Origin of the sequence: Streptomyces sp. NPDC048523 (genome assembly GCF_043199815.1) — a bacterium.
GTDB lineage: Bacteria > Actinomycetota > Actinomycetes > Streptomycetales > Streptomycetaceae > Streptomyces.
Map to the genome: position 1 here is coordinate 57,672 of NZ_JBICWQ010000008.1, position 112,231 is coordinate 169,902.

The 112,231-nt window shown below is 71.2% G+C and carries 104 protein-coding genes, 7 tRNA genes and 2 pseudogenes (2 of these 113 only partly in view); 74 read left to right on the plus strand and 39 right to left on the minus strand.

Translation table 11 applies throughout. From position 1 onward, the window contains the following. From ACGFWE_RS34260 to ACGFWE_RS34270, 3 genes are all read left to right on the plus strand, one after another. A protein-coding gene (locus ACGFWE_RS34260) for an ABC transporter permease/substrate binding protein (RefSeq protein WP_393603956.1) crosses the window boundary here: on the plus strand, window positions 1-265 show its final stretch. 2,345 nt of this gene lie to the left of the window's left edge; 265 of the gene's 2,610 nt are visible here — the last part of the coding sequence; its start codon lies beyond the left edge, outside the window; the stop codon is at window positions 263-265. Between the two features lie 293 nt (window positions 266-558). Next, entirely contained in the window at window positions 559-1,128 is a 570-nt protein-coding gene (locus ACGFWE_RS34265) for a helix-turn-helix domain-containing protein (protein WP_393603958.1), read from the plus strand. Further along, complete coding sequence (locus ACGFWE_RS34270) at window positions 1,125-1,841, plus strand: helical backbone metal receptor (protein WP_393603960.1); 717 nt, start codon at window positions 1,125-1,127, stop codon at window positions 1,839-1,841. The genes ACGFWE_RS34265 and ACGFWE_RS34270 overlap by 4 nt, the downstream gene beginning before the upstream one ends. On the opposite strand, the gene ACGFWE_RS34275 is transcribed toward ACGFWE_RS34270, so the two are convergent. Next, window positions 1,753-2,877 carry a TDT family transporter gene (locus ACGFWE_RS34275; protein WP_393603962.1) on the minus strand — a complete coding sequence of 375 codons (1,125 nt, stop codon included), beginning with the start codon at window positions 2,875-2,877 and terminating at the stop codon, window positions 1,753-1,755. The two genes, ACGFWE_RS34270 and ACGFWE_RS34275, sit on opposite strands and share 89 nt — an antisense overlap. A gap of 70 nt (window positions 2,878-2,947) precedes the next feature. Between ACGFWE_RS34275 and ACGFWE_RS34280 the strand changes: the two genes are divergently transcribed. Next, window positions 2,948-3,874 carry a LysR family transcriptional regulator gene (locus ACGFWE_RS34280; protein WP_352390090.1) on the plus strand — a complete coding sequence of 309 codons (927 nt, stop codon included), beginning with the start codon at window positions 2,948-2,950 and terminating at the stop codon, window positions 3,872-3,874. Window positions 3,875-3,938: 64 nt separating this feature from the next. Here the strand turns inward: ACGFWE_RS34280 and ACGFWE_RS34285 are convergent, their stop codons facing one another. Beyond that, entirely contained in the window at window positions 3,939-4,628 is a 690-nt protein-coding gene (locus ACGFWE_RS34285) for a gamma-glutamyl-gamma-aminobutyrate hydrolase family protein (RefSeq protein ID WP_352390089.1), read from the minus strand. A gap of 67 nt (window positions 4,629-4,695) precedes the next feature. Beyond that, window positions 4,696-5,433 (minus strand): FCD domain-containing protein, encoded by a 738-nt coding sequence (locus tag ACGFWE_RS34290; protein WP_352390088.1) that lies wholly within the window; start codon window positions 5,431-5,433, stop codon window positions 4,696-4,698. 95 nt (window positions 5,434-5,528) lie between these two features. Here ACGFWE_RS34290 and ACGFWE_RS34295 point away from each other — a divergent pair, with 95 nt between their 5' ends. From ACGFWE_RS34295 to ACGFWE_RS34310, 4 genes are read left to right on the plus strand one after another with little or no spacing between them, the layout of a single operon-like run. Beyond that, a complete protein-coding gene (locus ACGFWE_RS34295) occupies window positions 5,529-6,887 on the plus strand; it encodes a glutamine synthetase family protein (RefSeq protein WP_352390087.1) in 1,359 nt (452 codons plus the stop codon). A gap of 11 nt (window positions 6,888-6,898) precedes the next feature. Continuing rightward, the gene (locus ACGFWE_RS34300; protein WP_393603965.1) at window positions 6,899-8,281 is read left to right on the plus strand and encodes an aldehyde dehydrogenase family protein; all 1,383 of its coding nucleotides are present in this window, start codon (window positions 6,899-6,901) and stop codon (window positions 8,279-8,281) included. Further along, window positions 8,278-9,069: a 3-oxoacyl-ACP reductase gene (locus ACGFWE_RS34305; protein ID WP_393603967.1), complete on the plus strand. Its 792-nt coding sequence runs from the start codon at window positions 8,278-8,280 to the stop codon at window positions 9,067-9,069. The genes ACGFWE_RS34300 and ACGFWE_RS34305 overlap by 4 nt, the downstream gene beginning before the upstream one ends. 21 nt (window positions 9,070-9,090) lie before the next feature. Next, a complete protein-coding gene (locus tag ACGFWE_RS34310; RefSeq protein WP_393603969.1) occupies window positions 9,091-9,621 on the plus strand; it encodes a DUF2510 domain-containing protein in 531 nt (176 codons plus the stop codon). A gap of 1 nt (window position 9,622) precedes the next feature. Here the strand turns inward: ACGFWE_RS34310 and ACGFWE_RS34315 are convergent, their stop codons facing one another. Next, a complete protein-coding gene (locus tag ACGFWE_RS34315; RefSeq protein ID WP_393603971.1) occupies window positions 9,623-10,825 on the minus strand; it encodes an amino acid deaminase/aldolase in 1,203 nt (400 codons plus the stop codon). Window positions 10,826-11,238: 413 nt separating this feature from the next. Between ACGFWE_RS34315 and ACGFWE_RS34320 the strand changes: the two genes are divergently transcribed. Both ACGFWE_RS34320 and mycP read left to right on the plus strand, forming a co-directional pair. Next, complete coding sequence (locus ACGFWE_RS34320) at window positions 11,239-12,924, plus strand: hypothetical protein (protein ID WP_393603973.1); 1,686 nt, start codon at window positions 11,239-11,241, stop codon at window positions 12,922-12,924. Continuing rightward, entirely contained in the window at window positions 12,921-14,105 is a 1,185-nt protein-coding gene (gene mycP, locus ACGFWE_RS34325) for a type VII secretion-associated serine protease mycosin (RefSeq protein WP_393603975.1), read from the plus strand. The genes ACGFWE_RS34320 and mycP overlap by 4 nt, the downstream gene beginning before the upstream one ends. A 4-nt stretch (window positions 14,106-14,109) precedes the next feature. Here the strand turns inward: mycP and ACGFWE_RS34330 are convergent, their stop codons facing one another. Then, entirely contained in the window at window positions 14,110-15,072 is a 963-nt protein-coding gene (locus ACGFWE_RS34330; protein WP_393603976.1) for a serine hydrolase, read from the minus strand. Between the two features lie 150 nt (window positions 15,073-15,222). Here ACGFWE_RS34330 and ACGFWE_RS34335 point away from each other — a divergent pair, with 150 nt between their 5' ends. Beyond that, a complete protein-coding gene (locus ACGFWE_RS34335) occupies window positions 15,223-15,954 on the plus strand; it encodes an SseB family protein (RefSeq protein WP_393603978.1) in 732 nt (243 codons plus the stop codon). Window position 15,955: 1 nt separating this feature from the next. Here ACGFWE_RS34335 and ACGFWE_RS34340 read toward each other — a convergent pair whose 3' ends face one another. Continuing rightward, the gene (locus ACGFWE_RS34340) at window positions 15,956-16,321 is read right to left on the minus strand and encodes a DUF1844 domain-containing protein (RefSeq protein WP_352390079.1); all 366 of its coding nucleotides are present in this window, start codon (window positions 16,319-16,321) and stop codon (window positions 15,956-15,958) included. A gap of 347 nt (window positions 16,322-16,668) precedes the next feature. Between ACGFWE_RS34340 and infC the strand changes: the two are divergent. From infC to ACGFWE_RS34390, 10 genes and pseudogenes are all read left to right on the plus strand, one after another. Then, window positions 16,669-17,371 (plus strand): annotated as a pseudogene (gene infC / locus ACGFWE_RS34345) (translation initiation factor IF-3). 109 nt (window positions 17,372-17,480) lie between these two features. Further along, on the plus strand, window positions 17,481-17,675 hold the full coding sequence (rpmI, locus tag ACGFWE_RS34350) for a 50S ribosomal protein L35 (RefSeq protein WP_003977225.1): 195 nt from the start codon (window positions 17,481-17,483) through the stop codon (window positions 17,673-17,675). Between the two features lie 101 nt (window positions 17,676-17,776). Next, window positions 17,777-18,160: a 50S ribosomal protein L20 gene (gene rplT, locus ACGFWE_RS34355; protein ID WP_352390078.1), complete on the plus strand. Its 384-nt coding sequence runs from the start codon at window positions 17,777-17,779 to the stop codon at window positions 18,158-18,160. Window positions 18,161-18,255: 95 nt separating this feature from the next. After that, window positions 18,256-19,101: an RNA methyltransferase gene (locus tag ACGFWE_RS34360; RefSeq protein ID WP_352390145.1), complete on the plus strand. Its 846-nt coding sequence runs from the start codon at window positions 18,256-18,258 to the stop codon at window positions 19,099-19,101. 49 nt (window positions 19,102-19,150) lie between these two features. Beyond that, window positions 19,151-20,269: an ATP-binding protein gene (locus ACGFWE_RS34365; protein WP_393603980.1), complete on the plus strand. Its 1,119-nt coding sequence runs from the start codon at window positions 19,151-19,153 to the stop codon at window positions 20,267-20,269. A gap of 139 nt (window positions 20,270-20,408) precedes the next feature. Continuing rightward, window positions 20,409-21,530, plus strand: a complete 1,122-nt coding sequence (pheS, locus tag ACGFWE_RS34370; RefSeq protein WP_352390076.1) for a phenylalanine--tRNA ligase subunit alpha — start codon at window positions 20,409-20,411, stop codon at window positions 21,528-21,530. Next, on the plus strand, window positions 21,530-24,028 hold the full coding sequence (gene pheT / locus ACGFWE_RS34375) for a phenylalanine--tRNA ligase subunit beta (protein WP_393603982.1): 2,499 nt from the start codon (window positions 21,530-21,532) through the stop codon (window positions 24,026-24,028). Before pheS ends, pheT begins: the two co-directional genes overlap by 1 nt. Window positions 24,029-24,174: 146 nt before the next feature. After that, the gene (locus ACGFWE_RS34380) at window positions 24,175-25,320 is read left to right on the plus strand and encodes a PP2C family protein-serine/threonine phosphatase (RefSeq protein ID WP_393603984.1); all 1,146 of its coding nucleotides are present in this window, start codon (window positions 24,175-24,177) and stop codon (window positions 25,318-25,320) included. Between the two features lie 47 nt (window positions 25,321-25,367). Beyond that, entirely contained in the window at window positions 25,368-26,708 is a 1,341-nt protein-coding gene (locus ACGFWE_RS34385) for a transcriptional regulator (protein WP_352390073.1), read from the plus strand. A 75-nt stretch (window positions 26,709-26,783) separates the two neighbouring features. Beyond that, window positions 26,784-27,329: an NUDIX hydrolase gene (locus tag ACGFWE_RS34390; RefSeq protein ID WP_352390072.1), complete on the plus strand. Its 546-nt coding sequence runs from the start codon at window positions 26,784-26,786 to the stop codon at window positions 27,327-27,329. 23 nt (window positions 27,330-27,352) lie between these two features. Here ACGFWE_RS34390 and ACGFWE_RS34395 read toward each other — a convergent pair whose 3' ends face one another. Beyond that, window positions 27,353-27,610, minus strand: coding sequence for a hypothetical protein (locus ACGFWE_RS34395; RefSeq protein WP_352390071.1), 258 nt, complete (start codon window positions 27,608-27,610; stop codon window positions 27,353-27,355). Between the two features lie 210 nt (window positions 27,611-27,820). Further along, window positions 27,821-28,696, minus strand: a complete 876-nt coding sequence (locus ACGFWE_RS34400; RefSeq protein WP_393603987.1) for a 3-hydroxybutyryl-CoA dehydrogenase — start codon at window positions 28,694-28,696, stop codon at window positions 27,821-27,823. Window positions 28,697-28,876: 180 nt separating this feature from the next. Here ACGFWE_RS34400 and ACGFWE_RS34405 point away from each other — a divergent pair, with 180 nt between their 5' ends. Beyond that, window positions 28,877-30,139 (plus strand): glycoside hydrolase family 10 protein, encoded by a 1,263-nt coding sequence (locus ACGFWE_RS34405; RefSeq protein ID WP_393603989.1) that lies wholly within the window; start codon window positions 28,877-28,879, stop codon window positions 30,137-30,139. Here the strand turns inward: ACGFWE_RS34405 and ACGFWE_RS34410 are convergent. After that, entirely contained in the window at window positions 30,108-30,308 is a 201-nt protein-coding gene (locus ACGFWE_RS34410; RefSeq protein ID WP_393603991.1) for a DUF1918 domain-containing protein, read from the minus strand. The two genes, ACGFWE_RS34405 and ACGFWE_RS34410, sit on opposite strands and share 32 nt — an antisense overlap. A 94-nt stretch (window positions 30,309-30,402) precedes the next feature. Then, window positions 30,403-31,314, minus strand: coding sequence for a DMT family transporter (locus ACGFWE_RS34415; RefSeq protein WP_352390067.1), 912 nt, complete (start codon window positions 31,312-31,314; stop codon window positions 30,403-30,405). Between ACGFWE_RS34415 and ACGFWE_RS34420 the strand changes: the two genes are divergently transcribed. Further along, on the plus strand, window positions 31,313-32,746 hold the full coding sequence (locus ACGFWE_RS34420) for a PLP-dependent aminotransferase family protein (RefSeq protein ID WP_352390066.1): 1,434 nt from the start codon (window positions 31,313-31,315) through the stop codon (window positions 32,744-32,746). The two genes, ACGFWE_RS34415 and ACGFWE_RS34420, sit on opposite strands and share 2 nt — an antisense overlap. Here ACGFWE_RS34420 and ACGFWE_RS34425 read toward each other — a convergent pair. After that, a complete protein-coding gene (locus ACGFWE_RS34425; protein ID WP_393603993.1) occupies window positions 32,743-33,369 on the minus strand; it encodes a DUF6461 domain-containing protein in 627 nt (208 codons plus the stop codon). The two genes, ACGFWE_RS34420 and ACGFWE_RS34425, sit on opposite strands and share 4 nt — an antisense overlap. A gap of 85 nt (window positions 33,370-33,454) precedes the next feature. On the opposite strand from ACGFWE_RS34425, the gene ACGFWE_RS34430 reads away from it, so the two are divergent. The 3 genes from ACGFWE_RS34430 to ACGFWE_RS34440 all read left to right on the plus strand — a co-directional run bounded on the left by ACGFWE_RS34430 (window position 33,455) and on the right by ACGFWE_RS34440 (window position 36,434). Continuing rightward, window positions 33,455-33,895: a GNAT family N-acetyltransferase gene (locus tag ACGFWE_RS34430; RefSeq protein ID WP_393603995.1), complete on the plus strand. Its 441-nt coding sequence runs from the start codon at window positions 33,455-33,457 to the stop codon at window positions 33,893-33,895. A gap of 73 nt (window positions 33,896-33,968) precedes the next feature. Continuing rightward, window positions 33,969-34,562: a histidine phosphatase family protein gene (locus ACGFWE_RS34435; RefSeq protein WP_352390063.1), complete on the plus strand. Its 594-nt coding sequence runs from the start codon at window positions 33,969-33,971 to the stop codon at window positions 34,560-34,562. A gap of 447 nt (window positions 34,563-35,009) precedes the next feature. Then, window positions 35,010-36,434 (plus strand): non-reducing end alpha-L-arabinofuranosidase family hydrolase, encoded by a 1,425-nt coding sequence (locus ACGFWE_RS34440; RefSeq protein WP_393603997.1) that lies wholly within the window; start codon window positions 35,010-35,012, stop codon window positions 36,432-36,434. Here ACGFWE_RS34440 and ACGFWE_RS34445 read toward each other — a convergent pair. Together ACGFWE_RS34445 and ACGFWE_RS34450 are read right to left on the minus strand one after the other, a co-directional pair. Then, window positions 36,418-36,886, minus strand: a pseudogene (locus ACGFWE_RS34445) (hypothetical protein). The gene ACGFWE_RS34440 and the pseudogene ACGFWE_RS34445 sit on opposite strands and share 17 nt — an antisense overlap. Window positions 36,887-37,015: 129 nt before the next feature. Beyond that, complete coding sequence (locus ACGFWE_RS34450; protein WP_393603999.1) at window positions 37,016-37,543, minus strand: DUF6314 family protein; 528 nt, start codon at window positions 37,541-37,543, stop codon at window positions 37,016-37,018. Between the two features lie 148 nt (window positions 37,544-37,691). On the opposite strand from ACGFWE_RS34450, the gene ACGFWE_RS34455 reads away from it, so the two are divergent. Continuing rightward, on the plus strand, window positions 37,692-40,169 hold the full coding sequence (locus ACGFWE_RS34455; protein WP_393604000.1) for an alpha-L-arabinofuranosidase C-terminal domain-containing protein: 2,478 nt from the start codon (window positions 37,692-37,694) through the stop codon (window positions 40,167-40,169). Here the strand turns inward: ACGFWE_RS34455 and ACGFWE_RS34460 are convergent. Continuing rightward, a complete protein-coding gene (locus tag ACGFWE_RS34460) occupies window positions 40,156-40,593 on the minus strand; it encodes a carboxymuconolactone decarboxylase family protein (RefSeq protein WP_352390060.1) in 438 nt (145 codons plus the stop codon). The genes ACGFWE_RS34455 and ACGFWE_RS34460 overlap by 14 nt on opposite strands. A 183-nt stretch (window positions 40,594-40,776) precedes the next feature. Between ACGFWE_RS34460 and ACGFWE_RS34465 the strand changes: the two genes are divergently transcribed. From ACGFWE_RS34465 to ACGFWE_RS34490, 6 genes are all read left to right on the plus strand, one after another. Next, window positions 40,777-43,359 (plus strand): YfhO family protein, encoded by a 2,583-nt coding sequence (locus ACGFWE_RS34465; RefSeq protein ID WP_393604002.1) that lies wholly within the window; start codon window positions 40,777-40,779, stop codon window positions 43,357-43,359. 65 nt (window positions 43,360-43,424) lie between these two features. Next, a complete protein-coding gene (gene argC / locus ACGFWE_RS34470) occupies window positions 43,425-44,453 on the plus strand; it encodes an N-acetyl-gamma-glutamyl-phosphate reductase (protein WP_393604004.1) in 1,029 nt (342 codons plus the stop codon). Further along, window positions 44,450-45,625 carry a bifunctional glutamate N-acetyltransferase/amino-acid acetyltransferase ArgJ gene (gene argJ / locus ACGFWE_RS34475; protein ID WP_352390057.1) on the plus strand — a complete coding sequence of 392 codons (1,176 nt, stop codon included), beginning with the start codon at window positions 44,450-44,452 and terminating at the stop codon, window positions 45,623-45,625. The genes argC and argJ overlap by 4 nt, the downstream gene beginning before the upstream one ends. Then, window positions 45,622-46,530 carry an acetylglutamate kinase gene (gene argB, locus ACGFWE_RS34480; RefSeq protein WP_352390056.1) on the plus strand — a complete coding sequence of 303 codons (909 nt, stop codon included), beginning with the start codon at window positions 45,622-45,624 and terminating at the stop codon, window positions 46,528-46,530. Before argJ ends, argB begins: the two co-directional genes overlap by 4 nt. Then, window positions 46,527-47,711, plus strand: a complete 1,185-nt coding sequence (locus tag ACGFWE_RS34485) for an acetylornithine transaminase (protein ID WP_393604007.1) — start codon at window positions 46,527-46,529, stop codon at window positions 47,709-47,711. The genes argB and ACGFWE_RS34485 overlap by 4 nt, the downstream gene beginning before the upstream one ends. A gap of 19 nt (window positions 47,712-47,730) precedes the next feature. After that, window positions 47,731-48,276 (plus strand): arginine repressor, encoded by a 546-nt coding sequence (locus tag ACGFWE_RS34490; protein ID WP_069761381.1) that lies wholly within the window; start codon window positions 47,731-47,733, stop codon window positions 48,274-48,276. An 80-nt stretch (window positions 48,277-48,356) separates the two neighbouring features. Here ACGFWE_RS34490 and ACGFWE_RS34495 read toward each other — a convergent pair whose 3' ends face one another. From ACGFWE_RS34495 to ACGFWE_RS34515, 5 genes are all read right to left on the minus strand, one after another. Next, a complete protein-coding gene (locus ACGFWE_RS34495; RefSeq protein WP_352390054.1) occupies window positions 48,357-49,157 on the minus strand; it encodes an FAD:protein FMN transferase in 801 nt (266 codons plus the stop codon). Beyond that, on the minus strand, window positions 49,150-49,935 hold the full coding sequence (locus ACGFWE_RS34500; protein WP_393604009.1) for an FMN-binding protein: 786 nt from the start codon (window positions 49,933-49,935) through the stop codon (window positions 49,150-49,152). The genes ACGFWE_RS34495 and ACGFWE_RS34500 overlap by 8 nt, the downstream gene beginning before the upstream one ends. A gap of 28 nt (window positions 49,936-49,963) precedes the next feature. After that, complete coding sequence (locus ACGFWE_RS34505) at window positions 49,964-51,346, minus strand: ferric reductase-like transmembrane domain-containing protein (RefSeq protein ID WP_393604011.1); 1,383 nt, start codon at window positions 51,344-51,346, stop codon at window positions 49,964-49,966. A gap of 77 nt (window positions 51,347-51,423) precedes the next feature. Then, the gene (locus tag ACGFWE_RS34510) at window positions 51,424-51,852 is read right to left on the minus strand and encodes an FMN-binding protein (RefSeq protein WP_393604013.1); all 429 of its coding nucleotides are present in this window, start codon (window positions 51,850-51,852) and stop codon (window positions 51,424-51,426) included. 19 nt (window positions 51,853-51,871) lie between these two features. Next, window positions 51,872-53,224, minus strand: coding sequence for a ferric reductase-like transmembrane domain-containing protein (locus ACGFWE_RS34515; protein ID WP_393604015.1), 1,353 nt, complete (start codon window positions 53,222-53,224; stop codon window positions 51,872-51,874). A 150-nt stretch (window positions 53,225-53,374) separates the two neighbouring features. On the opposite strand from ACGFWE_RS34515, the gene ACGFWE_RS34520 reads away from it, so the two are divergent. Together ACGFWE_RS34520 and ACGFWE_RS34525 are read left to right on the plus strand one after the other, a co-directional pair. After that, entirely contained in the window at window positions 53,375-54,115 is a 741-nt protein-coding gene (locus tag ACGFWE_RS34520) for a response regulator transcription factor (protein ID WP_393604017.1), read from the plus strand. Continuing rightward, window positions 54,112-55,557, plus strand: coding sequence for a sensor histidine kinase (locus ACGFWE_RS34525; RefSeq protein ID WP_393604019.1), 1,446 nt, complete (start codon window positions 54,112-54,114; stop codon window positions 55,555-55,557). The genes ACGFWE_RS34520 and ACGFWE_RS34525 overlap by 4 nt, the downstream gene beginning before the upstream one ends. Before the next feature lie 13 nt (window positions 55,558-55,570). On the opposite strand, the gene ACGFWE_RS34530 is transcribed toward ACGFWE_RS34525, so the two are convergent. The 3 genes from ACGFWE_RS34530 to ACGFWE_RS34540 are packed head-to-tail and all read right to left on the minus strand — an operon-like array spanning window position 55,571 to window position 61,501. Beyond that, complete coding sequence (locus ACGFWE_RS34530) at window positions 55,571-56,176, minus strand: hypothetical protein (protein ID WP_352390047.1); 606 nt, start codon at window positions 56,174-56,176, stop codon at window positions 55,571-55,573. Then, window positions 56,173-56,562, minus strand: coding sequence for a hypothetical protein (locus tag ACGFWE_RS34535; protein WP_393604021.1), 390 nt, complete (start codon window positions 56,560-56,562; stop codon window positions 56,173-56,175). The genes ACGFWE_RS34530 and ACGFWE_RS34535 overlap by 4 nt, the downstream gene beginning before the upstream one ends. Continuing rightward, on the minus strand, window positions 56,555-61,501 hold the full coding sequence (locus ACGFWE_RS34540) for a caspase family protein (RefSeq protein ID WP_393604023.1): 4,947 nt from the start codon (window positions 61,499-61,501) through the stop codon (window positions 56,555-56,557). Before ACGFWE_RS34540 ends, ACGFWE_RS34535 begins: the two co-directional genes overlap by 8 nt. 334 nt (window positions 61,502-61,835) lie before the next feature. Here ACGFWE_RS34540 and ACGFWE_RS34545 point away from each other — a divergent pair, with 334 nt between their 5' ends. Next, the gene (locus ACGFWE_RS34545; RefSeq protein ID WP_393604025.1) at window positions 61,836-62,012 is read left to right on the plus strand and encodes a hypothetical protein; all 177 of its coding nucleotides are present in this window, start codon (window positions 61,836-61,838) and stop codon (window positions 62,010-62,012) included. 55 nt (window positions 62,013-62,067) lie between these two features. Here the strand turns inward: ACGFWE_RS34545 and ACGFWE_RS34550 are convergent, their stop codons facing one another. Both ACGFWE_RS34550 and ACGFWE_RS34555 read right to left on the minus strand, forming a co-directional pair. Next, window positions 62,068-62,655 carry a pyridoxamine 5'-phosphate oxidase family protein gene (locus ACGFWE_RS34550; protein ID WP_352390043.1) on the minus strand — a complete coding sequence of 196 codons (588 nt, stop codon included), beginning with the start codon at window positions 62,653-62,655 and terminating at the stop codon, window positions 62,068-62,070. Window positions 62,656-62,776: 121 nt separating this feature from the next. Further along, a complete protein-coding gene (locus tag ACGFWE_RS34555) occupies window positions 62,777-63,664 on the minus strand; it encodes a hypothetical protein (protein ID WP_393604027.1) in 888 nt (295 codons plus the stop codon). Between the two features lie 197 nt (window positions 63,665-63,861). Here ACGFWE_RS34555 and argH point away from each other — a divergent pair, with 197 nt between their 5' ends. From argH to ACGFWE_RS34575, 4 genes are all read left to right on the plus strand, one after another. Next, window positions 63,862-65,292: an argininosuccinate lyase gene (argH, locus tag ACGFWE_RS34560; RefSeq protein ID WP_393604029.1), complete on the plus strand. Its 1,431-nt coding sequence runs from the start codon at window positions 63,862-63,864 to the stop codon at window positions 65,290-65,292. A 120-nt stretch (window positions 65,293-65,412) separates the two neighbouring features. Continuing rightward, complete coding sequence (locus tag ACGFWE_RS34565; protein ID WP_393604031.1) at window positions 65,413-66,384, plus strand: aldo/keto reductase; 972 nt, start codon at window positions 65,413-65,415, stop codon at window positions 66,382-66,384. Window positions 66,385-66,467: 83 nt separating this feature from the next. Continuing rightward, on the plus strand, window positions 66,468-67,034 hold the full coding sequence (locus tag ACGFWE_RS34570; protein WP_352390040.1) for a TetR/AcrR family transcriptional regulator: 567 nt from the start codon (window positions 66,468-66,470) through the stop codon (window positions 67,032-67,034). Beyond that, on the plus strand, window positions 67,031-68,554 hold the full coding sequence (locus ACGFWE_RS34575) for an MFS transporter (RefSeq protein ID WP_393604033.1): 1,524 nt from the start codon (window positions 67,031-67,033) through the stop codon (window positions 68,552-68,554). The genes ACGFWE_RS34570 and ACGFWE_RS34575 overlap by 4 nt, the downstream gene beginning before the upstream one ends. 75 nt (window positions 68,555-68,629) lie before the next feature. Here the strand turns inward: ACGFWE_RS34575 and ACGFWE_RS34580 are convergent, their stop codons facing one another. After that, a complete protein-coding gene (locus tag ACGFWE_RS34580) occupies window positions 68,630-69,301 on the minus strand; it encodes a lysophospholipid acyltransferase family protein (RefSeq protein WP_352390038.1) in 672 nt (223 codons plus the stop codon). A 371-nt stretch (window positions 69,302-69,672) separates the two neighbouring features. On the opposite strand from ACGFWE_RS34580, the gene ACGFWE_RS34585 reads away from it, so the two are divergent. From ACGFWE_RS34585 to ACGFWE_RS34595, 3 genes are all read left to right on the plus strand, one after another. Next, complete coding sequence (locus tag ACGFWE_RS34585) at window positions 69,673-70,842, plus strand: glycerophosphodiester phosphodiesterase (protein ID WP_393604035.1); 1,170 nt, start codon at window positions 69,673-69,675, stop codon at window positions 70,840-70,842. Between the two features lie 75 nt (window positions 70,843-70,917). Next, window positions 70,918-71,424, plus strand: a complete 507-nt coding sequence (locus ACGFWE_RS34590) for a sigma-70 family RNA polymerase sigma factor (protein WP_352390036.1) — start codon at window positions 70,918-70,920, stop codon at window positions 71,422-71,424. Between the two features lie 45 nt (window positions 71,425-71,469). Beyond that, a complete protein-coding gene (locus ACGFWE_RS34595) occupies window positions 71,470-71,967 on the plus strand; it encodes a GNAT family N-acetyltransferase (protein WP_352390035.1) in 498 nt (165 codons plus the stop codon). A 71-nt stretch (window positions 71,968-72,038) separates the two neighbouring features. Here the strand turns inward: ACGFWE_RS34595 and ACGFWE_RS34600 are convergent, their stop codons facing one another. After that, complete coding sequence (locus ACGFWE_RS34600) at window positions 72,039-72,473, minus strand: hypothetical protein (RefSeq protein ID WP_393604037.1); 435 nt, start codon at window positions 72,471-72,473, stop codon at window positions 72,039-72,041. Continuing rightward, window positions 72,454-72,813 (minus strand): hypothetical protein, encoded by a 360-nt coding sequence (locus ACGFWE_RS34605; RefSeq protein ID WP_164428449.1) that lies wholly within the window; start codon window positions 72,811-72,813, stop codon window positions 72,454-72,456. The genes ACGFWE_RS34600 and ACGFWE_RS34605 overlap by 20 nt, the downstream gene beginning before the upstream one ends. A gap of 69 nt (window positions 72,814-72,882) precedes the next feature. On the opposite strand from ACGFWE_RS34605, the gene ACGFWE_RS34610 reads away from it, so the two are divergent. The 9 genes from ACGFWE_RS34610 (at window position 72,883) to ACGFWE_RS34650 (ending at window position 84,985) form a co-directional block, all read left to right on the plus strand. Continuing rightward, entirely contained in the window at window positions 72,883-73,533 is a 651-nt protein-coding gene (locus ACGFWE_RS34610) for an HAD family hydrolase (protein WP_352390032.1), read from the plus strand. A gap of 319 nt (window positions 73,534-73,852) precedes the next feature. Continuing rightward, on the plus strand, window positions 73,853-74,884 hold the full coding sequence (locus ACGFWE_RS34615) for a methionine ABC transporter ATP-binding protein (RefSeq protein ID WP_393604040.1): 1,032 nt from the start codon (window positions 73,853-73,855) through the stop codon (window positions 74,882-74,884). Continuing rightward, complete coding sequence (locus ACGFWE_RS34620) at window positions 74,881-75,606, plus strand: methionine ABC transporter permease (protein WP_352390030.1); 726 nt, start codon at window positions 74,881-74,883, stop codon at window positions 75,604-75,606. Before ACGFWE_RS34615 ends, ACGFWE_RS34620 begins: the two co-directional genes overlap by 4 nt. A 66-nt stretch (window positions 75,607-75,672) precedes the next feature. Continuing rightward, window positions 75,673-76,503: a MetQ/NlpA family ABC transporter substrate-binding protein gene (locus tag ACGFWE_RS34625; protein WP_352390029.1), complete on the plus strand. Its 831-nt coding sequence runs from the start codon at window positions 75,673-75,675 to the stop codon at window positions 76,501-76,503. Between the two features lie 157 nt (window positions 76,504-76,660). Next, window positions 76,661-77,299 (plus strand): GNAT family N-acetyltransferase, encoded by a 639-nt coding sequence (locus ACGFWE_RS34630; RefSeq protein WP_393604042.1) that lies wholly within the window; start codon window positions 76,661-76,663, stop codon window positions 77,297-77,299. A 119-nt stretch (window positions 77,300-77,418) separates the two neighbouring features. Further along, window positions 77,419-78,630 (plus strand): precorrin-6y C5,15-methyltransferase (decarboxylating) subunit CbiE, encoded by a 1,212-nt coding sequence (gene cbiE / locus ACGFWE_RS34635; RefSeq protein WP_393604044.1) that lies wholly within the window; start codon window positions 77,419-77,421, stop codon window positions 78,628-78,630. Window positions 78,631-79,003: 373 nt separating this feature from the next. Next, entirely contained in the window at window positions 79,004-82,720 is a 3,717-nt protein-coding gene (gene cobT / locus ACGFWE_RS34640) for a nicotinate-nucleotide--dimethylbenzimidazole phosphoribosyltransferase (RefSeq protein ID WP_393604046.1), read from the plus strand. 140 nt (window positions 82,721-82,860) lie between these two features. Beyond that, entirely contained in the window at window positions 82,861-84,102 is a 1,242-nt protein-coding gene (gene cobA, locus ACGFWE_RS34645; RefSeq protein ID WP_393604048.1) for a uroporphyrinogen-III C-methyltransferase, read from the plus strand. 64 nt (window positions 84,103-84,166) lie between these two features. Further along, window positions 84,167-84,985 carry an RNA methyltransferase gene (locus tag ACGFWE_RS34650; protein WP_352390024.1) on the plus strand — a complete coding sequence of 273 codons (819 nt, stop codon included), beginning with the start codon at window positions 84,167-84,169 and terminating at the stop codon, window positions 84,983-84,985. 72 nt (window positions 84,986-85,057) lie between these two features. Here the strand turns inward: ACGFWE_RS34650 and ACGFWE_RS34655 are convergent, their stop codons facing one another. Then, window positions 85,058-86,455, minus strand: a complete 1,398-nt coding sequence (locus ACGFWE_RS34655; protein ID WP_393604207.1) for a protein kinase — start codon at window positions 86,453-86,455, stop codon at window positions 85,058-85,060. 196 nt (window positions 86,456-86,651) lie between these two features. Here ACGFWE_RS34655 and ACGFWE_RS34660 point away from each other — a divergent pair, with 196 nt between their 5' ends. The 4 genes from ACGFWE_RS34660 (at window position 86,652) to ACGFWE_RS34675 (ending at window position 89,123) form a co-directional block, all read left to right on the plus strand. Further along, window positions 86,652-86,927 carry a hypothetical protein gene (locus ACGFWE_RS34660; protein WP_007380750.1) on the plus strand — a complete coding sequence of 92 codons (276 nt, stop codon included), beginning with the start codon at window positions 86,652-86,654 and terminating at the stop codon, window positions 86,925-86,927. A 197-nt stretch (window positions 86,928-87,124) separates the two neighbouring features. Next, the gene (locus ACGFWE_RS34665; RefSeq protein ID WP_352390023.1) at window positions 87,125-87,307 is read left to right on the plus strand and encodes a hypothetical protein; all 183 of its coding nucleotides are present in this window, start codon (window positions 87,125-87,127) and stop codon (window positions 87,305-87,307) included. A 488-nt stretch (window positions 87,308-87,795) separates the two neighbouring features. Further along, a complete protein-coding gene (locus tag ACGFWE_RS34670; protein ID WP_352390022.1) occupies window positions 87,796-88,734 on the plus strand; it encodes an aminoglycoside phosphotransferase family protein in 939 nt (312 codons plus the stop codon). Between the two features lie 80 nt (window positions 88,735-88,814). After that, window positions 88,815-89,123 (plus strand): zf-TFIIB domain-containing protein, encoded by a 309-nt coding sequence (locus tag ACGFWE_RS34675; protein ID WP_328783993.1) that lies wholly within the window; start codon window positions 88,815-88,817, stop codon window positions 89,121-89,123. Window positions 89,124-89,171: 48 nt separating this feature from the next. Here the strand turns inward: ACGFWE_RS34675 and ACGFWE_RS34680 are convergent. The 5 genes from ACGFWE_RS34680 to ACGFWE_RS34700 form a co-directional block, all read right to left on the minus strand. Beyond that, a tRNA-Val gene (locus ACGFWE_RS34680) sits at window positions 89,172-89,243 on the minus strand. Window positions 89,244-89,274: 31 nt separating this feature from the next. Then, window positions 89,275-89,346: transfer RNA gene (locus ACGFWE_RS34685), tRNA-Val, on the minus strand. Window positions 89,347-89,380: 34 nt separating this feature from the next. Beyond that, window positions 89,381-89,452: transfer RNA gene (locus tag ACGFWE_RS34690), tRNA-Val, on the minus strand. Window position 89,453: 1 nt separating this feature from the next. Beyond that, a tRNA-Cys gene (locus ACGFWE_RS34695) sits at window positions 89,454-89,527 on the minus strand. Window positions 89,528-89,566: 39 nt separating this feature from the next. After that, a tRNA-Gly gene (locus ACGFWE_RS34700) sits at window positions 89,567-89,639 on the minus strand. A 177-nt stretch (window positions 89,640-89,816) separates the two neighbouring features. Between ACGFWE_RS34700 and ACGFWE_RS34705 the strand changes: the two genes are divergently transcribed. From ACGFWE_RS34705 to ACGFWE_RS34715, 3 genes are read left to right on the plus strand one after another with little or no spacing between them, the layout of a single operon-like run. After that, window positions 89,817-90,860, plus strand: coding sequence for a chorismate-binding protein (locus ACGFWE_RS34705; protein WP_393604051.1), 1,044 nt, complete (start codon window positions 89,817-89,819; stop codon window positions 90,858-90,860). Beyond that, window positions 90,857-91,678: an aminodeoxychorismate lyase gene (locus tag ACGFWE_RS34710; protein ID WP_352390020.1), complete on the plus strand. Its 822-nt coding sequence runs from the start codon at window positions 90,857-90,859 to the stop codon at window positions 91,676-91,678. The genes ACGFWE_RS34705 and ACGFWE_RS34710 overlap by 4 nt, the downstream gene beginning before the upstream one ends. A gap of 50 nt (window positions 91,679-91,728) precedes the next feature. Then, a complete protein-coding gene (locus tag ACGFWE_RS34715) occupies window positions 91,729-92,559 on the plus strand; it encodes a GNAT family N-acetyltransferase (RefSeq protein ID WP_393604053.1) in 831 nt (276 codons plus the stop codon). Between the two features lie 7 nt (window positions 92,560-92,566). Here the strand turns inward: ACGFWE_RS34715 and ACGFWE_RS34720 are convergent, their stop codons facing one another. Next, complete coding sequence (locus ACGFWE_RS34720; protein WP_393604055.1) at window positions 92,567-93,088, minus strand: DsbA family protein; 522 nt, start codon at window positions 93,086-93,088, stop codon at window positions 92,567-92,569. A gap of 225 nt (window positions 93,089-93,313) precedes the next feature. On the opposite strand from ACGFWE_RS34720, the gene ACGFWE_RS34725 reads away from it, so the two are divergent. Together ACGFWE_RS34725 and ACGFWE_RS34730 are read left to right on the plus strand one after the other, a co-directional pair. Next, window positions 93,314-93,766 carry a hypothetical protein gene (locus ACGFWE_RS34725; RefSeq protein ID WP_393604209.1) on the plus strand — a complete coding sequence of 151 codons (453 nt, stop codon included), beginning with the start codon at window positions 93,314-93,316 and terminating at the stop codon, window positions 93,764-93,766. A gap of 156 nt (window positions 93,767-93,922) precedes the next feature. Further along, window positions 93,923-94,075: a hypothetical protein gene (locus ACGFWE_RS34730; protein WP_020117509.1), complete on the plus strand. Its 153-nt coding sequence runs from the start codon at window positions 93,923-93,925 to the stop codon at window positions 94,073-94,075. A 97-nt stretch (window positions 94,076-94,172) separates the two neighbouring features. On the opposite strand, the gene ACGFWE_RS34735 is transcribed toward ACGFWE_RS34730, so the two are convergent. Continuing rightward, window positions 94,173-94,733 carry a CGNR zinc finger domain-containing protein gene (locus ACGFWE_RS34735; RefSeq protein ID WP_352390017.1) on the minus strand — a complete coding sequence of 187 codons (561 nt, stop codon included), beginning with the start codon at window positions 94,731-94,733 and terminating at the stop codon, window positions 94,173-94,175. Window positions 94,734-94,942: 209 nt separating this feature from the next. Then, window positions 94,943-95,356 (minus strand): SsgA family sporulation/cell division regulator, encoded by a 414-nt coding sequence (locus ACGFWE_RS34740; protein WP_004002642.1) that lies wholly within the window; start codon window positions 95,354-95,356, stop codon window positions 94,943-94,945. Between the two features lie 191 nt (window positions 95,357-95,547). On the opposite strand from ACGFWE_RS34740, the gene ACGFWE_RS34745 reads away from it, so the two are divergent. The 7 genes from ACGFWE_RS34745 to ACGFWE_RS34775 all read left to right on the plus strand — a co-directional run bounded on the left by ACGFWE_RS34745 (window position 95,548) and on the right by ACGFWE_RS34775 (window position 103,101). Continuing rightward, window positions 95,548-96,009: a TIGR02611 family protein gene (locus tag ACGFWE_RS34745; protein ID WP_352390016.1), complete on the plus strand. Its 462-nt coding sequence runs from the start codon at window positions 95,548-95,550 to the stop codon at window positions 96,007-96,009. Window positions 96,010-96,085: 76 nt separating this feature from the next. After that, window positions 96,086-96,157: transfer RNA gene (locus ACGFWE_RS34750), tRNA-Val, on the plus strand. 382 nt (window positions 96,158-96,539) lie between these two features. Continuing rightward, the gene (locus tag ACGFWE_RS34755) at window positions 96,540-97,829 is read left to right on the plus strand and encodes an extracellular solute-binding protein (protein ID WP_352390015.1); all 1,290 of its coding nucleotides are present in this window, start codon (window positions 96,540-96,542) and stop codon (window positions 97,827-97,829) included. A 14-nt stretch (window positions 97,830-97,843) separates the two neighbouring features. After that, on the plus strand, window positions 97,844-98,800 hold the full coding sequence (locus ACGFWE_RS34760) for a sugar ABC transporter permease (RefSeq protein ID WP_352390014.1): 957 nt from the start codon (window positions 97,844-97,846) through the stop codon (window positions 98,798-98,800). After that, on the plus strand, window positions 98,797-99,669 hold the full coding sequence (locus ACGFWE_RS34765) for a carbohydrate ABC transporter permease (RefSeq protein ID WP_352390013.1): 873 nt from the start codon (window positions 98,797-98,799) through the stop codon (window positions 99,667-99,669). Before ACGFWE_RS34760 ends, ACGFWE_RS34765 begins: the two co-directional genes overlap by 4 nt. 10 nt (window positions 99,670-99,679) lie before the next feature. Further along, a complete protein-coding gene (locus ACGFWE_RS34770; protein ID WP_393604059.1) occupies window positions 99,680-100,273 on the plus strand; it encodes a hypothetical protein in 594 nt (197 codons plus the stop codon). A 92-nt stretch (window positions 100,274-100,365) separates the two neighbouring features. Then, window positions 100,366-103,101 carry a Tat pathway signal sequence domain protein gene (locus tag ACGFWE_RS34775; protein WP_393604061.1) on the plus strand — a complete coding sequence of 912 codons (2,736 nt, stop codon included), beginning with the start codon at window positions 100,366-100,368 and terminating at the stop codon, window positions 103,099-103,101. A gap of 68 nt (window positions 103,102-103,169) precedes the next feature. Here ACGFWE_RS34775 and ACGFWE_RS34780 read toward each other — a convergent pair whose 3' ends face one another. Next, the gene (locus tag ACGFWE_RS34780) at window positions 103,170-105,560 is read right to left on the minus strand and encodes an SCO7613 C-terminal domain-containing membrane protein (protein ID WP_393604063.1); all 2,391 of its coding nucleotides are present in this window, start codon (window positions 105,558-105,560) and stop codon (window positions 103,170-103,172) included. An 84-nt stretch (window positions 105,561-105,644) separates the two neighbouring features. On the opposite strand from ACGFWE_RS34780, the gene ACGFWE_RS34785 reads away from it, so the two are divergent. Both ACGFWE_RS34785 and ACGFWE_RS34790 read left to right on the plus strand, forming a co-directional pair. Next, complete coding sequence (locus tag ACGFWE_RS34785; RefSeq protein WP_393604065.1) at window positions 105,645-106,091, plus strand: SRPBCC family protein; 447 nt, start codon at window positions 105,645-105,647, stop codon at window positions 106,089-106,091. Between the two features lie 39 nt (window positions 106,092-106,130). Beyond that, window positions 106,131-106,202, plus strand: a tRNA-Val gene (locus tag ACGFWE_RS34790). Window positions 106,203-106,251: 49 nt separating this feature from the next. Here the strand turns inward: ACGFWE_RS34790 and ACGFWE_RS34795 are convergent. Next, complete coding sequence (locus tag ACGFWE_RS34795; protein WP_352390008.1) at window positions 106,252-106,977, minus strand: 3'-5' exonuclease; 726 nt, start codon at window positions 106,975-106,977, stop codon at window positions 106,252-106,254. A gap of 192 nt (window positions 106,978-107,169) precedes the next feature. Between ACGFWE_RS34795 and ACGFWE_RS34800 the strand changes: the two genes are divergently transcribed. The 3 genes from ACGFWE_RS34800 (at window position 107,170) to thrS (ending at window position 111,050) form a co-directional block, all read left to right on the plus strand. Beyond that, window positions 107,170-107,736 (plus strand): DUF4365 domain-containing protein, encoded by a 567-nt coding sequence (locus tag ACGFWE_RS34800; RefSeq protein WP_352390007.1) that lies wholly within the window; start codon window positions 107,170-107,172, stop codon window positions 107,734-107,736. Continuing rightward, on the plus strand, window positions 107,733-108,983 hold the full coding sequence (locus tag ACGFWE_RS34805) for a hypothetical protein (RefSeq protein WP_393604067.1): 1,251 nt from the start codon (window positions 107,733-107,735) through the stop codon (window positions 108,981-108,983). Before ACGFWE_RS34800 ends, ACGFWE_RS34805 begins: the two co-directional genes overlap by 4 nt. A 90-nt stretch (window positions 108,984-109,073) precedes the next feature. Further along, the gene (gene thrS, locus ACGFWE_RS34810; RefSeq protein WP_352390005.1) at window positions 109,074-111,050 is read left to right on the plus strand and encodes a threonine--tRNA ligase; all 1,977 of its coding nucleotides are present in this window, start codon (window positions 109,074-109,076) and stop codon (window positions 111,048-111,050) included. 41 nt (window positions 111,051-111,091) lie between these two features. On the opposite strand, the gene ACGFWE_RS34815 is transcribed toward thrS, so the two are convergent. Then, window positions 111,092-111,703, minus strand: coding sequence for a potassium channel family protein (locus ACGFWE_RS34815; RefSeq protein WP_352390142.1), 612 nt, complete (start codon window positions 111,701-111,703; stop codon window positions 111,092-111,094). A 403-nt stretch (window positions 111,704-112,106) separates the two neighbouring features. Between ACGFWE_RS34815 and ACGFWE_RS34820 the strand changes: the two genes are divergently transcribed. Beyond that, window positions 112,107-112,231: the start of an HIT domain-containing protein gene (locus ACGFWE_RS34820; protein ID WP_352390004.1), read on the plus strand. 439 nt of this gene lie beyond the right edge of the window; 125 of the gene's 564 nt are visible here — the first part of the coding sequence; it begins with the start codon at window positions 112,107-112,109; its stop codon lies beyond the right edge, outside the window.

A 112,231-nucleotide genomic window follows, 5' to 3' on the forward strand; every position in this document is an offset into this window, starting at 1 on the left:
GTACAGCCAGTACGACCTGACCAAGCTGAAGGACGACAAGAAGCTCTTCGGTGAGGGCAACACGATCCGCACCATCTCCCACGAGAAGTTCCCCGGGCAGTACCCCCAGCTCACCAAGTGGATCAAGGGCTTCCGGATGAGTGAGGACGAGCTCGGTACTCTGGAGAGCGAGATCAACCGGTACGGCCAGGGGCACGAGGAGCAGGCGGTCGCGGCCTGGCTGAAGAAGCACCCGGAGATGGTCGGGCGGATGACACCGTCATAACCGCTCCGGGCACACGGTAAGGATCCGGCCAACCACATAGAGCTACGCCATCGCCCGAACTCTCATGCCGACGAGGGGACTTGGGCGGCCCGCAGCGGACGGGTGACCGAAACCCGGCCCCCTGGCTCTCTCCAGGGGGCCGTTCGGCTGGCGCGAACTGTGAGGTACCGTCGCACGCCGTATGACATGGATGTGACGGCCGCGTGAAACGGTTTGCCGAACATGCGTAGGGTGCAGACAACTCATCAGGGGACGTGTCACAGGACCGACGAGCGGAGGAGGGAGCCGGAGCCATGGGCGACCACAAAGAACAGCCCCTTCGGGTCGGCGCGGCCGTGCGCCGCAGGCGCCGCGCGCTGGAGCTCACCCTCGCCGTCGTCGCCGAGCGCAGCGGCCTCTCGGTCCCCTTCCTGAGCCAGATCGAGAACGAACGCGCCCGCCCCAGCCGCAGCTCCCTGGAGAAGGTCGCCGACGCCCTGCGCACCACGGCCGTGGAACTCCTCGCCGCCGCCGACCCGGCGTGCAGCGTCGACGTCGTCCACGCCGAGGACCCGGAGCCGGACGGTGAACCGCGGATGCGCTCCCTGGTGCGCGGTCACCACCAGATGCACGCTCAGGAGTTCACCGGCGACCATGACGCGGGCCGTGAATTCCAGTACCGCAACGACCAGTTGCTGTACGTCGCCGACGGCGGGGTGGACGTCGAGGCCGAGGGGCGCGCGTACCGGCTGGGCCGCGGCGACACCCTGTACCTGACCGGCGGCGTGAGGCACCGCTGGCGGGCGACCGTGGCGGACACTCGCGTGCTTGTCGTCGCCGTGGCCGAGCACGTCGAGGCGGCCTGGGACCGGCCCCGGCAGTGAGAGTCGTCTCCCTGGTCCCCTCGCTGACCGAGGCGATCGCCCGCTCGGCCCCCGGCGCCCTGGTCGGCGCCACCGACTGGTGCACCCACCCCGCCGATCTCGACGTCCCGCGCATCGGCGGCACCAAGAACCCGAAGCTCGACCGGATCGTCGCCCTCGCCCCCGACCTGGTGATCGCCAACGAGGAGGAGAACCGCGAGCCGGATCTCCGAGCCCTGCGCGAGGCGGGTCTGGAGGTCCTGGTCACCGAGGTCCGGGACGTCCCGCAGGCCTTCCGCGAACTGGCCCGGGTCGTCGAGGCCTGCGGCGCCGTACGACCGCGCTGGCTGGACGAGGCCGAGGACGCCTGGTCGGCGCTCCGGCCCCCGGCGCGCCGTACGACGGCGGTCGTGCCGATCTGGCGGCGGCCGTGGATGGTGCTGGGCCGGGACACGTTCGCGGGCGATGTACTGTCCCGGCTCGGTGTGGACCATGTGTACGCCGGTGACGCCGACCGCTATCCGCGGATCCCGCTGGAAGAGCTGCGGGCGGCGGCCCCGGACGTGGTGGTCCTGCCCGACGAGCCGTACCGCTTCACCGCAGACGACGGCCCGGAGGCCTTCCCCGGTCTGCCCTGCGCCCTCGTCAGCGGACGCCACCTGACGTGGTATGGGCCGTCGCTGGCCGAAGCACCACGGGCACTGGGCGAGGCCCTGCGAGCAGCGCTCCGCTGACCAGGCCGCGCGCGGTGTGCCCGGCGGCCGTGGTCCAGGCGGCGACGAGAGCGGCGTAGAGGCCGGTGGCGAGCCAGTCGTAGACGACGAGCCCCGTGTGCCGGGCCAGTGCCTCGGCGCCCGTGACGCAGGTGCCGACCGGGAAGGTGAACGCCCACCAGGTCATCGAGAACCGCATCCCGAGCCGACGGGCGCGGACCACATGCGCGGTGGCGAGCCCCAGCCACAGCAGGGCGAACCCCATGACGGGAACGCCGTAGAGGACCGCTAGGACGCCGAAGCCCTGGCTGTAGGGGGTCGGCAGGACGCCGGGGGCCACGTCCGCGAACTTGCCGACGGCCGTGGTGGACTGGCCGAGCGGGCCGAGGACCAGGAAGAGGGCCGGGGTGAGGGCGAGGGGGAGCGGGCCGCCGGTGACGATCCGGGCGAAGACGAGCGGCAGCATCAGCGAGGTGGCGAGAAGGCTGAGCCCGAACATCGCGAAGCAGGCGAGGAGAAGGGTCTCGCGCGGCTGACCGGCGGGGAGATACGGCACGAGGAGCGGCCCGAGGGCGGCGGACACCATGGGCGCGACGAGGGGCAGCAGCCACACGGGCGTGGCCTGCCCCGGCTCGGCCCGCTGCCGTACGGCCATGAGGTACGGCACGACGATCGCGGCGGCCAGACCCACGGCCGTACCGGCGGTGAACAGCACGGCGTCGAGAGCGACCGCGGCCGTCGTCCCGATCCAGTACCGGCCGGCGGTGAGGGCACCGCCGCCGACGGCCAGCAGGGCCATGGCGAGGCAGCCGTAGAAGGGGGCCATGGCGGGGTCGCGGAGGTGGGCGCGGGCCTGGTCGGCGTGGTGACGCCAGTGCAGGGCCCGGGCGCCGAGGAGGGCGAGCAGCAGGGCGAGGGACAGGAGCCAGACGGCGGCGCAGATCGTGCGCAGGCCGGGGAGGTGCACGGGGAGCGCGGTGCCGGCGGTGGCGACGATCGCGGTGCCCATGACGCAGGCGTACCAGTTCGGCCCGAGGTGACGGACGGCGGTGACCATGGCTCCACGGTGCCGCCGGGAAAGGGCCGCGACCAGGGAGTACGGCTCTATGAGGGCATAAGCTGGTCTTATGAGCGGTGAGGAAGAGGTTCGGCCGGCATTGGGCGGGATGCTGGCGCACCGGGTACCGGACCTCGGGGCGCTGGAGCTGCTGCTGGCCGTGGCGCGGCTCGGGAGTCTCGGCGGGGCGGCGCGGGAGGTGGGGATCACCCAGCCGGCGGCGAGCAGCCGGATCCGCTCCATGGAACGGCAGTTGGGGGTGGCCCTGGTCGACCGCTCGCCCCGGGGCTCCCGGCTCACGGACGCCGGGGCGCTGGTGACCGACTGGGCGCGGCGGATCGTGGAGGCGGCCGAGGCCTTCGACGCCGGGGCGCAGGCACTGCGGGTCCGCCGTGACTCCCGGCTGCGGGTGGCGGCGAGCATGACGATCGCGGAGTACCTGCTGCCGGGGTGGCTCCTCGCCCTGCGCGCGGGGCGCCCGGACACGGCGGTGTCGCTGCACGCGGGGAACTCGGCGACGGTGGCGGAGCGGCTGCTGTCGGGCGAGGCGGATCTCGGCTTCGTGGAGGGCCTGACCGTCCCCTCCGGCCTCGACTCGGTGGTGATAGCCCACGACCACCTGATCGTGGTGACGGCCCCGGGGCACGTCTGGGCCCGCCGCCGACGTCCCCTGGAGGCCGCCGAACTGGCCGCGACACCGCTGATCCTCCGGGAGAAGGGCTCGGGCACCCGTCAGGTCCTGGACGCGGCTCTGGGCGGCCTGGCCCGCCCGCTGATCGAGCTCTCGTCCACCACGGCGGTGAAGGCGGCGGTGGTGAGCGGGGCGGGTCCGGCGGTCCTGAGCGAACTGGCCGTGGGCGAGGAGCTGTCGATGCGCCGACTGGTACGGGTGCCGGTGGACGGGGTGTCGCTGGCCCGCGACCTGCGGGCGGTGTGGCCCACGGGCCACCGCCCGGTGGGCCCGGCGAGGGACCTGCTGTCGCTGACGCGGGCCTAGGGTCCTTCTGAGGGGTCCGCAGAAGACGCAGCGGCGTTCGGTGCGTGCGATCGCCGGGCGGGTCCTAGGCCCGCCCGGCCGCCGAGACCAGACCCCGCATCACCCGCAGGTCCTCGCCCATCTCCGGATGCCACTGGACGCCCAGCACCCAGTGCGGGCCGGGCAGTTCGACCGCCTCCACCGTGCCGTCCGACGCCTGCGCCGACACCAGCAGGCCCCTTCCGAGGCGGTCCACCGCCTGATGGTGGTAGGTCGGCACGGAGGTCTCCTCCGGGGCGAGGTCGCCGTAGACCGTGCCCGGTACCGGCTTGACCGGGTGCCTGCCGAAGACGCCCGGGACCTCCGCGTGGCCGTCGATGTGCTGGGTGAGGGTGCCGCCCAGGGCGACGTTCAGCAGTTGCATGCCCCGGCAGATCCCCAGCAGGGGAACGCGGGCCGCCAACGCCGCCCGGATCAGGGCCAGTTCCCAGGTGTCGCGGGCGCGGGCGGGTGGGCCGGTGCGGGGATCGGGGGTGGCGCCGTAGTGGACCGGCTCCACGTCCGGGCCGCCCGCGATCACCAGGCCGTCCAGGCGGGCCACCGTCGCCGCCGCGTGCTCCGGGGCGTCCGGCGGGAGCATCGCGGCCAGACCGCCCGCCCGCTGCACCAGCCGCGGATACCCCGCCGGCAGCAGCACCGCCTCCAGCTCCCAGACGCCCCAGCGCGCCCCGGCCTCCAGATAGGTGCTGACGCCGATCAGCGGTCGTACGGTCACTCGGCCCTCCCAGGCTTGCAATGGCGCACGGTCATACCTTTGCCCCCGGAGGTCACCGGCGGCAAGGTCACGCCAGAAATCCCCGCAGCAGCGCCGCCGTCCCCCCGCAGTGCTCCCGCATCATCTCCCGCGCCCCGTCGGCGTCCCCGTCCAGCACCGCCTCGACCAGCGCCGCGTGCTGCCGCTGGGAGTGCTCCAGGTTGCGCACCAGCAGCGGGATGCAGTCCAGGAGGTCGTTCACCGAGGCCCGTACCGCGGCGTACTGCGCGGTCAGCGTGGGCGAGCCGCACAGTTCCGCGAGGGTCAGGTGCAGCAGGGTGTCCAGGCGCCGGTAGTCCGCCAGCGGCGCCTCCTGCGTGGCCGCCAGCGCCTCGCGCAGCCGCTGCGCCTGCTCGTCGGTGAGGCCGTGCGCCGCGCACAGGCCCGCCGCGCCCACCTCCAGGACCTCCCGGAAACGCAGCACGTCCTCGATGTCCACCTCGGCGATCCGGCGCCGCAGCTCCTCCTCGCCGACCGCGGCCCGGGCGCGGGGCAGCACGAACGTGCCCCCGTACCGGCCCCGCCGCGACTCCACCAGCCCCTGGTCCTGGAGCACCTTCAGCACCTCGCGCAGCGTCACCCGGCTGATCCCGAGCCGCTCCGCGAGCTCCCGCTCGGCCGGCAGCCGCCCGCCCCCCGGCACCAGCCCGAGCCGCACCACCTGCAGGATCTGCTCCAGCGCCTCCTCGAAGCCGTTGCCCGCCCTGACCGGCCGCAGCACCGGAGTCAACCGGTCGTCCGGGCCGCCGTCAGCATCCACCGACATATGGCCGAGCCCCCTTCCCAAGCAATGGTTCAGAGCAATACCTTATGGCTCCCGGCCCGGTCGGAAAAACGCGCAGCAGCCGAAGGAGCTCTCCCGTGGCAGACCGCACACCCCCGCTCAGCGTCGAGGAGCTGCACACCCTCGTCGCGGGCGGTGAGATCGACACCGTCGTCCTGGCCTTCCCCGACATGCAGGGCCGGCTCCAGGGCAAGCGGTTCGCCGCCCGCTTCTTCCTCGACGAGGTACTCCACCACGGCACCGAGGGCTGCAACTACCTCCTCGCCGTCGACACCGAGATGAACACCGTCGACGGCTACGCGATGTCGTCCTGGGACCGCGGCTACGGCGACTTCGCCATGCGCCCCGACCTCGGCACCCTGCGGCGCGTGCCCTGGAACGCCGGTACGGCCCTGCTGATCGCCGACCTCGCCTGGGAGGACGGCTCCCCGGTCGTCGCCGCGCCCCGCCAGATCCTGCGCCGCCAGCTGGAGCGGCTCGCCGAACTCGGCTACACCGCCCAGGTCGGCACCGAGCTGGAGTTCATCGTCTTCAAGGACACCTACGAGCAGGCCTGGGACGCGAACTACCGAGGGCTCACCCCCGCCAACCAGTACAACATCGACTACTCGGTGCTCGGCACCGGACGGATCGAGCCGCTGCTGCGCCGCATCCGCAACGAGATGGCCGCCGCCGGGCTCACCGTCGAGTCCGCCAAGGGCGAGTGCAACCCCGGCCAGCACGAGATCGCCTTCCGCTACGACGAGGCCCTGACCACCTGCGACCAGCACGCCGTCTACAAGACCGGCGCCAAGGAGATCGCCGCCCAGGAGGGCGTGTCGCTCACCTTCATGGCCAAGTACAACGAGCGCGAGGGCAACTCCTGTCACATCCATCTCTCACTCGCCGACGCCGCGGGCGACAACGCCATGGCCGGCCCGGACGGCATGTCGGACGTGATGCGGTACTTCCTCGCGGGGCAGCTCGCGGCCCTCAGAGACTTCTCACTCCTCTACGCCCCCAACATCAACTCCTACAAGCGGTTCCAGCCGGGCTCCTTCGCCCCCACGGCCGTCGCCTGGGGCCACGACAACCGCACCTGCTCCCTCAGGGTCGTCGGCCACGGCCGCTCCCTGCGCTTCGAGAACCGGCTCCCCGGCGGGGACGTCAACCCGTACCTCGCGGTCGCCGGACTGGTCGCGGCGGGGCTGTACGGCATCGAGCAGAAGCTGGAGCTGCCGGAGGTCTGCACCGGCAACGCCTACACCGCCGAGTACGCCCACGTCCCGACCACCCTGCGCGAGGCCGCCGAGCTCTGGGAGAACAGCCCGATCGCCCGGGCCGCCTTCGGCGACGAGGTCGTCGCGCACTACCGCAACATGGCCCGCGTCGAACTCGAAGCCTTCGACGCGGCGGTCACCGACTGGGAGCTGCGCCGCTCCTTCGAACGTCTGTGAGAGGTACTTCGTTGTCCCCGTCGTCCTACGAGCACGATCTGACCGTCCTCAACCCGGCCACCGAGGAGGTCGTCGCCACCGTCCCCGCCGCCACCGCGGCCGACGTGGACGCGGCGGTCGCCCGCGCGGCGAAGGCGCAGGTCCGCTGGGCCGCCCTCGCCCCCGCCGACCGGGCCCGGCTGCTGCGCCGCTTCGCCGACGTCGTCGACCGGCACGTGGAGGAACTGGCCCGGCTGGAGGTCCGCGAGGCCGGTCACCTCCTCGGCAACGCCCGCTGGGAGGCCGGCAACGTCCGTGACCTGCTCGCCTATGCGGCAGGCGGGGTGGAACGGCTGAACGGCCGCCAGATCCCGGTCCCCGGCGGCCTCGACGTCACCCTCCTCGAACCCCTCGGCGTGGTCGGCGTCATCGCGCCCTGGAACTTCCCCATGCCGATCGCCGCCTGGGGCACGGCACCCGCGCTCGCGGCCGGCAACGCCGTTGTCCTCAAGCCCGCCGAGACCACCCCGCTCACCGCCCTGCGGCTCGCCGAACTCGCCCTGGAGGCGGGGCTGCCGGAGGGCCTGTTCCAGGTGCTGCCGGGCCACGGGCCGGTCGCCGGTACCGCCCTCGTCGAACACCCCGGCGTCGCGAAGATCGTCTTCACCGGCTCCACCCGCACCGGCCGTGACGTCATGGAGCGCTGCGCCCGCCAGGTCAAGCCGGTCACCCTCGAACTCGGCGGCAAGAGCCCCAACATCGTCTTCGCGGACGCGGACCTGAAGACGGCCGTCGACCCCTTCTCCTTCCTCGACAACTCCGGCCAGGACTGCTGCGCCCGCACCAGGATCCTGGTCCAGGATTCGGTCTACGACGAGGTCCGCGAACTGCTCGCCGACGCGTTGAACGCCGTGGTCGTGGGCGACCCCGCCGACGAGAAGACCCAGATGGGCCCGCTGATCTCCCGTCGGCAACTGGACCGCGTACGGGCGTTGGTGCCGAGCGACGCGCCCGGTCTGCGGGGCAGCGCCCCCGACGGGCCCGGTTTCTGGTTCGCGCCGACCGTCCTAACCGGTGAGGCGCCCGACTCCGAGGCCGCCCGCGAGGAGATCTTCGGCCCGGTCGCCGTCCTGCTGCCCTTCACCGACGAGGACGACGCGATCCGGCTCGCCAACGACACCCCGTACGGCCTCTCCGGCTCCCTGTGGACCCGCGACATCGGCCGCGCCCTGCGCGTCTCCCGGGCCGTCAAGGCGGGCAACCTGTCCGTCAACTCCCACTCCAGCGTCCGCTACTGGACCCCCTTCGGCGGCTACAAGCAGTCCGGACTCGGCCGCGAACTCGGCCCGGACGCCCTGACCGCCTTCACCGAAACCAAGAACGTCTTCATCAGCACGGAAGGCCCCGCCCAGTGACCTCTTCGACCGAGCAGATCGTGTGTCGCCGTCTCGTCGGCCGTACGGCCGTCATCACCGGAGCCGGCAGCGGCATCGGTCTCGCCACCGCCCGCCGGCTCGCCTCCGAGGGCGCCCATGTCGTCTGCGCCGACGTCGACGAGCCCCGCGGCAAGGCCGCGGCGGACGAGGTCGGCGGGCTCTTCGTCAAGGTCGACGTCACCGACCCGGACCAGGTCGAGGCCCTGTTCAGGACGGCGTACGACACCTACGGCAGCGTCGACGTCGCCTTCAACAACGCGGGGATCTCACCGCCGGACGACGACTCCATCCTGGAGACCGGCCTGGAGGCCTGGAAGCGCGTCCAGGAGGTCAACCTGACCTCCGTCTACCTGTGCTGCAAGGCCGCCATCCCCTACATGCGGCGGCAGGGCAAGGGGTCCATCATCAACACGGCGTCCTTCGTGGCGCGGATGGGCGCGGCCACGTCCCAGATCTCCTACACCGCCTCAAAGGGCGGTGTGCTCGCCATGTCCCGTGAACTGGGCGTGGAGTTCGCGCGGGAGGGCATCCGCGTGAACGCCCTCTGCCCGGGCCCGGTCAACACCCCGCTGCTCCAGGAGCTGTTCGCCAAGGACCCCGAGCGGGCCGCGCGCCGGCTCGTGCACATTCCGGTCGGCCGGTTCGCCGAGGCCGAGGAGATCGCCGCCGCCGTCGCCTTCCTGGCCAGCGACGACTCCTCCTTCGTCAACGCCAGCGACTTCCTCGTGGACGGCGGGATCTCGGGGGCGTACGTCACACCGCTGTAGGTCTCGTCCTGCAGTGCCCGCATGAGCAGGACGCTCCCGCCCGGCTGGTACCCGGACCCCGACGCTCCGCAGCTGGAGCGCTGGTGGGACGGGACCGCCTGGACGGACCACCGGCGCGTCCCCGGGGCCCCGGCCCGCCGCGATCGTCGGCGGGGCCTTCGCCCTCGCCCGGGGCCGGGGCGACGACGTGGTGGCGGACACGGCACCGACCGTCACGAGCCCGTCGCCCACCACGGCCTCCGCGGCCCCGTCCCGCCTGGTCGACGAACCTGGGACGACGTCGTGATGCGCTGGTGGGTGAAGACGGCCCGGGGATCCGGGGGTGGGTGCTGCTCACCAGGGAGTGCACACAAGGCCGCATTAGCTCGATCGTGTCGCCGCCCCGGGGTCGAGTACGCCGGGGACCAGCTCGCCCAAGACCGTTCGGGGCGCGCGGCTGAACGGACTCGCTCCCGCTCAGTCCACAGGAACGGTTACGTCCAGTCGCTGGCCCTCACACCCGCCCCCGGCCTGGACCGGATCACCCACGGGATCCGGTCCGTACGCCGTTGACCTAGAGGAACGTGTGGCCTTCCCCGCGGTACGTCGGGACGGTCGCCGTCACCGCGTCCCCCTCGATCAGATGCAGCTTCTCGAACCGCTCGCACAGCTCACCGGCCTTGGCGTGCCGGAACCACACCTTGTCGCCGAGCAGCAGGTCGTCGGCGGGGGCGCCGAGCAGCGGGGTCTGCACCTCGCCGGGCCCCTCCTGCGGGTCGTACTTCAGGCCTTCCGGCAGATACGGCACCGGCAGCCGGTCGGGTCCTGGCGCGCCGGAGGCCGGATAGCCGCCGCCGAGGACGGTCACCACGCCGACCCCCGGCCTGCGCACGACGGGCATGGCGAACAGCGCGGCCGGACGCCCGCTGAAGGACGTGTAGTTGTCGAACAGCCTCGGCACGTACAGCCCCGAACCGGCACCGATCTCCGTGACCGCGTCCTCGGCTGCGGTGTGCTGCACACTGCCCGTGCCGCCGCCGTTGACGAACTCCAGGTCCGGTACGACGGCCCGCACCGCGCGCACCACGGCGGCACGGCGCTCGGCGAGCTCCTTGCGGGCCGTGGCCTGCATGAGACGGACGGCCCGGGAACGCAACGGCCGTCCGGCGACGGAGTCCCCGACCCCGGCGATGTGTCCCTCGTAGGCCATGATCCCCACGACCTCGAACCCGGGGCGCCGAGCCACCGCGCGGGCCATGTCGGCGACCTGGGCGGGGGAGTGCAGGGGTGAACGCCGGGCACCGACCCGGACCTTGCCGCCGAGCAGCTTCAGCGAGGTGTCCAACTCCAGGCAGACCCGGATGGCTTCGGTGCCGCCCGCGCGGGCGCCGTCGATGAAGGCGAGTTGCGCGGGGTCGTCGACCATCACGGTCACGGCGGCCGCGAGCTTGGGATCGGCGGCGAGTTCGGCGTATCCGGCACTGTCGGCGGAGGGGTAGGCGAGCAGGATGTCGTCGAATCCGCTCCGGGCCAGCCACAGGGACTCGGCGAGGGTGAACGACATGATGCCCGCGAATCCGTCCTTCGCCAGGACGCGTTCGAGCAGTGCCCGGCACCGGACGGACTTGCTGGCGACGCGGACGGGTTTCCCCGCCGCCCGGCGGACGAGATCGTCCGCGTTGGCGTCGAAGGCGTCCAGGTCCACGATGGCGAGGGGGGCGTCCAGATGGGCTGTGGCCCGGTCGTAACGGGCCCGGTCGGCGGCGCGCGCAGTCATGGACGAAGACTGCCAGACAGGATTACCGCAGGGTAGGGGGACGTTCCGGGCAGATGCCCCCGACCTGCTGGACTGGTTCCCGTTCGCCCAGGAACAACCCGTAGAGTGACGCGCACGCACGCAGGGCTGTTCGCCCCCGTCGCCGCCGCGCCGGGATGCCGGCCCTTCCGTGCGGGTATGTGTGCCCGGACGGCTGTCTTCCACACCGACGACTCCGACGCGGGCCCGCGCACGACCGAACGGCCCGGACATGAGGAAACGGGGGGTGCATGAGCACGGAAGCACGCCGCGCCTCCATTCCTCCACGCCCGACCACCCCACCGAGGCCGGCCCAGCCGCCGACGGTGGGCGAGGGCGGGTCCGAGGAGCCGGGACATTCGGTCGAACGAGAGATTGTGGAGCCGGGCGGACGGATGAACGACGACTCCGACTGGCAGGCCTTCGGCGAACGGGTTCGCCGGGGCACCGGAACACCGTCTCGGCCGACGTTCGGCGGCTTCGACTGGCAGAGCTCGGGAGAGACAGCCACCCGCACACCGTCCGACACACAGGACGTCGGCCCTACGGCACCTCGCGCGACCGCCGCGGGTCGGCCACCGATACGCACGACGCACGGCACCGGTCCGGCGCCGACGCCGACCCCCGGCGCGGCGCACGCCACGTCGGACGGCCGTAGGGCCGATGGGGACGCCCCCTCGGCGCCCGCGGACAGCTCCGGCACCGAACCGGCGCAGTCCCGCACCGGCTCGGGCCCCGAAGCGAACGCGCGGTCCGCGTCCGGCGCCCAGGACACCCGGCGCCCGGAGCCCGCGAACTCGGGAGCCCCTTACCCCGGCAGCATCCCGCCCCCGCCTCCGGCCTCGGCCCGCTTCCCCGACACCCCACCGGCCTCCGGTCACCGTGAACCGCGCGCAGGCAGCGGTGACAGGACCGTGCCGCCGTCCAGGTCCGGCACCGACGCCGACGCGCGCACGGCCGCCCCCGGCCCGATGCCGCCCGCCGCCAGGCCCCAGTCACGCCCGACGGACTCCGGCACCGCGTCCGCGCCGCCCCGGCCGAGGTCTCAGCCGTCCGTGCCGCCGCGTCCTGCCCGCGCCCCCGCCGAGACCGCCTCGGAGACGACCTTCCGGATGCGGCCCGTTCCCACGGCGTCCGCGCCCCGGGCGCACCCGACCGCCGTACCGGCCAAGCCCGACGCCCGTCCGGCTCCCACCGCACTCACCCCCGACCCCGCTCTGTCCTGGAGCGCCGCCCTGCCCCCGCATGACGGAACTCCCGGCAACGGACGGCCCGTTGTGTCGTTCGGAGAGCCCGAGGTCGGTTACAAGGAGCGGTCGTGGGGGGTGCGGATCCCTCCCCGGATCGCCGCCGTGGCCGCGTGCGTCGTGCTCGGACTCGGGCTCATCGGCGGTGCCGTGACCGGGAGTTGGCTGACCGGGGACGCCGGGGACGAGGGTTCGGGCGACACCTTCGCCGCGGCCGGCGAACTGTGGCACAGCGTGCCCGTCGACCAGCTGTTCCCGATGACCGTGGACGGCCAGGGCGCCGGGCCCGGCGGAGCCGACCGCACCTGGACGCGGATCGCCGTCGCCCCCGACAGCGGCTGCCAGGACGCCTTCGACCCCCTGCTGCGCAAGGCCCTCGCCCCCGTCGGCTGCGAACGCCTCCTGCGCGCCACCTACGCGGACGCCACCCAGAGCTACGTCACCACCGTCGGTCTCCTCTTCACCGACGCCGACGCCGCCGCCATGCGCGCCCTCGACACCCGCTTCACCAAAGAGGGCCTGGAGACCCGCACCGACCTGATGCCTCTCCCGTACGCCGCGAAGAACACTCTCGCGGCCGACTTCGGGGCCCGGCAGCGGGCTTCCTGGACGATCTCCGTCCTCACCGACGCCCCCGTCGTCGCCTACGCCGTCTCCGGCTGGGCGGACGGCCGTACGGTCGACGCCCCCGAGCCCGCCGAGCAGGCCATGGAGTCCGGCGACACCACCCCCGCCGCCCAGTCCGGCCTCGGCAACGAGGCCCAGGGCCTGGCCGACCGTGTCGAACGCGCCCTGCGCAAGACCGTCACCTCGCCCTCGGAGCAGCCCTCATGAGCGTCACCACCCGCAGGGCGGGTCTCCTGAGCGTGCTGCTCGCCGCCGCCGTCGCCCTCGTCCCGCCCACCGCCGCGCACGCCGACGGCATCCGCGCCAAGCAGTGGGCCCTGGACGCCATGCACACCCAGCAGGCCTGGCAGACCACCAAGGGCGCCGGGGTCACCGTCGCCGTCCTGGACACGGGCGTCGAGAACGACCATCCCGACCTCGTCGGCAACGTCCTCACCGGCAAGGACATGATCGGCTTCGGGGCCGTGCGGGGACAGCGCGCCTGGGCCCGGCACGGCACCGCCATGGCCGGCATCATCGCCGGTCACGGACACGGCGTCGGCAACGGCGACGGGGTCATGGGCATCGCCCCCGAGGCCAGGATCCTCCCCGTCCGCGTGATCCTGGAGGACCGCGACCCGGCCCGCGCCAGGGCCCGCAACACCCGCGGCAACGCCCTCGCCGAGGGCATCCGCTGGGCCGCCGACCACGGCGCCGACGTCATCAACCTCTCCCTGGGCGACGACTCCGCCTCGGCGCACCCCGAGGCCGGCGAGGACGACGCCGTCCAGTACGCGCTCAGGAAGGGTGCCGTCGTCGTCGCCTCTGCGGGCAACGGCGGCGAGAAGGGCGACCACATCTCCTACCCGGCCGCCTACCCGGGCGTCATCGCCGCCACCGCCGTCGACAAGTTCGGCACCCGCGCCTCCTTCTCCACCCGCCGCTGGTACGCCACGGTCGCGGCCCCCGGCGACGACGTGGTCATCGCCGACCCCGACCACAAGTACTACGAGGGCTGGGGGACCAGCGCCGCCTCCGCGTTCGTCTCGGGCGCGGTCGCCCTCGTCAAGGCCGCCCACCCCGGGCTGACGCCCGCGCAGATCAAGCGCCTCCTGGAGGACACGGCCCGCAACGCCCCCGCCGGCGGCCGCGACGACTCCCGCGGCTTCGGCTTCGTCGACCCCGCGGCAGCGCTCGAGGCGGCGGCCCGCCTGAAGCCGGAGCGCCTGGAGCCGGCCGCCTACGGCGAGAAGTACTTCGGCCAGGGCCCGGACACCGCCGAGTCGCAGGACGACACGGTCAGTTGGGCGGCTCCGCTGGCGGGCGGCCTGGGCGTGGCCCTGCTGTTCACGGCGGTGGTCCTGTGGCGCGGCCGCCGCGGCCCCCGCCGGTCCTACGAGGGCTTCTGAACCCTCAGCGCACCGCCGCACCCGTGAACACCGACACCGCCGCCTTCGCCGCCGCCTCCACCAGCGAAATCCCCTTCGCCTGCGTGGTGTTGCCGTCCGACAGCACGGCCACCAGAAAGGCGTGGCCGTCCACCGTCACCCGGCCGATGCTGTTGATGTCCCACAGCCCGGTCGTACTGCGCGGCAGCCACCCGTTCTTCAGCGCCCACCCGGACCCGTCGGCCGCCGCCGACACGCCCCACCGCTGGTCGGCCGCTATCTGCCCCATCAGCTCCCGCAGATACGACCGCGAGGCCTCGCTCAGTTCCGAGTCGTCCCCGAAGACCTGCTGGAGCAGGGCGAGTTGGTCGGCCGCCGTCGTCCGGGTCAGCCCCCACAGCGCCCCGTCGCCGCCCCGCGTACCGGTCAGCCCGAACTTCTCGTTGGCGGCGTCGAGCCCCGGGGCCTTCCCGATGATGTCCCACAGGGCGGACGCCGAGGCGTTGTCGCTGTTCTGGATCATCTTCGTGGCGTACGCCTTCTCCTGCGTGCTCAGCCGCGTACCCGCCTCCTGGTGCCGGAGCAGCAGTGCCGCCAGGATGTCGACCTTCACGATGCTCGCCGTGTCGAAGGCGCCGGCGCCGTGGACCGCGCTGTCGCCCGACTCAAGGTCGAGCACCGCCGCCGAGACCCGCTGCTCGCCCGTCACGCTCACCGACTTCATGGCGTCGGCCAGCCGCTCGTCGAGATCCACCACCGGCTCCGCCACGGCCGCCTCCTGAGTCGTGGTCGTGGTCGCCGGCGAGGGCAGGGCCGACGGCGTCGCCGCCGACGATACGACGCCCGCTCCGGAGTGCGCCTGCGCCTTCACGTACACGGTCCCGCCGGCCGTGACGCCGACGACGGCGACGCAGGCGAGCGCGGTGTACATCAAAGGCCGTCGGGGGAACCTGCGGGCGCGGCGTCGGGCGGCTCTGGAGGACTCCATGCCGCCGATGCTCGGGCCGCCGACTGTGCGGGCCGTTAGACGGACGTTAGAGCTGTGTCAGCGAACTCTGAAAAACCCGTGAAAGCCGTCACGGGCGGGTTTCCGGGCCCGCACAACCGCAGCAGCAAGCCCCCTATAGGGTCGGTGACCGTGGCGAACAAGAACATTCCCGACCCCGGCTTCTCCGACGACGACGGCTCCGCCGATCCCCGGCTGAGCGCGGCGCTCGCGGCCTGGGCCGAGGACCGTGCCGCCGTGGACCCCGTCCTGGAGGCCCTCAAGGGCGCCCGGCTGCTCGTCCCCGTGGTGGCCGTGCTCGGCGAGGTCGAGGAGGATGAGAACGGGCTGCGCCGCGAGAAGACCAGCGACATGGCCGTGCCGACGCTGAAGGCCGGATCCCGGACCGCTCTGCCCGCCTTCACCTCCACCGACTCCCTCGCCCGCTGGGACCCCGAGGCCCGCCCCGTCGCCGTACCCCTGCACCAGGCGCTGCAGGCCGCCGCGCACGAGAAGGCGGACACGGTCGTCCTGGACCTCGCCGGTCCGGTGCCCTTCGAGCTGACCGGCCCCGCGCTGCTCGCGCTCGCCGAGGGCCGGGCGAGCGCCGACCCGCTGGCCGACCCGGCCGTCGTCGGGGCCGTACGGAACGCCGTGGCCGCCGAGCCCGCCGTGCTCCGCGCCCACCTCGGGCCGGGGCAGGCCGACGGCACCCTGGCCCTCGTGCTGGAGCCCACCGCGTCGCCGGCGGACGCCGCGCGGGCCGTCGCCGAGCGCCTCGCCGCCGACGAGACACTGAGGGCCCGCCTGGTGCGGGGCCTCGACCTGGCACTGCTGCCGGCCGGGGCCACGCCTCCGGGCGAGCCCTTGTACGTACGGGGATGAGCTAGCCGTAGATCGGCCCGGTGTACTTCTCACCGGGGCCCTGGCCCGGCTCGTCCGGGACCAGGGACGCCTCGCGGAAGGCGAGCTGGAGGGACTTCAGGCCGTCCCGGAGCGGAGCCGCGTGGAAGGAGCTGATCTCCGTCGCGCTCCCGTCCAGCAGGCCGGCGAGGGCGTGGATCAGCTTGCGGGCCTCGTCCAGGTCCTTGTACTTGTCGCCCTCCTCCGTCAGGCCGAGCTTCACGGCGGCGGCGCTCATCAGGTTGACCGCGACCGTCACGATCACCTCGACGGCGGGGACCTCGGCGATGTCGCGGGTCATGTCGTCGAAGTCGGGGGCCCCGGCGGACGGGGGAGGGGTGTCACTCATGTCCCACACGATAGGGCCCGGTGCACGCCGGTTCGCACCACCCCCGGGTTGCTGCTAACCTTGTGTGACGACCGGCCGGACACACCTGTGTGTAAGTGTGACCGGCCCACAAGTGGAGGCTCCGATCTCCCACCTGACCGCCCCCAGGGGCGGCGGGTCACCCCGGTCAGGCGGTCACCATCGTTCCGTACGGACGATGGAATCGCCCGAAAGCGCGCCCCGCGTCATCGCGGCGGTGCTCCGGCAGTGTTTTGGAGCCCCGTCTGTGATCGTCCGGGGCATTTTTTGTGCTTCGGCGCGGTTAGGTCAGTCTAAAAGAGACATACGCGGCTGTCCGCCAGACCGCCGTGTGGTGCTAACCGAGGAGGATCCATCAGCGCCGAGCCCCGCATCAACGACCGGATTCGCGTTCCAGAGGTGCGACTTGTCGGTCCCAGTGGCGAGCAGGTGGGCATCGTCCCCCTGGCCAAGGCACTGGAGCTTGCGCAGGAGTACGACCTGGACCTGGTCGAGGTGGCGGCTACCGCCCGTCCGCCTGTGTGCAAGCTCATGGACTACGGGAAGTTCAAGTACGAGTCGGCCATGAAGGCCCGTGAGGCGCGCAAGAACCAGGCGCACACGGTCATCAAGGAGATGAAGCTCCGGCCGAAGATCGACCCGCACGACTATGACACCAAGAAGGGTCACGTCGTCCGGTTCCTCAAGCAGGGCGACAAGGTCAAGATCACGATCATGTTCCGTGGTCGCGAGCAGTCCCGGCCCGAGCTGGGCTACCGACTGCTGCAGCGTCTCGCGGAGGACGTGGCCGACCTCGGGTTCGTCGAGTCGAACCCGAAGCAGGACGGCCGAAACATGATCATGGTTCTCGGTCCGCACAAGAAGAAGACCGAGGCGATGGCCGAGGCCCGCCAGGCGCAGGAAGCCCGCAAGGCAGACGCGAAGGCCAACCCCGGCAAGTCGCAGAACGCCGCCGAGGACGACCACGCCGAGGCCGAGGACGGGACCGAGGTCGAGGTCGAGGCCCCGGCAGAGGCTTCCGCCGAGGCGTGACCCCCGGGGACGCGAGTCCCCAGGACACCACCGATACAAGAGCGACGCTCACAGTGCCCGGTTTCAGGACCGGGCACCGGAGCGCCACCGACGAGGAGATAACGGCGCTATGCCGAAGAACAAGTCGCACAGCGGTGCCAGCAAGCGCTTCAAGATCACCGGCTCCGGCAAGGTGCTCCGTGAGCGCGCCGGCAAGCGCCACCTGCTCGAGCACAAGTCGTCCCGCGTGACGCGTCGCCTCACCGGCAACGCCGAGATGGCCCCGGGCGACGCCGCGAAGATCAAGAAGCTTCTCGGCAAGTGACGTACGCGGCGCCCTCACTGAGCGCCGTACGTCTGGACCGGGACCCCATCGATACCGGGCCGTGTGAGTCCAACCACGGCCCCGCTACAAGGAGTTAACAAGTGGCACGCGTCAAGCGGGCAGTCAACGCCCACAAGAAGCGCCGGGCGATCCTCGAGGCGGCCTCCGGCTACCGCGGTCAGCGTTCGCGCCTGTACCGCAAGGCCAAGGAGCAGGTCACCCACTCGCTGGTCTACAACTACAACGACCGCAAGAAGCGCAAGGGTGACTTCCGGCGGCTGTGGATCCAGCGCATCAACGCCGCTGCCCGCGCCAACGGCATCACGTACAACCGCTTCATCCAGGGCCTGAACGCGGCGAACATCGAGGTCGACCGCAAGATCCTGGCCGAGCTGGCCGTCAACGACGCGACCGCCTTCGCGGCGCTCGTCGAGGCCGCCCAGAAGGCGCTGCCGGCGGACGTGAACGCCCCCAAGGCTGCGTGACGCCGCGCCGGCCTCGGCCGACGTGACTGTGTGGACCCGCAGGCTGTGAAGCCTGCGGGTCCACTGTTTCCCGGACACTCCCGAAGGTGAAGAGCATGCCCCCCGGCACCCCCGAGCTGATCTCCCCCCGTTCCCCCCGCGTCTCCGCCGCCCGGCGGCTCGCCAAGCGGAACTTCCGGGGGAAGGAGCGGCTGTTCCTGGCCGAGGGGCCGCAGGCCGTGCGGGAGGCCGCCGGGCACGGGCTGGTCGAGCTGTTCGCCACCGTCGAGGCCGCGGAGCGGTACGCCGACATCATCGGAGCGGCCCGGGCCGTCGGGGCCCGTGTGCACCTCGCTTCCGAGGATGTCGTCGCCGACATCTCCACCACCGTCACCCCGCAGGGGCTCGTCGGAATCTGCGGGTTCCTCGACACCCCCTTCGAGGAGATCCTCGCCGCGCGCCCCAAGCTCGTCGCCGTGCTCGCGAACGTGCGCGACCCCGGGAACGCCGGCACCGTCCTGCGGTGCGCCGACGCCGCCGGTGCCGAGGCCGTCGTCCTGACCGACGCGTCCGTCGATCTCTACAACCCCAAGGCCGTACGGGCCTCCGTGGGCTCCCTGTTCCACCTGCCCGTCGCCGTCGGCGTGCCCGTGGAGGACGCCGTCGAAGGGCTCAGGCGGGCCGGAGTGCGGATCCTCGCCGCCGACGGGGCCGGCACCGACGACCTCGACGCCGAGCTCGACCAGGGCACCATGGGCGGGCCGACCGCCTGGGTGTTCGGCAACGAGGCCTGGGGGCTCCCCGAGGAGACCCGCGCACTGGCGGACGCCGTGGTGCGCGTCCCGATCCACGGGAAGGCCGAGAGTCTGAACCTCGCCACTGCGGCCGCCGTATGTCTCTACGCGTCAGCCCGTGCACAGCGCGCCTCCGGAGGGTGCCGCTCCGTCACCGAGAACCAGTAGGGTGACCAGCTCGGGGGCCCCTCAGACGCCTGAGAGGTGGGGTGCGGGGATGAGTGTCGGCACGAGGAGCGCGCACGGCGTGTCCGAGGCCTGTGCCGGTGGACTCGCCGAGCTCGGCATCGATCCCGACCAGCTGCCCGACGGCCTCGTCGTCGCGGACGAGCACGGCCGCGTGATCTGCTTCAACGCCGCCGCGGCCCGGATCACCGCCCTGCCCGCCGAGGACGCCCTCGGACAGCGGCTGGAGAAGGCCCTGCCATTAGAGGACCTGGAGGGGCGGCGCTGGTGGCAGCTGACCGATCCCTACGGCGGGCTCGCCATCCGCAGGCGACAGCCCGAGCGCAACCTGCTGCTGCCGGGCGGCCGTGAGGTCCTCGTCTCCGCGCAGTACGTGCGCGGCGAGCCCACCGGACCCGTCCACCGTGTCGTCGTCGCCCTGCGGGACACCGAGGCCCGCCGCCGCACCGAACGCAGCCACGCCGAGCTGATCGCCACCGTGGCCCATGAACTCAGGTCCCCGCTCACCTCCGTCAAGGGCTTCACCGCGACCCTCCTCGCCAAGTGGGAGAGGTTCACCGACGACCAGAAGCGCCTGATGCTGGAGACCGTCGACGCGGACGCCGACCGGGTCACCCGCCTCATCGCCGAGCTGCTCGACATCTCGAGGATCGACTCCGGGCGGCTGGAGGTGCGCCGCCAGCCCGTCGACATCGGCGCCGCCGTCGGACGCCACATCCAGGCCTACGTCGCCGCCGGTCTCGCCGCCGACCGGTTCCTGCTGCGCCTGGAGCAGCCGCTGCCCGCTCTGTGGGCCGACCCCGACAAGATCGACCAGGTGCTCAGCAACCTGCTGGAAAATGCGGTGCGGCACGGCGAGGGAACCGTCACGATTGACATCACGCCCACGGCGTCCCCCCGCGAAGGGGAGGACACCGGCACGTCGGTCACGGTGAGCGACGAGGGTCCCGGCATCCCGGAGGAGTCCATGAACCGCGTCTTCACCCGCTTCTGGCGGGGCAGCAAGCGCGGTGGCACCGGCCTCGGGCTCTACATCGTCAAGGGCATCGTCGAGGCCCACGGCGGCACCATCACGGTCGGCCGCGGCCCCCAGGGCGGCGCCGAGTTCCGATTTACGTTGCCCGTGAGCGCTCCGGCCTATCTGAGCTGAGTGCCCGCGGGCGCATCCGCACATCCCCACCCCGTTAGACTCGGCCTTTGGCACCCATGTGTCCCATGGACGGCCCTCTGACAGCTGAGTGAGTCGGTGACGGGGACCTTCAGCCAGCCAATCGGAAGCACGGGAAGAGATGTCGGCACCGAACAAGTCGTACGACCCTGTAGAGGTCGAGGCCCTGAAACCGGAAGAGATCGAGCGCATGCGGGACGAGGCGCTCGCCGCCTTCGCCGCCGCGGACTCCCTCGACGCGCTCCAGGAGGCCAAGGTCGCCCACACCGGCGGCGCCTCCCCGCTGGCCCTCGCCAACCGCGAGATCGGCGCCCTGCCCCCGCACGCCAAGGCCGCCGCCGGCAAGCTCGTCGGCCAGGCCCGGGGCGCGGTGAGCAAGGCCCTCGCCGGCCGTCAGGCCGAGCTGGAGGCCGAGCGCGACCAGCGCGTGCTGGTCGAGGAGGCGGTGGACGTCACGCTGCCGTACGACCGCGTACCGGCCGGCGCCCGCCACCCGCTCACCACGCTCTCCGAGCGCATCGAGGACGTCTTCGTGGCCATGGGCTACGAGGTCGCCGAGGGCCCGCAGGTCGAGGCCGAGTGGTTCAACTTCGACGCGCTCAACATCGGCCCGGACCACCCGGCCCGCGGCGAGCAGGACACCTTCTTCGTCGAGGGCCCCCAGGGCGGCACCGAGTCCGGTGTCGTGCTGCGCACCCACACCTCGCCCGTGCAGATCCGCTCGCTGCTCAGCCGTGAGCTGCCGGTGTACGTGATCTGCCCCGGTGTCGTCTACCGCACCGACGAGCTGGACGCCACGCACACCCCCGTCTTCCGCCAGGTCGAGCTGCTGGCCGTCGACGAGGGCCTGACCATGGCCGACCTCAAGGGCACCATGGACCACATGGTCCAGGCCCTGTTCGGCGAGGGCATGAAGACCCGGCTGCGCCCGAACTTCTTCCCCTTCACCGAGCCGTCCGCCGAGATGGACATGGTGTGCTACGTCTGCCGCGGCGAGTCCGTCGGCAACCCCGACCGCCCCTGCCGTACCTGCTCCTCCGAGGGCTGGATCGAGCTGGGCGGCTGCGGGATGGTCAACCCCAAGGTGCTGACCGCCTGTGGCGTGGACCCGCAGAAGTACAGCGGCTTCGCCTTCGGGTTCGGCATCGAGCGGATGCTGATGTTCCGCCACAACGTCGAGGACATGCGAGACATGGTCGAGGGTGACGTCCGGTTCACCCGGCCGTTCGGGATGGAGATCTGATGCGGGTCCCGCTTTCTTGGCTGCGGGAGTACGTCGACCTGCCGGCGACCGAAACCGGCCGTGACGTCCAGGCCAAGCTCGTTTCCGCGGGCCTCGAGGTCGAGACCGTCGAGCACCTCGGCGCCGACCTCAAGGGCCCCCTGGTCGTCGGCCAGGTGCTGACCATCGAGGAGCTGGAGGGCTTCAAGAAGCCGATCCGCTTCTGCACGGTGAACGTCGGGCAGGCCAACGGCACCGGTGAGCCGCAGGAGATCGTCTGCGGCGCCCGGAACTTCCAGGTCGGCGACAAGGTCGTCGTCGTTCTGCCCGGGGCGACGCTGCCCGGCGGCTTCTCGATCTCCGCCCGCAAGACGTACGGCAAGACCTCCCACGGGATGATCTGCTCCGGCGACGAGCTGGGCATGGGCGACGACGGCAGCCACGGCATCATCGTGCTGCCGCCGGAGACCGAGGTCGGCAAGGACGCCATCGAGCTCCTGGAGCTGGTCGACGAGGTCCTGGACATCGCCGTCACCGCCAACCGCGGCGACTGCCTGTCCATCCGCGGCGTGGCCCGCGAGACCGCCATCGCCTACGGCATCCCGCTGCGCGACCCGGCCCTGCTCGACGTCCCGGGCCCGAACGCCTTCGGCTACCCGGTCCGGGTCTCCGACCCGTTCGGCTGCGACCGCTTCACCGCGCGCACCGTCACCGGTCTGAGCCCCGAGGCCCGCTCCCCGCTCTGGCTCCAGCGCCGGCTGCAGAAGGTCGGCATGCGCCCGATCTCGCTCGCCGTCGACGTCACCAACTACGTGATGATGGAGCTCGGCCAGCCGCTGCACGCCTACGACCGCTCGCTGGTCCAGGGCACCATCGGCGTGCGCCGGGCCGAGGAGGGCGAGAAGATCGTCACCCTCGACGGCGTCGAGCGGAAGCTGCACGCCGAGGACCTGGTCATCACGGACGAGCGCGGTCCGATCGGCCTCGCCGGAGTCATGGGCGGCGCCAACACCGAGATCGCCGACCACTCCGAGGCTCAGGGCACCACGGACGTCGTGATCGAGGCCGCCCACTTCAACGCGGTCTCCATCGCGCGCACGGCCCGCCGCCACAAGCTGTCCTCCGAGGCGTCCCGGCGCTTCGAGCGCGGTGTCGACCCGCAGGCCGCCGCCGCTGCCGCGCAGCGCACGGTCGACCTGCTGGTGCTGCTCGCGGGCGGCACCGCCGAGGCCGGTGTCACCGAGGTCACCGCCCCGTCGGCCCCGCACACCATCAGCGTCCCCGCGGACCACCCCGACAAGGTCGCGGGTGTCTCCTACGGCCGCGAGACGGTCGTACGGCGTCTTCAGGAAGTCGGCTGCGACGTGTACGGGCAGGACGAGCTGATCGTCACCGTGCCGTCCTGGCGACCCGACCTGCAGGAGATCAACGACCTGGCCGAAGAGGTCATCCGTCTTGAGGGCTACGAGAACCTGCCCTCCACGCTGCCCAGGCCGCCGGCCGGGCGGGGCCTGACCCACCGCCAGCGGCTGCACCGCCGGGCGGGCCGGGTGCTGGCCGGTGCCGGGTACGTCGAGGCGCCGAACTACCCCTTCGTCTCCGAGCAGGTCTTCGACCAGCTGGGCCTGGAGGCCGACGACCCGGCCCGCCGTGTCGTGAGGCTGACCAATCCGCTGAACGACGAGGAGCCCGCGCTGCGTACGTCGCTGCTGCCGGGGCTGCTCGGCGCGCTGCGGCGCAACGACGGACGCGGTTCGCACGATCTGGCGCTGTTCGAGACCGGGCTGGTCTTCCTGCCGCGCTCGGAGCAGCGGGTCGCCGCGGTGCTGCCGGTGGACCGGCGTCCCACGGACGCGGAGATCGCCGAGCTGGACGCCGCCCTGCCCGAGCAGCCGCGACACGTGGCCGCGGTGCTCGCCGGTGCCCGGGAGCAGGCCGGCTGGTGGGGCAGGGGCCGCCCGGCCGACTGGGCCGACGCGGTCGAGGCCGGTCGCCTGGTCGCGCGTGAGGCCGGGGTCGAACTGGTCGTCCGCGGTGGTCAGTACGGGCCGTGGCACCCGGGGCGGTGCGCCGAGTTCGTCGTCGGGGACACCGTGGTGGGGCACGCCGGTGAGCTGCACCCGCGGGTCGTGAAGGCGTTCGGGCTGCCCGCCCGTACCTGTGCGATGGAGCTCGACCTGGATGCCCTGGAAGCGGCCGGCGACGACACCCCGCAGGCGCCGGGCATCTCCACGTTCCCGGTGGCCACGCAGGATGTCGCCCTGGTCGTCGACAGGTTCGTGCCGCACTCCGAGGTCGAGGCCGCGCTGCGTGCGGGTGCCGGTGAACTCCTCGAGGCCATCCGGCTGTTCGACGTGTACGAGAACGAGGAGCAGCTGGGCGACGGCAAGAAGTCGCTGGCCTACGCGCTGCGGTTCCGCGCGGCGGACCGGACGCTGACCGTGGACGAGGCGTCCGCGGCTCGGGACGCGGCGATCGCCCTCGCGGGTGAGCGTACGGGGGCCGTGCTGCGCGGCTGAGCGTGCGGGACCCGCGGTCACCTCACTCGATAGGGTGAGATCCCCCAGCGATCCGGCCCATGTGGCCCATACGGCCGACAGAATCGGACCGGCCTCTCGAGGTCGGTCCGATTGCGTGTGCAGGGCCTGTTTGGGGGGCCATCGGCATGATGTGCGTCAAGGCTGCGGTCCCCCGGGCGGGGTCGCTGCGCCGTGTGCTCTCGACGGGGCTGCCCACCATGTGGGGTGCCGTCGCGATCACCTACAAGCTGACCCGCCCGCTCGCCCAGCAGAACGCCCTGGGCGCCCGGGTCGTCACCACCGCCGTGTTCTTCGCGGTCGGCACTGGGCTGATCGTCCACGCCCGGCGCGCCCTGCTGCGGGAGCTCCGGCAGGCCCGCCAGGTCGCGAGCGCCGCCCAGCGCGTGCTCCTGCGGTCCTTGCCCCCGCGCATCGACGGGCTCACCGTGGCCGCCGCCCAGATGTCCGCCGACCGGGGCGCCACCATCGGCGGCGACCTGTACGAGGCGGTCGCCACGGAACACGGCGTCCGGGTCGTCATGGGGGATGTCCGCGGTCACGGCCTCGCCGCCATCGGTACGGCCGCCGCCGTCCTCGGCAGCTTCCGCGAGGCCGTCCATGACGAGCCCGAACTCGGGGGAGTGCTGCGCAGACTCGACCGTGCGCTCGCCCGGCACCTGCGCGAGCGCGAGCGCGCCGAACGGGACGGCACGGCCGCCGAGGACTTCGTCACCGTACTGCTGCTGGAGATCGGTGCGGACGGCCGGCTGCGCAGCCTGAACTGCGGTCATCCGTGGCCGTACCGGCTCGGTGGCTCAGGGGTCGAGCCGCTGTCCTGCGCCGACCCGATGCCTCCCCTCGGCCCGTTCCCGCTGCCCGACGACTTGTCGGGGCTGCAGTGCGACCGTCTGCTCCCGGGCGAGACCCTGGTCCTGCACACGGACGGCGCCGAGGACGCCAGGGACGCTCATGGCCGGTTCTTCCCCCTGCCCGACGTCCTGCGAGAGGCCGTGGAGGTCCCACCCGAGGCGGTAGTGGGCAGGGTCTTCACGGCGTTGCTGGACCACACGGGCGGCACGCCCAAGGATGACGTCGCCCTACTGGCAGTTCGGAACGACCGTCAGCACCCTCACCCTTCCCGGTCAGGTCCACGGCCGGGCCACCGCACTGTACGAGGGGGAGCCGGCGGCCCGGCCGTCCTCTTGCGAGGCATTTCAGTCAACCGGCTGGAAACTCTCCGCAACAGTGCGCGCACGCTGCGGATTCGGGCACTCCGATCACACCCCGTGTGAAGGCGTACCCACTAATCTGACGGCACCGAGCCACCCGGGGGGCATGGATGCAGCCCAACACTCTGCTCGACGCGATCCTCGACGAAGCCGGGATCTCGCACGCGGGGCTTGCCGCGCACGTGAATCAGGCGGGGAGGGCGCGCGGCCTCGCGCTCAGGTACGAACACACCGCCGTGGCACGGTGGTTGAAGGGGCAGCGCCCGCGCGGCCAGGTGCCCGACCTGATCTGCGAGGTGCTCGCGGGCCGGCTCCGACGCCCCGTCACCCTCGACGACATCGGCCTCGGCGTGCCCGGCGAACCGTCCGCCCCGCACGGCACCTCCCTGTCCGGCTTCGTCGAGCGGGCCACCGCCCTGTGGCGCTCCGACGAACAGCAACGCCCGCACATCCTGGGCGCCCCGGCGGTCACCGGCACGCCCGCCGTCATGCCCGTGTGGGAGTGGGAGAACCCGCCCGAGGACGTCGACGTCTCGCGCGGCGGCCGGCACCGGGTCACCCACGCCGACATCGAGATGCTCCGCGCGGCACGCACCCACTACGAGCAGATGTACCGCAAGGCCGGCGGGGTGGCGACCCGGAGCCGGATCGTCGGCTTCCTCAACGCCGAGGCCGCCCCGCTGCTGCGCGGCAGCTACACCGACGAGACGGGCCGCCAACTGCACCGCGCCACCGGCGGACTGGTCGCCGTCGCCGGCATCTGCGCCTACGACTCCGACGCCCACGGTCTCGCCCAGCGCTACTTCCACCAGGCCCTCAGGCTCGCCAAGGCCAGCGGCGACCGCGGACTCGGCGCGTACGTCATCGCGCTGCTGGTCAACCAGGCCCTGTTCATGCGGGAGTACCGCCAGGCCGTCGCCTTCGCCGAGGCCGCGCTGCGGGCCGCCGGCAAGCACATCACCCCGGCGCTTGCCTGCGACCTCTACGCGATGCAGGCCAAGGCGTACGCCCACCTCGGCGACGGCACGACCGCGCTCTCCTGCATCCGGCGGGCCGAGCAGGCCGCCGAACGCATCCGGCGCGGATACGAGCCCGACGAGACCGGCTATGTCCAGCCGGGCCTCGTCAACGTCCAGGTGGCGGAGGCGCTCCTCAGCCTCGGCGAGCTCGCGGCAGCGGCCGCGCACGCGGCGGCCGCCGTCGACAACCCGGCCCACGACCGGGGCCGGGTGCACCGGCTCGCCATGCTCAGCACGATCGAGCTGCGCCAGGGCAACGCCGACAAGGCGGTGGCCACGGCCGTACAGATGGCGGAACAAGCGCGCGGAATGGAGTCCCAGCGGCTGCGCGACAGACTCAGAGCGGTGCGCGAACACCTCGTCCGCAGCGGCTGCGCGGGCACGGCCGCGGCAGCCGAACTGATCGACGGCGCACTGCGCGTGCCCCTGTAGGCCGGCACACGGACGCCGACACCCCACAGTCCCTGCTGCGATATTGCCACTTACTCGACGGAAGGTGGCAGAACCGTGCAGTGGACGAAACAGAACGAACGAACTGTGTATGAAAACCGCTGGTTCCGCGTCAATCTCGCCGATGTCGAGCTGCCGGACGGCCGGCATCTCGACCACTTCCTGATACGGCTGCGGCCGGTCGCCGTCGCCACGGTGGTGAACGAGGCCAACGAGGTCCTGCTGCTGTGGCGCCACCGCTTCATCACCGACAGCTGGGGCTGGGAGCTCGCCGCGGGGGTGGTCGAGGACGGCGAGGACATCGCCGTCGCGGCCGCCAGGGAACTCGAGGAAGAGACCGGCTGGCGGCCGGGGCCGCTCCAGCACCTCATGAGTGTGGAGCCCTCCAACGGGCTCACCGACGCCCGGCACCACATCTACTGGGCCGACGAGGGCGAGTACGTCGGGCACCCCGTGGACGACTTCGAGTCCGACCGCCGGGAATGGGTCCCCCTCAAGCTCGTTCCCGACATGGTCGTCCGCGGGGAGGTCCCGGCCGCCAACATGGCGGCCGCGTTACTCCTGTTGCACCAACTGAGGCTCGGTCAGGACAGCTTGCCCTGATCCCCCACCGATGTCCCGGAGCCTCAGCGGCCGAGGGCCTGCCAGATCGCCACGACGAGCGCGCCCACGGCGGTGATCGCCGCGACTGCGGGAAGCGGCCAGCGGGCGTGCTCCAGGGCGATGATCCGGGCGCTCAGATCGTCGATCTCCTTGTCCGTCTCCTCCGTACGGTGACTGAGCAGAGCCAGTCCCCCCTCGACGCGTGCGTACGCGACATCGAGGCGGCGTCGTAACTCTGCGAGTTCTCCATGGATCACGGGATGCTCCGGTTCGGCGGTCACAGGTCCGCTCCTTTCCGTAGTCGTCACATCCCTTGCATGCGCATGAAGAGTCAACTCGCCTGGTGAGCGCGTGGGGAGAGTGTGCGACAGGCATATGCGGGCCCGCCGCGCACACGGTGTGTGAATGACGCGGGCCCGGCACTCGAAGGAGTGCCGGGCCCGCGTTCGTAGCACTGTGTCATCAGCACCCTGGAACGGACAGGGTGCGGGTCAGCCGTAGGTGTAGAAGCCCGAGCCGGACTTCCGGCCCAGCCGGCCCGCGTCGACCATGCGCTGGAGCAGCGGGGGAGCGGCGTACAGCGGTTCCTTGTACTCCTCGTACATCGAGTACGCGACCGAGGCGACGGTGTCCAGGCCGATCAGGTCGGACAGCTTCAGCGGGCCCATCGGGTGGGCGCAGCCCAGCTCCATGCCGTTGTCGATGTCCTCGCGGCTGGCGATGCCCGACTCGAACATCCGGATTGCGGACAGGAGATACGGGATCAGCAGCGCGTTGACCACGAAGCCGGAGCGGTCCTGGGCGCGGATCGCGTGCTTGCCGAGCAGCTTCTCGGCGAACTGCTGCGCGCGGGCCAGGGTGCCCTCGGAGGTGGTGAGCGCCGGGATCAGCTCGACGAGCTTCTGCACCGGGGCCGGGTTGAAGAAGTGGATGCCGACGACCTGGTCGGGCCGCGAGGTGGCGACCGCGAGGCGCACCAGCGGGATCGAGGAGGTGTTGGAGGCCAGGATCGCGTCGGGGCGGGTCACCACCTGGTCGAGCACCTGGAAGATCTCGGTCTTCACCTGCTCGTTCTCCACGACGGCCTCGATGACCAGATCGCGGTCCGCGAACTCGCCGAGGTCGGTGGTGAAGCTCAGCCGGGCCTGCGTCGCCGCCAGCTCCTCCTCGGTGATCTTGCCGCGCTCGGCGGCCTTCGTCAGGGAGTTGAACAGCCGGGTACGGCCGATCTCCAGGGCCTCGCCGGTGGTCTCGGCGACCCTCACGTCCAGACCGGCGCGGGCGCACACCTCGGCGATGCCCGCCCCCATCTGGCCGCAGCCCACCACTCCTACGCGCGCGATGTCTCCGGCCGGGAAGTCCGTCACTTCGTCCCTTTCGCTGATCTTCACCTGGGGGCAGGCCGGCCGTGGCCGGATCCTGCTCCGTTCGAGCACGTTACTCCCAAGTATCGATGATCGATCGTCTGGGTCCGCCATCGTTCGGGCATTCTGGGCGCGGAAACGATCCGTGACCGAGCGGATCCATGGTGTTGGGGGAGTGTGCACATGGGACGTCTGTCACGCCGGGCCTTCGCGCTGGCCGCGCTGTCCACCCTGACGACGGCCTCGGGAGCGGCCGCCGCGCCGGGCCGCCCGAGGCGACGGGCGGCGACCGGGATGCGGGGAGTGTGGCTCGCCACCGTGTCCAACCGGGACTGGCCGTCGAGGCCGGGGCTGAGTGCCGCCCAGCAGCGCGCGGAGCTGATCGCCCACCTCGACCGGGCGGCGGCGGACCGGTTGAACGCGGTGATGTTCCAGGTACGGCCCACCGCCGACGCCCTGTGGCCCTCACCGTACGAGCCCTGGTCGCAGTACCTCACGGGGACGCAGGGCGTGAACCCCGGCTGGGACCCGCTCGGCACCGCCGTCGCCGAGGCGCACCGGCGGGGCCTGCAACTGCACGCCTGGTTCAACCCGTACCGCATCGCCAACCACGCCGACCCGACGCGGCTGGTCGCCTCGCACCCCGCGCGCGTCCACCCCGACTGGGTGGTGCCGTACGGCGGGAAGCTCTACTACAACCCGGGGCTGCCGGAGGTCCGTGCCTTCGTCCAGGACGCGATCCTCGACGCGGTGCGCAAGTACCCGGTGGCCGCGGTCCACTTCGACGACTACTTCTACCCGTACCCGGTGGCCGGCCAGACCTTCGACGACGACGCGGCCTACGACGCGTACGGCGGCGCCTTCTCCAACAGGGCCGACTGGCGGCGGGACAACATCGACAAGCTGGTCCTGGAGACCGCGGCCCGTATCAAGCGGATCCGGCCCACCGCACAGTTCGGCATCAGCCCCTTCGGGGTGTGGCGCAACGCGGCCACCGACCCGCTCGGCTCGGACACGCGCGCGGGTGTGCAGTCGTACGACGACAACTTCGCGGACACCCGCAAGTGGGTGCGGGAGGGCTGGATCGACTACCTCGTGCCGCAGCTCTACTGGAACATCGGCTTCGCGGCGGCCGACTACGCCGCACTCGTGCCCTGGTGGGCGCAGCAGGCGCGCGGCAGCAGAACCAGGCTGTACCTCGGTGAGGCGCTCTACAAGGCGGGGGATCCGGCGCAGCCCGCGGCCTGGCAGGACCCCGCGGAGCTGTCCCGGCACCTCACGCTCGCGCGCCAGTACCCACAGGTGCGCGGGCATGTCTTCTTCGCCGCCAAGGAGGTCACCGCCGACCGTATCGGGGCGATGGCGCGGGTGGTCGCCGACCACTACCAGGGGCCGGCGGCGCCCCCGCGCCGGGTCACCGGCCCATCTGCTGGAACCGGTGCCTGATCTCGGTGTCGGGCCCGGGTGAGCACACGCCCTCGTGCCCGTCCTCGAAGCGGACGCGGTACGGGGGATTGCCCTCCCGGCCCATCACCTCGACGATCTCGCCGACCTTGTCCTGCTGTCCGACCACCCTGCCGTGCTGGACAAGCTGGTCGCCCACGGTTGCACGCATCGTCTGGAGCCTCCTCATCACCAAGTGCGGGAGCAGCGGTCCGTGGCCCGATTTTACGGCTCGGGGGCCCGGTTGGACCGGCGCGTGCGCGCCGTCAGCCCCGCGCCCGCTGGGTGACGGCGATGCACACGAGCACCGCCGCGGCCGTCAGCGGGGCGGCCACCGTCAGGTGCTCGCCGAGCAGCAGCACCGACCACACCAGTGTGAGCAGGGGCTGGGCCAACTGCAACTGGCTGGCCCTGGGGATCCCGATCGCCGCCATGCCCCGGTACCAGACGACCAGGCCGAGGAACTGCGAGCCCGCCGCCACCCACAGCAGCCCGGCGACGCTGTGCGCGGTGAGGTGCACGGGCTCGTACGACAGCGCGAGAGCCGCCGCCGGCACGCCGATCGGCAGGCACAGCACCAGCGCCCAGGCGATGACCTGCCAGCCGGGCATGACCCGGGCCAGCCGGCCGCCCTCGGTGTAGCCGGCCGCGCACACCAGCAGCGCGGCGAAGAGATACAGGTCGGCGGCGGTCAGGGCACCGCCGCTCTGCTGCACGGTGAAGGCGACCACGGCGGCGGCGCCCGCCAGCGCGGCCGTCCAGAAGGTGCGTGAGGGACGGGTGCCCATGCGCAGGGCGGAGAACAGCGCAGTCGTCAGGGGGAGCAGACCCACCACGACCGCCGCGTGCGCGGTGGTGGACGTCTGCAGAGCGAGCGTGGTCAGCAGCGGGAAGCCGACGACGACCCCGGCGGCGACGACCGCGAGCCCGGGCCAGTCACGACGGCTCGGCATCCGCACGCGCAGGGCCAGCAGACAGCCGGCGCCGACGAGTGCCGCGAGGACGCTGCGCACGGCGACGAGGGACCACGGCCCGAAGCCCTCCAGACCCCACGCCGTCGCGGGGAAGGTGAGGGAGAACGCGGCGACCCCGAGAGCGGCCTGGAGGGTGCCGAAGGTCCTGGCGGGGGCGCGAACCGCTATCACGGTCGATGCAATAGCGCTACTCTGTACTCTCATGCACGAGCGTAGCAGCGTCACCGAACTGGCGGAACAGCTGCGGCGGGAGCTGAACCGCTACTCTCCAGGTGGAAAGCTCCCGTCGAGCCGAGCTCTCGTCGACCGGTTCCGGGTCAGCCCGGTGACCGTCTCCCGGGCCCTCGCCCAGCTCGCCGCCGAGGGCCTGGTGGTCACCCGCCCCGGCGCCGGCGCCTTCCGCGCGCAGCCGCGCACCACCGCCACCGCGGCCGGGGACACCTCCTGGCAGGAGGTCGCGCTGAGCGCCGACGGCGCCGCCGACCTCGTACCGCGCTCGGTGGACGCGTCCGGTGTCCTGGTCTCGCTGGCGGCCCCGCCGCCCGGGGTGGTCGAGTTCAACGGCGGCTATCTGCACCCCACTCTCCAGCCGGAGCGCGCGATGTCCGCGGCCCTGGCCCGTGCGGGCCGCCGCCCGGGGGCCTGGGGGCGGCCGCCGACGGAGGGGCTGCCGGAGCTGCGCGAGTGGTTCGCGCGGCACATCGGCGGGGCGGTCACGGCCGCGGAGGTGCTGATCGCCGCGGGTGGACAGTCGGCGCTCACGACCGCGCTGCGCGCACTGGCCCCGCCCGGCGCGCCCGTACTCGTCGAGTCGCCCACCTACCCCGGCATGCTGGCGATCGCGCGCTCGGCGGGCCTTCGCCCCGTCCCCGTCCCGGTGGACCCGGACGGGGTGAAGCCGGGCCTGCTCGCCGACGCGTTCCGGGCGACCGGCGCCCGGGTGTTCGTGTGCCAGCCGTTGTTCCAGAACCCGACCGGGGCGGTGCTGGCCCCCGACCGCCGGGGCGAGGTGCTGCGGATCGCCCGCGAGGCCGGTGCGTTCGTCGTCGAGGACGACTTCGTACGACGGCTCGTGCACGAGGACGCGGGCCCCTTGCCGCGTCCGCTCGCCGCCGAGGACCCCGACGGAGTCGTCGTCCATGTGAGCTCGCTGACCAAGGCGACCTCGCCGAGCTTCCGGGTGAGCGCGCTCGCCGCACGCGGCCCGGTGCTGGAGCGCCTGCGCGCGATCCAGATCGTCGACACCTTCTTCGTCCCCCGCCCCCTCCAGGAGGCGGCTCTGGAACTCGTCGGATCGCCGGCCTGGCCCCGCCATCTGCGCACGATCTCGGCGGAGTTGAAGATGCGCCGGGACACCATGACCACCGCCCTCCGCCTCGACCTCCCCGAACTCGCCCTCCCGCACATCCCGTCGGGCGGCTACCACCTCTGGCTCCGCCTCCCGGACGGTACGGACGAGACCGCCCTGACCGCCGCGGCCCTCCGCGCGGGCGTCGCGATCACCCCTGGCCGCCCGTACTTCAGCGCCGAACCCCCCGCCGGTCACGTCCGGTTGAGCTTCGCGGCGGTGGCGGGAGCGGGGGAGATCGCGGAAGGGGTACGACGGCTCCGTACGGCCTGTGACGAGGTGCTCTAGCCGCGCGGCACCGGCGCGACCCCGCACAGGAACTCGGCGGTGGCGAAGAGCTCTGGCGTCAGGCGTATGCCGGTGAGGCGGTGGGCGAGGGCGAAGGAGGCCCCGGTCAGGGTCGAGTAGTACGCGTCGTGATCGCCGTCCTCCTCGCGCTCGGTCAGGTCGAAGCCCGACTCCCGCATCTCGGTGAGGAGTTCGTCGGGGTGGCTGCCGTAACGCTCGTCGGCGAAGAGGGGCTGGAAATGCAGGCGCAGATCGCCGTCCTCGTACCAGCAGAAGCGGTCCACGGCGTTGACGTTGAGGAAGTGGGATACCACTCTGCGGTCGCGCGAGAGGGGCAGCATGGCCTGGTCGGTGATGCCCAGGTAGCCGTTGAACTCCACCATCAGCGTCCAGTGGCCGATCGCCGTCGCCCCGACGAATCGCCGGGAGGGAGCGCGGGCCTCGTGCGACGGTCCGCTCATTCCGAGCACGCCGATGATCCGGCTCCGTCCGTCGGCCCCCAGCTGCTCCAGCAGCTCCTCGGGCGTGATGTCCCGGACCAGCGTGACGCAGTACGCCTCCAGCAGAAGCGCGTATCGCTCCTTCAGCCACCCGTAGTCGGTGGCGGTCGTCATCCCCGTCATGCTCCGCAGCATCGCACCCGGCACTGACAACGCCTCTCGGGAAAAGAGTTCGACGGCGACGGCCGGGGCCTGCGAATCTCCCGGCATGAACGACACCCCGCCCCTCGCCGAGGGCTACGAGATCTCCACCGACCCCGACCGGATCGACGCCGGGCGAGTGCACCACTGGCTGTCGACCGACGCGTACTGGGCGATGGGGCGGCCCCGGGAGAAGCAGGACCGGGCGATCGCCGGGTCGCTCAACTTCGGGGTGTACGCGGTGGAATCAGGGGATCAGGTGGCCTATGCGCGAGTTATCACCGATCTGGCCACGTTCGCCTGGCTGTGTGATGTGTACGTCGACCGGTCGGTGCGGGGCGAGGGGATCGGCACGGCGTTGGTCGGGGCCGTGTGCGAGCACCTGCGGCCCTACGGCCTCCGGCGCATTCTGCTCGCCACCCACGACGCCCACGGGGTGTACGAGAAGCTGGGGTTCGCGCCGCTCGCCGAGCCCGATCGGTGGATGGCGCTGGTCCCCGGGCAGTGAGCCCCGGGGCACCCTCGGTAACTCCCCGGTAACACCTCTTGACCTGCGCACTTTCGCGGCTCACGATCGCCGCATGCAACTTCGGGTCACGTTCGTCGCCGCCGCGCGCAGTTCCTCGCTGCTTGCCGAGCGGTTCGAGGACGACCGTCCGCTCGACCAGGCCGGCTGGGACGAGGTGCTGGGTGTGGCGCGCGAGCTGCTGCCCCTCGCGGCGGCCGAGCTGCGGTACTGCTCGCCGACGCCCCGCAGCCGCGCCACCGGGGACGCCCTCGGCTACTCCCCTCTGGTCCAGCTCGCCCTGCGCGACTGTGACATGGGGCGCTGGCGCGGGCTGACCCTCGGCGAGGCGATGGCCCGCGAGCCGGAGTCCGTGGACGCCTGGCTCGCCGACCCGCGGGCGACCCCGCACGGCGGCGAGTCACTGCTGACCTTCATCTCGCGGGTGGGGGAGTGGCTCGACACCAGGCCGGCCGAGGACGGCGGCCGGATCGTCGCCGTCGCGGAACCCGCCGTGATCCGGGCCGCGCTGGTGTACGCGCTGAAGGCCCCGCCGTCGACCTACTGGAACATCGACGTACGCCCCCTGTCGGCGACCACCGTGACCGGCAGGTCAGGCCGCTGGAACCTACGTTTCGAGGGGGTCCCGACGCAGCCTGTGCGGGCGTAGAGCCTGTCTCTACCTGCCCTGCGGGTGCGGACGCCGACGATCCCCTCGTGGTGCTGGTCGGTGGCGTGGTGCCGGTCGGCGAGGTGGGCAGCCACCGCCCGGTCCGGGGCGTCGCCGTCGAGGCCCTCGCACCTCGCTCGGCGAGTTCTCGACGCTCCGCGCACCGCGGACGACCGGCCCTGCCGCGAGCGAGGGTCTGGCACCGAGTCGCCTCACGCCAAAGGCCCGTACAACCAAGGGACTTGAAGCCGCCTGGTTTCAACCTGTGCACGTTTCTGGCCGCGAATATTGCGAGAAGTGTTGACGCTGATCACCGGAACTCTATTATCCAGTTCGCTCGACACTTCGACCAGCATTCGATATGTCGAACACTCAAGGCCGCACCACGCCGCCGGGCAGCCCCGACGGGCCCACCGGAGGCGCTTGCTCAAGGATGACGAGGTCCTTATGCGTAGACGTACTTTCAGCCGCAGACGCCCCTCCGCGGTGTTCGCCGCCGTGGTCGCGGCCCTGGCCGCGTTGGCGGCGCTGCTCGTCGCCGGCCCGGCTCAGGCGGCCACCACCAGCGCCGTGCGCGGTGTTGATTCCGGCAAGTGTCTCGATGTGTCGGGCTTCAGTCAGACCGACGGCGCGAACGTGCAGATCTGGGACTGCCACGGTGGAATCAACCAGCAGTGGACGTTGACGGACAGCGCCCAGCTGACCGTGTACGGCAACAAGTGCCTGGATGCCCGGAACGGCGGCACCACGGCCGGGACCCCGGTGCAGATCTGGACGTGCACCGGCACTGAGAACCAGCAGTGGCGGGTGAACCCCGACGGCACGATCGTCGGCGTGCGGTCCGGGCTGTGCCTGGAGGCCTCGGGCTGGGGCAAGGCCAACGGCACGGAGGTGCGGCTCTGGTCGTGCACCGGCGGCGCCAACCAGAAGTGGACCGGCCTGTCAGGGGCGAGCAACGCGTGTGCTCTTCCGTCGACGTACCGGTGGACCTCGACGGGTCCGCTGGCGGAGCCGGCGAACGGGCAGGTCGCGCTGAAGGACTTCGCCACCACCACGTACAACGGCAAGCACCTGGTCTACGCGACCACCTCCGACGGAGACAAGTGGCACTCGACGGGGTTCAGTCCCTTCACGAACTGGTCGGACATGGGGGCGGCCACCCAGAACAAGACGAACCGGGACGCGGTGGCGCCCGAACTGTTCTACCTCTCGACCAAGAACATCTGGGTGCTGGTGTACCAGTGGCCGTCGTTCGTCTACAGCACGTCCAGCGACCCCACCAACCCCAACGGCTGGTCCGACCCGCAGCCGCTGTTCACCGGCAGCCTCCCCCCGAACCCCGATCCCGAGAAGCACGACGCCCCGCTCGACGCGACCATGATCGCCGACAACCAGAACATGTACCTGTTCTTCGCCGGTGACAACGGCAAGATCTACCGGGCGAGCATGCCGCTCGCGAACTTCCCCAGCAGCTTCGGCTCCTCGTACACGACGGTCATGAGCGACACCGAGGACAACCTGTTCGAGGCGCCGGAGGTCTACAAGGTCCAGGGCCGGGACCAGTACCTCATGATCGTTGAGGCGAAGGGTACGAACCGCTACTTCCGCTCGTTCACCGCCTCCAGCCTGAACGGTCCGTGGACCGTCCAGGCCGGCAGCGAGAGCAGCCCCTTCGCGGGCCAGGTCAACAGCGGTTCCACCTGGGCCCGGGGCGTCAGCCACGGTGACCTGATCCGCAACAACCCCGACCAGACCATGACCATCGATCCCTGCAACCTGCAGTTCCTCTACCAGGGCCTCAAGGACTTCCCGGCGAACACCCCCTACCCGGCCCTGCCGTACCGGCCGGCCCTGCTCACCCTGCAGCGCTGAGCTGCCTTGAGGTCCAGATGAAGATGGCGGCAAGGTGGAGTGCGGCCTGGTATGCGATGGCGAGCTTGTCCGTCCGCATTGCGAGGCCGCGCCACTGCTTGAGTCGGGCAAGCGCGACCGCAGGGCGGGTTCTTGGCCTGCCGAGTCCGCTCCGCGGCCCGCGGTGACGTGGAGGGACGGAGGTCGTGCCCGGCTGTCACCGGCCAGGTGGACCTTCGTGTTCAAGCCACCGCGGGAGCGTCCGAGTGCGTGGTTCTCGGGCTCGGACCGGCCGGGCGCCCCCTTTTCCTGGCTCGGCGTCCGCCGCTGCCAGGACCGCCGCGAGGACCCGTTCCCAAGTGCCCTTTATTGCCCACCTGATCAGGCGTTTGCGGGCGGGGTCCGGCGGTGGTTGGCCCACCCTCGTCCACTGTCGGATCGGCCGGCGTCAGCGGCTCGATCCGGTTCCACATCGCATCGGTGATCACTGATCGGACCCGTCAAAGAGACACGCCCCAGGGGGACTCGCCGACGGTTTCGTGCGGGTGGCTGCCCGCGGTCTCACACGCGGCGGGTCGTCGGCCGTCTCGGGCCGGCGGCTGTCAGCCGTTCCCTGTCTCCGGGCGCCGGGCGCCGGGCGCCGGGCGCCGGGCGTCGCCGGTCGGCTCGGCTGCGTCGTCCGCCTCCGTCGCCTCGCGTGTGTAGTCGGTCGTCAGGACCAGGTCCTTCGCCGGGCCGCCGACCCGCCACACCGTGCGCCAGTGGTCCGCGTCCAGGACGGTGAACTCGCCGCGGTAGAGGTCCGCCGCGCAGGGGTGGTCGGCGACATGGTGGCCGGACGTCAGGTCGAGGTCGTGGAAGGGGCGCCCGTCGGAGAACTGGACGTGTGCCGTGCCCGGTGCCTCGCCCGGAAGGAAGCGGAGGGTCCGTTCCGCGGGGCGTGGGACGCCCTGCCAGACGAAGACGCCCGACTCCTCGGACAGCAGCCCGCCGCCCTCCAGTCGGCCGAAAACGGTTGTACCGGAGAACCGCCCCTCGCCCCCGCTCGCCAGATCCCGCACGGTTCGCTCGGTCCGCCAGCTCCCGGCCAGGAATCCCAGCACATCCGTCACTGGCCAGAACCCGCCCATCCGCCCCGCCCCTCCGATCCCTTCCGACACTTTCGAAGCCGCGCGACCTGTTGACGCTCAGGATCACTCTCCCTATCTTGCCGTTCGAAGTGCTGATCATCGTTTGATATTTCGAACGTCACCTTCGACAGAGAGCCGCGGAGCATCCATGTCACGCACCCGCTGGAGACTCGGTCTCAGCGCCACCGCCTTCCTGGTGGCCGCCGGTCTGGTCCCCGCCCCCGCCCATGCCGAGGACGTCACCGACTACGCGATCACCGTCGACCCGGCCGCCAAGGGCGCGAAGATCGACGACACGATGTACGGCGTCTTCTTCGAGGACATCAACCGGGCCGCCGACGGCGGTCTGTACGCCGAGCTCGTGCAGAACCGGTCCTTCGAGTACTCCACCGCCGACAACTCCTCGTACACCCCGCTGACCTCGTGGACGGTGCAGGGCACCGCCCAGGCGCTGAACGACGGCGGGCGCCTCAACGAGCGCAACCGCACTTACCTCTCCCTGGCCGCCGGCTCGTCCGTCACGAACGCCGGATACAACACCGGCATCCACGTGGACGAGGGCAAGAGGTACGACTTCTCGGTGTGGGCCCGCGCGGACGCCGGTACGACTCTCACGGTCTCCTTGCAGGACGCCGACGGCACGCTCGCCACCGCCCGCAAGGTGGCCGTGACGAAGAGCGGCTGGGCCCAGTACAAAGCCGCCTTCACCGCGACGAGGACCAGCAGCAACGGCCGCCTCACCGTGGCCTCCGCCGCCGCGGCCGCCCTCGACATGGTCTCCCTCTTCCCGCGCGACACCTACCGCGGTGAACCCAACGGGCTGCGCAAGGACCTCGCCGAGAAGGTCGCCGCCCTGCACCCGGGCTTCGTGCGCTTCCCGGGCGGCTGCCTGGTCAACACGGGCTCGATGGAGGACTACAGCGAGACCTCCGGCTACCAGCGCAAGCGCTCGTACCAGTGGAAGGACACCGTCGGCCCGGTCGAGCAGCGCGCCACCAACGCCAACTTCTGGGGCTACAACCAGAGTTACGGCCTCGGCTACTACGAGTACTTCCGCCTCTCCGAGGACATCGGCGCCATGCCGCTGCCCGTCGTCCCCGCCCTGGTGACCGGCTGCGGCCAGAACAAGGCCGTCGTCGACGAGGCACTGCTCAAGCGGCACATCCAGGACACCCTCGACCTCATCGAGTTCGCCAACGGCCCGGCGCGCTCCACGTGGGGGAAGGTGCGGGCGAGGATGGGCCACGCCAAGCCCTTCCACCTCACCCACATCGAGGTCGGCAACGAGGAGAACCTGCCGGAGGAGTTCTTCGCCCGGTTCAAGGAGTTCCGCGCCGCCATCCAGGCGAAGTACCCGGACATCCAGGTGATCTCCAACTCCGGCCCGGACGACTCGGGTTCGACCTTCGACACAGCCTGGCAGCTCAACAAGGACGCCAAGGTCGACATGGTCGACGAGCACTACTACAACAGTCCGGAGTGGTTCCTGCAGAACAACGACCGCTACGACTCCTACGACCGCAACGGCCCGAAGGTCTTCCTCGGCGAGTACGCCTCCCAGGGCAACACCTTCAAGAACGGCCTCACCGAGGCCGCGTTCATGACCGGCCTGGAACGCAACGCCGATGTCGTCAAACTCGCCTCCTACGCCCCGCTGTTCGCCAATGAGGACTACGTCCAGTGGCGCCCGGACCTGATCTGGTTCAACAACCACGCCTCCTGGAACTCCGCCAACTACGAGGTCCAGAAGCTGTTCATGAACAACGTCGGCGACCGCGTGGTGCCCTCCACGGCCACCGGCACGCCCTCGCTGCTCGCCCCGATCACCGGCGCCGTGGGCCTTTCCACGTGGGCGACGACGGCGGCGTACGACGACGTGAAGGTCACCGGCGCCGACGGGAACACCCTGCTCACGGACGACTTCAGCGGCGGTGCCGCGCAGTGGACCCACACCGGCGGCGGCAGCTGGAGCGTCCAGGACGGGCAGTACGTGCAGACGGACGTGAACGCCGAGAACACCATGGTCTCGGCCGGTGACCCGTCCTGGCACGACTACGACCTGAAGGTGAAGGCCACCAAGAAGGCAGGCAAGGAGGGCTTCCTCGTCGCCTTCGGAGTGAAGGACACCGGCAACTACTACTGGTGGAACATCGGCGGCTGGAACAACACCCAGAGCGCCGTCGAACAGGCCGTGGGCGGCGGAAAGTCGACGCTGATCTCCAAGGCCGGATCGGTCGAGACCGGCCGCGCCTACGACATCGACGTCAAGGTGCGCGGCCGCCAGGTGACCCTCTATCTCGACGGGCAGGAGTGGGGCGGCTTCACCGACGACAAGCCGGCCGAGCCGTTCCGCCAGGTCGTCACCAAGGACCAGAAGACCGGTGACCTGATCGTCAAGGTCGTCAACGCCCAGGACGCGGCCGCCCGTACGGCGATCGACCTGGGCCGGGCCAAGGTCGCCTCCAAGGCCCGGGTCACCACCCTGGCGGCCGGCCCCGACGCCGTGAACAGTGAGACGTCGACCGCGGTCGCCCCGGTGACGTCCACCTTCGACGGGGTCGCCGGGAAGTTCTCGTACACCTTCCCGGCGAACTCGGTCACCTTCCTGAGGATCAGGCAGAGGTAGCCGACGGGTCGGCGGGCTGCTGTCCGACGGGCAGCAGCCCCCGCTCGCCGAACACCTTCTTCGCCACGGCCGTGGCGTTGAGGGCCCTGGGGAACCCGCAGTAGCCGGCCGACTGCAGCAGTGCCTCGACGATCTGCTCCGGGGTGAGGCCCACGTTGAGGGCCGTGTTGATGTGCACCTCCAGCTGGGTCTCACAGCCGCCGAGCGCGGTGAGCATGCCCAGCGTGACCAACTGGCGGTCCCGTGGAGCCAGTTGTGGCCGTGAGTAGATCTCGCCGAACCCCCACGCGATGATCTGGTGGCTCATCTCCGGGCTGATGTCGGCGAGCGAGTCGACGACCAGCTGCCCTACCTCGGGGTTGACACTCCCCAGCATCTCCAGACCGCGCGCGAAACGCTCCTCGCGGGTGGTGCTCTCGCTCATGCCGGCTCCCTCCACCCGTACGTCCCCCTCGGCCGCCGTTGGCCGCCGGGTCGTACGGAGTTCACTTCACCGCCATCGGCGGTCGGACAACCAACCGTATGCACCCATGGTCTAAATCGGCGCAGTGACAACGCACGGGGTGAACACCCCGGACGGGGGCCTGAATTGACCAGTCAACAGGGTGTGCGACCGACCGTCCCGCCCGAACCGAAGACAGCGAACGACCTCACGGGGGAGCGGCCGCAGCCCGGACCGGGGCAGGCCGCCCTGCTGGCGGCGGCCATCACCGTTGTCGTGCTCTGCGCGGCCGACGCCGTCGCCCGCAGTTACCCCTTCGGGGCGCGCACCCGGAACGTCAACGACCTGGGCAACCAGTACGTGCCGTTCCACGCGCACCTGTGGGACCTGCTGCACGGGCGGGGCACCGGCGGCCTCCTCGTCAACTGGCAGTCGGGATTCGGCGCCGGCTTCCTGCCCGACCTCGGCACCTATCTCACCAGCCCGTTCGCGCTGCTCGTGGCGGTGTTCCCGCGGGACGAGATCGACCTCGCGGTGTACGTGATCACCGTGCTGAAGATCGCGTGCGCCGGTGCCGCCATGGCCCGGCTGCTGCTGAGGCTGCGGTCCGGGCGCTGGTGGGCGGCGGGCCTGCTGGGCGCGTCCTACGCCCTGTGCGGCTGGACGGTGGCGAGCGCCTCGTACAACCTCATGTGGCTCGACGGGCTGATCGCCCTGCCCCTGCTGTGCCTGGTCGGCGAGTGGGTCCTGAGCGGCCGGCGCCCGCTTCTCGGGGTGCTGGTGGTGACGGCCGCGTGGATCGCCAACTTCTACACGGCCTACATGGCCACGCTCGCCGCCGCTCTGGTGTTCCTGCTCCGGTTGTGGCTGGCCGACCTGCCCCGCCGCCGCAGGCTCACCGCGGCGGGCCGGGCCGCCCTGACCTTCGCCCTTGGCATGGGCCTGGCCGCGCCCCTGGTGACGGTCGTGTACTTCGGCAGCGCGCACGCCTCCGAGGGCCGGTTCACCCGGTTCGCTCCGGTGGGCACGCAGGACCTGCTGGCCCGGCTGCTGCCGACGACGTACAGCTTCGGCTCCCCGGCGCTCTTCGTCGGCACCACGGCCCTGCTGTTGGCTCTGGCCCTGCCCTTCCACCGGGCGGCTCCCCGCCGGGTGCGGGCCGGGTGGACGCTTCTGGTGCTCGTCGTGACCCTGTCGATGCAGTGGGGCCCGACCCATCTGCTCTGGCACGCCTTCGCCGCCCCGCAGGGCAGTTCGTACCGCCAGACCTTCGTGGTGTGCGCCCTGCTGGTGATCGCCGCCTGGCACACCCTCTCCTACGGCCCCCTCGACCGGCGGGCCCTGGCAGCGGCGGCCGGGCTGCTCGCGCTGATCGCGGTCGTCGCGAGCGGCAGCCAACTGGTCCGTTCCTTCGCCTGGCCGGTGTTCGTGAGCGCGGCGGTGGGCGCGGTGCTCGGGCTGGTCCTGCTCGGCCGTGAGCGACCCGTACTGCGCATGGCGCCGGCAGCGCTCGCCGCCGTCCTGCTCGTCGGGACCCAGCTCGGTGAGGCCACCGCCACCTCCGCCGTGGCCACCCGGATGCGGTTCGGGCACATGGACGACTACGCCCCCTGGGGCGACCGGCAGCGGGACCAGGCGAACGCCATCGCCCAGGCCGACGGCTGGCCCCGCTACCGCACCGACCCGGGCCGGGAACACACCGTCGGCAACGACCCGCTGGAGGTCGGCGGGCAGGGCGCCCAGTACTACAGCAGCCACACCTCGGCCGTGCTCAGCAGCACGCTCACCGCCCTCGGCGGCGGCTGGACCTCGGGCGGCCGCAGCCTCCAGAGCCTGGACAACGCGGTCACGGACGTCATCTTCTCGGTGGGCGCCCGGGTGCACTCCCCGCCGGACCCGCACCAGAACTGGTTCCCGCAGGACGGCAGCGGGCAGACCGTGACCCGCGAGGACGTCCCGCCCCTGGTGACGGTACGGCCGTCCGCCGCGACCGGTGCCTTCGGGCCGTCGCCGTACCGCAACCAGGAACTGCTGCTGGGTGCCCGCGTCTACACCCTGCCGCACATCACCGTGCTCAACAGCGCCGGAAAGCGACCGGACCGCAGTACCGACCGGCGCCAGGGCGTGCGGGTGGGGGGAAAGGCGACGCTCACCGCCCGGTGCCGGGCGGGCAGCGAGGTCTACCTCTGGGCGCCGCACTTCGCGGGCACCGCACGGCTCACCGGCCCCTCCGCCCACGGCCTGACGGGACGGTTCCGGGCCGACTGGCGGCCCCTCACCAAGATCGCCGCCATGCAGCGGCTCGGCACGGTCCCGGACTCCGGGCGCCTCACGATCGAGCTGTCCCCGAGCCGGCTGGGTGTCGTGCCGGACCAGGCGGTCGGCTGCCTGGACACCGGCCGCCTGCACTCCGTCGTACGGCAGCTCAAGGCCTCCGGTGCCACGAAGGTGACCGTCTCCGGCTCCGGCGGCACGCTCCGGGCCGAGCTCCCGGCGGCCAGCAAGGGCGTCGCCGTGGTGGCCGCGCCCCGGATCGCCGGCTGGCGCTGCGCCGCCGGTGACGCGGCGGCCGTACCCGCGAAGGAGTACCACGGCCTGGTCGCCGTCCCCCTCGACGGCACCTCGACCCGCGTCACCTGCGTTTTCCATCCACCCGGGCTGCGACTGGGCACGGCGGTCGGGGGCGGTTCGCTCGCGGTTCTCGTCGGGTTCGGTGTGTTCGGAGCCGTGCGCAGGAGAGGGGCGTGAGTATGCATTCGGTTGCATAAACGTGCAGCGAAACGTATAGTCATGCCGTCCAGGAGGAGGATGACATGGCGGTACGTGCGGCGGTGGCCGGAGCGAGCGGGTACGCGGGCGGTGAGGTCCTGCGACTGCTCCTCGCGCACCCCGAGGTCGAGGTCGGCGCGCTGACCGGCAACTCCAACGCCGGGCAGAAGCTCGGCGCGCTCCAGCCGCACCTGCTGCCGCTGGCCGACCGGGTACTCCAGGAGACCACGGCCGATGTCCTCGCCGGACACGAGGTCGTCTTCCTCGCCCTGCCGCACGGACAGTCCGCCGCCGTCGCCGAACAGCTCGGCCCGGACGTCCTCGTCGTGGACATGGGCGCCGACTTCCGGCTGAAGGACGCGGCCGACTGGGAGAAGTTCTACGGCTCCGCGCACGCCGGCACCTGGCCCTACGGCCTTCCCGAACTGCCGGGAGCCCGCGCCGCGCTGGAGGGGACCCGGCGGATCGCGGTGCCCGGCTGCTATCCGACCGCCGTCACGCTCGCCCTCTTCCCGGCCTACGCCGCCGGCCTCGCCGAGCCCGAGGCCGTGATCGTCGCCGCCTCCGGCACCTCCGGCGCGGGCAAGGCGCCCAAGCCGAACCTGCTGGGCAGCGAGGTCATGGGCTCCATGTCGCCGTACGGCGTCGGCGGCGGCCACCGGCACACGCCGGAGATCGTCCAGAACCTCAGCGCGGCGGCCGGTTCCGAGGTGAGCGTCTCCTTCACCCCTACCCTCGCGCCGATGCCCCGCGGCATCCTCGCCACCTGCAGCGCCAAGGCGCAGCCCGGCGTCACCGCCGAGTCCGTCCGCGCCGCCTACGAGAAGGCCTTCGCCGACGAGCCCTTCGTGCACCTGCTCCCCGAGGGACAGTGGCCCGCCACGGCATCCGTCTACGGTTCGAACGGCGTTCAGGTGCAGGTCGCCCTCGACGAGTCCGTGGGCCGCATCATCGCGATCAGCGCCATCGACAACCTGGCCAAGGGCACCGCGGGCGGTGCCGTCCAGAGCATGAACCTCGCCCTCGGTCTCCCCGAGGAGCTCGGTCTTTCCACGATCGGAGTCGCACCGTGAGCGTCACGGCAGCAAAGGGATTCCAGGCGGCCGGTATCGCCGCCGGAATCAAGGAGAACGGCAACCCGGACCTGGCCCTCGTGGTCAACACCGGGCCCCGCCGCGCCGCCGCCGGCGTCTTCACCTCCAACCGCGTGAAGGCCGCGCCCGTCCTGTGGTCCGAGCAGGTCCTCAAGAGCGGTCAGCTCTCCGCGGTGGTCCTCAACTCCGGTGGCGCCAACGCCTGTACGGGCCCCAAGGGCTTCCAGGACACGCACGCCACCGCCGAGAAGGTCGCCGAGGTGCTGGACATCGGCGCGGGCGAGGTGGCCGTCGCCTCCACCGGCCTCATCGGCCTGCTGCTCCCGATGGACAAGCTCCTGCCGGGAGTCGAGGCCGCCGCGGCCCACCTGTCCGAGCACGGCGGTGAGAAGGCCGCCATCGCCATCAAGACCACCGACACCGTCCACAAGACGTCCGTCGTGACCTGGGGGTCCCCCCGGACGGAGTCTGGGGGAGGCTGGACCGTCGGCGGCATGGCCAAGGGCGCGGGCATGCTCGCCCCCGGCCTCGCCACCATGCTCGTCGTCCTCACCACCGACGCGGACCTGGAGAGCGAGGCCCTGGACCGGGCCCTGCGCGCCGCCACCCGGACCACCTTCGACCGTGTCGACTCCGACGGCTGCATGTCCACCAACGACACCGTGCTGCTGCTCGCCTCCGGCGCCTCCGAAGTCACCCCGGAGTACGAGGAGTTCGCCGAGGCCGTACGGACCGTCTGCGACGACCTCGGACAGCAGCTGATCCGGGACGCCGAGGGCGCCAGCAAGGACATCAAGGTCGAGGTGGTGGGCGCCGCGAGCGAGGACGACGCCGTCGAAGTGGGCCGCTCCATCGCCCGCAACAACCTCCTCAAGTGCGCGATCCACGGCGAGGACCCCAACTGGGGCCGCGTGCTCTCCGCGATCGGCACCACCAAGGCCGCCTTCGAGCCCGACCAATTGAACGTCGCCATCAACGGCGTCTGGGTCTGCAAGAACGGCGGCGTCGGCGAGGACCGCGACAAGGTCGACATGCGCTACCGCGAGGTGCACATCGTCGCCGACCTCGCCGCCGGGTCCGAGACCGCCACGATCTGGACCAACGACCTCACCGCCGACTACGTCCACGAGAACAGCGCGTACTCGTCATGAGCACTGGATCCACCCGTAAGCACACCGCGCTCCCGAAGGCCCAGATCCTCATCGAGGCGCTGCCCTGGCTGGTCCGGCACAACGGCAAGACCGTCGTCATCAAGTTCGGCGGCAACGCCATGATCGACGAGGACCTCAAGGCCGCGTTCGCCCAGGACGTCGTCTTCCTGCACCACGCCGGACTCAAGCCGGTCGTCGTGCACGGCGGCGGCCCGCAGATCAGCGCCGCCCTCGACAAGCACGGCATCGTCAGCGAGTTCAAGGCCGGCCTGCGCGTCACCACCGAGGACGCCATGGACGTCGTACGGATGGTGCTCGCCGGGCAGGTGCAGCGCGAGCTGGTCAACCTGCTCAACCAACACGGGCCCCTCGCCGTCGGGTTGACCGGCGAGGACGCGCACACCATCAGCGCCACCAAGCACCAGCCCGAGATCGACGGCGAGTTGGTCGACATCGGGCGGGTCGGCGAGATCACCGCGATCGACACGGGCGCGATCCAGGCGCTGCTCGCCGACGGCCGGATCCCGGTCGTCTCCTCGATCGCCCGTAGCCAGGACGACGGACATGTCTACAACGTCAATGCTGATACGGCGGCTGCGGCACTCGCTGCTGCTCTGGACGCCGAAACCCTCATGGTCCTCACGGACGTCGAGGGCCTCTACGAGGACTGGCCCCACAGCGACGAGGTGATCAGCCGCCTCACGGCTTCCCAACTGGAGAAGCTGCTGCCGGAGTTGAGCTCCGGCATGGTCCCGAAGATGGAGGGCTGCCTGCACGCCGTACGCAACGGCGTGACCACGGCCCGGGTCATCGACGGGCGGGTCCAGCACTCGATCCTGCTGGAGATCTTCACCGACGAGGGCATCGGCACGATGGTCGTGCCGGACGGACAGGGGGATTCATGAGCAACGCGGAACTGACCGAGCGGTGGCAGGGATCGCTCATGAACAACTACGGCACCCCGAGGCTGCCGTTGGTCCGCGGTGAGGGCCTCAAGGTCTGGGACAGCGAGGGCAGGCAGTACTACGACTTCGTCGGCGGCATCGCCACCAACGCGCTCGGTCACGCCCACCCGGCGATCGTCGAGGCCGTCAGCAAGCAGATCGCCGCCCTCGGCCACATCTCCAACTTCTTCATGGCGGAGCCCACCGTCGCCCTCGCCGAGCGGCTGCTCCAGCTCTTCGGCCGGGACGGCAAGGTCTTCTTCTGCAACTCCGGCGCCGAGTCCGTCGAGGCCGCCTTCAAGATCGGCCGGCTGACCGGGCGCACCCACATGGTCGCCACCGACGGCGGCTTCCACGGCCGGACCATGGGCGCCCTCGCGCTCACCGGCCAGCCCGCCAAGCGGACCCCCTTCGAGCCGCTGCCCGCCGACGTCACACATGTGCCGTACGGCGACGCACAGGCCCTGGCCGCCGCGGTCACCGAGGACACCGCACTCGTCGTCATCGAGCCCATCCAGGGCGAGAACGGTGTGGTGGTGCCCCCGGCCGGCTACCTCAAGGCGGCCCGGGCGATCACGGCGGCCAAGGGCGCGCTGCTGGTCCTGGATGAGGTGCAGACCGGCATCGGCCGTACCGGGCACTGGTTCGAGTACCAGGCCCACGAGGGCGTGCTGCCGGACGTGGTCACCCTCGCCAAGCAGCTCGGCGGCGGACTGCCGCTCGGCGCGACCGTCGCCTTCGGGCGGGCCGCGGAGCTGCTCCAGCCGGGGCAGCACGGCACGACCTTCGGCGGGAACCCGGTCGCGTGCGCGGCGGGACTCGCCGTCCTCGACACCATCGCGTACGACGGGTTGCTGGAGAACGTCAAGCGGCAGAGCGAGAAGTTGCGGGACGGGATCGAGTCACTGGGGCACCCCATGATCGCCCACGTCCGGGGTGCCGGACTCCTCCTGGGTATCGTGCTCACCGAGCCGCTCGCGCCGCAGGTGCAGCAGGCGGCTCAGGACGCCGGTTTCCTGGTGAACGCGCCCGCCCCCGATGTCGTACGGCTGATGCCGCCGCTGAACCTCGGCGACGACGAAGTGGACGCGCTTGTTCAGGCTCTCCCCGGCATCCTGGGTGCCGCCGAGGGAGACGGATGATCCGGAGAATGAGACGACGATGAGCCATGCGCAGGATCACGAGCACAACGGGGTCGCGGGGCCCGCGGTGCCGCAGACGCGTACCGCGCGCCACCGCCGGATCGTGGACATCCTCAACCGGCAACCGGTGCGGTCGCAGAGCCAGTTGGCGAAGCTGCTGTCCGACGACGGGCTGAGCGTCACGCAGGCGACGCTCTCCCGGGACCTCGACGAGCTGAACGCGGTGAAGATCCGCAACAACGACGGGGACCTCATCTACGCGGTGCCCAGTGAGGGGGGTTTCCGGACCCCTCGGGCGCCGTTGGGGGAGTCCGCCAAGGAGGAGCGGATGCGGCGGCTCTCACAGGAGCTGCTGATCTCCGCGGAGGCTTCGGCGAATCTCGTGGTCCTGCGGACCCCTCCGGGGGCTGCGCAGTTCTTGGCGTCGGCGATTGATCAGGCCGAGCTGCATGACATCTTGGGGACGATTGCCGGTGACGACACGTTGATGTTGATCAGCCGGAATCCTACGGGTGGGCAGGCGCTGGCCGAGCATTTGTTGCGGTTGGCTCAGAACGGGCACTGAAGGGGGTGGAACTGTTGTGTGCCGGGTGCGGGTCGTCCGTGGCTGGTCGCGCAGTTCCCCGCGCCCCTAGGGAGATCGACTCACCCGAGTCGAGCTGCCAGGCCCCCTGTACACCTGACCTCATCGCCCGCCGTGATCAGTAGGGCCTCCACGTCCGGCAAGGACTCCAGCCACGCCAGGCCCTCCCTCGAACCCATCGCGAACGCCGCCGTCGCCCAGCAGTCCGCCCAGGTCACGGTCGGGGCGACCACCGTCACCGCCAGCAGGTCCGTCACCGCGGAGCGGCCCGTGCGGGGGTCGACGATGTGGGCGCCGCGTTCGGCCGTGCCGGACGTCGCCACGGCCAGCTCCGGCGCACCCGCAGCCGAGACCACCGCGGCCAGGCCGCCCGGGCGCAGGGGGTCCGAGACCCCGACCCGCCACGGGCGTTCCGGGCCCGGTACGCCCAGCAGCTGGACGTCTCCGCCGCCGTTGACGCTGACGCCCGTCGCGCCCGACTCGGCGACACGGCGGGCCGCGCGTTCCACCGCCCAGCCCTTGACGATGCCGGTGGGGTCGAGGCGGCCCTCGTAGCGCAGGCTGAACCAGCCGTCGCTCGACCGCTCGGCCTCGGCGCCGAGCTCGAGGACCTCGGCGACCTCGGGATCGCAGTCGTCCAGGGCCAGTTCACCGCGGGCCAGGCGGGAGACCTGGCTGTCGTCGCGGTAGGTGCTGAACACCTCGTTCACGCGGTGCAGCCCCGCCACCGCCTCCCGCAGTGCCGCCTGCACGGCAAGGGGTTCCCCGCCGCGGACGTCGAAGGAGAAGACCGTCCCCATGACCTCCTCCGCGTGACGTACCGCGGCGGGAGCTTGTGCCGGCTCGGCCACCGTGTCAGCCACCGGCCTGGTCCAGCGCGGACTGGAGCGACTTCTTGTAGCCCTCGCTGGTGTAGGTGGCACCCGACACCGAGTCGATGTCCGCGCTGCCGGCCGCCACCGCCTCCTGGTTGAGCTTCGGGATGGACAGCGCCGTCTTCTGGTCGCTCGTCCCGCCCTTCGGCGCCTGCACGGCCTCGGCCTTGGTGACCTTGCCGCCGCTGACGGTGATCCGGACCTGGACCGGGCCGTACTGCGTCTGCGACACGGCACCGGTCACCGTCTTGGCGGCCGCCGCGCCGCCGGCGGGCTGGGACGGCTGCGCCGAAGGCTGGGCCTGGGAGGCGGCCTGGTTCGCCTTGTCGATCGCCGACTGGAGCGACTTCTTGTAGCCCTCGCTCGTGTAGGTCGCCCCCGAGACCGTGTCGATCTCCGGGCTCTGCTTGGCGACCACGGCCTGGTTGAGCTTCGGTACGGACAGGGCGGTCTTCTGGTCGCTCGTCCCGCCCTTGGGCGCCTGGACCGCCTCGGCCTTGGTGATCTTGTTGCCGCTGACGGTGATGCGGACCTGGACGGGTCCGTACTGGGTCTGGACCACGTCCCCGGTGACCGCGCCGCCGGCGGCCGCCCCGGTGCCGCCCTGGGCCGACTCCTGCGCCGCCGCCGTCTGCTGCGGAACCGCACCGCCCGCCTGGGCGGACGCGGGGTCCGAGGACGGCTTCAGCGACAGCAGCAGCACGACACCGGAGACGGTGGCGGCGGTCGCGAGCACGACTCGACGGACGGGGTGACTCTTCCTCATCGCTTCAACAGCTCCTGAATTCCCGTCGTCACATCTCGAACGACTCGTGATGGATGCGGCGGGCGGGCACACCCGCGCCGCGCAGTGCTTCGTACACGGACTGCGCGAAACCGTTCGGCCCGCACATGAACACGTCGTGCTTGTCGATGTCGGGGAGCTTGCGCTGGAGGGACTCCGCGGAGATGTCCGGGCGCTCCCCGTCCGGGCTGTTCACCGCGTACATCAGACGGGCGCCGCGCTCGTCCGCGATGGCGGAGAGCTCGTCCCACAGGGCCAGGTCCTGGGTGGTGTTGGCCCGGTACAGCAGGGTGATGTCACCGGCCGCGCCCGGCAGCGTTTCGAACAGGGCCCGCATCGGCGTGATGCCGACACCACCGGCCACCAGCAACACCTTGCCGCGGCTCCGGCGCTGGGCGGTCAGGGCGCCGTACGGCCCCTCGGCCCACACCTTGGTGCCGGGCACCAGCTCGCGCAGCCGCTCGCTGTGGTCGCCGATCGCCTTCACCGTGATCCGCAGCATGCCCGGCCGGGGCGCCGCGGACAGCGAGTACGGGTGGGAGCTGAACCGCATGCCCGGCGCGAGGAAGCGCCAGCGGAAGAACTGGCCGGCCTCCGCGCCCATCCGGTGCAGCTTGCGCCCGCCGATCAGCACCGACACCACGCCGGGCGTCTCCTCGACGACCGCCTCGACGTACATCCGGTGCCGCAGGTTCAGCCGGATCGGGGTAAGGATCCGGTACCAGAGCACCAGCGCGGTGACCGAGCCGTACAGCGCGTACCAGACGGTCTTGGCGACCGGCTCGACCGCGAAGTCGTTGCCTGTGGTCAGCTGGTGCCAGAAGGTCAGGAAGACCGCCGCGTACGTCAGCAGGTGCACGTGGTACCAGGTGTCGTACGGGATCCTGCGGCGGACTCCGCCGATCGACATCAGGCCGATGACGAACAGCAGACCGGTACCGATGGCCGCCTTGCCCATGTCCGGCAGCTGGTTGATGGAGTCCATCGTCTGCTGGACGATGTCACCGAGCCCCTTGCCGGCCTGCAGGGCGTAACCCCACATGATCAGGAAGACGTGGGCGACGACCAGACAGAGCGTGTAGCGGCCGGTCATCGCGTGCCAGCGGGCGACCCGGTCGGAGCCGACGCGGCGTTCCAGCGCGGGCACCCGGGCCATCTGGAGCACCACGAGCGCCATCAGATAACCGGCCAGCAGACCGGTGATCCGGCCCGCGTTGAGGATCTTGCTGTTGTCGTCGGCCACGGACGGCGTGTTGTGCCACCACAGCCACAGCACACCGGCCGCTCCCGCCCATACGGCGATCAGCAGGACGGTCGCCGGGGAACGGCGCGGGCGGATGCGGCGCATCGTCTGACGGCGGGCGGCGCGGCCGCCTGCGAGCGTGGTGGTCACGTTTCCTCCGGGGACGGGGGCAAGGGGGGTGGGCGTGGTCCCTTGGTCCTCAGATACGTGCCGTGACGCCGGTGTGTTCAGCCGCCCGCGGAGTCCAGTGCGGACTGGAGTGACTGGCGGTAACCATCGCTCGTGTAGGTGGCCCCCGAGACCGTGTCGATGTCCGCGCTCTGGGCCTGGAGGGCCTCGCTCCGCAGCCGGGGCAGGGCGTAGCTGTTGATCTCCTGGTCCCGCGGGTTGTCCGTCGGGTAGGTGACCGCCGTGACCTCGGTGAGCTTGCCGTCCTTGAGGGTGATGCGGACCTGGACCGGCCCCCAGCGGGTCTGGACGGTGTCGCCGGTGACGGTCCGGGTCCCCGTGACCGCGGGGGCGGTGGACCGGGTCGTCACGGCGACGGCAGGCGTGCTGTGCGGCTTCAGCGACAGCAGCATCACCATGCCGGAGACGGTGGCTGCGCTCGCCAGCACGATCCGGCGCAGCGGGCGGTTCTTTCTCAACGCGTGCACGTGTGCGGCCTCACAGTTCTCACAGCTCGAAGGATTCGTGGTGGATACGGCGATCGGGAACTCCCGCGGCGCGCAGCTCCTCGTACAGCTCCCGGGCGAACCCGTGCGGTCCGCAGAGGTAGACGTCGTGACCGGCCAGACCGGGGACGGCCGACCGCAGCGACTCGGCGGTGATCCGCGGCCGTTGCCCCTGGGGTCCGTTGAGGAGGTAGTGCACCTTCGCCCCGCGCCGGCGCGCGACGGCCTCCAACTCCCCGCCCAGCGCGAGGTCCTCGACCGTGCGTGCCCGGTACAGGAGGGTGGCCTCGCCCGGCAGGGTCTCGAACAGCGCCCGCAGCGGGGTGATACCGACCCCGCCCGCGATCAGCAGCGACCTGGAGGAGGTCTGCCGGTCCCCGGTCAGGGAGCCGTACGGCCCCTCCGCCCACACCCGCGTGCCCGGCCGCAGCAACGCCACGGCCGCGCTGTGACCGCCGAGCGCCTTGACCGTGATGCGCATGCGGTCGGGGCGGGGCGGCGCCGACAGGGAGTACGGCGTCGACGTCCACCGCAGACCGTCGGCGAGGAACCGCCAGCGGAAGAACTGCCCGGCCCGCGCGCCCAGTCGGTCCAGCTCCCGGCCGTGCACGACGACGGACCACACACCCGGCGCCTCCTGGTGCACGGACTCCACGCGCAACCGGTGCCGCAGGTTCAGCCGCACCGGGGCGAGGATCCGGAACCACAGGACCAGGGCCGCGACTCCCAGGTACAGCGTGTACCAGGCGGCCGTGGCCACGGCGTTCCCGCTCAGGTCGTTGCCGAGGGCCAGTTGGTGGCCGAAGACGAGGAACACGGCCGCGTACGTGAGGAGATGGACGTAGTACCAGAACTCGTGACCGGTACGGCGGCGCACCGCGCGCGCGGAGGTGACGCCGACCGCGAGGAGGATGACCGTGCCGGCGGTCGCCTTGAGCATCTCCGGATAGTCCAGGACCACGGTGACCGTCTCGTGCCACAGCGAGGCGCTGTCCTGGGCGGCGTACCCGGCGAGGACCAGCCCGATGTGCGCGAGCAGCAGGCAGACGGTGTAGCGGCCGGCCATCGCGTGCCAGCGTGCCACCCGGTCCGAGCCGATCCGCTCCTCCAGCAGCGGGACGCGCGCCATGAGACCCACCAGTACCGCGCAGGCGTACCCGCACAGCAGCCCGGCGATCCGTCCGCCGCCGGTCAGCCACCCGGCCGCACCGACCACGGAACCGGTGTCCGCCCACCACAGGGCGATCACGGCCGCCGCCCCGGCCCACAGCAGGGCCGACACGGCACCCGCGGGGGAGCGTCGCGCGGGTGGCGCCACGGCCGGTGCGGCCCGCCGCTCGTACACGGTGGTCATAGGTGCGTCCTCTCGCCTGTCCCGGACGCCACTGTGCAAGGCGAACTTCTCAGGACCCTCTGAACGGGCACCCCGCAGAGCGCACTCAGAGGAAACTCAGAGCTTTCCGGGGCTCCCGCCGCCCCGGCCAGGGGTGATCCTGGAGAGGACATGAACACCGCACGCTCCGGCCGCCCCGCCCTCACCCGCCCCGACGGCACCCCGCTGCGCGTCCTCGTCGTCGACGACGACCCCGACCTCGCCGAGGTCCTCTCCGGCGCCCTGCGCTACGAGGGCTGGCAGGTCCGCACGGCCGGCGACGGGGCCTCGGCGGTCACCGCGGCCCGGGAGCTGCTGCCCGACGCCGTGGTCCTGGACGTGATGCTCCCGGACACCGACGGCTTCGCCGTGCTGCGCACCCTGCACACCGTGAAGGCCGACGTCTGCGTGCTCTTCCTGACCGCCCGGGACGCGGTCGAGGACCGGATCAAGGGCATCACGGCCGGCGGCGACGACTACGTGACCAAGCCGTTCAGCCTGGAGGAGGTCGTCGCCCGGCTGCGCGGACTGCTGCGCCGCGCGGGCATGGCCCGTCAGCTCGACGAGGGCCCCCGGCTGGCCCTGGGCGACCTGGTCATGGACGAGGAGGCCCGCGAGGTCACCCGCGCCGGCGAGCTGGTCGAACTGTCGCCGACCGAGTTCGAGCTGCTGCGGTTCCTCATGCGCAACCCGCGCCGCGTCCTCAGCAAGGCACAGATCCTCGACCGGGTGTGGTCCTACGACTTCGGCGGCCGCGCCCATGTCGTCGAGCTGTACATCTCCTACCTGCGCAAGAAGGTGGACGCCGGCCGCGAGCCGATGATCCACACCGTGCGCGGGGCGGGATACGTGATCAAGCCGGTGACGCCGTGAGGGACCTGCGGCCGCACACGCTGCGGGCCCGGCTCACCCTCGGCCTCGTGGTGCTGCTGGCGGTGAGCTGTGCCGCGGTCGGAGTGGCCGCGGTCCTCGCCCTGAGCGGCTTCCTCACCAACCGCCTCGACGAGCAGCTGACCGAGGCCGGGAACCGCTTCGCCGTGAGCCTGGAACTCAAGGGGAAGCCGCAGAAGGACGATCACGACGGCGACGAGCACGGCGACACCCGTCGGCAGGCGACGGGCACCTTCGGCGCCCGGCTCGTGAACGACACCGTGACCGATGCCGCGGTCGTCCGCTCGAGCGGCACCCTGAACGTCGACCTCACCGCCGTCGACCGGAAACGGCTCGCCGCGGTCCCGGTCGACGGCAGGGGCCACAGCGTCGACTTCGCCGCCCTGGGCGGCTACCGGCTCCTCGCCACCCGGGGCCTCGACGGTGACATCCTGGTCACCGGCCTGCCCCTGGAGCCCGTCGAGGCCACCGTCCACCGCCTGGAACTGGTCGGCGGAATCGTCTTCGGCGCCGCCCTCACCGCCGCCGGTGTCGCGGGCGCCCTGTGGGTGCGCTGGTCCCTGCGCCCGCTCAGCCGGGTCGCCGCGACCGCCACCCGGGTCAGCGAACTCCCGCTGGCCAGCGGCGAGGTGGCGCTGCCGCCCCGCGCTCCCGAGTCCGACCCGCGCGGCGAGGTGGGCCAGGTCGCCGGCGCCTTCAACCGCATGCTCGGCCATGTCGAGGACGCCCTCACCAAACGCCACGCCAGCGAGGAACGGCTGCGCAGCTTCGCCGCCGACGCCAGCCACGAACTGCGCACCCCGGTCGCCTCGGTGCGCGGCCACGCCGAACTCGCCCTGCTGCACCCGGGCCCGCTGCCGCCGGAGATCACCCGGGCCCTGGAACGCATCGCCGCCGAATCGACCCGCATGGGCGCCATGGTCGACGACCTGCTCCTCCTGGCCCGCCTGGACGCCGGCCGCCCCCTGGAGGCCGCCCCCGTCGACCTCACCCGCCTGGTCCTCGACGCCCTCACGGACGCGCGGGCCACCGGTTCCGGTCACCGCTGGGAGCTGGACCTCCCGGAGGACCCGGTCACGGTGACGGGCGACGAACACCGCCTCCACCAGGTCCTGGCCAACCTGCTGTCCAACGCCCGCCTGCACACCCCGGCCGGCACCAAGGTGACGGTGTCGCTGGAGACCGACGGCACCACGGCGCTCCTGAAGGTCCACGACAACGGCCCCGGCATCCCCGAGGACGTCCAGCCAGGCGTCTTCGAACGCTTCACCCGCGCCGACCGCAGCACCAAGGCGGAGACCGGCGGCGCGGGCCTCGGGCTGTCGATCGTGGCGGCGGTGGTGGAGGCGCACGGCGGAAGCGTGACGCTGGAGAGCGCGCCGGGATCGACGACCTTCGCCGTCCGGCTTCCGCCCACGGGGTGAGCCGAGCGGCTCGTCAGGGGGCGGCGTCGCACGAGTCGACCGGGACCATCGACACCACGGCCGTCATCGACACCACCACCCGCTTCTCCGCGTCCGTCCGCAGCACCACGTCGTCCGGACCGGCCCCCAGCAGCTCCCCGCACCGCTCACCGCTCGTGGTCACCACACGTACCACATGGCTCGGTTGCGGCGCGGTGGTCGTCCAGGCGACCCCGACCGCTCCGCACACCAGGACGATCCCCGCGACGCAGCACACCGATGCCTGCCGCAGCGCTCCGGTGACCCGAACCGTCTCCGCTTCGGTCCAGCGGCGCAGCGCCTGCCCCGCCAGCAGCACTCTGCCTCCCGGCCGACCGTGCGCCGCGCGTACCGCGAGCACCGAGCCGACGACCAATAGGAGGAACGCGGTACCGAGCAGGGCGGAGGCCGTGTGCCGTGCGGCCGACGGGAGCTGAGACAGATCATCGCGTCCGCGGAGCGTCACCATGACCGCAAGCAGGGCGGTGAGCCCGGTCAAACCGTTGCGCCAGCCCTCAGCCTGCCTCCGCAACTCGGTGAGCTGGGAGAACTCCGACTCCCTGGCCAGTTGCGCCCAGCGCCGGTCGGACTGCGCGCTCACGACACCCTGCCCGCTGTCGGGGTGCCGATCCGCCAGCTGGCCCCGCATCCGGTGAAAGGAGCGTCCTGCGGAAGGTTCGTGTGCGGATGCCCGCACTCGCAGAAGTGGAGTTCGCGGGTGAGGAGGTCGGCGTCGGCGTCCTCGGCCGGTGCGGGGTGCCGGCCGGTGAGCCACGCTCTGACCCCCTTGGTGCCGGTTCCGGGCGCCCCGTACCGGTACTCCGTGGACGTCCGTCCGTGACAGCGCGGGCACAGGCCTTCGACGACGACGCCCTGGCCGTCGGCGGACGGCGTGCGAACGAAGGGAGCGGCGGACGGGCCCATGTCCTCCTCGGCGTAGGCGAGGGCGAAGTCATGGGCAGGCGCTGGAGGTTCGGGTTCAGTCATCTGTGCGGGTCCCGCTCTCGTTCTGCTCGTCGAAGTCGTGGATGGTCAGTCCGAACATCCCTGCGTACAGCTGTAGTCGGCCCCTGATCCACTCCTCACTCTCACGGGTCGCCTCGGCGGCGAGCGCGATGTGGTGTCGCGTCACGGCTCCTTCGACGGCGGGGAGCCTGCCGTCGAAGTGCCGGGTGAGGAGAGTGAGGTCTTGCCAGCAGGGGACGGTGTCCGGGTCGGGGGCCGTGGGGAGGGCGGCGGGGGCGGCGAACAGGGGGAGGTACGGCGTGATCCTGCGGACGGTGTCGGAGATCGGTTCGCCGAGACGTGCGGCGATACTGACCAGGTCGAGGGGTGTGTACGGGCTTTCGGGAGCGGAGCCCCGGTGGTCGGGGGACAGGGCCACGAGATCCCAAGCGTCCGGGACCTCCTGCGGCAACCCGGCCAGCTCTTGCGCGGTGAGCGGGGGAACGAGAGCACCGAGGGGGCCGTACTCGCACAACTGCTGGTAAGCGATGGCTGGTTGAAGGGCGAATCTCCTGGCGTAACGGGCCAGTGCCACTGGGGTCAGAGGCATCCACTCCGACTGCCCCGCATCCCTGTGGCGCGTACTGAAGGTGCCCAGCGCGTCGCAGAGACTTTCGGAGGGACGGTGGTCGGCGAGAGCCGGTGGCAGTGGCGGCAGGTCGAGTCCGAAGACGGGAGTCTGCTGGGCGGCGAGGCTCCACACCTCGCCCAGCGGTTCCTGAAGGAGCGCGGCGGCGTTGACCAGCACCGCAGTGGTGAGGGCCTCGGCGGGGAAGTCGTAGTCGTCGTAGGCCGCATCGTTTCCCGCGAGGGCATAACGGGTGCGCAGATCCAGCTTGTTCCATGAGTCAAAACCGTCGATCCACCCCTCGGGCACCGAGACACCCATGGCGCGCAGGCCGGCGACTGCCTCCTCCGTGGACATGCCGTCTGTCTCGGAAAAGATGAGGTCTCTCAGATTGACACCGCGCTCAAGGCCGCGCCCCGCCGACCTCACGTGGTAGTCGACGAACTCGACGGTGCTGGGGGAGGGGACCACCCTGCCGGCCGGATGGCCGTCGCCGTAGCGTGGTTCGTGTACCAGGCCGAGGTCCGCCGCGACCGCGGCCACGCGTTGCTCCGCGGCGGCAAGGGAGATCTGGAGAAGGTCGGCCGCGTAAATGGTTGCGGCCCAGTCCAGTCGGAAGCGTCCGTCCGGCAGTCGGGAAACGGATTGGTCCACGAAGTAGGCGTTGTCCGCCTCCAGCTCCGACCAGGGCGCCCACTCGACCGGCGAAGGAGTTGTCCAGCCGAGCCAGGAGAACTCCTTCAGACGGGCCAATACGTCGGATTCAGCGGAAGTGAGGGCGGCGGCACGGATGTCGGCGGGGCCCGCGACGCGACGCAGCGTCTGGTAACCCGCCTCGACGAACAGGACGCGGATCTCGTCCTCGGTACAGACGTGGTCCACGTGATGGTCCGGCGGTGTGGGCACCGCCAGGCCATGGAGCGGAGCGAGCCGGGCCAGCCGCTCAGTCAGTTCTCCCAGCGGGGTGTTCAGCGCCGCCGAGACGAGCACCAGGCCGCCGAGGTCGTCGATACGGTCGCCGCTCTTGACGACGCGCGTGTGGGAATTCTCGGATTCAAGTCTGCCCCGCAGCGCATCCGCGAGGAGGGCGTCACGCTCCGAGGGAACCCAGGCGAGTCCCTCGGCTCCGTCGGTCGGGGGCGGCGAGAGGCCCGGCTCCGCGATACGCAGCTTGCGCATGCGGTGCAGCAGGTCGGCGAGGGTCATGTCGTGACGGGCCGCATAGGCGGCGACATGCCGCCACGATCCGATGCTGCTGACCATGACGTCCGCGTCGCCGGGCGCGGGTACGGGAAAACCGGTGAGGCTGCGGGGCGGCGCGAGGTCACCGTACGACCGCCCGCGGAGCACGGCACGGCGCCACGGGTCGATCCGCGCATCCATGCCGGCGGGCGTCTGGTGCTCGTCGAAGCGGAACCAGCCCACTTCGTCCAGTGACAGAGGCTCGTCGTCCTCCCGGGTCACCATGACCCCCTTGCCCCGCCACTCCTCGTCGAGCACCTGGGCCACCCGCAGGCTCCTGCGCTCAAGCTCCGCCGTCCACGCCACCGTCAGCCCCGACCACCGCGACAACGCCTCGGCCCCTGTTCGCCACTGCTGCTCCGCCCACCCGCGATCGAAGTCCTGCAGCTCCGTACGGCTCACGCTGAGCCTGCCGGCATGCGGACCCGTCAGGTTCAGCACATAGCCGAACGGCTTCTGGTCGGTCGCCACGCCGTCGCACAGGACGGCCCCCTCGCCGTCGACCCACCACAGCACGTCGGGAATCGCGGTCAGGCACTCGTACGTGCCGCTGTTCACCGGCGGTTGCAACTCCCCGGGCCGCCACCGATGGCCATGCCCCTCCTCGTCCAGGGTCTCCACCTCGAACTCACCCAGCCGGACCAACTCCCGGAGCACCCGCGTGCACGACAGCCCCTCCGTGGCCGCTCCCTCCCGCAGATAGAGCCGTACCCGGGTGCCTCCCTCCGCCAGTCCATCCTCGGGCCCGGTGTGCCGTCGGATACGGAACAGACTGGCGCTCCCCGGAATGTCGACGCGCAGGGCGTGCTCGGCGGGGATCCCGTCGGGACTGACCGGGCGGGTCACGATCGTCATCTCGTCGGCGAGCATGAAGTAGCTGAACACACCGATGCCGAAACGGCTGTTGGGATAGAGCCGCAGTGCGCGGTCGTGCCGCAACCAGCGCGACTGCTCCCTGCGGAATGCCTTGGATCGCTCGAAGCGGCTGCCGGCACGTGTGAAGGTGTGGGTGAGCAGCTCCGCGCTCATGCCCACCCCGTTGTCCCGGGCCTCGACGTATCGCCCCCGCTCGTCCTCGCCCTGTGTGAACGTGATCCGCCCGTTCCAGTCGGCGGGGCGCGCACCGCTGCTCGTGAGGTACTTCCAGCGCATCGCGCGGTACCGGCAGGCGTCCATCGCGTTCTGGTACAGCTCACGCAGCGCGAGGGTCGGGTCTCCGCCGTACAGCTGCTCGCCCATCAGCAGTTCACGCACCTCGGACTGGGAGAGGTGGAAACGCAACAGCGGCAGGTCGTAGGGCTCGGCTCCGCGGCTGGTGCGTGCCGGTCTCAGGGACCGGGCGGTGACACGCCGCGGCACATCCGTCAGCAGGCAGGCCTCGGCGCCGGGCAGCTCGGTGGCGCGGTCGCGGATCCGCGCGGCGAGCTGGTCGGCCTCCTCGGTGATCTCGGCGAGGGCGGCGTGCACCGCCTGGTGCGGGCAGGGCGCGTCCAGGTGCAGTGCCGAGTCCTCCCGCTCCCAGCTCAGACCGTGCGCGATGGCGACGATGTGCTGCGGCAGGACCGGATCCGTCACGGCAAGGTGTTCGGCGGCGATCTCGGGGAACATCCGCACGTCCACCGACAGGACGCCGGCGAGCCGCAACAGGGCGGCCAAGGGACGCATCCGCAGCGGCTGCGGGCCGTCCGGCAGGACCACTCTGCCGGGCCCGCGGCCGGACGGATCCTCGGGCGGTTCGTCGAGACTGATGGCCGAGGCCGCCGCGCACAGCAGCTCCGCCACCTCGCGCACCCGCTCGGACGTCACACCCAGGGCCGCGACCAAGGGCTCGGCCAGGGACGTCGGCACGGGCTCGTCGTCGGTCTCGAAGCGGTCGGCGATCCAGCGGTGCACCAGCCACATGGCGACCGCGGTCTCGTCCTCCGTCCGGCCACGGGCGCGGCACTGGTCCCCTTTGCGAGTGATCGTCGAGTGTTGAGCCCTGACCTGCTCGTAGTGCCTGCGGTGGGCGTCGGTCCCCGGAGGCCGGTTGGGGCCGTACGGATCGATCTCGACAGCCTGGCTCAGTCGGTCGGCCCAGGATGCCTCCCGAAGAAAGGGGGCGGCGGCGAGAAGAGCCACCTCGACAGCGGACAGCGTCCGGCTCTCCGGCATCACCCGGGGCAACACCGTGCCGATCAGCCGGACGGGAAACGCCTCGTCGGACCACGGGTCGGGCCGGGGCAACCGGCCCTGGGCGAGATGCAGCGTCCGGGCGCACTGCTCCACGAAGACGGCCACGCGTTCCCTGAACTCGGGCACCAGGCCCTGATCCTCCGGTCGCACCCGCTCCCACAGCGGTGTCTCGCGTGCCGCCCGCAGCCATGTCTCCAGCAGGGGCCGGCCCTCACAGATCTCCACTTTGCGCGTCGCCGCCTCGGCGTTGGTGCCGTAGTGGATCCAGGCCGTTTGCGTGAGCCGGTGCCGGCGGGCGGCAGCGGCCGTCCGGGACCGAGCCAGCTCGAAAACCTCTTCGACGGTCCGAGCGGGTGTCAGCGGGCTGAGCGCGTCCGCGAGGCCACGGGTGAAGAAGCTTCCCTCCGCCGAGTAACCACTGCGCTCACCGGCGGAGCAGGCGGCCAGTACGGCGAAGCCGCCGTTCGGTGGGCCGTTGTCGATGGAGTTACCGAAGGCGGTGTCGCCCCCGCCGAGATCGGTACGACAGGCGTCGATGAGCCAGAGCACGGCCTGGGCCTTGCACTCCGCCAGCAGCGGACTGATGCTCGCCGGCAGCAGCGAACTCAGGTACGGCTCCCGCCAGGCGCCCTCGCGCGGGGGTCTGGCGTTGGCGGGAACCAGGTAGTCCTTGCCGCCGACCCGGATGCCGTGCCCCGTGAAGTACAGCAGCAGAGTGCCGTCGGCCGGCACGTCACCAGCCACCTCGTACAGTTTCGTCCGGATGAGGTCGAGGTCCGGGTCCGCCAGGACCTCCACCTCGTAGTCGGCCCCCTCCAGGACCGAGGCCATCAGTCGCAGATCGGCCTCGACCGCTTCGTCGAGCGGCTCCAGCAGTCCGTCGGTCGCAGGTGCTCGCCCGACCCCGATCAGCAGCGCTCTGCGCGCGTGTCCCATATGCCCTCCCCGTAGAGGGACATGATGTCATCGGGCACCGACAGCGAGAGGGGAGATCGCGGTGGTCGGAGAGCAGCGGCGCGACGACCTCCAACCGGCCGTGGGGGCCTGGCCCGTTGACATGCAGGAAGATCCCGGCTCCCCGCTTCCGCACGGGCCGTTCGTGGTCTCCCCCGATGACGAGCGCGTACGCGTACTGCGGCGAGCAGGAGATGAGGTGCTCCGACTCCGAGATCCGGCAGGGCGCGGGGCGCAGAGCAGCTCGCCCCAACGGTTGTAGGACAGCGAGGCGTTGTCCTGAGACCGCCACGAACTCCGCTTCACGGTCAGGTCCTTGTACGAGATCCCGCTCGGGGCCTCCTTGATCCCGAAGGCGTACGGCTGCCCGTACAGCCCGGTCGGTGTCGTGTGCGTCCGCTGGTTCCGCGAGGCGACGTCGGGCACGGTCACCGGGTGGGACCTGCGGGACGGGGTCGAGCTCGATGTCGGGGCGACGACGGTGATCAGCTGAGTACCCCCGGTGCCGACACCAGAACGGCGACTGCAGCGGAGCGTGTTCGCCTGGCTCAGACCGTGGACGGCGGCAACGGCAACGGCAGCCCGGGCAGTCCGTCCAGGCTCGTGGCGATGTGGTCCTTCTTGGCGAAGTAGGCGCTCAGCGACTCGTCGTCCTCGCGCGCGAACCGCTTGCCGTGCAGCTCGCGGTCGCCTTCGTACGCCATGTACGGCACCGCGTAACCGCAGGAGTCACGGATCAGTTCGGCCGTCACGACGACGATCGCCCGCAGTCCGTGCAGGGACGGGTCGATGTCCGGGAAGTGCGCGAGCAGTTCCTTGAAGCGCGGGTCGTCCCGGAAGACCGGCTCGCCGCGGCCGTGCACCCGGACGATGTTCGGTGGCCCCTGGAACGCGCACCACATGAGGGTGATCCGGCCGTTCTCCCGCAGATGCGCGACCGTCTCGGCGGTGGACCCGGCGAAGTCGAGGTAGGCCACGGTGAGTTCGTCGAGGACCGCGAAACAGCCGCGCAGTCCCTTGGGGGAGAGGTTGACCGTGCCGTCGCCCGACAGGGGAGCCGTCGCGGTGAAGAAGAGGGGCTGCGCCTCGATGAAGGTGCGGAGCCGGCCGTCTATGCGCTCATAAGTCTTTCCCATATCTAAGGATTATGAGCGCATACCTTTCGCCTGTCTAAGGAATTCGGGCGTCGATCTGCTCGACGACGCCCGTGGCCACCCCGGCCGGCGCTCACACGGGGCGGCCACAGCGCCTGTCACGTCACTTGGTGAGCGTGCAGGCAGCCAGGGAGTCGAGGCCCTGCGGCTTCTCTGCGGTACGGCCGATGGAGATGGCGATGCGGTCGATCGTCGACTTCCGCTTGTCGGCCAGCGGGCCGAGGATGGCGTTCTGGACGAAGTTGGCTCCGCCCTGGCCGACCGTGTCGACGAGCCGCTTGTTGGCCTCGGCGATCTGGGTGTTGAGCAGCGCCAGGTTGCGGTCCACCTCGGCCTGCGCGGTGGCCGGGATCGCGGGCAGCTGGGAGGCCACGTCGGGGCAGGAGATGGCGCCCGCGCCGGCGGCCTCACCCGCGTCGCCCGCGTTCCCTGCGTCCCCCGCGTTCCCGGTCTCCTCGGCGCCGGCCGCCTCGCTCGGTGTGGCCCCCGCCTCCGCGCCGGCCCCGGCCTCCTCGCCCGCGCCCGCACCGGTGTCGGCCGCGCCGCCGGCGTTGAGGGCGCAGGTGGCCAGGGAGTCGAGGCCCTGCGGCTTCTCCGCGGTACGGCCGATGGAGATGGCGATGCGGTCGATGGTCGACTTCCGCTTGTCGGCCAGCGGGCCGAGGATGGCGTTCTGGACGAAGTTGGCTCCGCCCTGGCCGACCGTGTCGACGAGTCGCTTGTTGGCCTCGGCGATCTGGGTGTTGAGCAGCGCCAGGTTGCGGTCCACCTCGGCCTGCGCGGTCGCGGGGATCGCGGGCAGCTGGGAGGCCACGTCCGGGCACGTGATGCTGCCGGGGGCGGCCAGCGTGCGGGCGGTGGCGGTGCTGCTCTTGGAGGTCTCCCCGGCGAGGGCGGTACCGGCGACGATCGCCCCGGTCAGTGCCACGGCGGCGGCGCCGCCGATGATCGCCACGCGGCGCTGGTTGTACTTCGGAAGAGCCCTGGACATGCGGATGCCTCACTCGGGGTCGGGAGTGGTCTGTGTTGACAAACGCGGCGCCTGCGTTCGGCGGGAAGTACGGGCAAGCGGTTTCCCGTGTTCAAAGGGAGCGCAAATTCCTCGCCGCCCGCACCTCAGATTGACGAATCATGCAGGACTCTGCATAATCATGCATAACGTTGAGTGCAGCGGTGAGGAGCAACGAAGTGAGCAGCAACAGCGGTGACGTCCGGCTCTGGGGCGGTCGTTTCGCCGACGGCCCCGCCGAGGCGCTGGCGAAGCTGTCCGCGTCCGTCCACTTCGACTGGCGGCTCGCGCCGTACGACATCGCCGGTTCGCGTGCCCACGCGCGCGTGCTGCACAAGGCGGGCCTGCTGAGCGAGGACGAGCTCCAGCGCATGCACGCGGGGCTCGACCAGCTCGAGGCCGATGTGGCCGACGGCTCCTTCGTGGGCACGATCGCCGACGAGGACTGCCACACCGCCCTGGAGCGGGGCCTGCTGGAGCGCGTCGGCCCGGACCTCGGCGGCAAACTGCGCGCCGGCCGCTCCCGCAACGACCAGATCGCCACCCTCTTCCGGATGTACCTGCGGGACCACGCCCGGATCATCGGCGGTCTGATCGCCGAGCTCCAGGACGCGCTGGTCGGTCTGGCGGAGGCTCACCCGGACGTGGCCATGCCCGGCCGCACCCACCTCCAGCACGCCCAGCCGGTGCTGTTCGCCCACCACGTCCTGGCCCACGTCCAGTCCCTGTCCCGGGACGCGGAGCGGCTGCGCCAGTGGGACGAGCGCACGGCTGTGTCGCCGTACGGCTCGGGCGCCCTGGCCGGTTCCTCCCTGGGCCTTGACCCGGAGGCGGTCGCGAAGGACCTCGGCTTCGAGCACGGCAGCGTCGGCAACTCCATCGACGGCACGGCCTCCCGTGACTTCGTCGCCGAGTTCGCCTTCATCACCGCGATGATCGGCGTCAACCTCTCCCGGATCGCCGAGGAGATCATCATCTGGAACACGAAGGAGTTCTCCTTCGTGACCCTGCACGACGCCTTCTCCACAGGCTCGTCGATCATGCCGCAGAAGAAGAACCCCGACATCGCGGAGCTGGCCCGCGGCAAGTCCGGCCGCCTGATCGGCAACCTGACGGGCCTGATGGCCACCCTCAAGGCCCTGCCCCTCGCCTACAACCGCGACCTCCAGGAGGACAAGGAGCCGGTCTTCGACTCCTGCGACCAGCTGGAGGTCCTGCTCCCCGCGTTCACCGGGATGATGGCGACCCTCACGGTCAACCGCGACCGCATGGAGGAACTGGCCCCGGCCGGCTTCTCCCTCGCCACCGACATCGCCGAGTGGCTGGTCAGGCAGGGCGTCCCCTTCCGTGTCGCCCACGAGGTCGCCGGCGAGTGCGTCAAGGCGGCGGAGGCCGAGGGCAAGGAACTGAACGACCTGACGGACGAGCAGTTCGCCAAGATCTCCGCCCACCTGACTCCGGAGGTCCGCACGGTCCTCAACGTCCCGGGCGCGCTCGCCTCCCGCAACGCCAGGGGCGGCACGGCCCCGAGCGCGGTGGCGGTCCAACTGGCGGAAGTGAAGGCGGACCTGGCAGCTCAGCACAATTGGGCGAAGGCCAAGGGCCTTTAGGGTTCAGTCACCGAAGGCCACCGAAGGCCACCGAAGGTCACCAAGGTCACCGAGGTCACCGAAGGTCATCGCGGGTACGTTGGTCGGAAGCCGTACCGGACCGACCGAACGGAGCCCGCGATGCCCTTCGCCCGACTGGCAACAGCGACCACCCCCACCTGCCACCTCGGACTGGGCCTCGCCGCAGTCGGCCGCCCCGGCTACATCAACCTCGGCCGGGACGAAGACCTCGGAGAAGACCGCAGCGTGGAGACGCTGCGCACCCGCACCCACGAACTCCTCGACGCCGCCTACGTCCAGGGCGTCCGCTACTTCGACGTGGCCCGCTCCTACGGCCGCTCCGAGGAGTTCCTCGCGGACTGGCTCACCGGGAACCCGCACATCGACGACGTGGTCGTCGGCAGCAAGTGGGGCTACACCTACACCGCCGACTGGACCACCGACGCCGAGAAGCACGAGATCAAGGACCACAGCGTCCGGACGTACGACCGTCAGCGCGCCGAGACCGCCGAACTGCTCGGCGAGCGGCTGGACCTCTACCAGATCCACTCGGTGACCCCGGACAGCCCGGCCCTCACCGACAAGGACCTCCACGCGAGGCTCGCCGAGGCGGCCGCCCAGGGCACCACCATCGGCTTCTCGACCAGCGGCCCCGCCCAGGCGGAAGCGATCCGTGCCGCACTGGAGGTGACCGTCGGCGGCGAGTGCCTCTTCCGCACCGTCCAGTCGACGTACAACGCCCTGGAGACCTCGGCCGGCCCCGCCCTCGCCGAGGCCCATGACGCCGGGCTCACGGTGATCGTCAAGGAGGGCATGGCCAACGGCAGGCTCGCCGAACCCCACGCTCCGGACGCCCTGAAGGCCGTGGCGGCCGAGACGTCCCTGGGCTGTGACGCCGTAGCCCTCGCCCTGGTCCTCCGCCGGCCCTGGGCCGGCGTGGTCCTCTCGGGAGCCGCCACCACCAGCCAGCTCGCCTCCAACCTGCACGCGGCCGTCGTGGACCTGGACGACGAGCAACTGTCCCGGCTCGCGGCGCTGGCGGAGGAGCCGGGCGCGTACTGGGAGCGCCGCGCCCGGCTGCCCTGGCGCTGACGAAACCGCTGATCAACGGTCGCAGGTGAGACGAGCATGCCCGGCATGAGACAACAATGTCTCATGTGGTCTATAGTCGTCTCATGGCTGTCGACCGTGACCACGTGCTGCGCAGTGCCGCGGCCCTGCTGACCCGCAAATCCACCGCGACCATGGACGAGGTCGCCAAGGCCGCCGGGATCAGCCGGGCCACGCTGCACCGCCTCTTCGCCGGGCGCGATGCGCTGGTGCGGGCACTGGAAGCGCTCGGCATCGAGGAGTGTGAGAAGGCGCTGGAGGCCGCCCGCCCGGAGGAGGGGCCGGCGAGCGAAGCCGTACGGCGTCTGGTCCGCGAGATCGAGTCCGCGGCCGGCCTCCTCGCCTTCCTCTACACGGAGAACCAGCTGTTCGAGGGCGAGGAGCAGAACGACGGCTGGGCCCGGATCGACGCCCGCATCTCCGCACTGTTCCAGCGCGGTCAGCAGCAGGGCGAGTTCCGTATCGACCTCACGCCCGCCTGGCTCACCGAGGCTCTGTTCGGCCTGCTCGCCTCCGCCGTCTGGATGCTCCAGAGCGGCAAGGGCGCCCCCAAGGACTTCCACCACATGACCGTCGAGCTGTTGCTCGGCGGCGCACTGCGTCATCCCGCACGACCGAGAGAGGAATCATGACCAGCACCCTGCAGCCGGCGACCACGACCGAGGCGGTGAAGCGCCCCGGCCGTTGGCTCGCGCTGTCCGTCCTGGTGCTCGCCGTGCTGCTGGTGGCCGTCGACGCGACCGTCCTCGGCCTCGCGACCCCGTACATCAGCGAGGACCTCGAGCCGACCGGCACCCAGCTCCTGTGGATCGGTGACGTCTACTCGTTCGTCATCGCCGGCCTGCTGGTGTCGATGGGCAGCCTCGGCGACCGCATCGGCCGCAAGCGGATCCTGCTGCTGGGCGCGACGGCGTTCGGCGCGATATCGGTCCTCAACGCCTACGCCACCACACCGGAGTTGATGATCCTGGCCAGGGCGCTGCTCGGCGTCGCCGGCGCGACCCTGATGCCCGCCACCCTGGCCCTGATCCGCAACCTCTTCCACGACCCGCGCGAGCGCAGCCTCGCCGTCGGCATCTGGGGCGCGACCGCCTCCGCCGGTACGGCGATCGGCCCGATCGTCGGAGGCTTCCTCCTCGAACACTTCTGGTGGGGCTCGGTCTTCCTGATCAACCTGCCGGTGATGGCGGTCCTGGTCCTCGTCGGCATCAAGTCCCTGCCCGAGTCCCGCGATCCGAACCCGGGGCCGTGGGACATGGCCAGCGTGGCGCTGTCCCTGGTCGGCGTGATCGCGGTGGTCTACGCCGTCAAGGAGGCCGCCGCACACGGCATCGGCTGGGAACCGGTCGCCGCGGGCGTCCTGGGAGCGGCAGCTCTGTACACCTTCGTCCGGCGCCAACTCACCCTGCCCTCGCCCCTCCTGAACATGCGTCTCTTCCGCAACCACGGCTTCAGCGGCGCCGTCCTGGCCGACCTGCTGACCATCCTCGGCCTCTCCGGGCTGGTCTTCTTCCTCTCCCAATACCTCCAACTCGTCCAGGGCAGGGGCCCGCTGGAAGCGGGCCTGGCGGAACTCCCGGCGGCGGTGGGAGCGGTGGCGGCGGGTCTGGTCGCAGGTACGGTGGCTCGCCGCTACTCCGTGCGGGCGGTGGTCTCCGGGGGACTTGCCGCCATCGGCCTGGCCCTGGCCTCACTGACCCTGCTCGACCGGTCCACGGGCTACCCGATGCTGGGCGCCGCCCTGCTGGTGGTCGGCGTAGGCGCGGGCTTCTCGTTCACGGTGACGGCGGACGTGATCCTGTCCAGCGTCCCGAAGGAACAGGCGGGAGCCGCCTCGGCGGTCTCGGAGACGGCGTACGAACTGGGCGCGGCCCTCGGCATCGCCGTACTGGGCTCGATCGTGACGGGCGTGTACCGGGGCTTCGCGGCCCCGGTCGGAACCCCGGAGGAGGCGCACGAGTCCCTGGGCGGCGCGGTGGAGGCGGCGCGGGGAATGTCGCCGGACGGGGCACAGGCCATGCTGACGTCGGCCCGGGAGTCCTTCGTCGAGGGGCTCACGATCGCGGCGGGCGCAGGCGCGGCGGTACTCCTGGCAACGGCGCTGGCGGCCTGGTTCATGCTGCGGGGCCAACGGCTGGACAAGGGCCTTTAGGAGAGCGGGCCCGTATCGACGTGCGGCGCCGTGGGAGCGACAAGCCCCCACGGCGCCGCACCCGACAACGAACCGCTACGCGGCCTTCGCCTTCGTCGCATACATGTCCACGTACTCCTGCCCCGACAGCCGCATGACCTCGGTCATCACGGAGTCCGTCACGGCCCGCAGCACATAGCGGTCCCGGCCCATCCCGTCGTACCGCGAGAACTCCATCGCCTCACCGAACCGGACCGTGACCCGCCCGGGCCGCGGCATCCCCGACCCGCCCGGCTGCAGCTTGTCCGTGCCGATCATCGCGAAGGGGACGACCGGCGCACCCGTCATCAGCGTCAGACGGGCGATACCCGTACGCCCCCGGTACAGCCGGCCGTCGGGCGACCGCGTCCCCTCGGGGTAGATCCCGAAGACCTTGCCCTCCTCCAGGACCCGGCGCCCGGTCATCAGCGCGGCCACGCCGCCGCGGCCGCCGTCGCGGTCCACCGGGATCATGCCGACCCCGGTGAAGAACCAGGCCATGAGACGGCCCTTCAGCGACGTGCCGGTGACGTACTCGTCCTTGCCGATGAAGAACACCTGCCGGTCGCAGACCAGCGGAAGGATCATCGAGTCGATGAAGGTGAGGTGGTTGCCGGCCAGGATGACGGGACCGTCACCCGGGATGTGCTCCGCGCCCTCCACCTGTGGGCGGAACATCAGGCGCATGATCGGTCCGAGCACTGCCTTGATGAGCGCGAAGCGGGACAACGGGCCCTCCGGAGTCAAGAGAACGGCCAGGGAAACTGTATGAGTCTGTGCAGGTGAGGACATTACTCGCGGCTCGGGGGATCGTGCACATCGGGCGCTCGGGGTTCACCGAGGTCTTACGCCCTGTTGACACTCGTTTACCTGCGGATGGGCCCCGTTGCCTCCCGGAAACCCGGACGGAACGATGTGACGGAGGTCGCCCCGGTGGACGCGTACCCCGGGTCTCCGCCATGAAGCCGACGAACCATCAGACATCTGTTCCCATACGACATCCCCTGTCACCCGCGTGTTCCGCCGGAGGTCTCCCGCCCGTCATGGACCCGGACCTACGATCGGCCCGCAGCGAAGAGGCGACGGCAGGAGGGGTCCCCATGGGATCGCAGGACGAGCACACGGACGGCACCGGACGGCGCGCACTTCTCGGGGCCGCGATGTTCGGCGCCGGGGGAGCGGTCCTGGGTCTGTCCGGGACGGCGAGAGCCGCGACCGCCGGATCCGCCGGGCACGGTGGCGGCGGGCTGAAGAGCCTGCCGGTGCCGACGGTCATCGGCCATCGGGGTGCCAGCGGCTACCGCCCCGAGCACACCTTCGGCTCCTATCAGCTCGCCCTCGACCTGGGCGCCGACATCGTCGAGGCCGGTGACCTCGTCCCCACCAGGGACGGCCATCTCGTCTGCCGCCACGAACCGGAGATCGGCGGCACGACCGACGTCGCCGACCACAAGGAGTTCGCCGACCGCAGGAGGACCAAGCTCCTCGACGGTGTCTCCACCACCGGCTGGTTCACCGAGGACTTCACACTCGCCGAGCTCAAGACGCTCCGCGCGATCGAACGCATCCCGGCCAACCGCCCGCACAACACGCTCTACAACGGCCGCTGGGAGATCCCCACCTTCGAAGAAGTGCTGAAGTGGCAGGACGAGCAGACCCGCAAGCGCGGCAAGCAGGTCTGGATCTACCCCGAGACCAAGCACCCCACCTACTTCCGGGGACTCGGCCTGGGCCTGGAGGAGCGGGTCGCGAAGCTGCTGCGCAAACACGGCAAGGACAGGCGCAACTCCCCGGTGATCCTCCAGTCCTTCGAGCCGACCAGCATCCAGCGCCTGAACAAGCTCGTCGACAACCCCCTGGTCGTGCTCCTGTCCGCCGCCGGCACCCGCCCCTGGGACTTCGTGGAGACCGGTGACCCGCGGACCGTCGCCGACCTGATCACCCCCAAGGGCCTCAGGGAGATCGCGGGCTACGCCCAGGGCATCGGCCCGACCCTCGACCTCGTCATCACGAAGAAGGCGGACGGCAGCCTCGACAAGGAGACCTCCCTGGTCGCCGACGCGCACAAGGTGGGGCTGGTCCTGCACCCCTACACCATGCGCAACGAGAACCCCTTCCTGCCGACGGAGTACCGCAAGGGCACCGACGCGGACGCCTACGGGGACGCCTTCGGCGCCTTCAAGCGGTACTTCGCCACCGGCATCGACGGCGTCTTCACCGACAACCCGGACACCGGCCTCCTCGCCCGCGAGGACTTCGTCAACGCCTGAGCCGACAAGCCCCGATGGGGGTGACTTACGGCCGCCCGGGCAACCCGCGACCCGGGCGGCCGTGTCGTACCGCATATGACGCACGACTTGGTCACCGCCCTGCGCCCGCTGCTCACCGCCGAGGCCTCCGCGGAGGCACATGCCTCCGGTACGGAACCGGCCGATCTGGAGCAGGCGGTCTGGCTCCGTCTCCTGGAGCACCTGGAGACCCAGGGCCCGCCCCTCGACCCGTCCGGCTGGCTCCGCCGCGCCGTCCGCGCCGAATCCCGCCGCAGCCGTCGTACGACCCGTCGGGAACGGCCGTACGTCACCGAACCCGCGGCCGACGACGACCGCACGCCCGAGCAGCTCACCCTCGCCGCCGCCAGGCGCCGGGCCCTGCACGACGCGGTGCGCCGGCTGCCCGGCCGTTGCCCCTCGCTCGTGGCGGCGCTCCTCTCCCCGAAGGACCTCACCTACCGGGAGATCGCGGGGGAGTTGGGTATCTCACAGGGCAGTCTGGGTCCGGAACGTTCCAGATGTCTGGGATGTCTTCGTCGATTGCTCCCACCGGAGGTTGCGGCCCGCCGGGTGCGGGGATAGGAGTGGGGGACAACAGGCGATCAGGTGAGCGGGAGGCGTGCGCACATGGGCATGAGCGTGACCATCTCTGCGGCGGCCGAGCAGGACGCGGAGCAGATCTTCAGGCTGCAGTACCTGTGCTTCCAGAGTGAGGCGGCGCTGTACGGCAACTACCGCATCGATCCGCTCGTCCAGAGCCTGGACTCGGTCCGCGCGGAGGTGACCTCGGACTGTGTCTTCGTGGCCCGCCTGGGAGACGAGGTGGTCGGCTCGGTCCGCGGCCGCGTCACCGAGGACGGCTCGGCCGCCATCGGCAAACTCTGCGTCCACCCCCGCCTCCAGGGCCACGGCATCGGGGCCCGTCTCCTCCGGGCGGCCGAGGCCGCCCTGGCGGACGAACGGGGCGCCACCAGCTTCCGTCTCTTCACCGGCCACCGCAGCGAGGGCAACCTCCGCCTCTACCGCAAGGTCGGCTACCAGACGGTGGGCACGTCGGAGGGTGCGGACGGAGTCCCGATGATCGTCCTGGAAAAGCCGGCCGGCACCTATGCGGCAACGGCTTGAGGGCTTTTAGCTTTCAGGGGCGCGGGGAACTGCGCGATCAGCCACGACGGACCGGATGCCGCCACTCAACCTCAGGCGGCATCCCCGTCCGGCGCACCTTTCCGCAACCAGTAAATGGCGGAAAGCGGCAAGAGCACGGGGATGAACAGGTACCCGATCCCGAAGTCCGACCACACCGTCGCATCCGGAAACGCGGACGGTTCGACCAGTGTCCACGTTCCCACCGTCAGCACGCCCAGCAGCTCCACCACACAGCACACCAGCGCCGCCTTGCGCGCCGTTTCCCCACCCCGCACCAGCGAGTACGTGATGAACCCGTACACGACGCCCGCAACGGCAGACAGCGAATAGGCCAGCGGTGCCCGGTCGAACTCGGTGGAGATCTGCACCGCCGACCGCGACACCGCCCCGACCACCATCACCCCGTACAGCCACACCAGCAGCGTCCCGGGCCCACTGGTCAGCCGCCGCCGGCTCCCGCTCACGTCAGCTTCCCCAGATGTCATAGAGCCGCACCTCCAAAACGGCCAGCACCACACCGCCGGCGGCAACCGTCACCGATCCCCACCGCGTCCGCTCCGCGAGCGACATGAACCCCGCCGCGGGCACACACGCGAACGCCCCCAGCAGATAGGCGACGAAGATCGTCGTCCCCTGCTCCGGCTTCTCGCCCCGCGCCAGCTGCACGATCCCGACGACCAGCTGGACCAGCGCCAGCACCGACACCACGGCCATCCCGATGAAGTGCCAGTCCTTGGTCGGCTGATCACGGTAGGCGGCCCAGCCGCACCAGGCGGCCAGCAGCAGCGCGGCGACGCCGGTCACCAGCGTCAGGGCATCAAACATGCGGCGAGCCTATTACGGTCCAAAAGGCCTGATGCGGCCGCCCCCGCGTGGCACCGTAGGGTCAGGGACATGAAGATCCATGCCGAAGCCCTCCTGTTCGACAACGACGGAACCCTCGTCTCCTCCCTCGCATCCGTCGACCGCTGCTGGACGCGCTGGGCCGAGGAGTACGGCATCACCGCCGAAGAGTTCGCCCGGGTCGAGCTGCACGGACGCCCGGCCGTGGAGATAGCCGCCGACCTGCTCCCCGCCGACGTCGTGCCGCAGGCCCTCGCGCGGATCGAGCAGCTGGAGGTGGAGGACGTACCCAACGGCGGCGTACATCTGCTGCCCGGGACCACGGCCTTCCTCGGCTCACTGCCCGCCGACCGCTGGGCCGTCGTCACCTCCGCCACCCGCCGGCTCGCCGAGGCTCGCCTCGAAGCGGTCGGCATCCTCCCCAAGACGATGGTCGCCGCCGACGACGTCACCCGCGGCAAGCCGGACCCCGAGCCCTATCTGCTCGCCGCCCGCGAACTCGGCGTCGACCCGGCCCGCTGTGTCGTCTTCGAGGACGCCCCCGCCGGCCTGCGCGCCGGCCGCGCCGCCGGTATGACCACCGTGGCGTTGACCACAACCCATCAGGCACACGAGCTGGACGCCGACTTGGTGGTCGAGAACCTGTCGGCCCTGTCGGCACTGGTGACCGCGCGAAACGTGGAGATCTCCGTCCGGTCCTGAACCTGTCCACCGCTGTCCGGCATTCGGACAGGGAGTTCTTGGTCGCTCCCATACGTCTGCTTTACTGATCGCATGACCACGACGAGCTGCCGCACAGTTGCGACCGAGGCGACCATGACGCCCGGTGCTCGTTGTATGTGTCGAATGTGCTCCTGTTAGAGGGCCCCCGCACCACCTCCCGAGCCTCGCGCCCCGAAGCGAGCCGCCCCGGCACGTCCGTACGCCGTGAACTCCGTACGTGACCCATGTGCCCGCGCAGGACTTCTCTCCCGTACCAGGGCACACCCACGCCCGGGTACTCGACAGTGACGGAAACCCAGTGATCACGACAACAGGCCTGACCAAGGTCTACCGCTCGCGCGGCCGTGAGGTCACCGCCCTGGACGGCGTCGATCTGCACGTCCGCGAAGGCGAGGTGTACGGCGTCATCGGACAGTCCGGCGCTGGCAAGTCCTCGCTCATCCGCTGCGTCAACCTGCTGGAGCGCCCCACCGCCGGCACCGTGACCGTCGACGGGCAGGACCTCACCGCCCTCGCGGGCCGCGGTCCGCGCGCCGGCAAGGAGCTGCGGCAGGCGCGCAGCCGTATCGGCATGGTCTTCCAGCACTTCAACCTGCTGTCCACCCGCACGGTCCAGGACAACGTCGAGCTGCCGCTCGAGATCCTCGGCACCTCCGGCAAGGAGCGCTCCCGCAAGGCACGCGAACTGCTGGACCTCGTCGGACTCGCCGACAAGGCCGGCGCCTACCCGGCCCAGCTCTCCGGCGGCCAGAAGCAGCGCGTCGGCATCGCCCGCGCCCTGGCCGGCGACCCCAAGGTGCTCCTGTCCGACGAGGCCACCAGCGCCCTCGACCCCGAGACCACCCGCTCGATCCTCCAGCTGCTGCGCGACCTGAACCGGCAGCTGGGGCTCACCGTCCTGCTCATCACCCACGAGATGGGCGTCGTGAAGTCGATCTGCGACTCGGCGGCTCTGATGGAGAACGGCCGCATCGTCGAGTCCGGCACCGTCAGCGAACTGCTCGCGACCCCCGGCTCCGAACTGGCCTCCGCCCTCTTCCCCGTCGGCGGCGAGGCCACCGGCGAGGACCGGACCGTCCTCGACGTCACCTTCCAGGGCGAGGCGGCCACCCAGCCCGTCATCTCCCAGCTCTCGCGCACCTACAACATCGACATATCGATCCTCGGTGCCGCCATCGACACCGTCGGCGGCCTCCAGGTCGGCCGGATGCGCATCGAACTGCCCGGCCGCTACGAGGACAACGTCGTGCCCGTCGGCTTCCTGCGGGAAAAGGGCCTGCAGATCGACGTGGTCGGCGAGCCCCAGCTGGTGAAGGAAGGTGCCAAGTGACCTGGTCCGAAATGCAGCCCCTGCTGGAGCAGGCGTGTTGGGACACCCTCTACATGGTCGGCTGGTCCACGGTCATCGCCGTCGTGGGCGGCCTGCCGCTCGGTGTGCTGCTCGTCCTCACCGACCGGGGCGGGCTCCTCCAGAACGTCGTCGCGAACAAGGTCATCGGTCAGGTCGTGAACGTCGCCCGGTCGATGCCGTTCATCATTCTGATGGTCGCGCTGATGGGCTTCACCCGCTCGATCACCGGGACGACCATCGGCCGCGAGGCCGCCATCGTGCCGCTCGCCATCGGGGCGATCCCGTTCTTCGCGCGCCTCGTCGAGACCGCTGTCCGCGAGGTGGACGGCGGTCTGGTCGAGGCCGTGCAGTCGATGGGCGGCAACACCTGGACGATCGTCCGCAAGGTCCTCGTACCGGAGGCCCTGCCCTCGCTGATCGCCAGCACCACCACCACGATCGTCGCCCTCATCGGCTACTCCGCGATGGCCGGCACGGTCGGCGCCGGCGGCCTCGGCGACATCGCGATCCGCTACGGCTACCAGCGCTTCGAGACGCAGCTGATGTGGATCACCGTCGCGATCCTCGCCGTCGTCATCTCGCTCATCCAGTTCGCCGGCGACTACGCGGCCCGCTCGCTGCACCGCCGCGGCGGACGCTCCGGCCCCGCGCCGAAGCTGCGGCTGCTGAAGGCCTCCACGGCGGACACCAAGACCGTCTGAGACACCCCCGATCTTCCCGTGCACCCGAACACGGGATCGCTGCACCCAAAAGGAAAGGCACTTTTCGTGCGTAACGCCACAAAGCTCACCACCGCTGTCCTCGCCGCCGGAGCGCTCACCTTCGGGCTCAGTGCCTGCGGTTCGTCCGGCTCGGACTCGGCCTCCGACACCAGCGGACCCCTGGTCGTCGCCGCGAGCCCCACCCCGCACGCCGAGATCCTGAACTACGTCAAGGAGCACCTGGCGAAGAAGGCGGGCCTCGACCTGGAGGTCAAGGAGTTCCAGGACTACATCGTGCCGAACACGGCGACCGAGGACGGCTCGGTGGACGCCAACTACTTCCAGAACCAGCCCTACCTCGACGACTTCAACAAGAAGCGCGGCACGCACATCGTGCCCGTCGTCACCGTGCATCTGGAGCCGCTCGGCCTCTACTCCCACAAGGTCAAGAGCGTCGACGCCCTGAAGAGCGGCGCGACCGTCGCCGTCCCGAACGACGCCGTCAACGAGGCCCGCTCCCTGAAGCTGCTCGCCGCCAACGGGCTGATCACGCTCAAGGACGGCGCCGGCAGCGAGGCGACCCCGCAGGACATCGCCAAGAACCCGAAGAACCTCAAGTTCAAGGAGGTCGAGGCGGCCCAGACCGTGCGCTCCCTCGACGACGTGGACGCGGCGGTAGTCAACGGCAACTACGCCATCTCCGCCGACCTCAAGCCGGCCAAGGACGCCCTCGTCCTGGAGTCCGCGAAGAACAGCCCCTACGGCAACTTCCTCGCGGTCAAGGAGGGCAACGAGGACGACCCGCGCGTGAAGAAGCTCGCCAAGCTGCTCACCTCCCCCGAGGTCAAGAAGTTCATCCAGGACAAGTACGCCGGTTCCGTCATCCCGTCCTTCTGAACGGCGTAGGGCCACCGACGCGTATACGACGTATCGCCACGCACAGGGTCCACTCGCTCACCATGGGTGGACCCCGTGATGCGGTTCGGTGCTTTCATGCTGCATGCTGGGCAGTTCAGCAGGCCCTGCTGGTTTTCCGACGGCTACGGAGTGGCGCATGACTGGCACCTTCCCCAACATCTCCATCAGCACGGAGCGGTTGGTGCTGCGCCCCCTCGACGAGGACGACGTGCCCGCGCTGGCCGAGATGATGAACGACGAGCAGGTCGGGGCCTGGACCGACGTGCCCCAGCCCTACAGCGAGGACCAGGCGCGCGGCTGGATCACGCGGTACGCGCCGGCCGAACGGGAGGCCGGCCGCGGAACAGCCTTCGCCGTCACGGAGTTCCTGACCCAGCGTCTGGTCGGCGTCGTCCAGCTCGCCAAGACCAACTGGCACGTCCGTTCCACGGAGTTGTCGTACATCATCGCCCCCTGGGCCCGCGGCGAGGGCTACGCCTCCGAGGCCGCGCTCGCCACCGCCCAGTGGCTGTTCACCGACCAGAAGTTCGAGCGGATCGAGCTGCGCACCGCCGCTGACAACACCGCCTCCCAGCAGGTCGCCCAGAAGATCGGCTGCATCAGCGAAGGTGTCCTGCGAGGCGCCTGTATAGCGCACGTCCGCGCCGACGACGGGACCTGGAGCGACGTCCGCACCGACTTCATCGTGTGGAGCCTGCTGCCCGAGGACCTCGACGGAGCGGGCGATCAGCTGGCCGACACGGACGGCTTCACGACGTACTCCGACTGGAACTGAACCGGATCCGGACCCAGGGTGGCGAAAGCGCTTCCGGGGCGCAGCGGGTACCCTCACCAAGCCGCCCGCGGGCTGCCCACCGACGACAATCTGCGCACACCTCTGGAGACTGAGAGACGATGGCCGACCGGGTCACGGTGATCGGCTGGGACGGCTCGCCGCTGACCGCAGCGGCACGCTCCGCCCTCGGCGCCGCCACGCTGGTCGCGGGCGCCGCCCACCACCTGGCACTCCCCGAGGTTCCGCCCGGCGCCGAACGCATCCGCCTCGGCAGCGTCGCCCTCGCCGCCCGCCGTATCACCGGCCACCGCGGCACCGCGGTCGTGCTCGCCGACGGCGATCCCGGGTTCTTCGGAGTCGTACGCGCCCTGCGCGCACCCGAGTTCGGCCTGGAGGTCGAGGTCGTCCCCGGCGTCTCCTCGGTCGCCGCCGCCTTCGCGCGGGCCGGTATGACCTGGGACGACGCCCAGGTGGTCGTCGCACACCGGCGCACCCTGCGACGCGCGGTCAACGTATGCCGGGCCCACACCAAGGTCGCCGTCCTCACCTCGCCCGGCGCCGGACCCGCCGAACTCGGCCTCCTGATGGAGGGCGTCCACCGCACCTTCGTCATCTGCGAGGAACTGGGCACCGACCGCGAACAGGTCACCGTCGTCACCTCCGACAAGGCCGCCGACCACACCTGGCGCGACCCCAACCTCGTCATCGTCATCGGCGGCACCGCGGCCGTGACGGAGGACGGCGGCTGGATCGCCGGACGCGACCCGGCCGCCGGGCCGCGCGGCTGGACCCTGCCCGCCGAGTCCTACGGCGGTCTCATGGGCGAGGGAGAACTGGAACCGCTGCGCGCGGCCCAACTCGCCCGGCTGGGACCGCGCGTCGGTGACCTCGTGTGGGACATCGGCTGTGGCAGCGGCGCCTTCGCCACCGAGGCCGCCCGGGCCGGGGCCGCCGTCATCGCCGTCGACCGCGACCTGAGGGCCTGCGAGCGCACCGAGGCCAACGCCCGCGCCTTCGGAGTCCAGGTCCAGATCGTCGCGGGCACCGCCCCGCACGTCCTGGAGAACCTCCCCGAACCCGACGTCGTCCGCGTCGGCGGCGGGGGAGTGGCCGTGGTCTCCGCGGTCGCCGACCGGCGTCCGCAGCGCATCGTCGCCCACGCCGCCACCCGCGACGAGGCCGAACTCGTCGGCCGGGACCTCAGCGAACACGGCTACCGCGTCGAGTGCGCCCTCCTCCAGTCCGTCGAACTCGACACCCGGGTCTGGACGGAGACGGAGCGCAGCGTCGCGTTCCTGCTCAGCGGGGTGCTGCCGGACCGTACGGCCTGACACCGCCGGTCGTCGTCCGCCGTCCCCCTGATCCTGTTGTCGTACTGCGCGCGGTAGGCTGGCCGACCGTTGTACCGCACCAGGTGGCCCGGCATTCGTTCGTCAATGTCCGGAAAGCGCGCCCGTTTTGGGGTGGGTGTGGTACGGCAGAACCGGAGGACGCGCAACGTGGCGCAGTCCACAGCGGGCTGTCGCGGATCAACCTGTCGCGACGGGGGAACGGCCGGGACAATGCCAGTTAATGGCTTTGTCGTCTTTCTCGGCGGGCCGTTCGTGCCGCTGGGCACGCACGCTCGTTCTTCACGGGGGCGGTCGGTGCGCCGTCCCCGGTGAGCTGGTCGTAGAAGCACTAACCGATGGGCGAGGGGTACGCATGACCGACACCGGCCAGGTTCCGGGCGAGGGACTGCCGGAGAACGCAGGCATGGTGGAACAGCCGGGCGTCCCTGCGCCGGGTGCGTACACCTACCTCTCCGAGACCACCGCCGAGGACGAAGACCTGTTGCTGCTGCCGGGCGCCCAGAGCCCCTGGGGCAACGAGGTCGCCCCGCCCGCTCCCGAACCGGTCGTCGAGACCATTCACGAGCCGGGCCCGCACGAGATGTCCGGCCGGGACAGCGGAGCGCACGACCTGAGCGCCGTCCGTACACCCCAGGTCCAGGCTCCTACGGTGCCGATCCCGCCCATCACGCCCCGCCGGCCGCTGCACCTCGGCCCGCCGATCCCCGACGCCTCCGCGAGCCCGGTCCGCTCCCTCGCCGACCGCGGCCCCGCGGGCGCACCGGTACGGCAGCCGGCCGCGACCGCACCCGGCCCCGAGTACTACGACACCTCGCAGCCGCAGGGCGCGGTCCCGTGGGGTGCCCCGCCCCAGGCCGCCGTCCAGACACCGGTGAGCACGGCGGCCCCGGCTGCCGAAACGGTTGTTCCGGCGCCGGAACCGGCGGTCGCGGCACAGGTTGCGACGGCCGACCTCGCTCCCGAGGCGGAGATCGCCGAGTACGAGGTCCCCGTGGCACCGGTGCCGGATCCCGTACCGGCCGCCGAGGCCGTGCACGCGCCGGAGCCGCCGCAGACTCCGGTCCCCGAAGCGGATCAGGTCCTGGCCGACGGTTCGGGGTTCGAGGAAGCCCAGCCGGTGGAGGGCGAGCCGGCTGCGGTCGGTGGCGTCGAGGAGAGTGGGGAGCAGGTGCCGGTGGACGGCTCCTTGCCCTTCGAGGTGCAGCCCGCGGTTGAGGTTCTGCCTGACGGACCCGTGCCCGACGCGGCCGACCGGACTCCTGACGCCGACACCGCTGTCGCTGCAGAGGCGGTCGAGGCCGAGACCGAGGCCGAGGTCGAGGCCGAGCAGGTCCCGGGCCCCGGCCCCGCCGTCGTCGACGCCGCGGAGTACGCGGTCGCCGCCCCGGATGTCGCCGACGTCGCTGAAACCGCGCCGGTGATGGAGGAAGCCCAGGCGGACGCGGTGCCCGAGCAGGCGCCGACGCCGGCGCCCGAGATCGTCGACGCCGGTGTCGAGTCGGGCACTGAGGCACAGGAGGCGGCAGCTGCCGTCGCCCCGCAGGTCGTTGCCGCACCGGAAACGGCCGCACCGGAAACGGTCGCCCCGGAAGCGGTGACCGAGGACGTGGCCGTTGCCCCAGAGGCGGACGCGGTCCAGGAAGCGGACCCGGTGGAGGAAACCGCGGCCGCTCCGGACATCGCACCCCCCGTCGAGGAAGCCGTCGCCGCGGTCACCCCGGACGCCCCCGAAGCCGTGACTCCGCAGGTTCCGCAGCCGGTGGATGTCGTCACCGCACCGGCCGAGGACCTCCCCGCACCCGCGGAGGACGACTTCGCCGTCGAGGCTCCCGGGCCACTCCCGGCCGAGCAGCCCGCGCAGGAGCAGGAGCCCGCCGGCGACCCGCAGGGCCCCGTCCAGGAAGAGCTGGAGCCCCTCGCGGCGGACGCGGCCGACACCGACGTACAGCCGACGGAGCCCGCCGCGCAGCCGGCCCCGGACCAGGCCCCGCAGGGTCCGCAGACTCCGGAGCCTCAGCCGCTCGCGGCGGAACTCCCCGGCGCGCAGCCCCCGTTCGAGGCGCCCGTCGTCCTGCCCGCCGGAGTTCCCCCGGAACCCCAACCCGGCCGGCCGCTGGGCGAGTTCGTGCCGGTGGACGGCTCCGTGCCGACCACCCCGCACCTCGCGCCCACCCCGCCCCACCCCCTGTCGCTGCCCACCCCGGGTGAGGCGGGCGGTGACCCCCAACTCGCCCAGCAGGCGGACGACCTGGACACCCGGGCGGCCGATCAGGAAGACCAGGAAGACCAGGAAGCAGTGAGCACCGCCCCCGTGGCAGAGGCGCGACGGTCCACGGGCCCCGCCGCGCCCGCCTACGACGACGCCGAGCGCGAGGCCGTCCTCAAGGTCATGCGGGAGCGCCGTGACATCCGCAACGGCTTCCGCAGCGACCCGATCCCGCACGAGGTGCTGCTCCGTGTCCTGGAGGCCGCCCACACCGCGCCCTCCGTCGGCCACTCCCAGCCCTGGGACTTCGTCGTCATCCGCTCCGCCGAGACACGCGCGGCGATGCAGGACCTGGCCCAGCGCCAGCGCGAGGCGTACGCCAAGTCGCTGCCCAAGGGTCGGGCCAAGCAGTTCAAGGAACTGAAGATCGAGGCCATCCTCGAGACCCCGGTGAACATCGTCGTCACCGCCGACCCCACCCGCGGCGGCCGCCACACCCTCGGCCGGCACACCCAGCCGCAGATGGCCCCGTACTCCGCCGCGCTCGCCGTGGAGAACCTCTGGCTCGCCGCCCGCGCCGAGGGCCTCGGCGTCGGCTGGGTCAGCTTCTTCGACGAGCGCGAGATGGTCCGCGCGCTCGGGCTCCCCGAGCACCTGGAGGTCATCGCCTACCTGTGCGTCGGGTACGTCGACGAGTTCCCGGACGAGCCCGAGCTGATGCAGGCCGGCTGGTCCAAGCGCCGCCCGCTGTCCTGGGTCGTGCACGAGGAGACGTACGGCCGCCGCGCCCTGCCCGGCGAGGAGCCGCACGACCTGCTCGGGGAAACCGTCGCCCAGATCCGCCCGCTGGACGCCAAGGCGCTCGGCGAGGCCTGGGAACGGCAGAAGCGGATGACCAAGCCGGCCGGCGCGCTCGGCATGCTGGAGATCATCTCCGCCCAGCTGTGCGGGCTGTCCCGGCAGTGCCCGCCGCCCATCCCGGAGCCCGCGGCCGTCGCGATCTTCGCCGGTGACCACGGCGTGCACGCCCAGGGCGTCACTCCCTGGCCGCAGGAGGTGACGGCCCAGATGGTCGCCAACTTCCTCGGCGGCGGAGCCGTTTGCAACGCCTTCGCCGCTCAGGTGGGCGCCGAGGTGTGTGTGGTGGATGTCGGCGTGGCGTCCGAACTCCCGGCCACGCCGGGCCTGTTGCCCCGCAAGGTCCGCGCGGGTACGTCCGACATGACCAGCGGCCCGGCGATGTCCCGCGAGGAGGCCAAGCAGGCCATCGAGGTCGGCATCGAGACCGCGCGCGACCTGGTCGCGGCCGGCAACAAGGCGCTCCTCACGGGTGAGATGGGCATCGCGAACACCACCGCGTCCGCCGCCCTGATCTCCGTCTTCACGGGCGCCGACGCCGCCGAGGTCACCGGCCGCGGCACCGGCATCAACGACGAGACGCTGGCCCGCAAGACCGAGGTCGTCCGCCGCGCGCTCGAACTCCACCAGCCGGACCCCGCCGACCCGATCGGCGTCCTGGCGGCGATCGGCGGCTTCGAGCACGCGGCGATGGTCGGGCTGCTGCTGGGCGGCGCGTCGCTGCGCACCCCGGTCATCCTCGACGGCGTCAGCGCGGGCGCCGCCGCCCTGGTGGCCCGCGCGATCGCCCCGGAGGTCCTCGCCGCCTGCATCGCGGGCCACCGCAGCGCCGAACCGGGCCACGTGGCCGCCCTCAACAAGCTGGGCCTGCGCCCCCTGGTCGACCTCGACCTGCGCCTCGGCGAGGGCACGGGCGCCCTGCTGGCGCTGCCGCTGGTCCAGAGCACGGCCCGGGCCATGCACGAGGTCGCCACGTTCGACTCGGCCGGCGTCACCGAGAAATGACCCCGCGACCGGGGTGGGCCACGCGCTCCTGCGTGCACCCCACCCCGGCCGTACGCTGAACCCGTCTCTAAAATCTGCACGTCAGGGCTGCTCCAGCGCCGTAGCACCCATCGCCTTGCCAGCACGAGGAGCCGCACCTCATGGCCGAACATCCCGCCTACCCCGTAGGCCTCCGCCTCACCGGCCGCAGGGTCGTCGTCCTCGGCGGCGGCCAGGTCGCCCAGCGCCGCCTGCCCGCCCTCATCGCGTCGGGCGCGGACGTCCTCCTGGTGTCCCCCGAGGCCACCCCCTCGGTGGAGGCGATGGCGGACGCGGGCGAGATCACCTGGGAGAAGCGGCCCTACCGGGAGGGCGACCTCGCCGCCGCCTGGTACGCCCTGATCGCGACCGGTGACACCGAAGCCAACACCCTGGCCTCCGCCGAGGCCGAGCGGAACCGCGTGTGGTGCGTCCGCTCCGACGACGCCGACGCCGCCACCGCCTGGACCCCGGCGACGGGCCACAGCGAGGGCGTCACGGTCGCCGTGCTCACGACGAACGCCAAGGGCCGCGACCCCCGCCACACGGCGGCCATCCGGGACGCGGTCGTGGAGGGCCTGCGCGACGGCACCCTCGTCGCCCCCCACCACCGCACCCGCACCAAGGGCGTCGCCCTCGTCGGCGGCGGCCCCGGCGACCCCGACCTGATCACGGTCCGCGGCCGGCGCCTCCTCGCCGAGGCCGACGTCGTCATCGCCGACCGCCTCGGCCCCCGCGACCTCCTCGCCGAACTCCCGCCGCACGTCGAGGTCATCGACGCGGCGAAGATCCCGTACGGCCGCTTCATGGCCCAGGAGGCCATCAACAACGCCCTCATCGAGCACGCCAAGCAGGGCAGGTCGGTGGTACGGCTGAAGGGCGGGGACCCCTATGTCTTCGGCCGCGGCATGGAGGAACTGCAGGCCCTCGCCGAGGCCGGCATCCCCTGCACGGTCGTCCCCGGCATCTCCAGCTCGATCTCGGTGCCCGGCGCGGCCGGCATCCCCGTCACCCACCGCGGCGTCGCCCACGAGTTCACCGTGGTCAGCGGCCATGTCGCCCCCGACGACGAGCGCTCGCTGGTCGACTGGCCCTCGCTCGCCAAGCTCACGGGCACCCTGGTGATCCTCATGGGCGTCGACAAGATCGGCCGGATCGCCGAGACCCTGGTCGCCCATGGCAAGTCGCCCGACACCCCGGTCGCCCTGGTCCAGGAGGGCACGACGGCCGCCCAGCGCCGGGTCGACGCCACCCTGGCGACCGTCGCCGACGTGGTCGTCGCCGAGGAAGTCAAGCCGCCGGCCGTCATCGTCGTCGGCGAGGTCGTCGCCGTAGGACCCCGGGTCTCCGAGCCCTCGGCGTAACCCGGGGTAACACAACCCGTTCCCAGCCGTTGGCACCGCACCCAGGACAAGGCAGTATCACCCTGTGGCCGATCTCATCACCGTCGAGGACCCCGACGACCCGCGCCTGCACGACTACACGGGCCTGACCGACGTCGAACTGCGGCGCAAACGCGAGCCGGCCGAGGGCCTGTTCATCGCCGAGGGCGAGAAGGTCATCCGCCGGGCGAAGGACGCGGGCTACGAGATGCGCTCCATGCTGCTGTCCGCGAAGTGGGTCGACGTCATGCGCGACGTCATCGACGAACTCCCCGCCCCCGTGTACGCCGTCAGCCCGGAGCTCGCCGAGCAGGTCACCGGCTACCACGTGCACCGCGGCGCGCTCGCCTCCATGCAGCGCAAACCGCTGCCCACGGCGGCCGAGTTGCTCCAGACCGCCCGTCGCGTGGTGGTCATGGAGTCGGTCAACGACCACACCAACATCGGCGCGATCTTCCGCTCCGCGGCGGCGCTGGGCATGGACGCGGTGCTGCTGTCGCCCGACTGCGCCGATCCCTTGTACCGCCGAAGCGTCAAGGTCTCGATGGGCGCGGTCTTCTCCGTCCCCTACGCCCGCCTCGACACCTGGCCCAAGGGCCTGGAGTCGGTCCGCGAGGCCGGCTTCACCCTCCTCGCCCTGACCCCGGACGCGAAGGCCAAGACCCTTGACGAGGCCGCCCCGCACAGGATGGACCGGGTCGCGCTGATGCTCGGCGCCGAGGGCGACGGCCTGACCACCCAGGCCCTGGTCGCCGCCGACGAGTGGGTCCGTATCCCGATGGCCCACGGCGTCGACTCCCTCAACGTGGGCGCGGCGGCCGCGGTCGCCTTCTACGCGGTGGCCACGGGACGACCGCAGGGCTGATCAGCGGTCCTCCACTGCTCCGGCACATCGCCTACGGCGGTCCCGGCGCCGTACTCAGTCCGTGCAGCAGGCCTACCGCCGCGGCTGTGCCTGGTCCGGCGACGCGTGCACCTGCCCCTGCCGCTGTTCCCGTACGACGCCGTCGTCGCCGCCGAGTCCGCGCGGCGGCCCCTGGCAGCCCTGGGCCGCCGCGATGCCGAGCGCCACGAGCAGGGTCACGACGACGAACACGAACAGCCGCTGGCGCAGGAGGCGGGGGTTCGCGGGGCGCAGCCCCGTCTTGGTGTTCCTGGAGGCTGGGCGCCCCGCACCGCTGCGCGGCGCGGGCCGGCTGCCGCTGCCCGAGCGGGTCGTGTTCCGCGAGGAGGCCGGGGTGGGCCGCGGGCCCGGGCGGGAGGAAGGCACGCCGTTGCCGCGCGGGGTGCTGCCACCACGTGACGGAACCCCGCCGCGCGCGGGGGCCTGGCCCCGGACCTGCCCCGACGAACCACGGGACTGCGGAGTTCCCTGGGAGCCGGACGTACCCGGCTGCCCCTGGGGGCGTCGCTGGGCGGTCCGCTCCGGGTAGGTGTCGGCGATGCGTCCGGTGGGCCGGTCCGCCTCGCCGGCGCGCGGTGCGGGCGGGCGCAGCTCCGGCAGGCCCTGTGCCTCGCGGGCCGCGATCTCCTTGAGCCGCAGCGACAACTGGAGGGTGCTCGGCCGCTCCTCGGGGTCCTTCGCCAGACACGCGCGGATGAGGGGGGCGACCGCGTCGGGCACGCCGTGCAGCTGGGCCTCCTCGTGCACCACGCGGTACAGCATCACCTCGGAACTGCCGTGCCCGAAGGGCGAATCGCCCATCGAGGCGTACGCCAGGGTCGCGCCCAGCGAGAACACGTCCGTGGCCGGCGTCACCGCGGCGCCGCGCACCTGCTCGGGCGCGAGGAAGCCGGGGGAGCCCACGGCGGTGCCGACATGGGTGAGAGTGGAGGCTCCGGTCGCCCATGCGATACCGAAGTCGATGATCCGCGGACCCTTGGGCGACAGGAGAATGTTCGACGGCTTGAGGTCCCGGTGCACCACCCCCGCCTCGTGCACGGCGACGAGGCCCTCCGACAGGGCGGCCCCGATGGAGGCGACCTCGGCGGCGCCGAGCGCACCCTCGTCGGCGACCTTGTCGTGGAGGGAGGGGCCGGGCACGTACTGGGTGGCGAACCACGGACGGTCCGCCTCCAGATCGGCCGCGACGAGCCGGGCGGTGCAGCCGCCGCGGATCCGCCGGGCCGCGGAGACCTCGCGCGCGAACCGCGACCGGAACTCCTGGTCCTCGGCCAGATCCGGCCGGATGACCTTCAACGCGACCCGCTGCCCCTTGCGGTCGGAGCCCAGGTAGACGACTCCCATCCCCCCGGCGCCGAGCCGTCTGTGAAGCCTGAACGAGCCGACGACGCGCGGGTCCTCGCGCCTCAGGCGCATCATCGCCATGTTCATCCCCGCTGCCCGGTCCGTGTGACGAGCCACAGCTTACGTTTCCACGGGCCGCCGCGCGCAGAGGCCGCGCCCTCTCGGCCCGGTGGATTGTCAGTGCCGGGTGGGAGAATTGAGGGGTGGTCAGGGAGCCGGAGGGCGGGCGGACTTCGCTTCGGATGTGATCCCAACCACCCGTCGCAGAAGGGGGATTGAACCCGTGAAGGGTGATCGCGTGGAGATAGTCGTGGACGCAGGTGACACGACGCGCACCTACGAGGTGGTGGCGAGCAGGGCGGGCCGCCGAGTGGAGACGGCGGTACGACGAGGAGTCGTGGAAGTGAGCGAAGTCACGCGGAACGGATCGGTGGTGCGGACGGCCCGGTTCATGGCGACCCGGGTGCTGGCGCTGGTGGAGCAGCCCGTGCCGCGCGAGGACAGCTCGGAGAAAGCGGGGCAGACCGGGCGACCCCTCCGGGAAGACCCGGAGACCTAGGTCCCCGTCTCCACCCACGGGAGTACTCCGCTGGTCATGGCTCATCCTCGGGGAGGCCCGGCAATCGGTACGAGGGCATGACGTGCGGGAAGCCCAGGACGCCTAGATTTGAGGTCAAGCGGCGGGTGCAGCACTCGTCCCCCGAGGTCAGACACCCGCCGCTGCCAAACGACAACAGAACGGTCAGGAGAGGGACCATGGCTCTTACGGCACCGCGGACACTGTTCCGCACACGTCAGCCCCGCCGTACGGGCCGTCGCCACCCGCTGGTGGCGACGCTGATGGCCCTTCCCCTGGCGGTCCTGCTCCTCGTCGTCTTCGACGGCTGGGAGACAGTGGCCACACAGGCGTCGTCCGTGGGAGTGATGCTGGGGCGCTGAGCGGCGACCCCAGGCCCGGAAGAGCGGTCCGGGCGGGGACATCAACCCATGAAACCCCGTGGGGACGGGGGTGCGGCGGACGGCAAAATGCCGGCGCAGCTGGGGAGCTGCGCCGGCATTGCTTTGCCCTGTGGGCGTCTGTGGGTTCGGTTCCGGGTGCGGGTTCGGTGGGGGCGGGCGTTGTGCGCAGTTCCCCGCGCCCCTGGGTGCCTGCGGCGGCCCGCTTGGCTCCGGCGGGGGCGTATATAGCGCGTGCGGACACCCCCACCCCGTCCCCAGCCCGCCGTACGCGGCCAACGGCCGGATCATGGCGCGCGGTCCGGCGAACGGTCCGTCCTGGCGCAGGTGACTGCAACCCCCTAGGGGCGCGGGGAACTGCGCGACCAGCCACAAGGCACCCGCACCCGCCCGACTACCTGACCCGGCACCCCCTGAGGCGCGACTTGCGTACCCTCGCGAGCAGACCACCCCGTCGCCCAGGGAGCCCCGTGACCACCCACCCCCTGCTCACCGAGCTCACCCTCAGAGCCAGGACCGAGGCTCACTCACGGAGCTCGTCTGCGTGCCCCTGTGGGGCGACCACCCTCGCCGACCGTCCCGATGCCACCGTCGTCCGTCACGCCGACACCGTCGCCAAGGCTCACGCCCCCGACACGGCCCCCGCCGACCTGGCCCCCCGCCTCGCCGCGGCCGCCCATCTCGCAGGCATCCTGCTGCCCCCACTCGCCGAGACCCCCGTAGATTTGCACGGCCGGCTCGTCACCTTCTGGCCGTACGGCGAACCCGTGGACCCGCAGAACCCCGACGCCGCCCCCTGGGAGGCCGCCGCCACCCTCCTCGCCCACCTGCACCGCACCCCCGCCCCACCCGGCCTGCCGCCCATGCGAGGCCCCGCCAAAGCAGCCCTGGCCGTTGCCCGCCTCCTCGCCACCAGCCGCCGAAGGCACACCGTGCCCGTTCTCCGCGCCTGGCGAACCCTCCCGTCCTGGGCCCGCGCCGAGACCCCGATGTCCGACACCACGACCCTCTGCCACGGCGACCTCCACCTCGGCCAGCTGGTCCGTCACCCCGCCCCCGACGGCCCCTGGCGTCTCATCGACGTCGACGACCTCGGCGTGGGAGAACCCGCCTGGGATCTCGCCCGCCCCGCCGCCTGGTACGCCTGCGGACTGCTCCCGCCCGACGACTGGTCCCGCTTTCTCGGCGCCTACCGGGGGGCCGGAGGCCCCGCTGTTCCCGCCGAGGGCGACCCGTGGCCGGCCCTGGATGTCGCCGCCCGCGCGCTCACCGTGCAGACCGCCGCCCGGGCGATCGCCAAGGCGACCGAGGCGGGCCGTGCGCTGGACGACGTGGAGCAGGCGGTCGTCGACGCCTGTGACCGAATGGGGTCCACCCCGCCGGAGTTGGCGGACGGTTTCGCGAAGTAGGGTGCAACCGACCAGAGCCGGACAGAGTCTGTCCTGGCGTAACGCTAAGCAGGACCGACCGGCGAGGAGTTGAGCCGACGATGCAGTGTCCGAAGTGCCACGCCCCCATGCACACGTACAACCGCAACGGTGTCCAGATCGAGCAGTGCAGCGGCTGCCGCGGGATCTTTCTCGACTACGGCGAGCTGGAGGCGCTGACCCGGCTGGAGGGCCAGTGGGGCGGCGGCCCCGCCGTTCCGCCGCCGCCGGCCGCTCCGCAGTACCCGGCCCAGCCCGGCGCACCGGCCTGGGGCGCTCCGCAGCACGGCGGCGGTCACTACGGGGGCCACGGCGGCCATGGCGGTCACCACCGCAACCGCGGCTTCGGCCACATGCTGTTCTCCAGCTGACCAGGAGACGAGGAAGCCCCCGGCCGCAGGGCCGGGGGCTTCGGTGTGTGCGCGATACTGGGATTGAACCAGTGACCTCTTCCGTGTCAGGGAAGCGCTCTCCCGCTGAGCTAATCGCGCGGGAACCACGATCGAGATCGTGCGTGCTGCGTGCGCGATACTGGGATTGAACCAGTGACCTCTTCCGTGTCAGGGAAGCGCTCTCCCGCTGAGCTAATCGCGCGGGTCAGACCTTCGATGATCTGCCGAAGATCCAGTGGACGATACTGGGATTGAACCAGTGACCTCTTCCGTGTCAGGGAAGCGCTCTCCCGCTGAGCTAATCGTCCTTGGAGGTGGAGACGGGATTTGAACCCGTGTAGACGGCTTTGCAGGCCGTTGCCTCGCCTCTCGGCCACTCCACCAGGAGTGCAGGGGCTCGGGAAGATCCCCTGGTTCCATCGAGCGGACGACCAGGTTCGAACTGGCGACCTCAACCTTGGCAAGGTTGCGCTCTACCAACTGAGCTACGTCCGCTTGTCGTTTCGTTCCGCTCTCGCGGCCCGGCGACGAGTTGAACTCTAGCGGATTCCGGGGCCATCACAAAAACGCGTTTGCGCAGCGTGCTGCGGTGCGCATGTCGACGTACGTGGTCAGGCGCCTTCAAGGACATGGCCAGGTCACCCGCAGGACACCCGCCATAGACTCGGCCACGTGCTCGACCTCGCTCCTCTCGCCCGTTTCGGCGACCGCGTCGCCACCGGTCTCCTCGATGTCACCAGCGATCCCGCGGCCCTGGACTCCAGCGGCTTCTGGGCCGTCGCCGCGGACTTCGAGGGCGGTCTGACGTGCGCCCGCTTCGCCGAGGTACGCCGGGAGCCGGTGCCCGCGCCGCGACCCGGGGCGTGGCGCGGGCCCTCGGCCGGTGACTGGACGTCGTCGCTGGATCGCGCCGCGTACACCGAGGGCGTACGGCGGATCCGGGCGCATATCGCCACCGGTGAGGTCTACCAGGCCAACCTCTGCCGTGTCCTGACCGCGCCCGTCGCGCCCGACGCCGACGTGGACGCGCTGACCGCGCTGCTGGCCCGCGGCAACCCGGCGCCGTACGCAGGAACGATTCGGCTGCCCGGACACGGGGTGGAGATCGCCACCGCTTCCCCCGAGCTGTTCCTGCGCAGGACGGGGCAGGTCGTGGAGTCGGGGCCGATCAAGGGGACCGGGCGGACCGAGGACGACCTGCTGGCCAAGGATTACGCCGAGAACGTGATGATCGTCGACCTGGTCCGCAACGACCTGGGGCGGGTGTGCGCCACGGGCAGCGTCACCGTTCCCGACCTGTGTGCCGTGGAGAAGCATCCGGGGCTGGTCCATCTCGTGTCGACCGTGCGGGGCGAGCTGTCCGCGGGGGCCGGCTGGGCCGAGCTGTTCGGCGCCGCCTTTCCTCCCGGCTCGGTCACCGGTGCGCCCAAGTCCAGTGCCCTGCGGATCATCGACGCCCTGGAGACCGCGCCCCGGGGGCCGTACTGCGGAGGTGTCGGCTGGGTCGACGCGGACCGGGGTACCGGGGAGCTGGCCGTCGGTATCCGCACCTTCTGGATCGACCGCGCCGAAGGAGTGCTGCGCTTCGGGACCGGTGCCGGGATCACCTGGGGCTCCGACCCCGAGGGGGAGTGGCGGGAGACCGAGCTGAAGGCGTCCCGGCTGCTCGCGGTAGCGTCGGGGACGTACGAGGCGAGTGGAGGGACCTTTACGTGAAGATCTGGCTCGACGGCGGGCTCCAGGACAGCGAGACCGCCCGCGTCTCCGTCTTCGACCACGGGCTGACCGTGGGCGACGGCATCTTCGAGACCGTCAAGGCGGTGGACGGCCGTCCCTTCGCCCTCACCCGCCATCTCGACCGGCTGACGCTGTCGGCACGGGGCCTCGGGCTGCCCGACCCCGATCACGACGAGGTCCGCCGCGCCTGCGCCGCCGTACTCGAGGCGAATCCGATGCCGCTCGGACGACTGCGCATCACCTACACCGGCGGCCACGGCCCCCTCGGATCCGACCGGGGCGAACACGGGCCGACGCTCGTGGTCGCCCTCGGCGAGTCCGCCCCGCGGCCCGACTCCACGGCGGTGATCACGGTGCCGTGGACCCGTAACGAGCGCGGGGCCCTCACCGGGCTCAAGACCACCTCGTACGCCGAGAACGTCGTCGCACTCGCACGCGCGCGTGCGGGCGGCGCTTCCGAGGCGCTGTTCGCGAACACGGTCGGGCAGCTGTGCGAGGGCACCGGGTCGAACGTCTTCGTCGTGCTCGACGGCGAGATCCACACCCCGCCGCTCGCCTCCGGCTGCCTGGCGGGCATCACGCGCGCGTTGACCGTCGAGTGGACCGGGGCCAAGGAGACCGACCTGCCGCTGGACGTCCTGGAGCGGGCCGACGAGATCTTCCTCACCTCGACCCTGCGGGACGTCCAGGCCGTCCACCGCGTCGACGCGCGCGAACTGCCGGGCGCGCCCGGCCCGGTGACCGCCAAGGCGCTGCGGATCTTCGAGGAGCGGGCCGGGGACGACCTCGATCCGTAAAGGCCCGGGATATTGGGCTGCTCCGGCGCGCGGCAGCGGGTAGAACTCCGGTGATGACCACCACCCTGCGGCCGACCGAGCCGCTGCAGCGCGGCTCCGACGGGGCGCTGTCCCGCCACTACACGGTGTGCGTGAACAGCCGTCCCGTCGGGGCGATACACCTGGCGACCCACCCGGCCTTCGGAGCGGTCGTCGCCCAGATCCGGGACCTGCGGATCGACGAGCCGGACCGCAGGCGCGGCCGGGGCACGGTCGCCGCGCTGGCCGCCGAGGAGGTGGCGCGGGGCTGGGGCTGCGGGCAGCTGGAGATCAGGGTGCCCGCCGACGCCGAGCCGGCGCTGCGGCTCGCCACCATGCTCGGCTACGTCCACCGCAACCGCGGCATGGAGAAGGCGCTCGGTGCCGACGCGCCCGAACTGCCCGCGGGCAGCCGGGGCAGGCCGATGACGGAGGCCGAGTTCGGGCCGTGGGCGGAGCGCGGTATCGAGGAGTACGCCCGGGACTGGGCCGACCGCGGGGTGCCCGAGACCGAGGCGAGGGCGAGGTCGGAGCGGGACAACACATGGTTGACCGAGCGCGGCCTCGCGACCGAGGACGCGCTGTTCAGCGTCCTGGAACACGACGGGGTCCGGGTCGGGGTCCTGTGGGTGGAGTTCACCGGCGCCACCAAGGCCTTCGTCTACGACGTCGAGACCGAGGAGCCCTTCCGCGGCCGCGGGCACGGCCGGTCCCTGATGCTGCTGGCCGAGGCCCAGACGATCGCCTCCGGCAGACGGGTCCTGGGCCTCAACGTCTTCGCGGGCAACACACCGGCCGAACGGCTGTACGAGTCGCTGGGGTACGTGACGGTGGGTTACTCGATGTACAAGAGCCTGCTCTGAGGCGGGCTCACTCCTGCCCGGCGAGCAGCCGGTCCGCGATCTCCTCGATCCGCTCGCGCAGCCCCTCCTGGCTCTTGCCGACGTCGAGACGCTCGCCGTCGATGACGTACGTCGGTGTCCCGCTCACGCCGATCGCCTTGCCCTCGGCCTGGTCGGCGTCCACGATCAGCATGTGCCGGCCGTCGATCAGCGCGGTGTCGAACTCCTCGGCGTCGAGGCCCAGTTCACGGGCGACCTCGACGAGGAAGGGTTCTCCCTGACGGTCCAGCTCCTCGACGCGGCCGAGCACCGCCTCGACGAACTCCCAGCCCTTGCCCTGCTCCAGCGCCTCCTCGGCGGCCTGCGCGGCGGCGAAGGAGTGCTTGTGCTTCTCCAGCGGGAAGTGCCGCAGCCGCAGCTCCAGGCGGTCGCCGTAACGGGCACGCAGGGTCCGGACATCGTCCAGCGCGTCCCGGCAGTCCGGGCACTGCAGCTCGCACCAGACATCGAGAACGGGCGCGGCGGGACGGACGGGGGAGGGGTCGCTCATGGGTCCAGTCTCCCAGCCCGTGCCCGCCCGGCCCAATCGCCCCCGGCCGTCCGTGACACCCATCCGTCGGCCCGACCGGTACGGCCCCGACCGGCACCTGCGGAGGAGGTGACCCGGAGATGTCCCTGATGTCCTGCCGGGGCATGGCCCGGTGGGGCCCGGGAGGTGCAGGATGGACAGGGACGAAGCGGCACCTTGCCGATCGAGCCCCGTCTGGAGGACCGGATGATTGCCGAGACCGTCTGTTCCGCCGTCGCCGCGGCCGGCCTGGGCATCGCGGCGGTCACCGCGTACCGGAAGCGTTTGCTCGCGGCGACCCGTATCGCCGCCTATTCCCTCGTCCCGCTCGGTCTGGTGATGACCGGCGTCGTCGACTGGCTCGCCGACACCGCCTTCAGCCCGACCGCCTGGGCGGGCTTCGGTGTGCTCGGCCTGTCATGGGTGCTGTTCTCGACCACGCGCGCGGTGGAGCGCCGCCGCGGCGGAACCCGCAAGGAGCGCAGGGCGGCGGCCCGTGGCGCCCGGGAGGAGGCGGTGGCTCCCACGGCCTCCGCGCCATCCCTCGGCCCGGCCGCACGCACCCCGGCGACCCGCCCCGCGGGCAAGACCGGGGCCACCGGGTCCGCCGCGGACGACTTCAGCGACATCGAGGCCATCCTCAAGAAGCACGGCATATGACGGTCGCGCGGTGAACTGAAACGTTCGCAGTGGGATCAGCATCGGTCCGTAAGTGATCACGACTCGAAGCGGACATCACGGAATCCGGCGAACTCCCGCCCATTTCGGGCGTGTTGATCGCGGCGGGGGCGAGGACTGCGCCATCATCGCCGCGAGATGCTGGACACGAAACAGAGCGATACCGCGCCGCCGCAGGACGAGCCGCGTGGATGCCTCTTCGCCCTTTCCCAGCCACCGCTGATGATCTTCCTTGCGGTGATCGGGTCTCTTCTGCTCATGGCTGCGCTGCACGACCTGCTGCTGCTCTGAGCCGTACCCGTGGGTCCCCGGCGTCACCCGCCGGGGCCCACGTCGACACCCCGCCCGGACTCCGGTGCCCGTCCCGTCTCCGGTCCCCGTCCGGACCTCAGCCCGCGGCCTCCTTGCGCCGCGCCCGGTAGGCGGCCACATGCAGACGGTTTCCGCAGGTCCGGCTGTCGCAGTAGCGCCGCGAGCGGTTGCGGGACAGGTCGACGAAGGCCCTTCGGCAGTCGGGGGCCTCGCAGCGCCGCAGCCGCTCCTGCTCCCCGGCCACCACGAAGAACGCCAGCGCCATCCCGCAGTCGGCCGCCAGGTGGTCGGCGACGGAGGCGCCCGGCGCGAAGTAGTGCACATGCCACTCGTAGCCGTCGTGGTCCGTGAGCTGGGGAGTGGTGCCCGCGGCGGCGACCAGTTCGTTGATCAGAGCGGCGGCGGCCCGGGCGTCCGGGGCGGCGAAGACCGAGGTGAACCGTCCGCGGATCTTGCGCACGGCCGACAGATCGAACTCCGAGAGGACCCCGACACCACTGATCTCGTGGTTTCGTACGAAATCCTCGAGCGCCCCCACATCCGGCAGCGCGTCGGGCGACGCGTCGTCCTCCGGTGCGGTGTTCACCAGATCGACCACGGTGTCGAGGGCGCACCGGGTGTCGTGGGTGATCAGCACGATTCGCTCCCTGGCCTGGGGGTCGGGCGAACGCCCGCCGATGCTGGCCGATGGTAGTGGCTCGCCGGGCCCCGGTGACGGGCAGCACGACAGGCGCCGTGGCTGCGGAGCGCTCCGCAGCCACGGCGCCTGTCGTTCCCTATGCAGTTGTACCTGCCCGAGCCGTCTCCCCGAGTGGACGGCGCCGGGCGGCTCTGTGGGGCCTCGCCCTAGCTTTCCGCCAGGATGTGCGAGAGCTCCTGATCCAGATCGAAGTGGCGGTGCTCCGTGCCCGGGGGCACGGCGGCGTCCGTCCGCTTCAGGAACGACTCCAGGGCCCGCGCCGGGGCCTCGAGCAGTGCCTCGCCCTCAGGGGAGCTCAGGGCGATGCAGACGACGCCCTGACCGTGACTGCGCGACGGCCAGACTCGGACGTCGCCGGTTCCGGTGGGCCGGTGGAGGCCCTCCGCGAGGAGGTCGCGGGCGAACACCCACTCGACGGTCTCCTCGGCTCCGGTGTGGAAGGTGGCGTGCACGGCGTAGGGGTCGGCCGTGTCGTACCGCAGGCCTGCGGGGACAGGCAGGGAGGACTCGCTCGACACAACGAGGCGCAGGTGCAGCTCGCAGCTGACCGTGGTGTTCATAAGCGCCAGGGCCTTTCGCTCAGTGTGCGCTCGGGGATTCGCACGTCGGCGAAATCGACATGCCACCTACGGTGCCGTTGTAAACCCCTCTGAGTGTTTTGCGTGCCTTTACGTAACTCTTCCGGCCGAGGACCTCTTGGGGAGGTACGACCATTCCGGTGACCGGTTTCTCTCCGGTAGGGTTCGGCTGTATGAATACGGGGAGTGACGAGCCGCGCGAGGTTGCCGTGGCACGTGATGAGCAGGGCGGCGAGAAGTCGGACAAGGCGCACGACGAGCAGGGGCTCGGCTCCAAGGCGCCGGAATTCATCAAGTCGCGGCGGCTGCTGCACCTGAGCTGGCAGGTCCTGGTCTTCGTCATCGGCCTGGCGGTCGTGGTGGCCGGCATCATCATGCTGCCGCTGCCGGGACCCGGCTGGGTCGTGATCTTCGGCGGTATGGCGATCTGGGCGACCGAGTTCGTCTGGGCCCAGCTCGTGCTCCGCTGGACCAAACGCAAGGTGACCGAGGCGGCCCAGCGCGCCCTCGATCCCAAGGTGCGCCGCCGCAACATCATCCTGACCTCGGTCGGCCTGGTGATCATCGCCGCGGTCCTCGGCGTCTACCTCTGGAAGTTCGGCTTCGAGATGCCCTGGAACATCAAGGACCAGTGAGCCGCGAGGGGGTGCCCGGGCTGTCACCGCTGGTCACAGGCACCCCCTGACATGGGGTAATGTTCTTCCTGCGTCCGGGCGATTAGCTCAGTGGGAGAGCGCTTCGTTCACACCGAAGAGGTCACTGGTTCGAACCCAGTATCGCCCACCCGGACCGACGGCCCGTCTGCGAGATCGCGGACGGGCCGTCGGCGTGTGCGCGTACCGATCCGAAGGCCGGGGGCTGTCGGCTCCGCTTCGCGTGACGGTCCACGGGGCCCGTGCCGACGCCCGTCCTTTTTCGGCCGCCCGTCGAGGTCGTAGGACGGCCCGCGTGGTGTTCGATCGGTCGATCCCCCGTCTCTCACCTGGGGCATCGTCAGTTCCCCCCTACCTCCCGGTGGTTGGAGGCGCTCCGGTCTCTCACCGCACTCACAATAAATTCCTGTCCGAATCATTGACGCGCCTCCGGGGCCTCCGTAGCTTGTGCCAGCAAGCGCTTACTTGAAACGATTCATGCGTGCGGCGACGCTGCGGGGAGGGGACCGACTGTGGGAACCAGCAGGAATGTTGAGAGGCGAACGATCCTGAAGGCGGCGGGGGCGACAGCGGCGACGCTGGGGCTGGCGGCGACGACGGGATGCGGTGGTGACAGCGGCAGCTCCGGAGACGGGACGGTCACGCTCCGTTACGCGTGGTGGGGTGGCGAGCCGCGCACCATCGCCATCAAGAAGACGATCGCGCTCTTCGAGAAGAAGTATCCGAAGATCAAGATCAAGCCTGAATTCACCGACTATCAGGCGTTCTGGGAGAAGTTCCAGACCCAGGCCTCCGGTGGGAATCCGCCGGACGTATTCCAGAATGCGATCGGCTTCCTGCGGAAGTACGACAAGCGCGGTGTTCTGCTCGATCTCAAGTCGCAGGCGGACTCCGGGAATCTGAGCCTGGACAACTTCCGCAACGGCGTTCTGGCGAACGGTCAGGTCGACGGCAAGCAGATCGGCATACCCGTCGGCGCCAACACCATGGCGCTCGTCATCGACCTCAAGGCCTTCAAGAAAGCGGGCGTGGAGCCGAAGTTCGGCTGGACCTGGGACGAGTACTTCGCCGCGCTCCAGACGATCCAGGACAAGCTGAAGATCGCCGGTGACACCGGTTACCACGGCATCATGTACCTGTACGACCTGTATCTGCGCCAGAACGGCAAGGCGTTCTTCACCGACTCCGATCTCGGTTTCACCGAGGACGATCTGACGCAGTGGTGGACGGACGCGTACAAGCGCGTGAAGTCCGGGCTCGTCGCCGACCCCAAGAAGATCGAGCAGGTCCAGCCCAAGTCGGGTCTGTCGGCCGGGCTCGCCGCCTCCGAGTTCACCTGGGACAACTTCTCCATCCGCTACGAGGGGGAGGGTGAGTCGGACTACGGACTCGCGCCGATCCCCACCACGGACGGCAAGCACACCGGCCAGTACCTCGGCTCGCTGATGCTCAGCGCCTTCTCCGGGACCAAGCACCCCAAGGAAGCCGCGCAGTTCATCTCCTTCATGGTCCACGACCCCGAGGTCGGCAAGATCATGGGCTACGACCGCGGCATCCTCTCCACGACCGAGCAGTACGACGCGTTCCAGCCCGCCGACGCCCAGAACAAGGGCGTCAAGGCGTACGAGGAAGAGGTCGCCAAGGCCGGTGTGCTCGGGAAGATCACCCCGCACCCGTCCGGCGCCGACGTCATCGAGGCGGCGTTCCTGCGGATCGGCGGCGAGGTCTCCCAGGGCAAGACCAAGCCGGCCGACGCCGCCAAGGCGCTGTTCAGCGAGGCCAAGGCCGCGTTCGCGGGCTGAGGGGACGTACCACCATGACGCTCGTCAAGGAAGCGCCCGTGCGCCCGGCGAAGAAGCGGCCCGCCGCTCCTGCCGCCGGGCGGCGCGGGCGGCGCCGCGAGAACATCGCCGGCTATCTCTTCATGTCGCCGTGGATCGCGGGATTCCTGGTGCTCACGGCGGGACCGATGATCGCGTCGCTGTACTACGCGTTCACCCGCTACAACCTGTTCACTCCGCCCGAGTGGGTGGGCTTCGACAACTTCACGACGATGTTCCAGGATCCGCGCTGGCAGAAGTCGGTCGAGGTCACCCTGAAGTACGTCGTCGTGGCCACACCGCTGAAGCTGCTGCTCGCCCTCGGTGTCGCGCTGCTGCTCGCGCAGAAGCGGCGCGGCCAGGGAATGTACCGGGCCGCGTTCTACATGCCCTCGCTCATCGGCGCCAGCGTCTCCGTCGGCTTCGTGTGGCGGGCACTGTTCTCCGACGACGCGATCGTGGACCGCACGCAGAAGGTCTTCGGGCTGAACGTGGGCGGCTGGATCGGCAACCCGGACTACGTCCTCTACGCGCTGGTCGCGCTGAGCATCTGGCAGTTCGGCGCGCCGATGGTCATCTTCCTCGCCGGCCTCAAGCAGGTTCCGCAGGAGCTGTACGAGGCCGCCGAGATGGACGGGGCCGGTCCACTGCGGCGGTTCTGGAACATCACGCTGCCGATGATCTCCCCGGTGCTGTTCTTCAACGTGCTGCTGGAGTCCATCCACGCGTTCCAGGTGTTCGGGTCCGCGTACGTGGTCTCCAACACCCAGTGCGGGCCGGCCGACGCCACCCTCGTCTACACCTGTTACCTCTACCAGAAGGGCTTCAAGGAGGCCCAGATGGGCTTCGCCTCCGCGATGGCCTGGTCGCTGGTGGTCGCGGTGGCGCTGGTCACGGCGGTCCTGTTCTGGTCGCAGAAGAAGTGGGTGCACTACGAGGAGGCCGCCAAGTGACCACTGTCAGCACCCCCGCGGCGCGCACCGCCAACGAGCGGCGGCGCACCGGTTCCCTCGCCTGGCACGTGGGCGCGCTCGCCGTCCTCGCGGTCGTCCTGTACCCGGTGATCTGGGTCCTCGGGGCCTCGTTCAAGCCGAGCAAGGACATCATCGCCAGCATCGACCTGCTGCCCGCCAAGCCGGTCTGGGCGAACTTCTCCGGGCTCGCCGACGGCATCTCCGGCATCTCCATCGGCACGTTCTTCACGAACTCGCTGATGTACGCGGGCCTCGCCGTGGCCGGTGTCGTGATCTCCAGCTCGCTGACCGCGTACGCCTTCGCCAAGATCCGGTTCGCCGGGCGGAACCTGCTGTTCACGCTGATGATCGGCACCCTGCTGCTGCCGTACCACGTGCTGCTCATTCCGCAGTACGTGATGTTCCGCAAGCTGGAACTCGTCGACACCCTGGTGCCGCTCGTGGCCGGCAAGTTCCTGGCCACGGAGGCGTTCTTCGTCTTCCTGATGGTGCAGTTCATGCGCGGGCTGCCGCGCGAGCTGGACGAGGCCGCCAAGCTCGACGGCTGCGGGCACTTCAGGACCTACTGGTCCATCGTGCTGCCACTGTGCCGCCCGGCCCTCATCACCAGTGCGATCTTCACCTTCATCAACGCGTGGAACGACTTCATGGGTCCGTTGATCTACCTCAACACCCCTGACAAGTACACCGTCTCGCTCGGTCTGATGATGTTCCGCGACCAGGAGGGCATCTCCAACTACGGCAGCATGATCGCGATGTCGCTGGTGGCGCTGGTGCCGGTCATCGCCTTCTTCATGGCCTTCCAGCGCTACCTCATCGACGGCATGGCGACGTCCGGACTGAAGTGAGGCGGTCAGCATGGCGCAAGCACGTGTGAAGGCCCGCAGGGCGTCCGTGTTCGGCGGCGAGCGCTTCGCGCTCTTCGCCGAGACCCTGCTCACCGGTGTGTGGATCGCGGTGGCCTGTCTCGGTCTCGTCACCTACCCCGCGGCCTTCGCCGCCGGCGCCCGGCATCTGCGGCGGCGCACGGGCCACGAGGGCGGCGGCTGGCGGGAGTTCGTCGCGGACTTCCGTACGGCCGTGCGCCGCGGCTGGCTCGTCGGAGTCGCCGGGTGGGTCGCCGCGGCCGCGGTCTGGGTGGACGTCCAGGCTGCGCGGGCCGGGATCCCCGGCGGCCCGCTGGTCGGGGCCGTCGGACTGTTCGCGCTGATCGGCCTCGCGGTGGCCGGGCTGCGCGCGGCGGCTCTCTGGACACCGGGCGCCTCCTGGCGGGCGCTGCTCGCGCAGGCCGTACGCCGGACCCTGCGCGACCCCGCCGGGTCCTTCCTGATCGTCGCCGGCCTTGCCGTCGTGGCCCTGTCCGCGGGGTTCCTCGCGCCGCTGGCGGTCCCGGTGCTCGGGGCCGTCGCGGCGGCGGCCGTCGCCGTGGAGGAGCGCTACCGGCGCCGCTGACGGGCGGCGCCCTCGTCACCAGGTCGGCGCCCTCGGCGTCGTACCTCTCTCTGTCATGCCCCTGACCAGCCTGTCCATGGAAAGGAACGGTCATGTCCCCCATCCCCCGCAGGTCCATCCTCAAAGCAGCCGCCGTCGCCGGTGCCGCCGCGCAGTTCAGCTGGGCGCTCGGGACCAAGGACGCGCAGGCCGCGCCCAGAGCCGCCGAGGCCGACGACTCTCCCGTGACCCTGGACTGGCTGGAGGACGGCGGTCTCGGTGCCGCACCCGGCTCCACCGTCGGTGTCCCTTGGCCCAGGGGTGTCTACCAGGAGGGCCAGAAGTTCGCGGCCCAGGACGCCGACGGCAAGGCCGTGCCGGTGCAGTCCTGGCCGATCGCCTACTGGCCCGACGGCTCGCTCAAGTGGACCGCCCACGCGGTCAGTTCGGGCAAGGGCAAGCTGTCGCTGAGCGCCGGTGACGCCGCCGTACCCGACAAGAAGGTCACCGTCGACAAGAGCGGCGGCACGATCACCGTCTCCACCGGTGTCATCACCGCGAAGATCGGGAAGTCGGGCGCCACCCTCATCAAGTCCGTCACCCGCGGGTCGACCGAGATCGCCAAGAACGGGCGGCTCGTGCTGATCCGCCAGCCCGAGATCGAGGACGAGGACCAGGGCTCGGTCAAGACCGAGCGCTTCGAAGGGGCCATCTCCGAGGTCACCGTCGAGCAGTCGGGGCCGGTCCGCGCGGTCGTCAAGATCGACGGCAAGCACCGCAAGGGCAGCCGGAGCTGGCTGCCGTTCTCCATCCGCCTCTATTTCTACGCGGGTGCCGACTCCTTCCGTATGGTGCACACCATCACCTACGACGGCACCCAGGAGCCCGGCAAGGCGAGCGGCGACTTCATCCGCGGCCTCGGCGTCCGCTTCACCGTGCCGATGCGCGACCAGTCCTACGACCGCCACATCCGCATCGGCGGCGAGGGCACCGGTCTGCTGCGCGAGGCCGTCAAGGGCATCACCGGGCTGCGCCGCGACCCCGGCATCGCCGTGCAGGAGGCGCAGTACGCGGGCAAGAAGCTGCCCGACCCGGCCACCTGGGACCAGCGGGTCACCACCCGGCTCCAGTACATCCCCGAGTGGGGCGACTACACCCTCTCCCAGCTCTCCGCCGATGGCTTCACCGTGCGCAAGCGCACCAAGAAGGGGCACGGCTGGATCGGCGCCGGCGGCGGCAGGCGGGCCTCCGGGTTCGGTTACGTCGGTGGCGCGAGCGGCGGATTCTCCTTCGGCCTCAGGGACTTCTGGGAGCGGCACCCCTCGCAGCTCGACATCCGCGACGCCCAGACCGACGAGGCCGAGGTCACTCTCTGGCTCTGGTCGCCCGAGGCCCAGCCCATGGACCTGCGCTTCTACCACGACGGCATGGGCCAGGACACCTTCGCCGAGCAGCTCGAGGGCCTCAACATCACCTACGAGGACTACGAGCCGGAGTTCGGCACCCCCTACGGCATCGCCCGCACCTCGGAACTCCTGTTCTGGGCCAACGAGTCGACGCCATCCCCGGAGACCCTCGCCCAACAGGTCGAGGCCGTCAGGGTGTTGCCGCAGCTCGCCGCCCCGCCCAAGCAGCTCATCAAGGCGAAGGTCTTCGGGCCGGGCCTCTACTCCGAGCCCGACCGGTCCACCCCCGCCAAGGCGAAGATCGAGGACCACCTCGACTTCCTCTTCACCTACTACAAGGGCCAGGTGGAGCAGCGCCGTTGGTACGGCTTCTGGGACTACGGCGACATCATGCACACCTATGACACCGTCAGGCACCAGTGGCGGTACGACATCGGCGGCTACGCCTGGGACAACTCCGAGCTCTCGCCGGACCTGTGGCTGTGGTTCGCGTACATCAGGTCGGGCCGTGCGGACATCTTCCGGTTCGCCGAGGCGATGACCCGGCACACCGGCGAGGTCGACGTCTACCACCTGGGGCAGTGGGCCGGACTCGGCACCCGGCACGGCGTGCAGCACTACGCCGACAGTGCCAAGCAGCAGCGCATCGCCAACACGACCTACCGCCGCTACTACTACTTCCTCACCGCGGACGAGCGCGTCGGTGACCTCATGCACGCCAACGTCGACTCCGACGAGACGTTCCTCGTGCTCGACCCGCTGCGCAAGGTCCGCACCGACCCCTACACGCCCGACCGGCACGCCCTGTCGGTCGGCTTCGGCACCGACTGGAGCGGGCTGGTCTCGGCCTGGCTGACCGAGTGGGAGCGCAAGGGGCCCAAGTGGGAGAAGGCCAAGGCGCGCGTGCTGTCCACGATGGAGGGCATCGCCGCCCAGCCCAACGGGTTCGTGCAGGGCAGCGGGCTGTACGACCTCGACACGGGCAAGTTCGCGGTGGCCTCCACCCCGGTCGTCGGGGTCTCGCACCTGTCCGCCGTGTTCGGTCTCAACGAGCTGTGCGCCGAACTCATCGACCTCGTCGACATGCCGAAGTTCAACGAGGCGTACTTCGACTACTGCCGCTACTTCAACGCGACCAAGGCCGAGCAGGCGGCGCGGTACGGCACCAACTTCGGATCACTGCTGCTGTTCCAGGGACACTCGCGGCTGGACGCGTACGCGGCCGTGAAGACCGGGGACGCGAAGCTGGCCGCTCGCGCGTGGGACAAGTTCTACAACTCCGACGGGTACAAGGAGTCGGCGCCCTGGAAGACGGAGGCGTTGAGCGGGCCGGTGTCCCTGGTGGCGGGCAGTGAGGCGGCCTGGGTGGCGACGAACGACACCGCGCTGTACGGGCTGGCCGCCATCGAGAACCTGGCGCTTCTCGGGGACAAGATGCCGTAACGGTTCGTGGGGAACTGCGGGCCCGTTGTGGCTGGTCGCGCAGTTCCCCGCGCCCCTGAAGGGGCGCTTCAGTGCATCTTGGTCAGGATGCTCCGCACTCGTCGGGCATCCCTCAGGCGTTGTTCGTACGTCGCTCCCAGGGCCAGGAGAAGGAGGCCGGCCAAGGCCGGAGGAACCCAGCGGGGGAGGGCGTCGGTCACCTGGACGAGGTACGGGGCCAGTTCGTGCAGGGCGTCCAGGAGCAGTACCGCACCGCCCAGCAGGAGCGGGGCCTGGAGGTGGTGGCGGGCGCCCGCCAGGGTGACCACCAGGGCCGCCAGGCCGAGCAGCAGGGGGCGCGTCCAGTGGGGGTCGGCCCAGGCCGCGAAGAGGCTCGGCACGAGCGTGGCGGCCAGGCCGGGGGCGTACGCCGTCCAGGACGAGGTCCGCGGGTCGCGACGGTGGCGGAGGGCGCCGACCAGCAGAGCCGGGATCGTGACCGGGAGCGTGTAGGCCTCCGGGGTGTCCACCGCCCAGGCCGCCAGGCGGACCCAGGTGGCCGCGAGGAACAGGGCCGCGGCCGCGTAGCCGACTGCGCGGCGGTCCGTACGGATCGCCGTGCCCGCGGTGATCACTCCGCACAGGGCCAGGACCGTGGCGAGCAGGGGCAGGTCGGTGGCGGCCAGCGCGACGGCGAGCAGCCCGGCCGCCGCTCCGGTCGCCTCCACCGGCACGGTGGCCCTCGGGTCGCCGAGTCGCCACGCGAGCAGAGCCGCGGCCGCGGGGACCACCAGGACCAGCAGAGCGGTGTGTGGCGGTGACCAGTTGGCGGCGGCGCCGGTCGCGACGGCGAGTGCGGCACCGTGGACGAGGGCGGCCGGGGCCGTGAAGCGGGCGAGACGCCAGGAGGCTGCCGTGAAGAGGGCGATGAGTCCGGAGAGCACGACCAGGGTCGCGGTCTGGGAGGCGAGGGCCAGGAAGGCCAGGCTCGCGGAAGTGACCAGCGCGAGGACGAGGGCCGTGACGTGCTGCCGCAGGAACATCGCCGCCGTCAGGGCCCCGGCGGTCGCGGCGCTCTGCATCAACAGGCCCGCGAAGTAGGAGAGTTCGAGCACGGCGGGGAGGGTGAGTGCCGTGGCCCAGGCCAGGCCCAGAGCGCCTGCCGTGGCCCTGGGGCGCCAAGCCGTGTCCCGTACCGCCAGGGCGAGCACGGCCGCGACCGCTGCCAGGACCACCGGCACCGCCTCCGCGTGGGGCGGCCAGGCCACGTCCACGGTCACCGCCGTACGGGCGTCCGACGGGGCACCGGTCCACGACCGCGAGGCCCAGGCGAGCGGGCCCAGCACGACGACACCGACGACGGGCAGGGCCCACAGCAGGGCCAGCGCCTGTACGGCCCCGGAGGCCCAGGCCAGACCCCGGCGTACCGTCTCCGGCAGCCGGTCGAGTCGGAGTGCCGCCAACAGGGCGATACCGAAGGCCAGATGGGCCGGGGCGGTCCACAGCTCGGGCAGCAGGGACCGTGCCGTGCCGCCGAGCGCGACCACCACGAGGAGTCCGGAAATCAGGCCGAGCCCGAGCGCCTGCCCGTTCCCCCGCGCTGCCGTACGACCGCCCTGCCACGCGGCGGCCAGCGCGATCCCGCTCGCGAGGAGAAGGAGCGCCGCCGCACGGGCGGCGGCGCTCGGGCCGGAGGCTGCCCAGGACAGCCAGCCGGCGGCCAGTACGCCCAGGCCGCCCGCTCCGTACGCGCCGATCGCGGCGACCACGCGCAGGGACCTGGACGCGGTCCGGAGGGCCACGAGGGTGTCGAACCCGGCCGTCACCAGGAGCGCGGCCGTGAGCCCGTACGAGCCCGCGTCGGCCGCGATCGCCCAGAAGAACAGCGGGATTTGGGCCGCGACGAGGGCGGCCGGGCGGGGCAGGCGCAGCGCGGACGCGGGCGGCAGGAGGCCGTACGCCGACCAGAGTCCCGCCAGCAGGGCCGAGACGACCGCCGTGTACGGCGCCCCCGGCGTATCCGGGAACACGGCGCCGTGCAGCGCGACCGCGTCCAGGACCGTCAGTGCCAGCCCCAGGCCGGCCACCGACTCGGCCGTCGAGCGCAGCCCGCGCTTCAGCAGCGGGAGCGGCGCGGAGAGCGCGGCCAACGTGACCGCGCCGAGCACCAGGGCCCGGCCGGCGATCCCCAGGTGACCCCAGCTGACCAGCGTGAACACCATCGCCGCCACGGTGAGCAGGACACCGCCGAGCACCAGGAGCACGTTCTGCACGCTCGGTGCGCTCGCCTCGGGGCGCGGGGAGGCGGCGGGCGTGGGGCCGGTCGGCTGCGGCGGTTGCCACTTCGGCTGCCAGTTCTGCTGGAGCGCGGCGACCAGCCAGGCGCGTCGGACCAGCAACTGGGCTCGGCGGGCGTCCAGTTGCCACAGCTCGGCGTCGAGGAGCCGCAGCTCCTCGGCCGGGGGCGGGATGTGCGTCATGCCCTGAAGTGTGGGCTGGGTCACGCGGCGCGACATGAGTACGGGTACTCAAAACGTACTCGGATCCGATGCCAGACTCTCCCCATGGACTGGACCCGATACCGCTTCCGCAGCCTGTGGTCCCTGCCCGCGAAGCCCGCCGTCGTCTACGACGCACTGGAACGCGCCGAGGACTATCCCCGCTGGTGGCCGCAGGTGCGGGAGGTGCGACGGCTCGACGACACCACCGGCGTGATCACGATCCGCGCCGTGCTGCCGTACGACCTCGTCTTCACCGCGCGCGAGGTGCGGCGCGACCCGGCGGCCGGGGTGCTGGAGATCGCGATGAACGGAGACCTCGACGGCTGGGCGCGCTGGACGGTCAGCGCGGACGGCGACGGCAGCCTCGCCCGCTACGACCAGTTCACCGAGGTGCGCAAGCCGCTGCTCCGGCGCTTCGCCGTGCCCGGACGGCCGGTCTTCCTGGCCAACCACCGGGTGATGATGCGCGCCGGGCGGCGGGGGCTGGCCGCCTACCTGGAAGGGGTTTGAAGGAAACCCGCGGGGACCTGTATTGTTCAGTGCGTTCCCGGGCGATTAGCTCAGTGGGAGAGCGCTTCGTTCACACCGAAGAGGTCACTGGTTCGAACCCAGTATCGCCCACCGGGAAAAGCCGGTCCGTCTCAGACGGGCCGGCTTTCTTCATGCCCGGTCACGCCGCCGCGGGCAGGTCCGGGCGCAGCGGCCACGCCGGATCCACCGATTCCTCCGAGCCGCTGCGCGCGAACCAGGCCTGCAGGCCCCGCGCCTGGGCCGCGTGCCACACCGCCTGCAGGTTGTGCAGCTCCGGCGGTTCCAGCCGCTCCAGCCGGGCGGCGAAACGGCGCCCGACCGCCCGTACGACATCCAGCGCGGCCTGTGCGTCGGCAGCGGCGTCGTGCGCGCCGTCCAGAGCGACACCGTAGTGCTCGCACAGGTCGGTGAGGGTGCGGCGGCCCTTGCGGTAGCGGTCCAGGTGCTTGTCGAGGACCCGCGGATCCAGCACCAGCAGCGGCGAGGAATCCAGCCAGCGGTCCAGCGGCGAGGCGCGGTGGCGGCGCAACTCCCGGTCCAGGATCGTCAGATCGAACGGCGCGTTCATCACCACCAGCGGACGGCCGGCGGCCGCCTGCTCCGCCAGCGTCTCGGCTATCTCGAACATCACCGGCGCCGGCCAGCGGCCGTTGAGCTGGAGGTGTTCCTCCGTCAGCCCGTGCACCTCCGTCGCCCCTGCGGGCACCGGCACACCCGGGTTGACCAGCCACCGGCTCACTCGCGGCCGGGTGCCCGCGGCGTCCTGGACGACGACGGCGGCCGACACGATCCGGTCGGTCTCGACGTCCACGCCGGTCGTCTCGGTGTCGAAAGCGGCCAGGGGCCCTTCGTACCAGCACGTCATACCTTCTCAACCCCTCGTTCACCCACGGCAGCTGACGCACCGTCTTCTGCCCCGTTTGGTGATACCCGGGCTGTTTGCGACGTACGCCGGAAGGACACAACAGGAGTGCGGGTCTTTGCAGTTCAGCGGCCCGGTGTGGGATTCATGTGGCCCTTGTGAGGGCATGTCACTTGGCTTGGAAGGCTGTTGGTCATGGCGATAGCGCAGCCCGAGCGGGGCGGGCTGCTGCCCGAACGCACGGGCCCCCTTCGCGGGACACTCGCCACCACCGCCTGCATGGAGACACTGCAGGTGGGTTATCTGCACGCCGTCGCGGCGGCGGCCGGCTGCTCGTTGTCGCAACCCTTTCCGGACAACGGCATCGACTGGCACGTCAGCCACGGCTCGCCCGGACACACCGTCGACGACGAGGTCACCATCAAGGTGCAGCTCAAATGCACCTACCAGGTCGCGCCCAACCCTCCCGGCCGCTTCTTCTCCTTCACGCTCGACAACGACCACCTGCGCAAACTCGCCCGCACCCCGGTGTCGGTCCACAAGATCCTGGTGGTGATGCTCGTGCCGAGAACCCAGGACGACTGGCTGCGCGCCGGCCACGACCGACTGGACCTCAGACACTGCTGTTACTGGGTCAACCTCGCCGGCCACCCCATCACCGGCCGGAACCGGACCACCGTGCGGATCCCCACCAACCGCATCTTCGACGACCGGGCGCTGTGCGAGATCATGACGCGCGTCGGGACGGGAGGCAGACCATGACCCACCGCCCGCTCCAGGAGCCACTGCGTGTGGTGCGCCCCCACCCGGAGGCCCACTGGGACCGTTCACCGACGCCCGACGAGGTCGACCCTGCCGTCCTGAGCGCCCTGCTGCACCGGCACGGCTGGCAGCGGCGCGGCGGCGCCCCCGGACGCTACGGCCGCTGGACGCCACCAGGACCGGGCGGCGGCGGAACCAGCCTGCTCGTGCCCGAGAGCCGCGCCTTCCCCGACAGCGAGGACCTCCTCGGCGAGGCCCTGGTCGCCCTGTCCCGCAGCGGCACGCCCTCCGCGCGCGAGGTGCTCGTCGGCCTCGCCGTGCCCAGCGACGAGATCCGCTGGTGGCGGGATGTCCCGACCGGCCCCGCCGACACCACGCCCTGGACCGTCGAGGAACACCTGCGCGCCGCCGCCCGCCAGACCCTGCTCGCCGGCGCCCTCGCCACACGCGCGCGTGCCGGCTACTACGGCGCCCGATATCGCCGTACGGCAGCCGCCTCCCTGGACAACGTCCTGGTCGGCTCCGCAGCCGGTGGGCGCCGACTCACCGCCTTCGTGCCCGTCGGCACCGGCCGCCCCCTCGCCGTCCGGCTCCACCAGGCGCTCCACGCCACCCGCGAGGCCATCGACTACCGACGGGCCACCGGGGGCATGGACGCCTTCGACGGCGCCGTGGAGGCGGGGGTCAGCCGCGAACTCACCGAGGCGCTGATCGCCCTCGTACGCGGCACGGAGGGCGCGCGCATCGCCGTCGAGTGGGCGCCCGCAGCCGGGGTCCCCGACGGATGCGCGGCCTCCGCCGAGGCCGTGGAGTTCTCGCCGGGCGACCTGTCCGTGCTGCGCGAGGCCGGGGCCCGCTTCCTGCGCGAGGAGCCCTCCGTCGCGGTGCGGATCACCGGCACGGTCGTGCGGATGCGCAGGTCGGGGCCGCGCGGCGACGGATCGGTACGGCTGCGGGTGATCGCCGGCGCCGAGATACCGCACGTCCGGCTGACCCTGGACGAGGAGGCGTACCGGATCGCCGGGCACGCCCACCTCGTCGGACTCCCGGTCCGGGTGCACGGCAGGCTGGAGAGCCGCGGCGGCTTCCGCCGGCTCACCGGGGCCACGGGCGTGGTGCCCGTGCAGGTGGACGAGGCCGAGCGGGACCGGCTGATGAAGTCCCTCCAGGAGAATCTCGACTTCTTCGAGGAGGCCTGCGAAGGGTCGGGCGAGGAGCCCTTCGAGGAGTCCCGCGCAGGGGACTGATTTCGCGCTGGTGGGTGCCGGGTCGGTACGATCCCCTATTGCGCGCGCTCCCGGTATGGCGCCGCACCCACCTTCAGTCAGGAGAGACCGGTGTCAGACGTCCGTGTGATCATCCATCGCGATTCCGAGCGGGAAGAGCGCGTGGTGACGACGGGCACTACGGCCGCCGAGCTCTTCGCCGGCGAGCGCTCGATCGTCGCCGCGCGCGTGGGAGGCGAGCTCAGGGACCTCGCGTACGTCCTGTCCGAGGGCGAGGAGGTCGAGGGCGTCGAGATCTCCTCCGAGGACGGTCTCAACATCCTGCGCCACTCGACCGCGCACGTGATGGCGCAGGCCGTGCAGGAGCTCTTCCCCGAGGCCAAGCTGGGCATCGGCCCGCCGGTCAAGGACGGCTTCTACTACGACTTCGACGTCGAGAAGCCGTTCACGCCCGAGGATCTCAAGGCCATCGAGAAGAAGATGCAGGAGATCCAGAAGCGCGGTCAGCGTTTCAGCCGTCGTGTGGTGACCGACGAGGCGGCCCGTGAGGAGCTGGCGTCCGAGCCGTACAAGCTGGAGCTGATCGGCATCAAGGGCTCCGCGTCCTCCGACGACGGCGCGGACGTGGAGGTCGGCTCCGGCGAGCTGACGATCTACGACAACCTCGACGCCAAGACCGGCGACCTGTGCTGGAAGGACCTGTGCCGCGGTCCCCACCTGCCCTCCACTCGCAACATCCCGGCGTTCAAGCTGATGCGCAACGCGGCCGCCTACTGGCGCGGCAGCGAGAAGAACCCGATGCTCCAGCGCATCTACGGCACCGCGTGGCCGACCAAGGACGAGCTGAAGGCGCACCTCGACTTCCTCGCCGAGGCCGAGAAGCGCGACCACCGCAAGCTGGGCAGCGAGCTCGACCTGTTCTCCATCCCCGAGCAGATCGGCTCCGGCCTCGCCGTCTTCCACCCCAAGGGCGGCATCATCCGCCGGGTGATGGAGGACTACTCGCGCCGCCGTCACGAGGAGGAGGGCTACGAGTTCGTCTACACCCCGCACGCGACGAAGGGGAAGCTCTTCGAGCAGTCGGGCCACCTGGACTGGTACGCCGACGGCATGTACCCGCCCATGCAGCTCGACGAGGGCGTGGACTACTACCTCAAGCCCATGAACTGCCCGATGCACAACCTGATCTTCGACGCGCGCGGCCGCTCCTACCGCGAACTGCCGCTGCGCCTCTTCGAGTTCGGGACCGTGTACCGGTACGAGAAGTCGGGCGTCGTGCACGGCCTCACGCGTGCGCGTGGCTTCACGCAGGACGACGCGCACATCTACTGCACCCGTGAGCAGATGTCGGAGGAGCTCGACAAGACGCTCACCTTCGTCCTCGGCCTGCTGCGCGACTACGGCCTGACCGACTTCTACCTGGAGCTGTCCACCAAGGACCCGGAGAAGTTCGTCGGCTCGGACGAGGCCTGGGACGAGGCCACGGAGACGCTGCGGCAGGTGGCGGAGAAGCAGGGCCTCCCGCTCGTGCCCGACCCGGGCGGCGCCGCCTTCTACGGACCGAAGATCTCCGTCCAGACCAAGGACGCGATCGGCCGGACCTGGCAGATGTCGACGATCCAGCTGGACTTCAACCTGCCGGAGCGCTTCGAGCTGGAGTACACCTCGCCCGACGGCTCCAAGCAGCGCCCGGTCATGATCCACCGGGCCCTGTTCGGCTCCATCGAGCGGTTCTTCGCGGTGCTCCTGGAGCACTACGCGGGCGCCTTCCCGGCCTGGCTGGCCCCGGTCCAGGCGGTCGGTATCCCGATCGGCGACGCGCACGTCGAGTACCTGGAGAAGTTCGCCGCGGCCGCCAAGAAGAAGGGGCTGCGCATCGAGGTGGACTCCTCCTCGGACCGGATGCAGAAGAAGATCCGCAACGCCCAGAAGCAGAAGGTGCCCTTCATGGTCATCGCGGGCGACGAGGACATGTCGGGCGGCTCGGTCTCCTTCCGCTACCGCGACGGCTCGCAGGAGAACGGCATCCCGTTCGACGAGGCCATCGCGAAGATCGTGAAGGTCGTGGAGGAGCGGGCGCAGGTCTGACGCCTGTTGCGCGAGAGGCCCTCGGGAGGCCCCCGGGAAGCTCAGCTTCCCGGGGGCCTTTCGTCGTCCTCCCGCGCGAACACCTGGAGCAGCCAGGAGGCGAAGGTCCCGGTCACCGCGCCGAGCAGGGCCAGCCCGATGGCCATTACCCCCACCGCGATCAGGCGCCCGACCGGGGTGACCGGTACGACATCGCCGTAGCCGACGGTGGCGAGGGTGGCGCAGGTCCACCAGACGGCGTCGCCGAAGGTGCGGATGGTCGCGCCGGGCGCGTGGTGCTCCTGCTGGTAGACGGCGAGGGCACCGGTGAAGCCCAGCAGAAGGGCCGCCATACCGGCGTAGACGATCACGCGCGCGTGCAGGGCGAGCCGGGGCCGTCCGTGCCGGCGCTGCACGGCCTCGTACATCTTCACCACCCTGAGCGGCCGCAGCAGCGGCAGGAGCAGTACCACGGTGTCCAGCACATGCGTCCGTACGAAGCCCAGCCGCTGACCGCTGAGGCGCCAGCGCACCGCGTAGTCGACGGCGAACAGCGCCCAGGCGGCCAGCGTCACCGCGAGGCAGAGGTCGAGCGCGGCATCCGGGAGAGAGCCGGCCAGGACCTGGAGCGCGTACGCGGCGAGGAAGGCCAGGGAGGCGACGGCGAGGGGGATCTCGGTGCGCTGCTCCCAGCGGGCCGCTCGGAGGGGCGCGGTGTCGAGGGGCGGGCGGTCCGGTGGGCCGTGGGTGTGCTGGGATCGGGTGCCGTGGGTGTCGGGTTCGTCGGTGCCGTGGGTTTCGTGACCTGGTGTGTCGTGGCCCGGGTGGTCGCTGGTGCTGTGGGTCTTGCGCGCGTCGGTGTCGTGGCCTTCGTTCTCGCCGGTGCCGTGGGCCCTGCTTGCGTCGGAACCGTGCGCCTCGCGCGCGTCGGAGCCGTCGGCCCTGCGCGCGTCGTTGCCGTCGGTCTCGTGCCCGTTGCCGTCGGGGCGCGTGCCGCTGTCGTCGTCCACCTGCCCAGCTTGGCCCGGGCTGCTTTTCGCACAACCCCGCCGACACGGCGCGAACGGGCGAAGCAATATGCTGCTTTGCATGACGAGTGAGCCGGAGCAGCAGTTGGGAGTGGGGACGCAGGACGCGTTCCAGCGTCTGTGGACCCCCCACCGGATGGCCTACATCCAGGGCGAGAACAAGCCGACCGGCCC

Bases quoted from the DNA above. Each gene is read 5' to 3' on its own strand.
- ACGFWE_RS34500 (WP_393604009.1), bottom strand. From the start codon at position 49,935: ATGAGGAAGAGTCACCCCGTCCGTCGAGTCGTGCTCGCGACCGCCGCC.
- ACGFWE_RS34550 (WP_352390043.1), bottom strand. From the start codon at position 62,655: ATGGGAAAGACTTATGAGCGCATAGACGGCCGGCTCCGCACCTTCATC.
- ACGFWE_RS34775 (WP_393604061.1), top strand. From the start codon at position 100,366: ATGTCCCCCATCCCCCGCAGGTCCATCCTCAAAGCAGCCGCCGTCGCC.
- ACGFWE_RS34720 (WP_393604055.1), bottom strand. From the start codon at position 93,088: ATGAGCGACCCCTCCCCCGTCCGTCCCGCCGCGCCCGTTCTCGATGTC.
- ACGFWE_RS34440 (WP_393603997.1), top strand. From the start codon at position 35,010: ATGCGTAGACGTACTTTCAGCCGCAGACGCCCCTCCGCGGTGTTCGCC.
- argB (WP_352390056.1), top strand. From the start codon at position 45,622: ATGAGCACTGGATCCACCCGTAAGCACACCGCGCTCCCGAAGGCCCAG.
- ACGFWE_RS34280 (WP_352390090.1), top strand. From the start codon at position 2,948: ATGAGCGGTGAGGAAGAGGTTCGGCCGGCATTGGGCGGGATGCTGGCG.
- ACGFWE_RS34600 (WP_393604037.1), bottom strand. From the start codon at position 72,473: ATGACATCTGGGGAAGCTGACGTGAGCGGGAGCCGGCGGCGGCTGACC.
- ACGFWE_RS34585 (WP_393604035.1), top strand. From the start codon at position 69,673: ATGGGATCGCAGGACGAGCACACGGACGGCACCGGACGGCGCGCACTT.
- ACGFWE_RS34360 (WP_352390145.1), top strand. From the start codon at position 18,256: ATGCCCCCCGGCACCCCCGAGCTGATCTCCCCCCGTTCCCCCCGCGTC.
- ACGFWE_RS34800 (WP_352390007.1), top strand. From the start codon at position 107,170: ATGGCGATAGCGCAGCCCGAGCGGGGCGGGCTGCTGCCCGAACGCACG.
- ACGFWE_RS34265 (WP_393603958.1), top strand. From the start codon at position 559: ATGGGCGACCACAAAGAACAGCCCCTTCGGGTCGGCGCGGCCGTGCGC.
- rpmI (WP_003977225.1), top strand. From the start codon at position 17,481: ATGCCGAAGAACAAGTCGCACAGCGGTGCCAGCAAGCGCTTCAAGATC.
- ACGFWE_RS34760 (WP_352390014.1), top strand. From the start codon at position 97,844: ATGACGCTCGTCAAGGAAGCGCCCGTGCGCCCGGCGAAGAAGCGGCCC.
- ACGFWE_RS34340 (WP_352390079.1), bottom strand. From the start codon at position 16,321: ATGAGTGACACCCCTCCCCCGTCCGCCGGGGCCCCCGACTTCGACGAC.
- ACGFWE_RS34565 (WP_393604031.1), top strand. From the start codon at position 65,413: ATGCCCTTCGCCCGACTGGCAACAGCGACCACCCCCACCTGCCACCTC.
- ACGFWE_RS34730 (WP_020117509.1), top strand. From the start codon at position 93,923: ATGCTGGACACGAAACAGAGCGATACCGCGCCGCCGCAGGACGAGCCG.
- ACGFWE_RS34630 (WP_393604042.1), top strand. From the start codon at position 76,661: ATGACTGGCACCTTCCCCAACATCTCCATCAGCACGGAGCGGTTGGTG.
- ACGFWE_RS34655 (WP_393604207.1), bottom strand. From the start codon at position 86,455: ATGAACATGGCGATGATGCGCCTGAGGCGCGAGGACCCGCGCGTCGTC.
- ACGFWE_RS34590 (WP_352390036.1), top strand. From the start codon at position 70,918: ATGACGCACGACTTGGTCACCGCCCTGCGCCCGCTGCTCACCGCCGAG.
- ACGFWE_RS34520 (WP_393604017.1), top strand. From the start codon at position 53,375: ATGAACACCGCACGCTCCGGCCGCCCCGCCCTCACCCGCCCCGACGGC.
- ACGFWE_RS34320 (WP_393603973.1), top strand. From the start codon at position 11,239: ATGAACGACGACTCCGACTGGCAGGCCTTCGGCGAACGGGTTCGCCGG.
- ACGFWE_RS34330 (WP_393603976.1), bottom strand. From the start codon at position 15,072: ATGGAGTCCTCCAGAGCCGCCCGACGCCGCGCCCGCAGGTTCCCCCGA.
- ACGFWE_RS34290 (WP_352390088.1), bottom strand. From the start codon at position 5,433: ATGTCGGTGGATGCTGACGGCGGCCCGGACGACCGGTTGACTCCGGTG.
- ACGFWE_RS34310 (WP_393603969.1), top strand. From the start codon at position 9,091: ATGAGCAGGACGCTCCCGCCCGGCTGGTACCCGGACCCCGACGCTCCG.
- ACGFWE_RS34555 (WP_393604027.1), bottom strand. From the start codon at position 63,664: ATGTCCAGGGCTCTTCCGAAGTACAACCAGCGCCGCGTGGCGATCATC.
- ACGFWE_RS34770 (WP_393604059.1), top strand. From the start codon at position 99,680: ATGGCGCAAGCACGTGTGAAGGCCCGCAGGGCGTCCGTGTTCGGCGGC.
- ACGFWE_RS34725 (WP_393604209.1), top strand. From the start codon at position 93,314: ATGATTGCCGAGACCGTCTGTTCCGCCGTCGCCGCGGCCGGCCTGGGC.
- pheS (WP_352390076.1), top strand. From the start codon at position 20,409: ATGTCGGCACCGAACAAGTCGTACGACCCTGTAGAGGTCGAGGCCCTG.
- ACGFWE_RS34805 (WP_393604067.1), top strand. From the start codon at position 107,733: ATGACCCACCGCCCGCTCCAGGAGCCACTGCGTGTGGTGCGCCCCCAC.
- cobA (WP_393604048.1), top strand. From the start codon at position 82,861: ATGGCCGAACATCCCGCCTACCCCGTAGGCCTCCGCCTCACCGGCCGC.
- ACGFWE_RS34275 (WP_393603962.1), bottom strand. From the start codon at position 2,877: ATGGTCACCGCCGTCCGTCACCTCGGGCCGAACTGGTACGCCTGCGTC.
- ACGFWE_RS34745 (WP_352390016.1), top strand. From the start codon at position 95,548: ATGAATACGGGGAGTGACGAGCCGCGCGAGGTTGCCGTGGCACGTGAT.
- ACGFWE_RS34385 (WP_352390073.1), top strand. From the start codon at position 25,368: ATGCAGCCCAACACTCTGCTCGACGCGATCCTCGACGAAGCCGGGATC.
- cobT (WP_393604046.1), top strand. From the start codon at position 79,004: ATGACCGACACCGGCCAGGTTCCGGGCGAGGGACTGCCGGAGAACGCA.
- ACGFWE_RS34405 (WP_393603989.1), top strand. From the start codon at position 28,877: ATGGGACGTCTGTCACGCCGGGCCTTCGCGCTGGCCGCGCTGTCCACC.
- ACGFWE_RS34415 (WP_352390067.1), bottom strand. From the start codon at position 31,314: ATGAGAGTACAGAGTAGCGCTATTGCATCGACCGTGATAGCGGTTCGC.
- ACGFWE_RS34515 (WP_393604015.1), bottom strand. From the start codon at position 53,224: ATGACCACCGTGTACGAGCGGCGGGCCGCACCGGCCGTGGCGCCACCC.
- ACGFWE_RS34315 (WP_393603971.1), bottom strand. From the start codon at position 10,825: ATGACTGCGCGCGCCGCCGACCGGGCCCGTTACGACCGGGCCACAGCC.
- ACGFWE_RS34420 (WP_352390066.1), top strand. From the start codon at position 31,313: ATGCACGAGCGTAGCAGCGTCACCGAACTGGCGGAACAGCTGCGGCGG.
- ACGFWE_RS34595 (WP_352390035.1), top strand. From the start codon at position 71,470: ATGGGCATGAGCGTGACCATCTCTGCGGCGGCCGAGCAGGACGCGGAG.
- ACGFWE_RS34460 (WP_352390060.1), bottom strand. From the start codon at position 40,593: ATGAGCGAGAGCACCACCCGCGAGGAGCGTTTCGCGCGCGGTCTGGAG.
- ACGFWE_RS34675 (WP_328783993.1), top strand. From the start codon at position 88,815: ATGCAGTGTCCGAAGTGCCACGCCCCCATGCACACGTACAACCGCAAC.
- ACGFWE_RS34485 (WP_393604007.1), top strand. From the start codon at position 46,527: ATGAGCAACGCGGAACTGACCGAGCGGTGGCAGGGATCGCTCATGAAC.
- ACGFWE_RS34455 (WP_393604000.1), top strand. From the start codon at position 37,692: ATGTCACGCACCCGCTGGAGACTCGGTCTCAGCGCCACCGCCTTCCTG.
- ACGFWE_RS34610 (WP_352390032.1), top strand. From the start codon at position 72,883: ATGAAGATCCATGCCGAAGCCCTCCTGTTCGACAACGACGGAACCCTC.
- ACGFWE_RS34365 (WP_393603980.1), top strand. From the start codon at position 19,151: ATGAGTGTCGGCACGAGGAGCGCGCACGGCGTGTCCGAGGCCTGTGCC.
- ACGFWE_RS34380 (WP_393603984.1), top strand. From the start codon at position 24,175: ATGATGTGCGTCAAGGCTGCGGTCCCCCGGGCGGGGTCGCTGCGCCGT.
- mycP (WP_393603975.1), top strand. From the start codon at position 12,921: ATGAGCGTCACCACCCGCAGGGCGGGTCTCCTGAGCGTGCTGCTCGCC.
- ACGFWE_RS34605 (WP_164428449.1), bottom strand. From the start codon at position 72,813: ATGTTTGATGCCCTGACGCTGGTGACCGGCGTCGCCGCGCTGCTGCTG.
- ACGFWE_RS34425 (WP_393603993.1), bottom strand. From the start codon at position 33,369: ATGACGGGGATGACGACCGCCACCGACTACGGGTGGCTGAAGGAGCGA.
- cbiE (WP_393604044.1), top strand. From the start codon at position 77,419: ATGGCCGACCGGGTCACGGTGATCGGCTGGGACGGCTCGCCGCTGACC.
- ACGFWE_RS34540 (WP_393604023.1), bottom strand. From the start codon at position 61,501: ATGGGACACGCGCGCAGAGCGCTGCTGATCGGGGTCGGGCGAGCACCT.
- ACGFWE_RS34410 (WP_393603991.1), bottom strand. From the start codon at position 30,308: ATGCGTGCAACCGTGGGCGACCAGCTTGTCCAGCACGGCAGGGTGGTC.
- ACGFWE_RS34785 (WP_393604065.1), top strand. From the start codon at position 105,645: ATGGACTGGACCCGATACCGCTTCCGCAGCCTGTGGTCCCTGCCCGCG.
- ACGFWE_RS34740 (WP_004002642.1), bottom strand. From the start codon at position 95,356: ATGAACACCACGGTCAGCTGCGAGCTGCACCTGCGCCTCGTTGTGTCG.
- ACGFWE_RS34430 (WP_393603995.1), top strand. From the start codon at position 33,455: ATGAACGACACCCCGCCCCTCGCCGAGGGCTACGAGATCTCCACCGAC.
- pheT (WP_393603982.1), top strand. From the start codon at position 21,530: ATGCGGGTCCCGCTTTCTTGGCTGCGGGAGTACGTCGACCTGCCGGCG.
- ACGFWE_RS34450 (WP_393603999.1), bottom strand. From the start codon at position 37,543: ATGGGCGGGTTCTGGCCAGTGACGGATGTGCTGGGATTCCTGGCCGGG.
- ACGFWE_RS34435 (WP_352390063.1), top strand. From the start codon at position 33,969: ATGCAACTTCGGGTCACGTTCGTCGCCGCCGCGCGCAGTTCCTCGCTG.
- ACGFWE_RS34665 (WP_352390023.1), top strand. From the start codon at position 87,125: ATGGCTCTTACGGCACCGCGGACACTGTTCCGCACACGTCAGCCCCGC.
- ACGFWE_RS34570 (WP_352390040.1), top strand. From the start codon at position 66,468: ATGGCTGTCGACCGTGACCACGTGCTGCGCAGTGCCGCGGCCCTGCTG.
- argC (WP_393604004.1), top strand. From the start codon at position 43,425: ATGGCGGTACGTGCGGCGGTGGCCGGAGCGAGCGGGTACGCGGGCGGT.
- ACGFWE_RS34795 (WP_352390008.1), bottom strand. From the start codon at position 106,977: ATGACGTGCTGGTACGAAGGGCCCCTGGCCGCTTTCGACACCGAGACG.
- ACGFWE_RS34780 (WP_393604063.1), bottom strand. From the start codon at position 105,560: ATGACGCACATCCCGCCCCCGGCCGAGGAGCTGCGGCTCCTCGACGCC.
- ACGFWE_RS34490 (WP_069761381.1), top strand. From the start codon at position 47,731: ATGAGCCATGCGCAGGATCACGAGCACAACGGGGTCGCGGGGCCCGCG.
- ACGFWE_RS34575 (WP_393604033.1), top strand. From the start codon at position 67,031: ATGACCAGCACCCTGCAGCCGGCGACCACGACCGAGGCGGTGAAGCGC.
- ACGFWE_RS34535 (WP_393604021.1), bottom strand. From the start codon at position 56,562: ATGACTGAACCCGAACCTCCAGCGCCTGCCCATGACTTCGCCCTCGCC.